This is a genomic window from Pseudoalteromonas shioyasakiensis, from assembly GCF_019134595.1.
Classification (GTDB): domain Bacteria; phylum Pseudomonadota; class Gammaproteobacteria; order Enterobacterales; family Alteromonadaceae; genus Pseudoalteromonas; species Pseudoalteromonas shioyasakiensis_A.
Genome location: NZ_CP077770.1, coordinates 1,714,114 through 1,829,456, shown reverse-complemented (window position 1 = coordinate 1,829,456; position 115,343 = coordinate 1,714,114). Strand labels below are relative to the sequence as shown.

Genomic DNA, 115,343 nt, shown 5'->3' with positions numbered 1-115,343 from the left:
GATATGAAAGCCACAGTGAATGGCAACCCTGTTGATCCTGGCTGGAGCTTTTACATAAAAAAAGGCGATGTATTAAAGTTTAATGCGGCGCGTCATGGTTTTAGAAGCTACCTTGCTATTGGTGGCGAGTGGCATTTACCAGATCCTATTTTAGATTCTTATTCTACTGATATATTGGCGGGTTTTGGTGGCTTAACCGGACAAGCACTACAGGCTGGCGATAGTTTTGAGGTAACACCGAGGTACAATACCAAAATTGGCCTAGGTGCCATGCTACCACCTAAAAGTACACAAATTCGTATACATGCCGCACCACATGCAGCACTGTTACCAAAAGACACCATCGTTAACTTTATAAATCATTCTTGGCATGTATCGCCTAATAGTAATCGCATGGGCACACGACTATTAAGTGACGAGTGTGATATCAGCCACGATGTTTCGCTACCCTCTATGGCTGTTGCTCCTGGCTGTATTCAGCTTCCGCCAAATGGTGAACCCATAGTGCTTTTAAACGATGCACAAACAACGGGGGGTTACCCATTACTTGGTACTGTGATCGAAGCCGATCTTCGTCACTTTGCACAATTAAAGCCCGGCGATTTCCTTCACTTTAAGTTTGTTACACTCAACGAAGCCCACGAAGCACAAGAAAAACTAACTGCGCACTTAAATCAACTTGCGATAGCGCTAAACTATATTAATAAATAGCGCTTAATTTATTGATGTTTAAAAACGAGCAAAGAAAACGTTTGCTCGTTTTAACATCACGGCTTGTATATACATTTAAAATTGGTAAAAGCCAACACATTCTTTTTGCACCAAATCTGTGCAGAGAATTTAGTAACAAAAGCCTCTATTCCAGACTCATTATCATCCAATTTGTACAAATCAAGCATTTAAACCGCTCACCCTTTAACCACTTACCCCATACTGGTGCAAAGAGATAAGCGTAGGTGCATATTTTATTCTCAATTAATTAAAAAACCTGTGTGACTTAGGTAATTATTTCTGTTAAAACAAACATTCGCAGTTATATAAATTCTGTTAGCTGCGCACATATTTGGAATGAGGAGTCACTATGTGTTCAATTTTTGGGGTATTAGATATTAAATCTGATCCCGCTCAATTGCGAAGCCAAGCAATTGAGATGTCAAAACTATTAAGGCATCGCGGACCAGATTGGTCTGGCGTGTATTCATCAGATAAAGCTATTTTAGTGCACGAGCGCCTTGCGATTGTTGGTGTATCAAGTGGTGCACAGCCTTTGTACAACCCTGAGCGTACAAATATTCTTGCTGTTAACGGTGAAATTTATAACCACAAAGAGCTCGCTGCCAGCTTAGAAACTGATTTTACTTTTCAAACTCAGTCTGACTGTGAAGTTATTTTGGCTTTATATAAGCAAAAAGGCCCTGAGTTTTTAGACGATTTAAATGGTATTTTTGCGTTTTGTTTATACGACGAAGAGCAAGATGCCTACTTAATTGGTCGTGACCATATCGGGATTATTCCGCTTTATACGGGTCATGATGAGCATGGTAACTTTTATGTTGCCTCAGAATTAAAAGCACTTTCGCCAATTTGTAAACATATTGAAGAGTTCCCTCCGGGTCATTTCTTATGGAGCAAAGATGGTCAACTTCGTAAGTACTACAGCCGTGATTGGCAAAGCTTTGATGCTGTTAAAGACAACGAAGCTAAAGCAGGCGATGTTAAAGAAGGCTTAGAGGCAGCTGTTAAACGTCAATTAATGTGCGACGTTCCTTATGGCGTGCTTTTATCTGGTGGTTTAGATTCATCTGTTATCTCAGCTATCACACAGCGTTTTGCTGCAAAACGTATCGAAGATAATGATGAGTCTGATGCATGGTGGCCAAAACTGCATTCATTCTCTGTGGGTCTTGAAGGTTCACCCGATTTAGCAGCTGCACAAAAAGTAGCTGATATGATTGGCACGGTTCACCACCCTATTCACTTTACTATTCAAGAAGGTATTGATGCACTACGTGAAGTGATTTATCACATTGAAACGTACGATGTAACAACTATTCGTGCCTCAACACCTATGTATTTAATGGCGCGCCAAATTAAAGCCATGGGTATTAAAATGGTGTTATCGGGCGAAGGTGCTGATGAGCTATTTGGTGGTTACCTTTATTTCCACAAAGCACCAAATGCGCAAGAGTTCCACGAAGAGCTTAACCGTAAAGTCTCTAAACTACATATGTTCGATTGCTTGCGTGCTAATAAATCAATGGCAGCATGGGGCGTTGAAGCGCGTGTGCCATTCTTAGATAAAGAATTTGTAGACGTAGCAATGCGTATCAACCCAGAAGCGAAAATGTGTAAAGACGGTAAAATCGAAAAACACATTATTCGTGAAGCGTTCGACGGTTACCTGCCAGACGAAGTGCTTTGGCGTCAAAAAGAACAGTTCTCTGATGGTGTAGGCTATAACTGGATTGATACTTTAAAAGAGTATGTAAACGATCAAGTTAGCGATCAAGACCTTGCTAATGCAAAATACAAATACCCGATCAATACACCTGATTCTAAGGAAGCGTATTTCTATCGTAGTATTTTTGAAGAGCACTTCCCTGGTGATGCCGCCGCGAAATGTGTTCCGCATGGCAAATCAGTTGCTTGCTCTACTCCTGAAGCGCTTGCTTGGGATGCATCATTCCAAAACAATGCTGACCCTTCAGGTCGTGCTGCTGGCGTTCATAACGACGCTTACAAAAAGTAGTAACTTTGTGCTGCAAGCCCTGTGTTTGCAGCACCTTCCTCTCAATTGAAATAATTTGCTTTGAAATAATACTGTCATCAAATTATTCCTTTCCCGACCCAATTTGTTCACAATTCCAACAAAAAACGTAAAAAACTGCATTTATTCGGCTGTTTAGGGACAAAAGCATTTACATTTTTTTTCGAACTCCTACACTAAAGACTAGACTTTGGTACAAATTTAGTTCGTCTACAAACTAATTTTAAGTTTCATACGTAAAAAGAGTGTTAGCCGAGCTTGTGCCATCCGGCCGTTTAGCTTTCTGCTAGATATAACTACAACAAGAGGTATTCATGAGCGAACATCATGATAAGTACAGTATCGACAATACCGACTACACCGTCGGTCAGGACAATGTACAAAAATGGGGTTTTGATGTGCATAACCCTGTATTTGGCATTAGTGCTGGTTTAATTGCCCTATTCTTAGTGGCAACACTAATTTCAGATGCTGAAACAGCAAAAACAACCCTAAATGGTATTAAGAACGACATTATTAATAACTTTGATGGCTTTTTTATGTGGTCAGCAAACTTATTCGTATTGTTTTGCTTAGCGTTAATTGTTTCACCATACGGTAATATCCGCCTTGGTGGTAAAGAAGCGCGTCCAACTCACTCTCGTATTTCTTGGTTAGCAATGTTATTTGCTGCAGGTATGGGTATAGGCTTAATGTTCTGGGGCGTAGCAGAACCTGTAGCTTACTTTACAGGCTGGTACGAAACACCTCTCGGTGTTGAAGCAAACACGCCGGAAGCTGCCAAAATGGCAATGGGTGCAACTATGTTCCATTGGGGTTTACACCCTTGGGCAATTTACGCCGTTGTTTCGCTTTCACTCGCATTCTTTTGCTATAACAAAGGCCTGCCGTTATCAATTCGTTCGATTTTTTACCCAATTTTAGGTGACAAAGCATGGGGCTGGCCAGGCCACCTTATTGATATTCTCGCTGTACTTGCCACCCTATTCGGCCTTGCCACTTCTCTTGGTTTAGGTGCACAACAAGCTGCTGCAGGTATTAACCATGTATTTGGTACTGATAGCGGAATTGGCTTACAAATTGGCGTTATTGTAGGTGTAACATTACTTGCTGTTATTTCTGTTGTTCGCGGTATCGACGGCGGTGTAAAACTACTTAGTAACGTAAACATGCTTATTGCTTTTGTATTACTTGTATTTGTTGCACTTGTTGGTTTTTCTGCAGCCTTTGGCAACCTACCTAATACAGTAATGGGTTATGTTGAAAACATTATTCCACTAAGTAACCCACATGGCCGTGAAGATGAAACATGGATGCATGGCTGGACTGTATTCTACTGGGCTTGGTGGATTTCATGGTCACCGTTTGTAGGGATGTTCATTGCGCGCGTATCTGAAGGCCGCACAATCCGTGAGTTCTTAATTGCTGTATTACTAGTTCCTACTGTTGTGACTATCTTCTGGATGTCAATTTATGGTGGTATCGCTATTGAGCAAGTTATTAATAAAGTAGGTGTACTAGGTGAAAAAGGCTTAACTGATGTACCACTTGCTATGTTCCAAATGTTTGAAGCCCTACCAATGTCTCAAGTGCTTTCATTCATTGCAATTGTGCTAGTACTCGTATTCTTTATTACTTCATCAGACTCAGGGTCATTAGTAATCGACTCTATCACTGCCGGTGGTAAAGTTGATGCACCAGTACCACAACGTATTTTCTGGGCTACAATCGAGGGCGCTATTGCAGCTGCACTTGTTTGGATTGGTGGCACACAAGCTATCGAAGCATTACAAGCCGGCGCCGTATCTACGGGCTTACCGTTTACCTTTGTATTGCTATTAATGTGTGTGAGTTTAATCCTTGGCTTACGAACAGAACCAAGAAACTAAACTTGCCGTTAAATAATAAAAACGCCGCATTTGCGGCGTTTTTTATTTATAAGCTTTGCTCATTTAATTTAAATTACTCGTCATAAAATCTGTGCTGTTAAGCACGCTATATGAGTAATTCGCTTAGCGGTGTATCTTGGCGGTAGTGGTAAGCTATTTGCGCTTGTAGCAGCTCAGCGGTGGCTGTGGCATCATTCAGTGCATTGTGGTTTTGGTACGCAGGTAACGAATAACGAATACGAGAGTCTGCTAAGCGCACAGAATCAAGCTTAGAGTTAAATAAACGCCCTAGTAACCCTTGCTTTGCTCTAAGAGCACGAGTTTCCAGATCTAACGTGTCTATAACGGCAAATTCAAGCCCTTCGCCTAAGCGTGCTTGCAACGCTTGATATAAAAAATGCCTTTCAATGGGTGCAAAATGCACCACAATAATTTTGCCTTTTAATGCTGCTAACAATGGCTCCATAATTGTTGAAAAGTCTGGTGCATCACTCACTTCTGAGTGAGTTATACCATGAATAACAATCGACTCTTCAGCAAGCTTACGCCTTGGTTGAACAATCCAATGTTGACTATCTTTACAAAAAATACGCTTAGTATTGAATGGGATTAAACCAACACTGACTATATCGTCACTTTGATAGTTTAGACCGGTTGTCTCAAAATCAAGCGCAACGAAGGGAACATCGCTAATTGGCATGTTTAAATCACAAAGAGCTGATTCATAAAACGCTTGAATTAGCGGCTGTTTGCTCTGTGCTAATAACTGCTGATATCGAGTTGGCCAATCAAGTTTTGCGCCTCGTTTTGCCATTACTTCATCCCTGTGTTGGCTGAATATCTGAATTTAAGGAAATTCTGCGCTTTATCTAAAATGGCAAACGCTTCTTTGAGATTACGCTGCTCAAAAGGAGAAAGTAAATGAGGCTCTAAGTCGTTATCTGGCGTTTCATCAAGCTTTTCTATTTGCCATGCTTGGTGTCTTATCCTGATCATAGCAATGTACTCTAGGGCATCTCGTAAATCTTGTGCTTTGCCTTCAGGGAGTAATTTAGCTTCGATAATATCCTCTAAACGCTCGAAAGAATTTTGTTTACGGCTACCTATCGCTAATGCGTGCACGCGTATTACGTCAGATAAAGGCGCTGTACCGCGGCGTTTTAAGTTCATAGAGCGCTTGTGTTGACCATTATGCTCTAACACAAAGTCTTTAAAGAAACCTAAAGGCGGTGTTCTGTTACGTGCGTTAGCGGCGAGGTTAGCTAAGAAGCGTTTATTCTTGCGCCCTTGTGTTGCGATAAAACGCTTGAGCTCCTCGGCCCATTTATTTCTACCGTATACACCGTCTAAATCAAAAAAGATCGAGCTGTGTAATAAAGCCTGTGGTTTAGGTTCGGCCATCCAACCTGCAAATTGCTCTTTCCACTGCTCACGTGTTAAACGCCACTTTTTAAATGACGCCATAATTTCACCTTCACAGTATTTATAGCCGCACTCAGCTAAACCATCACAGACAAAGTCAGCCAAATTTTGGAAATACTCGTCATGTAATTCCTCGTTAAAACTATTATCAAGGATAATGGCGTTATCTTGGTCGGTCACAATTAATTGCTCATCACGAGCCATAGAGCCTAAAGCGATAAAGCAATAAGGAACTGGCGGCGGGCCAAACTTTTCTTCAGCTAAATCAAGTAAACGTTGTTTGAAGGTTCGGCCTATAACAGCCATTGCAGTACCAATCATGTGAGAGTTAGCGTCTTCGTTAACCATACGAACAAATACATTAGGTAATTGCCTTGCATAGTGAGCTAAATCTTCAATCGATTGTTGAGCTAAAATACCGCGCACTAACAATAAGCTACTTTGCGATTCGTAACGTAAAATATCCGATAAAGAAATTACGCCAATGGGTTTTTTCTTAACAACAACAGGTAGGTGGTGAATATTATCTCTGAGCATTGCCAGCACGGCTTCAAACACATAGGCATTGCTATCAAGCAGTAATAGGTCTTTTTGCATAATTTGCGCTGCTGGCGCTTCGTAACTTAAACCTTCAGCTATAACACTGGTACGTAAGTCACGGTCGGTAATAATACCAACAACTTGGCCGTCGTCATCATCAGGATCATCACTAATAGGTTTATCCGCATCAGTGACCAGTACAGACGATACCGACTCTTGCGTCATTAGTTGCGCAACCATTTGAACAGAAGCATCTTTTGCCACAGTAACAACATCTCGATGAAGAAGCGACTTAACCTTAGCAGTTGTTAAATCGTTGCTGTCTGCTTGTTCAACAATTGCCTGGTGCAGGCGCACATTACCATCGGCTTCAAAGAAATCTGCGAACGCTTCGTACTCATCACAAAACTCGTTAAACAACTTAACATTGATGCAATAAACTAAGGTATCCTCAAGCGCCTTGGCCGGAAACCGCACTTTACGGTTCATAAGAAGGCCCATTGAACCAAAAATACCACCGATAGTTAAACGGTTGTATAAATCACCATCACGGCGATACATTTCAACAGCACCACTGCGTATGACATATAAATCAGCGATATCTTCGCCATAATTTAATATTTCAGTGCCTGCGCGAAAATAAGCGATTTCGATTTGTGCAGCGAGTTTATTTACCGCCTCTTCAGGAAGATCATCAAAAGGGGCATGATCAGCAAGAAATTGGGCAATATCGACATGTTCGGCTTGCATACGCGTACCTAGATTAAACCATTTGATTTAATTGTGAGGGTAATTGGCTATTTTTTCAAAGAAAAAATAGCCAATTAAGTAGGATTAAGCCTTTTCTAACTCTTCAGCCAGAAGTTTCGACTCATCTCCCCTTGGTTTAGTAAAGCGAGCTAAACCAAGGTAAATAACAGGCGTTAAATATAGAGTAAATAACACCGCAAGTGCTAAACCGCCAAATACCACCCAACCAATCGCGTTACGAGCCTCTGCCCCCGCGCCGGTAGATAAAATAAGTGGTAATGCACCCAATAAAGTTGAAACTAGCGTCATCGCAATAGGGCGAAGACGAACTAGTGCAGCCTCTTCTACCGCAACTCTAACCGAGCGTCCTTGGTCGCGTAATTGGTCAGCAAATTCCACCAGCAATATCGCATTTTTAGCAATCAAACCAATCAGCATTACTAAACCAATTTGCGAGTAAATGTTTAATGATGTACCTGTTAGATACAGTGCCAAAATCGCAGATGTAATACCAAACGGTACAGTGATCATCACCACAATTGCACTATTTACACTTTCAAATTGCGCTGCCAAAACCAGTAGTACAATTAAAAAAGCCAGAACATAGGTCACTAATACTTCATTGGCAGTTTCTTCAAAGGTTAATGCCTCACCTTTAAACGCTAAACTGATGCCAGCAGGCAGAGATTGCTCTGAAATATCACGGATTTTTGTAACCAGCTCAGCAATAGTTACGCCTTCTGGCATTTCCATACTCAGTTCAATAGCTCGGCGTTGTGCATGGCGCTCAAGCTCAGCTGCAACACCTTCTTCTGTAATCGTTGCCACACTGCTCAGTGGTACTAATTGACCATTACGGCCACCAACATACAAGTTAGCTAAGTCACTTGGGTTAGTGATAGTTTGATTTTGTGCTTGCAGCATAATCGGGATTGATTGATCACCAATGTTTAAATCGGCAATATCATCACCATTAATTGCAGCACGTAGTGTCACTGATATATCACTAAGCGATACGCCAAGCTCTTCAGCACGACGTCTATCAATATTTACCCGTAATTGTGGCTGTGACGGCTGATATGAAATACGCACAGGCGCCACTTCTGGTACTGCTTTTTCAATTTCAGCAGAGAAATCTTGCGCGGCTTTAAATATCTCGAGGTAGTCTTGCCCCAATAAAGCAAGCTCAATACCACCGCCTTGACCACGCAAGTTCAAACTATTTGAACCACCAGGGTAACCTGCCGCACCAGGAATATTACCTAAAGGTTCACGTATTTTATTGATAATTTCTTGCTGACTAAAATGACGTTCGTCCCAATGCTTTAGAGGCACGGTAATAAATACAATATTTGGATCCCATTGCCCAACCACTGTGTAAATAGACTCAATATCACCACTTTCAACATAAGGCAGTAAGATATCTTCCATTTGCACCGCTTGCCTGTCCATAAAGTTCAGACCAACACCATCAGGACCACGGGCAAAAATACGAATTTTACCGCGATCTTCAGTCGGTAATAGCTCGTTATCTAAATTGAAATACAGTGCACCAGAGCCTGCAGCGACCAACAAACACGCAAAGAAGGTGAGCCATGCATGCTCAAGTACACCATGTATTGTACGCTTATAAACAGCGGCTAAAACATGGCCAACTTTCGCAAATGGATGAAAACCACCCTGCTTTAATTTAAGTTTTGATGTCAGTGCAGGTACCAAAGACAAAGCTACAAAACTTGAGATGATCACAGCACCCGCAAGTACACCACCAAACTCTCTAAATAGTCGCCCTGCTGTTGATGGTAAAAAAGCAATAGGCACAAACACCGCAGCCAATACGGCGGTAGTTGCCACAACAGCAAAGAATACCTCGCGAGTACCAACCACTGCAGCTGCACGACGACCAAGACCTAAGCCCCGCTGACGTTGTATGTTTTCACTTACCACAATGGCATCATCTACAATTAGGCCGGTAGCTAACACTAACGCAAGTAAGGTAAGAATATTAATTGAAAAACCAAGCGCCCAAATAAGTGCTAAAGAGCCAATTAATGCAACAGGTATCGCAAATGCAGGAACAAGCGTTGCGCGCCATGAGCCAATAAACACCCACAGTGTGATCACCACTAACAGCACGGTTAGTAACAGTGAGTTAATAACTTCATCAACTGAGCTTCTGATAAACTGCGCATCATCAGAGGTTAAAGTAAATTCCATTTCAGGAAAACGCACTCGCATTCGTTCGATTAAAGTGAGCACTTCATCAGAAATTTCAATGGTATTAGATTGCGCCTGACGAATTATTTCCATGCCAATCACGGGTGTGCCATTAAGCCTTACGAATGAACGAGGATCAGCTGGGCCAAAGTAAACAGCAGCAACATCGCCAATACGGGTATCGTCTCGTACAATGATATCGGCTACTTGTTCAGCAGAAATTGATGTTGCATCAGCACGAACAATCACCTGTTGATCGCTTGATTTTAAACTACCTGCAGGCACATCAAAGGGAGCCTGACGAAGTACATCGGCAATATCTGGTACGGTAAGGTTAAAGCTGCTTAGCTTAAGTGGGTCGATACGCACTCTAAGCACCCGTTCACGGTCGCCATTTAAGCGTACATCGGCAACCCCTGGAATGGTCAAAAACTGCGGGGCTAAGTCAACATCAACACGCTCTGTCAGTGCCTCAAGGGATAAGCTATCACTTGATACTGTTAACGATACTACCGCTTCGGCATCGTTATCGGCCTTGATAATTGATACCCGCTCTACTTCTTCGGGTAGTTCCCGCTGTACACGGGCCACCGATTCACGTGTTTCGTTTGCAGCATCATCTAGATTAACACCGGGGCGAAACTCAACCACGATACGAGCATTGTTTTCTTCACTTTGCGCACGAATCGACTTTACACCACTGACCCTAGCAACCGCCCCTTCAAGCTTACTGGTTACTTCGGTATCTACAGTTTCTGGTGAGCCACCCGGAAAAGACGCTGATACAGTAATGCGTGGTCTATCGACATCAGGAAGCTCTCGTACTTCAACCCCTGCTATTGCAGCAATACCGGCGATAATAATGAGTAAGTTAAGTACCACAATTAAAACAGGGCGACGTATCGCCATTGATGGTAAGTCTTCCATCATAGGTTGCTGTTTCATCATTACTCCTTGGCTAGCTGCACTTCATTGATGAAATTAAGCTCTTGATTAGGTCTTAGGCGCTGAACTCCTTCTGTCACCAATAAATCGCCTTCATTTAAGCCACCAGAGACTAACAAACGCCCAGCTAAACGCTGCTCAATTTTAACATCAACGCGAGTTGCTTTTTTATCGACGCTCTTCCATACGTAAGGGCCTGCTGCGCCCCACATCATGGCAGCTTCGGGTACTACGGCAAGCTCTTCACCTAGAATATTTATGTGCACACGAAAGCTCATACCCGGCATAAATTGCTGGGCATTATTATCAAGTTTGGCTTTAGTTCTAAGAGTGCGGGTTTGCGCATTAATACGCGAATCAAGCTCTGCCACCTTAGCCGTGTAAGCTTTATCGCCTAACCAAGGCACCACTTCGACCGAAGATTTTTGCTTAAGCACTGAGATAGCGGCCTCTGGGGCATTAAAATTGATATAAAGCTCAGAAATATCATCGATAGTGGCAATGGCTGTTTGGGTTGTGATCCTGTCGCCTACTTCGACGTCAGTTAAACCCATAACACCACTAAAAGGAGCGCGAACTTCGCGGTCTTCACGCTCTGTTTTGGCTTGCATTAACTGGACTTTTGCTAGCTCATAAAGCGTTTTCGCATCATCTAAATCACTTTGCGGTACCGCACCACGGGCGTGGCTTTCTTCAAGCCTTTTCATGGTACGCTCAGCATCTTTTAAAGTAATTTCAGCTTCGATCAACGCTGCTTTTTGTCTACGGGAATCAAGCTCTAATAGTAAGTCACCTTTGGCAACGTTATCGCCTGGTTTAAAGTAAACAGCAGTGACTCTGTCTCCAACGGCTGGGTAAAGAATAACTGAGTGAATCGCTTCAGCATTACCCACGGCTTTTATCTGTTGTTTAGACTTTTCAACAGACACTGATTCTACAACTACATTAGCCGCCTCAGCGACGGAAACACAACTAATACAGGCAATTAAAGTCCATGTATGTAATTTGCCAATTGTCAAAATTTCACCTAAATAAGAATCGTTTTAATTGTTACGAAGTGTAACAGCTTTGTGATCAATAAAAAGCTGACTTCGTTTAACAAACAATTAGCCAAGGTGAAATAAACGAATACACCGCCTATGTTTACTATTTAGAAACGACAATATGTTGAATCGACCTCTTTTATGTGTGTTTCGCTTGCAATGGTTACCTCCACACAATCAGATTGATCAGTTATTTGTTCCTTTTGAATTAGTGTAAAACTGCCTTCTTGTGCTGACCTTAATGAATACTCAAAAGCATCATTACTTCCTTCAGATATAGCTGTTACTAGGCCGCCAACAAGTGCCCCTGCAACTGCCCCTGCAATCATCTCTTCGTGGTTGCCATCTAACTGATCAACAAAACCAATTGTAGAGCCTGCTGCTATACCCGTTTTAACGTTGGATGATAACTTAACCGGCTGAACCGATGTCACTTTTGCATAAAAGCGTTTAATCATCACATTTTGGTCGGCTCTATCTACCCCTTGTGTCGCGCAGCCACCTAAAAATAGTAAACCTAGCAGTAATTTATTCATTCTATTCTCATCCCATCAGTATAAAAGCTTAAGTTAGATAGTATTCCTAACATCAGTTAGAGACTGTTTAAGATGTGTAAAAAACTGTATGTAGCAAAAACGGACAGGCATAAAAAAACCCCAGACAATGCTGAGGTTTCTATCAATTCATAAAGCTAAGAATTACTGTTGGCGCTGTGCTTCTTTTTGCGCTTTTTTAGCTTCTTTACGCTTACGAAGAACTTCTTGCGCTTCGTTACCGATGTGGCCTTCGCCACGTGCTTGTGCTAATTCGATTTGCTTTTGACGCTCAGCAAAACGTGCACGTTGCTCTTCTGTTAGGCTGTCGTGACAGTGATGACACGATACACCTTCCATGTATTCAGGCTTTTGCTTTTCTTCTTCAGTAATAGGCATACGACACGCGTGACATTGGTCGTAAGAACCCTTTTGTAAGTCGTGATTTACCGCAACACGGTTATCGAATACAAAACACTCACCTTCCCACATGGTTTCTTCTTTTGGTACTTCTTCTAAATACTTAAGAATACCGCCTTCAAGGTGGAATACTTCGTCAAAGCCTTGCTCTTTCATGTACGCAGTTGATTTTTCACAGCGAATACCACCGGTACAGAACATAGCAACTTTCTTGTGCTTTTCTGGGTCTAGGTTTTCTTTCGCCCACGCAGGGAATTCACGGAATGTTTTAGTGTTTGGATCAACCGCATTTTGGAAAGTACCGATCTCGATTTCGTAATCGTTACGCGTATCGATAAGAATCACTTCAGGGTCTGAAATTAATGCATTCCATTCAGCTGGCTTTACGTATGTACCCACTACTTCACGTGGATCGATACCTTCAACACCCATAGTTACGATTTCTTTTTTCAGTTTTACCTTAGTACGGTAGAACGGGCATTCATCATCGTATGACTCTTTAGTCACGATGTTGTCTAGGTTTGGTTGTGAATCTAACCATGCAAGTAGGTTATCGATACCTTCACGTTTAGCAGAAACAGTACCGTTGATACCTTCAGCCGCAAGTAACAAAGTACCGCGTACTTCATTGTCTTCCATTACTTTTAGTAGTGGTTGGCGAATAGCTTCAAAATCAGGAAGGGCTACAAATTTGTAAAGTGCGCAAACAACGAAGTGCTCGCTAGTTACATTGTCTTTATGAACAGCAGTCATGGTTTTACCTTTTGCTTTAAATGCCCATATGGGGCGTTAACCGAATCGCAAATCCGGCGCATTGAGGGCGCGTATTTTACGCGAATTAGCGATAATTGCAAAAACTGATGCGAAATAGCTGTGTTTTTACTGTCTCCAAGTGAGTCAAGTGCGTTATAATGAACAGGATTTACAAATTTTGCTCATCGGAGATTACGCATTGCACTTTACTGAACTTGGGATTGATACACGCCTCGAAAAACAACTTGCGCATCAAGGCATCACCCAGCCCACTGACATTCAAGCTCACGCGGTACCAACAGCTATCGCAGGCCATGATATTTTTGCACAGTCAAAAACAGGATCGGGCAAGACGCTGGCGTTTTTATTACCTGCTGTACAGCGTGTGATGAAACAAAAAGCACTCAGTAAACGCGACCCTCGCGTTTTAATCGTTGCGCCTACCCGCGAATTAGCAACCCAAGTGTATAGCCAATTAAGGTTATTAATTGCTGGTACAAATATCAGTGCTGTAAAAGTACTGGGTGGCGAAAACTTTAATGACCAAATTAAAGCGCTTCGTAAAGACCCACATTTTGTGGTGGGTACTCCGGGTCGCTTAGCTGACCATATAAGTCAACGCTCATTACAGCTTTCAGGCTTAGAGCTTTTAATTTTTGATGAAGCTGACCGTATTTTAGATTTAGGCTTTACCGAACAAGTTAAAATGATTAACGAACTTGCTGATCACCGTTTACGCCAAACATTATTGTTTTCAGCAACCCTTGACCATGCACAAGTTGATGCTCTGTCACGTAACTTATTGCGTTCACCAAAACAAATTCTGTTAAGTGCTTCGAACGAGCAACATAGTGACATTACTCAGCAGCTTTATTTAGCTGATCATCTAGATCACAAAGAAGCCCTACTTGAGCACTTTGTAAAACAAGACAATGTTGGCCAATGCATTATTTTCACCGCAACACGTGCCGACACTCAGCGTTTAAGCCAGCTGTTAAACGATAAAGGCTACAAAGCGCAAGCGCTTGCGGGTGACTTAACTCAGGCCAAGCGCCTTGAAATCATGGACGCCTTTAGTCGTGAAAACTTTAAGATTTTGATCACCACCGATGTTGCATCACGTGGTCTTGATTTATTGAGCGTGACCCACGTAATTAACTTTGACCTACCAAAACATGCTGAAGAATATGTGCACCGTATTGGTCGTACTGGTCGCGCGGGCTTTAAAGGAACTGCTATTTCGTTAGTGGGCCCGAAAGATTGGCCAAGCTACAAAGCAATTAAAGCATTTTTAAATGATGAATTAAGCTTTTTCACCGTTGACGGCCTTGTTGGTAAATTTAAAGGTTTGCGTGAGAAAAAACCAAACACAGTTTGGAAAAAAGCAGAGACAAAAGTGGCTGCTAAACCTGCAAAACCAAAACGCAAAGCAGCCCCTAAAAAGCCAAAAGCCCCTATTCAAGCACCAATTGATATAGATGGTTTTGCTCCAATGCGCCGTAAGAAAAAGCCAGAACAGGAATAACAATGAGTATTTTAGGAACCACACAAACCCTTTTCGTTAACGAAATGTCTAACGAAGGTGCTTATTTAGATGGCCGTGATTTAGGCGAAGTATTCTTACCAAGCAAAGAAATTGATTACGAACTAGAAGCTGGCGACAGCGTGCAAGTATTCATTTACTTAGATCACGCAGGTCACCCAACCGGCACAACAAAAAAACCTTTAGCTGAAGTGGGCGAATTTGCCCTACTACGTGTTAAAGCAATCAACAGCACCGGTGCGTTTTTGGATTGGGGTCTCGAAAAAGACGTACTTGCGCCATACAACGAACAAAAGCCAAAAATGAAAGACGGCTTTTCGTATCTTGTACGTTTATATCTCGATAATGCCAGCCAACGTATTTGTGCATCGAGCAACTTTAATAAGTTTTTATCGAAAGATGAACCAACTTACTCTGTAATGGAAGAAGTTGATCTAATCGTTGCCGGTAAAACAGACCTAGGTTACAAAGTACTCGTAAACGAAGCCCATATTGGTGTGGTTTACTACAACACCGTATTTAAAAAGCTATTTGTTGGCCAACGCTTAAAAGGCTTTATTCAAAAAGTACGTGAAGACGGTAAAATTGATGTACTACTTGAAAAGCCAGGCATGGGCAAAGTGAACGACTTAGGCGAAAAAATCTTAGCTAAATTAAAAACCGAAGGCGGCGTACTTCACCTAGGTGATAAGTCAGACCCAGAGGCAATTAAAAAGACTTTCTCTACCAGTAAAGCAAACTACAAAAAAGCCATTGGCGGTTTGTTTAAGCAAGGTTTGATCGAGATTGAAGCAACGTCGATTAGATTGAAGTAAGTTGCGAGTTGCGAGTTGCGAGTTGCGAGTTGCGAGTTGCGAGTTGCGAGTTGCGAGTTAACAAGATATTGAAGTATTTGAAAGAGTAAAGTGAACGCTTTACTCTTTTTTTATTCTTATTGGCTTTATAGCTTTGACGTGTGTATGCAATAAGTTTTCTATCGCTTTTTTGAGTATTTTTCATTTAGAAGTGAAAGTCGGCATTGTTCCATAAGCATCCTTTCCAGATTAACTCATTTCTGTCCCAAGACAATTCAGAGCAGATGCTCTAGAGTCGAATTTGAACGAACTACGGAAGTTACCCAAAATAGAACGACTGAGTAGTTAGGTAGCAGCCTCTGTGTGCGTGAAAATATAATTGCGTATTTAGAAAAATTTAGATTTAATGAATACATAATAAGCGCTGAGCAATGCAGGGAAAGCTTAAATTACACTAGCTAAGCTGATTAAATTAGCTAGAAAAGTGATAGTCTCCAAAAAGCAAACTCCTATAGCATAAACAACACCAACTCTGACACACCGAACAGATAGTGACTCAGTCCAACAAGCGATTATGCAACACAAACTGCGTGTTGCATAAATACTAAAATGTTAGGCATCAGGCAGAATATGGAGATAATTTAGTTGATAGATATAAATTCAGAAAAGAAGATAGCGGTTCTCATTGATGCTGAAAACGCGCAATATGCCGTTTTAGATTATGTACTAAAAGAGCTTTCTAAGCATGGACATATATTAGTTAAAAAAGCTTATGCGGACTGGAGCTCCGGCTGTTTGAAAAACTGGAAGCAACCACTAAACGAACTTGCTATAAATCCAATTCAACAATTTTCCTATACACAAGGCAAAAACTCATCTGATGCTGCAATGATTATTGATGCGATGGATTTACTTTATTCTGATAAGTATGATGCCTTTGCCTTAATTAGTAGTGACAGTGATTTCACTAAACTTGCATCTAGGTTAAAGGAATCTGAGATTTATGTATTTGGTGTTGGTGAAAAGAAAACGCCAATTGCATTTAGAAATGCATGTGATGACTTTATTTATACCGAAGTATTGAAAGATCGTTATGCGATTAAAGAAGAAACCTCAATGCAAAGTACAGTGATACTCAAAAAGCCCGAGTCTAGGGAATTACGTAACAAGTTAAGAGGTGATACCAAACTTGTAAATACTCTCCGCGGAGCGGCAAGTGAATATCAAGATGAAAATGGTTGGTCACTGCTAGCTACTTGTGGAAGCTTAATCAAGCGACAGTATCCAGACTTTAGTCCAAAAAACTATGGTTTCAATACACTAACTCAGTTAATTGAAGCCACAGAGTTATTTGAGGTAGATCGTAGGGATCCTGGTTCTGGTATCGTTGATGTCTATATCCGAGACCAGAGAAAAGCTGCTTAACAAAGCGGTTAAGATGGGGTCACAACGCTTGGCATTTTTGGTTTGAATCAGCTTTAGTGTCTACGGTACATTGGTTTAGATTTGGTGGTCGCGTTGTTCACCACTTAACGCGGCGTTAGCTTACAAGGAGGTTGTTTTACATGGATAACAATTTGAAATTATTAGCTCTAGGTAGTTTGTACTATGATGATAATGAAATAAAAAAACAAATAGATGCTATTGATGAACAAAACTTGGATAAGTTGGTATTCGGAGAGAATCCAAAGTATGAATGGTTTGATTGTATTCCTGAGATAGAAAAGCAGTTACTTGCAATTAATATAACTGAGAAACAATTTGAAAAAATTACTCTTCTCTCTGGGGAGTGTTGTAAAACTCATCACCTAATTATGCCTAATTTGGATGGAGAAGGAAATGAGTTTGCAATCAAGTCATTTTCAGGTGTAGAAATAATGGTAAATTTAAAGAAGCTAGAATTTCTTGATTTCACTTATGCAAAAGATATCGAGAGACTATTTCAACTTGGTATTGAAGAAATAGATGAGTATTGCGGTTTGAGTGATGATCATAAAAGAGTATTTATTGATATGGGAGTAAAGGTAAGCTAACAAGCACTTTAAACGGAATAGAGTCAACTAAACTAAACCCCAAATAATGGCTCCAGCAACCGACCCTGTAACACATTTTGTGTAACTGCCAGTTTTAAATAACATCTTTTAATCGGTCTTCGAATTCAATCATAAATCGATTTAAGGCCGATTTCCAATTTCTTATCGGCATCGTCCATTTTTTTGATGCCTGCTCAATAGCCAAGTAAACGACCTTTTTAGCCGAGTCATCATGCGGGAACAGCTTACGCTTTTTGATGGCTTTACGGATAACTGAGTTCAGCGATTCAATGGCATTGGTAGTGTAAATAGCTTTTCTAATATCTTCGGGGTAATTAAATAAGGTGCTGACGTTTTGCCAATTATTGCGCCATGAGCGAGATATATTAGGGTACTTGCTATCCCAGCGTTGCTCGAACTGTTCTAAAGCCATTAAGGCTTCGTCTTAAGTTACCGATTGGTATATGCGCTTTAAATCAGCCGTGATGGCCTTGTAGTCTTTCCACGGCACGAACTTCAATGAATTACGCACCATATGTACGATACAGAGCTGAATTTGCGTATCAGGATAAACGGTATTAATTGCATCAGGGAAGCCTTTAAGGCCGTCAACACAGGCGATAAGGATATCTTTAACGCCACGGTTTTGAAGTTCTGTTAGCACGTTTAGCCAGAACTTAGCGCCTTCGTTCTCTGATATCCACATGCCAAGCAGTTCTTTGTGGCCTTCTATATTAACGCCTAAGGCTAAGTAAATGGCCTTATTGATGACTTGCTTATCTTGGCGAACCTTAACAACTAAACAGTCGAGATAGACGATTGGGTAAACAGCATCAAGTGGCCTAGCTTGCCATTCTACGACGTGAGCGATAACGGCATCTGTGACACGAGAAATCAGTGTTGGTGATACATCAGCGTCATACATTTCTTTGAACGTAGAAACGATTTCACGGGTCGTCATGCCTTTGGAATATAGATACAAAATCTTGTCGTCCATTGACGTAAAGCGAGTTTGGTTCTTTTTAACCAGTTGCGGCTCAAAGCTAGCATCTCGGTCACGAGGTGTATCTAATTCAACTTTACCATCTTCGGTTCGAATGGTTTTAGCTGAATAACCATTTCGGGAATTTTGTTGCTCAGACTGCTCATGACGAGCATAACCAAGGTGTTCGTCTAATTCAGCATTGAGTGCTGCTTCAACCGTCACCTTGGTTAACATTTTACGAAAGTCAGTTAAATCTGCTTCTGACTTAATTGATTTAGCAGCTTGCTTAGCAAACGCTTCCAGTTCTTTCTTATTCATCATTGCCTATCCTAAACCCTTTTTAAGGATTAATAATAGGCAGTTACACAGATTTAGTTACAGAGTCCAGCAACCGGCATTGAAATAGATCTGTTTGAAGATTGTTCAAATTCTTTTCTATATCCATCTAATGTCAAAATACTCTCTCCTTGCTTGAGTAATGCTCAGACTTATTGAAGCATATAACATTTAATAGTGCGCTCATTGCGCATATTTCTTCCGGTGCAACGCTCAATTATCTACCTTTTATAGTTTTTAACAAATTACCTAACGTATTACTATCAAAAAGTTTTTAAAACTTTAAAGTAAAGTTAAAAAGAATAATATGCGCTCCTCTTATATTCATGGATATGCCGTAAAGAGAAAATTAACAACGATATTTATCCAATCTCAATGACCACTTTTCACTCGCTACAGTTATAGAGAATTTACCTTATTAAGTTTATTCGGAGTTTGCCACAAATAAAAAGAGCCATACTCTTAATGAATAGTGCTCTTTTTATATTTTTGTCACCTTTGCTGGATTAAAGTAAAAGCTCCGTCACTTCAGGGTGGCTCAAGAAGTTGCATGGGCTTGCACTAGCACCATAGGCACCGGATTGTAGAACTGCAATTACATCGCCTATTTCAGCTTTCGGCAAAGTTACTTTTGCCGCTACTATATCCAAGGGCGTGCATAAAGGGCCGCAAATTTCCACTTGTTCAACATCACTGCACTCAACGCGATTGGCAAGGATCACAGGATAGTTTTTCCTCACTACTTGACCAAAGTTTCCAGAGTTCGCTAAATGGTGATGCATCCCACCATTTGTCATCAAAAACGTTTGCCCTCTAGATATTTTTTTATCTGTCACTTCACACAAGTAAGTCCCCGCTTCTGCGACCAAGTAACGCCCCAACTCCAAGTGAATCTCAACTTCCGCTAAACACTCTGGCAGTGTCGCTAAATGGCACTGCAAAGCTTGACAAATAAGAGGGAGGTCTAGCGCGGTTTCTCTGGAAAAATAAGGGATACCGAATCCTCCACCTATGTTAATTTGCTTAGGTATCAATTCGGCTTCAGTGCATATTTTTACCGCGAGAGCTAAGGTTTGCCGTTGCATTGAACTGAGGTGTTCTTCACTAAGCGTTTGCGAACCGCTAAAAATATGCAGCCCGATCACTTCAATAAGATCATTATTAAATTGACGTATTACTTGGGCACATAGTTCAGCATCTATACCAAAAGGCTTCGCACCGCCGGACATTTTCATGCCCGCACCTTTCAAGGTAAAGTCCGGATTAACTCGTATTGCCACTTTAGCACAAGTCGCCATGACTTCGGCACATAGAGCAATTCGCTGTAACTCAGTCACCGATTCAACGTGAAGCACAACACCTGCTGCAATGGCAGCGGCTAGCTCTTGTTGCGACTTTGCAGGCCCAGCAAAGCTTATCTTATCAGCGGACATACCGGTAGACAAAGCCAACATCATTTCCCGATGAGATGCCACATCGAGACCATCTACATATTGGGCTATATGACAAACCAGAGCTGGCATGGGGTTCGCTTTTATCGCGTAATGTAACTTAACCTGACGAGGTAAATGCTGTTTTACATAATTTATCTGGCGGGTAATTGCTTCCCTTTCGTATACATAACAAGGGAAGCAAGGTGCTATTTGTTTGATTTGTTCGACAGTCTTACCCGCCATTAACAATTGATTATTAGTTTGAGTTAGTCTAGACAAGCGGTCAAATTCACTCATAGCTTCCCTCCTTAATTGCAAAGTGTTGTTGATATTGACTCAATAAGGCTTTACGATCTATCTTGCCATTGCCGTTGCGCGGCAATGTATCTAAGGCGATCACAGACTTAGGCTGCATGTAATTAGGCAACTGTGATCGGCATAGGTTTTGAATTAGAGAGACACAAGTCGCTTTGCTCGGATCCAACACAACCAATAATACGATACCTTGCCCTAACTCAGGATGGGGAACTCCAAGTACCACAGCTTCTAGAGTCAAACCAGATTGGTATATAACTTCTTCCAACTCTGTTGGGCTAACTCGATAACCTGAGGTTTTGATCATTTCGTCGTTGCGGCCGACAAAATAAAAGTAACCTTCTTCATCCCTTGTAACAATATCACCAGACCAAACACCGACTTGCTGCCTCAGTATAGGCAAAGTGGCAGGTACAGGTTTAAATCGCTCTAACGTTTTTTCTTTGTCATTCCAATAACCTTGACTTACTAAAGGACCAAAATGAACGAGTTCACCAGCTTCATTAGCCCGACACTCTGCGCCAAACTCATTAATTACACGCAATTCTACGTTGGGAATAGCCTTGCCGAAAGAGCCTGGTTTGCTGGAAATATCTTTGGGTGGCAAGTAACAAGAACGAAATGCTTCAGTCAACCCGTACATCATGTAAGGTTCAGCTTCGGGCAATTGCTGTTGAAGTTGTTGTAGCACCGGTATAGGCATAGCGCCACCCGAGTTAGTGAAATATCGAATCTGCTTGGCTACCTTCTCAGGCCATTGTACTCTAGCAAGTTTTATCCACATAGGGGGGACTAAGGCCAAACAGTTTATTCGCTCTCGCTCAACCGCCAAAATAATATCTTGAGGAAACAGTAACTCCATCATGTAACAACTCGCACCAACTGTGAAGGCAATAGACAACTGGCTAAAACCATAATCAAAACTCAGTGGTAACGCAGCTAACATTCTATCTGTAGTTCGGCTATCCAAATACTGCGCAACACTCGCTGCTCCTAGTACCATATTGCGTTGAGATAGAACCACTCCTTTTGGCTTCCCTGTACTACCAGAGGTATACAAAATAGCGGCTAAGTCCGTTTCCAACCCGACCGGCAGCGCTTGATTTTTTCCTGAAGCCATAAAAGCCTGCCAAGTTATCACTCTGTCAGTTTGTTCATGTTCGGGTAAATCAAGTACTACAACTAGCTCAACCGACGTAGGTTTCTGCTCTGCTAAAGTACGCCATCTAGACAAGTTAGTAATCAGAATACTGGTTTCGCTGTCCTTTAGAATATGGGTCACTTGTGCTGCTTTTAACACTGGGTTTATAGGTACAAAGATCCCTCTGGCACAACTCGTAGCAAACATGGCGAGTACGGCTTCTATCTCTTTAGGCAAATAAATGGCTACCCTTTGTTGAGTTTGTAAACCACAACTCAACAAAGCTTGAGTCACTTGCTCTACTCGCTGCTGAAGTTGAGCATAAGACAGCCATACTTCTTTACAACCTAGAGCTGGCAACTCCGGCAAAATACTCGCTTGATGGCTAATGAGTTGATGTAACAAAGTACGCATTATGCTTCCTCTTTAGACAGGATTTGTTGTAGATATAATTGATAATAATTACCTTTGTTCGCAATAAGCTGGCTGTGCTGACCCCGCTCAACCACTTCGCCTCGGCTCATCACTAGGATCTGGTCAGCATCACGTATAGTGCTTAACCTATGGGCGATAACTATGCTAGTTTTGTTTTTTTGCAATTGTTCTAATGCACGCTGTATTTGTGCTTCTGATTTACTATCTAGAGCTGAGGTAGCCTCATCCAGTAATAAAATTGGCGCATCTTTGAGAATAGCTCTGGCAATGGCTATTCGCTGTTTTTGACCACCAGATAACAAGTTGCCATTTTCCCCTACAGGACTATTTAAACCCATAGCCATCTGTTGAGCAAAATCCCACACATGAGCGGCCTTGGCAGCGGCTTCAATTTGTTCAGGTGAAACGTTTGTCTCACAGCCATAGCGAATATTAGCTGCAATCGAGTCATCAAATAGCACTATCTGTTGTGATACCAAAGAAAATTGTTTACGCAAATTTTGCAGTGAAATTTGTTGCAGCTCAGTACCATCAAGGGTAATAAAGGAATCCGGTCTCTGCTCAGCTCGATAAAAGCGCAATAACAGGTTCAGCAAACTGCTTTTACCACTGCCTGATTCGCCGACAATCGCCAGTTTCTTGCCTTTTCTCAGAGTAAAACTCACTTCTTTGAGTACAGTTTGTGTACTTTGAGGGTAACAAAAATTGACATTTTTTAACTGTAATTCATGCTGAAACTCTATGTTTTGCTCGCCTCTATCGCATTCCTTAGGCAGATCTAAAAATTGAAACAAGCTTTGTGCCGCTGCCAATCCCCTTTGTAGGTTCTGATTAATATTCGTGAGCTGTTTAAGCGGTCTCAACAAAGACCCCATAGCCACCAATGTGGCGGTAAAGCTCCCTGCACTCAAACTCTCGACTATGCCTTCAACACTGGCTAGGTAAAAAACTATAGCCATAGCCAAAGAAGCTATCAACTGAACAATCGGGTTGCACATGGCAGAAGCTGACGCTAATTTCATCGTTTGCTGACGGTTGTGATTATTGACCGTATCGAACCTTTGCAGTTCTTGTGCTTGGGTGGACAAGGCTAAGACTTCTCTATGATTGGCTACACTTTGCTCGCATTGTCGAGTCACTTCACCCATAGCGTCTTGCAATATTTTACTAATATCTTTGAAACGGCGAGAGACGCGAGTAATCACAAAAGCAATAGCAGGAGCAATAACAAAGAAAATCAAAGACAGTTGCCAACTAGTGTAAAACATAATAGCGATCAGCACTAAGATTATCAGTGATTCTCGCAAGCACACCAACATAGTTTCCGCCATGGCTTTTGCCACTTGCTCTGCATCATAAGTAAACTTGGCTATGATCTGACCCGAACTGTGCTCTTGCAAATAACTCATTGGCAAAAATTGCAAATGTTCAAAAGCTTGCTCCCTGATCTTATAAGTGATCTTACTACTGATATAAGCCAAGCTATAATTCGAAACAAAGCTAGCAATACCTCTTATAAAGAAGATGACCACTACAAATAAAGCCCCTATTTTCAGCACCTGGCCATTGGCCTGAGCCAAACCATTATCGATAAGTGGCTTGATCAAATACACCATACCTGCATCGACAGCACTAAAGATAATGGTCGATAAGAAAGCCAAACATAACAAAAACTTGTGTTCGGAGAAATAAGTCAATAAACGCGCTAATGTGGGTTGCTGGCTCAAATTGTGACTAGACATATTTACTCCTGTTATCGCCAGCGTTTATAAGACCAGTACCAATGCTCCGGGTACTCTGTAATGATCTGTTCAAATCTTTGATATATCTCACATGTCACTTTGTGAATGCTGTCTGTATTAGTCTCAACTTGAGTATCTCTAATCACTTCTACATATACTTTGTAAGCACCATTTGGTTGCAAAATAGCAAAGCTAAGTAACAAAGGTACCTTGCCGTATGCTGACAATATTGCTGCACCGCATGGCGCACCAGTTTCACGTCCAAAAAATGTTAGCTGTGTATCCTTTGCGTAATGGTCTGAATGCAGGCTGACGACCTGCTTATTATTGATAGCTTTTAGCAGCTGAAACAAACTGTCTGAGTCGTTTTTATCAATACAATCTATTCCCATCTCGCGATATATCTTTTTACCATCGGGCATAAACACTGGGATCTTTGATAACGTGCTAGATCGCTTTGTTAAAACCTGCATAGCAAAGGGAACAACTTCATAACAGCCCATATGCATGGTAGCCACACTAGCCCCTTGACCTTGCTTTAAAATAGCATCGGCTTCTGCACTAATCTGGTATTCAAAATCGACTTGGTCTAAATAAAAACATTCCACTACACCAAAAACGATGTTTTGATATGAAATGAACGCCAGAGCCTCAACTTCTTGCTCAGTTAAATGAGGCATAGCAGCACTAATATTAGCTATACCACGATGCCGGGTTTTGTTTGCTAGTTTCAGCACGGTCCTAGCTAAGCTAAAGCAGAGTTTTCGTCTCGATGATCGGCTCAATTTTTTAAAGCCTGCCAAGAACATGCTGATAAGTAGTCCTTTGACTTTATTGCGCTTGGAATAATTATTCATCAGTCGTTAGCTTGTTGTGAAATAAATTGCTGTAGTGACGCTACAGACTCGAATTGCTCTGCTTCTAATTCAGCATTGCTAATAGAAAAGCTGAATTGATTTTCTAACTCCATTAACAAAGTCATGATAGCCATGGAATCAAATTCTGGGATTGCACCTAACAAAGGTGTATTTTCAGTGAAATCCGATGTATCGATATTGAGCACTTGAGCTAGAATTTGTTTTAGTTGTTGGGTGATTTGCATAAACATTACCTAAAAGATGATTCATTGATGTCTGCTATTTTCGCAACAATCTGCTATTTTCGCAACAAATAAAAGCGGCTTCTGTCTAGAAATGTCTAGGATTTGTATGAATGTGTAGAATCTATGAGCATAATGTTGTCTTTTGCTTACATAAAATTTATTGAATTTATTATGCTTTTCTATTATTCAACAAAAAATTGTGCAGTGGATAACTAAATGGCTGTGACTGAGAGGCAGGATAAAACTAGTAAATATATGATTTATGTTATTAAATTTACGATTAAATATCAAAAACCGACGAGTGCAGACTTTACACACTATTTAATGTGCAACAAGTAAGTAACGCCCGTCTTAGGGACTGTCAACACAAAAAAACAACTACCGTGCCCACTACAACTCATAGGAATTGGAAATGCTAAATGTTGATAGTCCGTCTTGAGGTGTTTGTGCAATTATTCAACAAATTTACACATACCTAAACCGAGCGGATTTCCAGTTCGGTCACTGTAACCAAATTTTGAATAAAACTTTTCTTTTCCGCATGCCGCCAATAAGGCAATTGTTGCGCCAGAACGAGCATTTTTCTCCAGAAATTGTTCTATTTCTTGCATTATCAAATTACCTATTCCTTGCTCTTGATAGATAGGGTCAACAACCACATCTTGGAGATAAAAGTACATTGAGCCATCACCCACTATACGGCCAAAGCCTACAAGTTGTGATCCTGCATAAACACAAACATGAAAGGTTGAATTATCTAAGCTTTCTTGAGCAATTATTGATTCTGGATTTATCCAGCCAACTTTACTTCTAAGAAGCATAAACTCATCAACATTAGGAGCTTGCTTGGTGATGTTCAATTTCACGATGCCTCTCAATTGCCCTTACGGCAGTGTAAGAAGTTAATAATGCTTGGCAAACTGCTTAATGAAGGAGCGTAAGCCAAGCGTTGTGTGTTCAATTGCCATGATGGCCTAGTTATGAATCTTCTTTTAACATCTTGTGAAGCAAGTCTATTCTCTGATTTATTCGCTTGCTCTCGTGGAAATTTTCCATACTTACTCCAAAAACCAAGATTAGTAGAATATAAATGACAGGTTGCTCTATAGTTTCTGGAAATAGATAACTGAAAAGAAATATTAGACAAACGTAACTAATGAGTTTTCCGATTGGCTGCCACCATTTGGGACGAAGATTTTCAAATTCCTTTTTGAGAGCATATGTGCGCTGCATTTCTGAATATATTGCCTGCGATTTTTCTTCATTTTGATCCATCTAAAGTTTTCCTATTGATGCAACGCCTAATTAAGGTGTAAGGCACACAATACCGATGCCGTCGCATACCACCATAATCACTAAAACCGATGCATAGTAAAAATGCCACGCGTGTCGAATCACTCTAAAATTGTTTGTTATGTGAATTCTCGATTGAACCGCCGAACTTTTGTACGCATATTTTTCATAGGTGATGATGTATTAAACTGAATCATGCGCCCCAAAGTCCATTTTTCATATCACGCACCACCATACAAATCATGTTCACTTAACTTTGAAATGAGTGAAAGTATCTCGTTGACCGTAGACTCAAGCTCAATGAGTAAATCATCATATTTCCACTGACGATACTCTGCGTGGAAACTTTCAGCGAGTGGACCTAATTGGTTCCATTTATAACCAGTTTCTGGGAAATCAACATGTTGGTTTTGAGATCTTAAGTGATGCCATTTAAGAACGAGTCTCCCCCAACCAATCAAGTAAGCCACTGTATCACTAACGCTAATAACTGTGCCTTTGACGTTTCCCTTTATTCCAAGCTTACGAGCTTTGCTTTCCGGAATTGCACGATAGTCAGCCATGAGTTTCGGAAATATTGAATTTATAGCTAACTCCAATTCATCCTTATTTCTGGGCACAGAAGACATTTTGACCTCCCTTAGCAGCTCAGTGATTATTATTCATTACACCTAAACTTGGCTAGATAAGCAACTTTATTTTCACCCGCAAAAAGGCTACTATCCTAGCAATGAAGTAAGTTAACCAATTGATTTTAAAAATCAGCTCCAGCAGTAACATCACAAACAAAAAGAGCACTGTATATAGCGCGATATAAATTACGCTTACAATGCTCTTTAAAGACTATTTTAAAGTAACGAGGTTATTGTAGTGAGTCGTTAATTTCTTTTAATGTTGCAACTGGATCTGCCGATTGGGTGATTGGGCGGCCTACAACTAAATAGTCGCTGCCATCTTCGACGGCTTGTTTTGGTGTCATGATACGTTTTTGGTCACCTACATCGCTGCCTGCTGGGCGAATACCCGGGGTAACCAGTTTAAAGTCTGCGCCAAGTTCTGCTTTTAGCTTTTTCGCTTCTTGTGCTGAGCACACTACCCCATCAAGGCCTGATTCTTTGGCAAGGTTTGCTAAGTAAATTACTTGCTCTTCTGGTGTTTTATCTACACCTAAACGAGTAAGCTCTGCGGCATCCATACTGGTTAGTACAGTTACTGCAATCAGTAATGGAGCGTCATCACCAAACTGTTCTAAAGCGTGTTTTGCTTTAGTCATCATTTCAACGCCACCAGAGGCATGCACGTTAACCATCCACACACCCATTTTTGCAGCTGCGGTTACAGCTTTTGCCACTGTGTTTGGAATATCGTGAAATTTTAGGTCTAAGAATACATCAAAACCTAAGTCGATTAGTTCCTTAACAAAGCTAGGACCAAAATACGTGAACATTTCTTTACCTACTTTAAGGCGACACGTATCAGGCGATAATTGCTTTACAAACGCAAGAGCTGTTTGTTGATCATCATAATCAAGGGCAATTAATACTTTTTTTGAATCTTCGACAGACATAACTTTCCTAAAAACTAATGGACTAATATGAATTAAAAACCGTCTATGCCACGGCTTGGAACAATTGTTTCCCAGTGCTTACAAGATGGACATACCCAATAAATGGTATGACTGGTAAAGCCACAGTGTTGGCACTGAAAATCAGGTTTGGTTGCGATATAAGATGTTACTAGCTTATCAATTTGATCGAGTACATCTTTAATATCGTTGTTTTGCTTGGCAAGTAGCTGTAATAAAAAACTAAAGCCACGAATAGTCGGATGACGCTTTAAACTATCCGTTAAAAATTTGATTGCTTGCTCTATATGACCTTGTTCAAGTAAAGCTTGGCAGTGTTTTATTTTTATTAATACGCCACCTTTATCGAGCAGTTCATTGAGCAATTCGTAAAACTGATGCGTTAAATTAAGCTTTTGATAGCTCAGTGCTAATTCTTCAATAAACACTGGCGCAAAAAACGTGAATTGGCTAATAAGCTCGCGCCAATAGTAAATTGCTTTTACATAATCTTCTTTGGTGAAAGCACTGTGACCAAGCTCATACAGTGGGCGAATGGCTTTATGGTTTAAGCTAATGGCTTTACGCATAATTTGCGTATCATTGTCTTGTAAGGCTGCTTCACAATAAAAATTGGCAATGGCTTTTACATGCTGAGGTTTAGTGAACAACTCACTGTGGGCCTCGTACATGTTAATGCCCTTATCCCATTCACGGGTTTGTGAATAAAGATTAATAATTGGCTCTAACGCTTCTTTATAACCTGCCTTAACAAGCCATACTAGATGCTCTTCTGCACCATCTAACAAGCCTGCCATTATGTAATCTTCAGCAAGCTCTAAGCGGCTAGTTGCAGCTTGTTGCTCATCAAGGCTTGGGTGTTTTAATAGCAGCTCATGAATTTTAATGGCGCGGTCAAGTTCGCCACGGCGGCGGAACATAGTGGCAAGCGTTGAATAATGTTCAACAGAATCAGCGGCAACTTCGAGTAGATTAATAAGGTGTTCTAAGCCTTGGTCTTCTTCTCTGTCTAAGAGAAATTTAAGGCCTTTAGAATATTCAGAGGTAATTTGGCGATTAAGCTGATGAGCTTGGTTTTTAGCGCTGTTTTTACCCATTATCCAACCGTAACCGGCTGCAACGGGTAAAAGTAAAAACAGAAGCTCAATCATGATTAGATGTCTTTATTAGCAACAAGCTTTTTATTGTTTTTTTCAGGCGCTAATTTTTTCTTTAAGCGATAATTTTGCCACTTTAACTGAGAAAACAGTGTAAAGCTTATAAAACAACCAATTGCGACACCTAAAATAAAGCAGATACTTATTACAACAGCTAAGGGCAAAGTATTACTAGCGATTAAATAATTGATTTGCACCAATTGTGGATTCTGTGAACCAAGTACAAACGCAATAAATAAACACAGCGCAATTAATACAATTTTTAATACCCTAAACAAGTAACTACTCCTGTATAAAACTAGGCAATACTCGCATTTACGCGGTCACGCAATTCTTTACCTGGTTTAAAATGTGGTACGTGCTTACCGTCTAACTCAACTGTTTCGCCAGTCTTTGGATTACGACCTGTGCGAGGAGAACGATAATGCAATGAGAAACTTCCAAAGCCACGGATCTCGATGCGATCTGAGCTAGATAATGAGCCGGCCATTTGTTCAAGAATTTCTTTAACGGCATTTTCAACATCTTTCACAGGGATGTGTGCGTGTTGCTCGGCAAGTTGTTCTATCAATTCTGACTTAGTCATAGCGTTTCCTTAAAGAGTGGTAAAGGAAGGGCAAAACTGCCCTTCCAATTTTAAAAGACTAGATATTAGTCTTTTTGAGCATTTTTGAATGCTGCAGCCATAGCGTTTTCGAACGCTGGCTCTTCTTTCTTAAGCTTCTCTAGTACTTCTTTCTCTTCTGCTTCGAAAAGAGCTTTAACAGATAAGCTTAAAGTGCGGTTCTTACGATCAACACCAACGTATTTCGCTTCGATTTCGTCGCCTGCAGAAACTACAGTAGTAGCATCTTCAACACGCTCTTGAGCGATATCAGCTACACGGATGTAACCTTCAACGCCTTCGATTAGCTCAACAGTTGCGCCTTTCGCATCAACTTCAGTCACTTTACCTTTAACAATAGCACCTTTTTTGTTTGCGTCCAGGTAGTTATTGAATGGGTCAGCTTCGATTTGTTTAACGCCTAGAGAGATACGCTCACGCTCTGGGTCAACTTGTAATACGATAGCAGTGATTTCGTCGCCTTTCTTGAATTCACGTACAGCTTCTTCGCCTGGCGTGTTCCAAGAAATGTCTGAAAGGTGAACAAGACCGTCAATACCGCCTTCAAGACCGATGAAGATACCGAAGTCAGTGATTGATTTGATCTTACCAGTAACTTGATCGCCTTTGTTTTGTAGACGAGCAAATTCTTGCCATGGGTTAGCAATACATTGCTTAAGACCAAGAGAAATACGACGACGCTCTTCGTCGATTTCAAGAACCATAACTTCAACAGTGTCACCTAGTGAAACAACTTTTGAAGGGTGGATGTTCTTGTTAGTCCAATCCATTTCAGAAACGTGTACTAGACCTTCTACGCCTTCTTCGATTTCAACGAAACAACCGTAGTCAGTAAGGTTAGTTACACGACCAGAAAGCTTAGAACCTTCTGGGTAACGACCAGCGATAGCTGCCCATGGATCTTCGCCAAGCTGTTTAAGGCCTAGAGATACACGAGTCTTTTCTTTGTCGAATTTAAGAACTTTAACTGCGATTTCGTCGCCAACATTAACGATTTCTGAAGGGTGCTTAACACGCTTCCACGCCATGTCTGTGATGTGTAGTAGACCGTCAACACCACCAAGGTCAACGAACGCACCGTAGTCAGTAAGGTTCTTAACGATACCTTTAACTTCTTGACCTTCAACAAGGTTAGCAAGAAGTTCTTCACGCTCTTGTGAGTTCTCTGATTCGATAACTGCACGGCGAGAAACAACAACGTTGTTACGTTTTTGGTCAAGCTTGATTACTTTGAACTCAAGCTCTTTACCTTCAAGGTGAGTTGTGTCACGTACTGGACGAACATCAACAAGTGAACCAGGTAGGAAGGCACGGATTGAATCAACTTCAACAGTGAAACCGCCTTTAACTTTACCGTTGATAACACCAGTAACAGTCTCTTGCTCTTCACATGCTTTTTCTAAGCGGATCCACGCTTCGTGACGCTTCGCTTTCTCACGAGAAAGGATAGTTTCACCGAAACCGTCTTCGATTGCGTCTAAAGCAACATCTACTTCGTCGCCAACAGCAACTTCTAGTTCACCAGCAGCATTTTTGAATTGCTCAGCAGGGATTGCACTTTCAGATTTAAGACCAGCATCAACAAGTACGATGTTGTTCTCGATTGAGATAACAGTACCTTTAACGATAGAGCCTTGCTCTGCTTCAAAACCCTTAAGGCTTTCTTCAAATAACTGCGCAAAATTTTCTGACATTATACGTCTCTAAATAATTAAATAACCAATTAGCAACCATGCTGCATGGGGTTGTTAAAATAGCACTGGCTTCCTGCCGGCACCTTAATAAATTACTTTTTAGCTTTTGGAAGCTTTCCTGCAAGTACGGCTTCGTCGAGTAAAGTTACAACTTTATCAAACACTTGCATTGCATTAAGCTCGCTAGTATCGAGCTCAATAGCGTCTTCTGCAGGAACAAGCGGCGCAACTTCACGCGTCATATCACGGTGATCGCGAGCTTTTATGTCCTCAAGTAGACCACTTAGTGTAACATCAAGACCGCGTTCGTTCAACTCAGCAAAGCGACGACGAGCGCGCTCTTCAGCTGATGCGGTTAAATAAATCTTCAATGGTGCATCTGGGAACACAACGGTGCCCATGTCACGACCATCGGCAATTAAGCCGCTCTCAGTACGAAACGCACGTTGACGACGTAATAATGCTTCTCTCACCCGTGGTAATGCAGCAATCTTTGATGCCGCAGCACCCACTTCTTCGTTACGAATTGTGGTTGTGACGTCTTCGCCTTCCAAGACAATTTTAGAAGTATGCGTTTGGCTATCGACCAAAAACTGTACATCTAAGTTTGCAGCTAGCGGAACTAGCGCATCTTCATTATCTAATTCAATTTGATGATGAAGCGCTGCAAGTGACAGCACACGGTAAATCGCTCCACTGTCTAATACATCCCAACCTAATTTCTCGGCTAACAAGCGACAAACAGTTCCTTTACCTGAACCACTTGGGCCATCGATGGTGATTACGGGCATTGATAACGCCTGCATTTATAACCTCCTGCAATGCACACCAAAATAAAACCGCGATATTATACGCCAGTTCTAGAAATAGATCCGCATTTAGAATGTAACTTTTTATATTTTCTTCTGTTTTATTGACTTGAGACAGACTCTAGTACTTTGAAAAACGTTGGAAAAGTTTTGTATGTACACTTAGGATCGTTAATGGTTATCGGCTTTCCGCCAACGGCAACCATTGCAAAACACATGGCAATACGGTGATCGTTATAGGTATCTATCGCTACATCGTTAAAAGTGTCTGGCGGTGTAATTTCGATGAAATCTTCACCTTCAACCACTTCTGCACCAACTTTACGAAGCTCAGTCGCCATGGCATATAAGCGATCTGTTTCTTTTACACGCCAGTTATAGATATTGCGAATTGCTGTTTTACCCTTTGCGAAAAGCGCAACAGTGGCGAGTGTCATTGCCGCATCAGGGATTGCATTGGCATCAATATCGACCGCATTTAGCTCACCTTTACGAACCACCAGCTTTTCATCGTACCAATCGATTTTGGCGCCTACTTGCTCCATCACTTTGGCAAAACCAATATCACCTTGAACAGATGCCGCACCTACCCCGTTAATTTCAATTTCGCCACCTGCTATTGCAGCTGCTGCAACAAAATAAGAGGCGCTTGATGCATCACCTTCGACCATAATACGCTCAAGTGCTTGATACTGCTGACAGCCTTTAACGTAAAACGTTTCGTAATTGTCATGGCTTACAGTAACGCCAAAGCGCTTCATTACATCTAGGGTAATATCAATGTAAGGCTTTGATACCAGCGTGCCTTTGATGGTGATTTCTGTATCGCCATTAAATAATGGTGCAGCCATTAGTAACGCTGTTAAGAACTGGCTAGAGATGCTGCCATCAATTGCAACTTGTCCACCGTTGATTTTGCCGCCTTTTATGGCAAGTGGTGGATAATCTTTATGCTTAAGGTATTCAACATCACCACCCAGTGCTTGCAGTGCATCAACCAAATGGCCGATTGGGCGCTCTTCCATACGAGGCTCGCCCACCAGCTGATACTCGCCTTCTACAGCAGCTAAAACCGCTGTCAGTGGACGATAAGCTGTCCCTGCATTACCTAAAAATAAAGGCTCGCTCGGAGTTTTAAATTTACCTGCAACACCCTCTACGGTGGCCACTGTTTTATCTTCGTTAAGCGATACATTTACGCCTAAAAGATTTAATGCACCTAGCATGTGACGAATATCATCACTATCTAGTAGGTTTTCAACAACCGTTGTGCCCTCTGCAAGAGCAGCAAGCAGTAAGATACGGTTTGATAAGCTTTTTGAGCCTGGTAGTGTCACACTACCATTTACCTTTGTAATCGGTTCAAGACGAAGCTGTTCCATAATTAGCTGTTCTCCTTGGCGAATTTTTCCATAAAATTAACCAAGGCTTGAACACCTTCAAGTGGCATCGCATTATAAATGCTTGCGCGCATACCACCGACGATACGGTGACCTTCAAGGGCTAATAAGCCTGCTTCTTTTGATTGAGTAATGAATTTATCATTCAGTGATCCGTCATTTAGCCAAAACGGTACGTTCATACGCGAACGGCAATGCTTAGCAACTTTGTTGCTGTAAAAATCTGAGCTATCAATGTAATTGTAAAGAAGTTCTGCTTTTGCGATGTTTTGTTCTTCCATCGCTTTAACGCCGCCGTTTGCTTCAAGCCATTCAAATACTTCAGCAGCTAAGTACCACGCAAATGTCGGTGGTGTGTTATACATGCTGCCTTGTTTTGCTTCTAAGGCGTAATCAAGAATACCTGGCTTGGCAAGACCTTCACGCTCAAGAAGCGTTTTGCGAATAATAACAATCGATAAACCAGACGGGCCGATATTCTTTTGTGCGCCAGCGTAAATAAGATCAAACTGATTTACGTCAAACTCGCGCGATAAAATAGTCGATGACATATCAGCCACAATCGGTGCTGATGGGTGTGATGGCACGTCAAAAATTTCGATGCCATCTACGGTTTCATTCGGACAATAGTGAATGTAAGACGCATCAGCAGGTAATTCCCAGCTGCTTGCTGGTTTTATAGAGAACTGGCCATTTTGCTGCTCATCATCACGGACATTGATGCTTTCAACTGCAGTGAATTTTGCCGCTTCTGACGTAGCCCCTTTAGACCACACACCGTTTTCACAGTACACGGCTGGCTTATCATCAAGGTGAAGGTTCAGTGGCACAGCACTGAATTGACCACGGCCACCGCCGTGCATAAATAACACTTCGAACTCATCGCTTATATTCATTAAACGACGCAGGCTTGCTTCACATTTAGTGGTAAGCGCTAAAAAGTCGCTGCTGCGATGGCTAATTTCCATCACAGAGACACCTAAACCTTGCCAATCTATAAATTCTTTTTGTGCTTTTTGCATAACTGCCGGCGGTAGCATTGCCGGTCCTGCACAAAAATTATACTTAGTCATTACTTTGCCTCATTCCAGTAATTATAGTGCGGATAAAAAAAGCGGCCGGAGCCGCTTTTTAAATCAATGTTATTCTGAAGGTGGGTTATCACCCGTTTCTTCAGTATTGGTATCGACTACTTCAACGGCCTCGCCTTCGATGGCTTCTAGCTCATCAACTTCGATTTCTTCGATACGTTGTAAACCAACTACTTGCTCTTCGTCAATAGTTCGTATCAAAATAACGCCTTGAGTATTACGACCAACCGTAGAAACCTCGTTTACACGGGTACGTACTAAGGTACCGCGATTCGAGATAATCATGATTTCGTCGTTATCGTCAACTTGTACTGCACCAACCACAGCGCCATTACGTTCGCTTACTTTGATTGATACAACACCTTGTGTTGCACGGCTCTTCGATGGGTAATCTTCAAGTGCTGTACGCTTACCGTAACCGTTTTCTGTCACAGTTAGGATTGCACCATCTGACTTAGGTACGATTAACGACACAACGCGTTGGTCGTCAGCCATCTTAATACCACGAACACCTGTTGCTGTACGACCCATTGGACGTACACCTTTGAAGCGGATTTCTGGGTTACCATTTTCGTCTAGAACTGGGTTACCGTTTTCATCAACAACTGCTGACTCTTCAGCTTCTTTAAAGCGAACAACTTTACCAGCATCAGTGAATAGCATAATTTCATTCGTGCCATCAGTAATATCAACACCAATTAGGCTATCGCCTTCATTTAGGTTAACAGCGATGATACCGCTCGCACGTTGACGGCTATATGCTGTAAGTGGTGTTTTCTTAACTGTACCAAATGCAGTTGCCATGAAGATGTATTTATCTTCTTCGTACTCACGTACTGGTAAGATAGCAGTAATACGCTCATCAGCTTCAAGTGGTAATAAGTTAACTATTGGCTTACCACGCGCTGCACGGCTTGCTAATGGTAACTGATATACTTTCAACCAGTATAAGCGACCCGCTGTTGAGAAACATAGGATTGTATCGTGGGTATTAGCAACTAATAGACGTTCGATGAAGTCTTCATCTTTCATCTTGGTTGCTGATTTACCTTTACCACCACGACGCTGTGCTTCGTAATCTGATAGTGGTTGATACTTAACGTAACCTTCGTGAGAAAGCGTTACAACAACGTCTTCTTCATTGATTAGGTCTTCAAGGCTAATATCGTGAGCAGCTGCACTGATTTCAGTACGACGTTCGTCACCATATTGCTCTTTAATTTCTACTAGCTCGTCGCGGATAACTTCCATTAAACGCTCTGGGCTTGAAAGAATATGTAAAAGCTCAGCAATTAGATCAAGGAGTGTTTGATACTCGTCTAAGATCTTCTCATGCTCAAGGCCTGTTAGTTTGTGTAAACGTAGGTCTAGAATTGCTTGTGCTTGTTGCTCAGATAAATAGTACTGACCGTCACGGATACCTAAATCAGCCGCTAACCAATCAGGACGTGCTACGTTATCTTCACCTGCTTTTTCAAGCATTGCTTTAACAGTGCCTAGTTCCCAAGAACGTGCTGTTAGTGCCGCTTTTGCTTCTGCTGGTGTTGGTGATTTACGAATAAGTTCGATAATTGGGTCGATATTCGCAAGTGCAATCGCTAAGCCTTCAAGCGTGTGAGCACGGTCACGGGCTTTACGTAAATCGAATACAGTACGACGTGTAACAACTTCACGACGGTGTACGATAAACGCTTCAAGCATTTCTTTTAAGTTGAAACACTTAGGTTGGTTGTTATCAAGTGCAACCATGTTCATACCAAACACAGTTTGTAACTGAGTTTGTGCATAAAGGTTGTTTAAGATTACTTCACCAACATCACCACGTTTGATTTCGATAACGATACGCATACCGTCTTTATCTGATTCGTCACGTAGTGCGCTAATACCTTCAATCTTCTTATCTTTAACAAGCTCTGCAATCTTTTCGATAAGGCGTGCTTTGTTAACTTGATAAGGGATTTCGTGAACGATGATTGTTTCACGACCGGTTTTTTCGTCAACTTCGATTTCAGCACGAGCACGGATATATACTTTACCACGACCGGTTAAGTACGCTTGCTCAATGCCTTTTTTACCATTGATAATCGCCGCAGTCGGGAAATCTGGACCTGGGATATATTCAATAAGGTCAGCAATTGACATATCAGGGTTTTGAATAAGCGCTAAACAACCATTGATAACTTCTGTTAAGTTATGAGGTGGAATGTTCGTCGCCATACCAACCGCGATACCCGAAGAACCATTTACTAATAAGTTAGGTACTTTTGTAGGTAATACGTCAGGAATTTGCTCAGTACCATCATAGTTCGGTACGTAATCAACCGTTTCTTTTTCTAAATCAGCTAATAATTCATGTGACATTTTCGCCATACGGACTTCCGTATAACGCATTGCTGCCGCAGAGTCACCGTCAACAGAACCAAAGTTACCTTGGCCGTCAACAAGCATGTAGCGTAATGAGAAAGGCTGCGCCATACGAACGATGGTGTCATATACCGCGCTGTCGCCATGTGGGTGGTACTTACCGATTACATCACCAACAACACGTGCTGATTTCTTGTAAGGTTTATTCCAATCATTATTGAGTTCGTTCATTGCAAATAAAACGCGGCGGTGAACTGGCTTTAAGCCATCACGTACGTCTGGCAATGCACGTCCTACGATTACACTCATCGCGTAATCAAGGTAGGAGTTTTTCAATTCATCTTCAATATTGACTGGCAGAATTTCATTGGCGAGATCAGTCATTTGATTTCACATTCCTTCAGTATTGACTCATTAAGAGGCAAACCGCCGTCTTAAGAGCTTTAGTTATTATTTCCAGACCATGCTATCACAATTTATTTAGATTTACAGGCGCTAAATCTTTGCGATTTATTAATTTCCCCCTATATAATGGCCTCAGATTAACGAGGAAGTTTTTTATGACCGAGCATCAAAATGTAGATAATGCAGAAATTGCAAAGTTTGAAGCCATCGCAGAACGTTGGTGGGACCGCGACGGAGAGTTCAAACCCCTTCATGAAATAAATCCTCTGCGTTTGGATTTTGTCGCTGATAAAGTAGGCGGCTTATTTGATAAGGAAACCTTAGATGTTGGCTGTGGTGGCGGCATCTTAAGTGAAAGTATGGCGCGTATGGGCGCTAAAGTAACCGGCATCGATATGGGCCAAGAGCCACTCACCGTTGCTAAGTTACATAGTTTAGAAACAGGCGTGCCTGTTGATTATATAAAAGTACCTGCAGAGCAATTCGCTGCTGAGCACCCTGCTCGCTTTGATGTTGTAACTTGTATGGAAATGCTTGAGCATGTTCCAGACCCTGCTTCTATTATTCGTGCTGTAGCAGAACTTGCTAAACCAGGCGCAGATGTGTTCTTTTCAACATTAAATAAAACACCAAAAGCCTACTTGTTTGCTATTGTCGGTGCTGAAAAGCTTTTGAAGATGGTGCCTGAAGGTACGCATGACCATAAAAAGTTTATCAAACCTGCGCAGCTTATTGCATGGGCAGAAGAAGCAGGATTAAAAGTACGCGCCAGTACCGGCCTTCACTATAACCCGTTTTCTAAGCAGTACAACTTAAATGATGATGTAAGTGTTAATTACATCCTGCACTTTGAGAAACTAGCCTAATGAGTGGTGTGCAAACACCCTCTATCGATTTTGATGCGTTTATCTTTGATTTAGATGGCACACTACTCGATACCGCGGATGACTTAGGTGGTGCATTAAACCGCGTATTAGCAGATGCCAATGTGGCGCCTGTTGCTGAGCATATTTATCGCCCTGCTGCGTCTAACGGTGCAAATGCATTATTAGAAGTAGGGTTTGGGGATAAATGGCCCGAACTTGAACAACTCGCCTTGCGCCAACAGCTTCTTGACTACTACGCCGAAGATATTGCTGTGCACAGTAAATGCTTCAACGGCATCGAACAGCTTTTAATTGCACTTGAGCAAAACAATATTAAGTGGGGCATTATGACTAATAAGCCAGGCTTTTTAACTGAGCCCTTAGTGCAAGCTATTCCCTCTTTGCGTGATGCAAAGGCAGTTGTCAGTGGCGATACATTAGCTGTGTCAAAACCATCACCGGATCCACTGTTACACACCGCTGAGATCTTAGAGGTTGATCCGAGCCGTTGTTTGTATATCGGTGATGCTGAGCGTGATATTCAAGCTGCAAAAGCAGCCAACATGTATAGCGCAACAGCGTTATGGGGTTACATACCGAGTGTGGACGCTGCACTTGGCTGGCAAGCGGATTTCAATTGGCAAACACCAATTGACGGCTTTAACCATATATAGTGCTATTTAAAAATTAAAACACCATATATTGTGATTTGGTTTACTTTTGAGCATTCATTGATGATAAAAAAATCAGTCAAAATTTATTTTTCAAAACGGTAAATTTTCTGGATCTTTTGTTGATTTCTACAAATTTCGTCGTCTATGAATGTTCAAAGGTTAATGGTTACTAACACAATGCGCTTATCCAATAGTTATCCACAAATTGGGGCAATTCTATCCCTTGCAAAACAACCCAGACCACACTATCTTGTGATCTACAATTTAAACAACACCAGATATTGTGGCTAAATGTTATTCAATTAGTTTCTTTTGGTGTTGCATAATAATAATTACATTAAGAATACCTTTGTCTTACAACTAAAACTTCCCAAGGAATACAGGCAAAACTATGAACCAACAGCTATCTGTAAGCAAACGTGACGGCCGTAAAGAGTCACTTGATCTAGATAAGATCCATCGCGTGATCGCTTGGGCCGCAGAAGGTCTTGATAATGTGTCTGTCTCACAAGTTGAATTAAAGTCACATATTCAATTTTATGACGGCATTCGTACCGATGACATTCATGAAACAATCATCAAAGCTGCAGCTGATCAGATCTCTAAAGATACGCCTGATTACCAATACCTAGCTGCTCGCTTAGCTGTATTCCATTTACGTAAAAAAGCCTACGGTCAATTTGAGCCACCACGCTTATACGATCACATCACGAAGTTAGTTGAAGACAAGCGTTATGATCAACACCTACTTGTTGATTATACCGAGCAAGAAATTGATGAGTTAGATGCTTATATCGATCACAACCGTGACTTAAACTTCAGCTACGCTGCTGTAAAGCAACTTGAAGGTAAGTATTTAGTTCAAAACCGTGTTACTGGTGAAATCTACGAAAGTGCACAGTTTTTATATATCTTAGTTGCTGCAAGCTTATTCTCTGATTATCCAAAAGAGACACGCCTTGATTACATCAAGCGTTTTTATGATGCAGTTTCTACATTCAAAATTTCATTACCTACACCTATCATGGCAGGTGTACGTACCCCTACACGTCAGTTCAGCTCATGTGTACTTATTGAATGTGGTGATAGCCTAGATTCTATTAATGCGACATCGTCTGCGATTGTTAAATATGTTTCGCAACGTGCGGGTATTGGTATTAATGCCGGTCGCATCCGTGCCCTTGGTAGCCCAATTCGTAACGGCGAAGCGTACCACACAGGTTGTATTCCTTTTTATAAACACTTCCAAACTGCTGTTAAGAGCTGTTCACAAGGTGGTGTTCGTGGCGGCGCAGCAACGTTGTTCTACCCACTTTGGCACTTAGAAGTTGAAAACCTACTTGTTCTTAAAAACAACCGTGGTGTTGAAGACAACCGTGTACGTCACCTTGACTACGGTGTGCAGTTCAACAAATTAATGTATAGCCGTTTAATCAAAGACGATTACATCACATTATTTAGCCCATCAGATGTACCGGGTCTATACGATGCCTTCTTTGAAGATCAAGCGAAGTTTGATGAGCTATACATCAAATACGAGCAAGACGAGTCAATTCGCAAAAAACGTATTAAGGCGATTGAGTTATTCTCAATGTTTGCACAAGAGCGTGCCAGCACAGGCCGTATCTACTTACAAAACGTTGACCACTGTAATACGCACAGCCCGTTCATCTCGACTGTGGCACCAATTCGCCAATCTAACTTATGTTTAGAAATTGCATTACCAACTAAGCCACTTAGCAATGTAATGGATGAAGAAGGTGAAATTGCACTTTGTACGCTGTCGGCGTTTAACTTAGGTGCAATTGAGTCACTTGACGAATTAGAAGAGCTTGCTGAACTTGCAGTACGTGCCCTTGATAACTTACTTGATTTCCAAGACTACCCTGTTCCTGCGGCTAAAAACGCGACTATGGGTCGTCGTACGCTAGGTATTGGTGTTATTAACTACGCGTATTACTTAGCGAAAAATGGTAAGCGCTATTCAGATGGCAGCGCAAATGCCCTAACTCACAAGACATTTGAAGCAATTCAATATTATCTAATGAAAGCATCAAATGAGTTAGCTAAAGAACGTGGTGCGTGTCCTAAATTTAACGAGACAACGTATTCTCAAGGCATTATGCCAACAGATACTTACAAACGTGACCTAGATCAGTTCTGTGATGAGCCTCTTCATTTAGATTGGGATTCATTACGCGAAAGCATTAAAGAGCACGGTATGCGTAACTCTACGCTATCTGCCCTTATGCCTTCAGAGACATCATCGCAAATCTCTAACGCAACAAATGGTATTGAACCACCACGTGGTCATATCAGCGTTAAAGCAAGTAAAGATGGTATCTTAAAGCAAGTAGTGCCAGATTATGAAAATCTGAAAGATAACTATGAGCTACTGTGGGATATTCCTTCAAACGATGGTTATCTACAACTGGTTGGTATTATGCAAAAATTCGTTGACCAAACGATCTCTGCAAACACTAACTATGATCCATCTAAGTACGAAGGCGGTAAAGTACCTATGAAGGTGCTCTTAAAAGACCTACTGACTGCGTACAAACTTGGTGTTAAAACCCTGTACTATCACAACACACGTGATGGTGCATCAGACTCTCAAGATGAGTTAACACCAGAGGTAGAAGATGACGGTTGTGCAGGCGGCGCTTGTAAAATCTAATTAAATTAATAACATAACAAAAGCGGGCTCATTTGCCCGCTTTGCCCTGACTGTTTTTTGAGAAATCACTATGTCATATACAACTTTTAGCCGAAATCATAATAACCAATTACAAGAACCGATGTTTTTCGGCCAAACGGTAAACGTGTCACGTTACGACCAACAAAAGTACCCTATCTTCGAGAAGCTAATCGAAAAGCAACTTTCGTTCTTTTGGCGTCCTGAAGAAGTTGATGTAAGTAAAGACCGTCTTGACTTCCAAGCGTTACCAGAGCACGAAAAGCACATCTTTTTAAGTAACTTAAAATATCAAACGCTACTTGATAGTGTGCAAGGTCGTTCACCTAACGTTGCGTTACTACCTATTGTGTCTATTCCTGAGTTAGAAACTTGGATTGAAACATGGGCGTTCAGTGAAACCATTCACAGCCGTTCATACACGCACATTATTCGTAACGTTACGCAATCTCCTGAGCTTATCTTTGACGATATCGTAAGCAACGAAAAAATCAGTGAGCGTGCTGATGCGGTAACTAAGTACTACGATGATTTAATCAATATGATTTCTGTTTACAACCTGTATGGTGAAGGTAAACATGTGATCAACGGTGAAGAAGTTAAAGTCAGCTTATTTGACCTTAAAAAGCAACTTTACTTAGCAATGATGTCGGTTAACATCCTAGAAGCAATTCGTTTCTATGTAAGCTTTGCTTGTTCATTTGCTTTCGCTGAGCGTGAATTAATGGAAGGTAATGCAAAAATCATCAAGCTAATCGCCCGTGATGAAGCGCTACACTTATCTGGCACACAGCACATTTTGAACATTATGCAAGAAGGTAAAGACGACCCAGAAATGGCAATCGTTGCAGCACAATGTCGCGAAGAAGCAATTCAGATGTTTGTTGAAGCAGCTGAACAAGAAAAAGATTGGGCAGAATACCTGTTCAAAGATGGCTCTATGATTGGTCTTAACAAAGATATCTTATGCCAATACGTTGAATACATTACTAATGCACGTATGACTGCGGTAGGCCTACCTGCACAGTTCGAGAGTAAAAGTAACCCTATTCCGTGGATCAACTCTTGGTTAGTATCAGACAACGTTCAAGTTGCCCCACAAGAAGCTGAAATCAGCTCTTACCTTGTTGGTCAAATTGACTCTCAAGTTGATGCATCTGACTTTGGTGACTTCGACCTGTAATGAGCGAAAACACCACTGCAGAGGTTATCCTTGCAGGAACAGACAGCCAGAATTTAGAATTTGATTCTGGCTGTTCATCTCTCCTTGAATGCCTAGAACAAAACAAAATAGATGTCCCCTACCAATGCCGTGAAGGTTATTGTGGCGCATGCCGCGCAAAGTTAGTTGAAGGTGATGTGAGCTACAATCAAGAACCACTTGCGTTCGTTAGAACTGGCGAAGTATTACTGTGTTGTAGTAAACCAAATGGTAAGGTAAAAATTGAGCTTTAATGCCAAACAAGCTCGCTCGTTTGGTAGAAGTTTTCTTTATCTGACACACTCACCATTTGCTGATCAATCGTAACATCCCACTGTAGATTTTTAGTGAGATGACTCGCTAACTGGTCAATGAAGTTGTCATCAAACGCAATTAAATGACCATTATTGATAAGCTCTAATTGGTGTTCATTTTCTTTAAGCCAATCGTTATTTAAGGTTGTCACGACCCATAGTTCATCAACCCGCTTTGCGATTTTGTTGAGTTGTAAGATATCCGGTTGGTCAACAGCAAGCCAAGTTTGATAATGGTCATCAAGCGCTTTTATTGACACATCCGGTTCAGCATGATTAAACCTTGTATTCAATATCGCTGTTTCATTGTGTGAAAATAAGCAATAACTTAAAAGCTTGAGGACAAAATGTTGATAGCTTTCACGACGGTCACAAGCAGTGGTGAACACTTCTTTGTGATTGCGGTGCTCTCTTAAATCAGCAATGGTAAAATTTGCTTTAAATACCCTATTTTTATCAGACATAAGATTTGGCCATCTCACTGTAACAGTCTAAGTATAGTGTATGGTGATAAAATCGCGACTTCAGGTAAAGTTATAGTATAACGTTATTGCGATTAATATTTTCAGCGTTATAATATAACGCAACACTCAACAACAAACTTAGAAGTAGTAATGATGAAACAAGTTTCAATTCTTTCTAGTGCTGTTGCCGCTGCGCTGTTTTCTCAATCAACAATGGCTGCTGTGATCACAGGTCAAGTATTAGATAAAAACCAACAACCTATCAGCAATGCTGAAATTCATGTACACGGTAAATCACAAAGCGTTGTCACAAACAAGCAAGGTCAGTTTAAAATTGATGTAGATAATAAAGGTCAGCTTCATATCAGTAAAAACAATTTCATCGATAAGCGTATTGCTATTAATGGTGAAGACCAAAATTTTGTTGTTACACTTACACCAACATCAGTTGAAACAGTTGTTGTTTATGCATCAGCGCTTCATAAAAATAGTCTTGAAATGATTTCGCCAGTGAATGTTTTAGCCGGTGATGAGCTAAAAGATAAAGCAAAACCGACATTAGGCGAAACACTAAAAGGTTTACCAGGCGTTAATGCAAGCTACTTTGGCCCTGTTTCATCTAGCCCTATTATTCGCGGTTTAGATGGTCCGCGTGTGAAGATCACCCAAAATGGTCTTGATAGCAGTGATGCATCTCGTATTGGCCCTGACCACGCAACATCAAATGACAGCCTAGCTGCAGAGCAAATTGAAGTACTTCGTGGCCCTGCTACCCTACTTTATGGCTCTGGCGCTATCGGTGGTGTGGTGAACGTTGTTGATAACCGTATTCCTACTGACAACATTGACACTTTAACTGGTGCTGCACACTACACACACGATACAGTATCAAATACCAACACCTATGCTGCAAAACTTGAAACCGGTAATGATGGTTTCAACTTCCATTTTGACGGTACAAAGCGTAAAGGTCACGATTACGACACACCAAACTTTGAGCTTCCTGAGGAACATGAAGAGCACGAGGAGCATGAAGGTGAAGAGCATGAAGAACACGAAACAGCTAACAGCGTAGAAAATACCTTTATTGATAGCCAAACCGTCAACTTCGGTACTAGTTATGTTGGTGAACACCTAACTCTTGGTGTGTCTTACGGTCGCATCGAAACTGATTACGGTATTCCTGCCCATGAACACCATCACCATGCAGAGCATGGAGAAGGTGAGCATCATGATGAACACGAAGGTGAAGAAGAGCATGAAGAATCAGTATTTGCACAGCTAGAGCAAGACCGCTGGCAAGGTTACATGAGCTATGCACTTCATGATAACTGGATTGAAAATATCTCACTACGCGTTGGCTACACAGACTACAAGCACGCTGAAATTGAAGATGGTGCAGTGGGCACCGTGTTTACAAACAAAACAACCGAAGCACGTGCAACCGTTGAGCACAAGTTAGGCCTTTGGCACGGTATGGCTGGTTATCACTACACTGAGTCTGACTATGATGCAGATGGTGAAGAAGCCTTTACGCCAGCAAGTGTTACTAAAACAAACGCGTTATTCGTTCTTGAAGAGCGCCAGTTTGGTGATGTGACCGTTGAGCTAGGTGCACGCCTTGAAGATTATCAAATCGATTCTGCTGTAAGCATGGCTGAGCATCATCATGATCATGAAGAGGAAGAAGAGCACCATGAAGAAGAAGCAGAAATCATCAACTACAGTGAAGATTTCACAAATCTAAGCTTATCTGCAGGTGCAATTTGGCAATATCAAGAAGGTCAAAGTGTTGCTCTGAGTGTATCACGTTCAGAACGTGCGCCGCTAAGTGCTGAATTATTATCAAACGGTATTCATATCGCAACAGGTACTTATGAGCTAGGCCTTGGTTATCATATTGAAGATGGCGAAATTCATTTTGAGCCAGAAGATATCAAGCAAGAAACTGCAACGAACTTTGATTTAAGTTTCCGTCGTTTTATTGGTGACTTTGGTTACACAGTTAACTTCTTCTATAACGACATTGAAAACTACTATTACCAGCAAAATACCGGGTTAGTTTTTGATGAAGAGCATGGCCTAGAATCAGCAGCTGATGCAGATGCAATGGCGGTTTACCAATTCACAAGTAAAGATGCGAAATTATACGGTATTGAATTTGACGTACATTATCAAGTGACGCCAAGTGCGCTAGTTAAAGTATTTGGTGATTCAACAACGGCTAAGCTAAAAGATGATGAAGGTTACTTACCGCGTATCCCTGCTAATAAACTGGGTTCTGAATTACAGTACACAGTGTCTGATTGGAAGTTTAGCCTAACCGGTACTCATTATTTTGAGCAGTCTGACGTTACTGCTTACGAGACAAAAACTGACGGTTATACCCTGTTTGATGCATCAGCTAACTACCAACTTGACCTAGGTCCTGTTGATACACAGCTTTATATCAATGTTGATAACTTAACCGATGAACTTGGTTTCGTACACAGTTCATTCATTAAAGAAAAAGCACCACTACCTGGTCGTAACTTTAGCTTGGGTATTCGCGGTTATTTCTAATCACTTTTAATAGTTATAAAAAAACCCTTTCACTTTTAAAGTGAAAGGGTTTTTATTAAGCTTAGAAACTTAATAAATTAGGTATTAGCCCTTTTGTTCAATCTTCGCCCATGAATCACGAAGACCCACAGTCTGATTGAATACTAATGTTTCTGCTTTGCTATCACGACAGAAGTAACCTGTACGTTCAAACTGGAAGCCCTGCTCTGCTTGTGCATTTGCAAGTGACGGCTCAACTTTCGCATTTTCAAGGACCACGAGTGATTCAGGGTTTAGTGTTGCGTTAAAGTCTTCTGCTGCAGCTGGGTTTGGTACGTTAAATAAACGGTCGTATAAACGAACTTCAGCTGTGATAGATTCACTTGCTGATACCCAGTGAATTACACCTTTAACCTTACGACCATCACTTGGGTTTTTACCTAGAGTTTCAGGATCGTAAGAGCAGAAAATAGTAGTAATTTCGCCGTTTTCGTCTTTTTCAACGCGCTCAGCTTTAATGACATACGCACCACGTAAACGCACTTCTTTATCAAGAACTAAACGCTTAAACTTGTTATTTGCTTCTTCACGGAAGTCTTCACGCTCAATATAAATCTCACGAGTGAAAGGTACGTCACGGCGACCCATCTCTTCTTTATTCGGGTGATTAGCCACAGATAACGTCTCTACTTTATCTGCGTCATAGTTTTCGATAACAATCTTCACAGGATCAAGAACAGCCATTGCACGCGGTGCATGCTCATTTAGATCTTCACGGATACATGCTTCTAGCATACCCATTTCAACCATGTTCTCTTGTTTAGTGATACCGATACGAGAACAAAACTCACGCACTGATGCCGGTGTATAACCACGACGACGTAGACCAGCAATCGTTGGCATACGCGGGTCGTCCCAGCCTTCAACATGACCATTAACCACTAAGTCGTTTAATTTACGCTTAGACATAATGGTGTACTCAAGATTTAATCGTGAGAACTCGATTTGTTGCGGATGACACTCAAGGCTGATGTTATCTAATACCCAATCGTATAAACGACGGTTATCTTGGAACTCAAGCGTACATAATGAATGTGTAATGTCTTCTAGCGCATCTGAAATACAGTGCGTGAAGTCGTACATTGGGTAAATGCACCACTTGTCACCTGTTTGGTGGTGATGAGCAAAACGTACACGGTAAATAATTGGATCACGCAGTACCATGAATGAGCTTGCCATATCGATTTTAGCACGCAGTACACACTCACCTTCTTTGAATTCGCCATTACGCATTTTTTCAAATAACGCTAGGTTTTCTTCAACTGGCGTATCACGGTATGGGCTGTTTTTACCTGGCTCTTTTAAAGTGCCACGGTATTCACGGGCTTGATCTGGCGATAAGAAACACACATATGCTAGGCCTTTTTCGATAAGCTCAACAGCATAGCCATATAACGCATCGAAATAGTTAGATGAATATTTAATTTCACCATCCCACTGGAAACCTAGCCACTGCACATCTTCTTTAATCGAATTTACGTAGTTAATGTCTTCTTTTTCTGGATTCGTATCATCAAAACGTAAGTTACAAAGACCTTGATAATCTTGGGCGATACCAAAATTCAAACAAATAGACTTTGCATGACCAATGTGTAAAAAACCGTTTGGTTCTGGTGGAAAACGCGTGTGTGTAGCCGCATGCTTACCGCTTGCTAGATCTTCGTCGATACGCGTTCTAATAAAGTTACTTGGGCGATTCTCAATTTCCGCCATAGGAGCATAATCCTCTGAATATTGCATGGTGACAAAACTAATGCATTATTACAAAAACAAACCCTAACATACAGTGGTTGCATCATGTTTATTGAAGATATTACGTCGATTGTTGAATACATAGTTCACAGACTCGACAAAATCGGTAAAAAAATTGTTCTAACGCAATAAAATGATCATTGACTAGCGATATAGTGCCGTCAGTTTCACTACCAATAAGGAAAAAAGATGGCTTCGCTCAATCAACATCGAGTCTATATTCCAAGCTCAGCACGTGCAAACCAGTATGTGTTAGTTGAATTTAAACCTACTGATGAGTTTTTTGCCCAGTTCACCAATGTGAGCTGTGCTTATAAGCGTCTTGCAAGGGAGTTATTTGCACTATGTGATGAATATGAATTACATAATGTACACCTAATCGCGAACGATAAATTACCCGTGGTTCGTTACCATGATGAGGCATACAGTTTAGAAACCGCTAAGCAGATTTTGTTTTTCTATAACCCACAATATCATGAAGCACATAATGTATTTGCCGATGGTGAGCAAAAATGCAAAAAAATTCGTTTATTATTCTTAGCGACCGGTGAAGATATTCGCGCTCATGCGGCGAGTTTTCATCATAATGTGCAAAGAGTGATCAACTCACTACAAGAAAAGCTACTAAGCGGCCAACCACCTCTTAAAATTCGTGACCACCAACACCTAACTTATGATTTATTTGCTAAAGCAAAAGGTCACAAAGAAAGTTATGGCTATAAATTACGTAGCTTATATCCTCGTTACCAGTCTCGCCAATGTCATTTACCAAATGAACACAGTGAAATGACGTATGCAGGGTTTTCGATTCCTGTTACCCGCGCCATTAAAACGCAATTTCAGCATATGTTGAACGAAGAGAATTATACGCAGTTTTATCAATACATCTTTGATGCGTTCAAACGTGCATGTGATAAACGCGGCTTAACACTCGGTGCTTTTATCGCTAACGGTACCCGCCCTATTGTTCGTAATAGTAATATTGATAACGCACAAAGTAACACTGAACTGCAAAAGTTAACCTTTGATTGCAGCTCTGAACAAGTGCAATTACAACAGTACTGGGATGCAAATCAACTTGTAGATTCTTTACATTTTGTGATTGCGGCAGCCGATAAAGACAAGCATGACATTGGTTATGGTAAGTTCATGAATCAAGTGCAAAGTGCGATAAATGAAGTTACTGACGAGCTGGCCTTTAATCCAACTCGCCAAGATTTACGCGTGCGTTTTTATCAGCACATTAACTATCAATATTAAGAGTATAACCAAGCCCCCTCAAGATGCAGAAACTCGCACCTTGGGGTGGTTTGGGTATATTAGAGGTGACGAATGCGTCACCTCTTATTACTGAGCTTAGTTAAATCTAGACGCAATACTTTTGAGCGGCGCTCATGGTTATAAAGCGCTTTTTTCTTCGCAGGTAGCTCATCAACTGTCACTATTTCAAAACTTTGCTCTAAAAACCAGTGAATGCTGCGTGTGGTGAGAGCAAATAAATGTGAATAACCTGCACGTTTAGCCTTATTAATAATAAACCTTAGTAGATAACTGCCGCGATCAGCATCTCGGTACTGAGGATGAACAGCCAAACTTGCAAATTCACCTACCTGTTCATCTGCAAACGGATACAAAGCCGCACAGGCTATAATAAGACCATCACGCTCAATAACCGTAAATTGTTCAATTTCGATTTCTAGCTGTTCACGTGAACGGCGCACCAAATAGCCTTGCTGTTCAAGCGGTCTAATAAGGTTAATGATTCCGGTAATATCAGCAATACTTGCACTTCGTAATTGCTCAGAGCTTTGCGGAGCGATTTGTGTACCAATACCATCTAACGAGAACAACTCTTGTAATAAGGCGCCGTCTTCTTTGTAACTAACAAGATGACAACGATGTACGCCACCTCGACACGCATCAATTGCAGCTTGTAAGAATACGGTTGCGCTTACACATGAATCTGGTTGCTTGCGATAGTTTACTAGTAGCTGCTCAGCTTCATTTGGCATTAACTCTGCAATCGCCTCACCATTTTCATCCAAAATACCGGCTTCTTTACAGAACCCAAGCATTTTATCAGCGCGTAGTTTAAGAGCTACTTGCGTAGCAATTTCTTCAGCAGTTAAGTTAAAGCTTTCACCTGTAACAGAAGCCGCTATTGGCCCAAGCAGAACAATTCCGTTGTTATCTAACTGGTGGCGAATACCGGCAACATCGATACGTCTCACTCTACCTGAATGATGATAGTCAACACCTTCATCGACACCTAAAGGCTGAGCAATAACAAAGTTGCCACTCACCACATTTAAAAATGAGCCAGACATAGGTGTGCTACTTAAAGACGTAGATAAACGCGCGGTTATATCAAACTGCATTGCACCCGCAACTTTCTTAATTACATCAAATGTTGCATTATCAGTTACCCGTATTTCATTATGAAACTGACTAGTTATGCCAACTTGTTCAAGTGCTGCGTTAAACTGTGGGCGAGCACCAAACACTAAAACAATCTTAATACCAAGACTAGTTAATAGCGCGACATCGTTGATGATGCTGCGACAACCAGACTGATCGATCGCCTCTCCGCCAAGCATAACAACGAATGTTTTACCGCGGTGAGCATTAACGTATGGGGTTGACTGGCGAAATCCATCTACCAATTCTGTGGTACGCACGTAATATTTACCTTATTAAAGTCGAGTGTTTTAATAAAAACAGATATACAAGCCACAAGTGTAGAGAATTTATATTCACAAATAAAGCATTATTATTCTTAATTTATGATTGGAATTTTTTGTAGGGAACAAAAAATGTTAGATACAAAAAAGGCCCGCATAAGCGAGCCTTTTTTAAGAGATTAGAGCTGATTACCAGCCTGTTTTCTCTTTAAGTGCATTACCGATGTCAGCTAGTGAACGTACAGTTTTTACGCCAGCAGCTTCTAATGCAGCAAATTTCTCATCAGCAGTACCTTTACCACCTGCGATGATTGCACCAGCGTGACCCATACGCTTACCTGGAGGTGCAGTAACACCCGCAATGTAAGAAACAACAGGTTTAGTCACGTTGTGCTTGATGTATTCTGCAGCTTCTTCTTCTGCAGTACCACCGATTTCACCGATCATAACGATAGCTTCAGTTTGCTCGTCTTTTTCGAACATTTCTAAAACGTCGATGAAGTTAGTGCCAGGGATTGGGTCACCACCGATACCAACACATGTTGATTGGCCGAAACCAGCGTCAGTAGTTTGCTTAACCGCTTCGTAAGTTAAAGTACCAGAACGCGATACGATACCTACTTTACCAGGCTTGTGGATGTGACCAGGCATGATACCGATCTTAGTTTCACCCGGAGTGATAACACCTGGGCAGTTAGGACCGATCATACGAACACCAGTTTCATCAAGCTTAACTTTAACGTCAACCATGTCTAGTGTTGGGATACCTTCAGTGATACAAACGATTAGCTCAATGCCAGCATTGATAGCTTCTAAGATTGCATCTTTACAGAAAGGTGCTGGTACGTAGATAACTGATGCAGTTGCGCCAGTTGCTTCAACAGCGTCACGAACAGTGTTGAATACTGGAAGACCAAGGTGCGTTTGACCGCCTTTACCTGGGCTTACACCACCAACCATTTGTGTACCGTACTCAAGCGCTTGCTCAGAGTGGAAAGTACCTTGGCCACCTGTGAAACCTTGACAGATAACTTTTGTATCTTTATTGATTAATACAGACATTATTTGCCCTCCGCAGCAGCAACAACTTTTTCAGCTGCGTCTGTTAGTGATTCAGCAGCGATGATGTTAAGGTCAGAACTAGCTAGTACTTCACGACCAAGTTCAGCGTTAGTACCTTCTAGACGTACTACTACAGGAACGTTTACACCCACTTCTTTAACTGCGCCGATGATACCTTCTGCGATCATGTCACAACGAACGATACCACCAAAGATGTTAACTAAAACAGCTTTAACGTTGTCGTCAGATAAGATGATCTTGAATGCTTCAGATACACGCTCTTTAGTTGCACCGCCACCAACATCTAGGAAGTTAGCTGGCTTGCCACCGTGTAGGTTTACGATGTCCATAGTACCCATCGCTAGGCCTGCACCGTTAACCATACAACCAACGTTACCGTCTAGTGCAACGTAGTTAAGCTCGAAGCTTGCTGCGTGAGCTTCACGCGCATCTTCTTGTGAAGGATCGTGCATTTCACGGATTTTAGGTTGACGGTAAAGCGCGTTACCATCTACACCGATTTTACCGTCTAGACAGTGAAGGTTACCTTCGTCTGTGATTACTAGCGGGTTGATTTCTAATAGTGCGAAATCGAAATCGTTGAACATGTTAGCAAGACCCATGAAGATCTTAACGAACTGTTTCATTTGAGTAGGGTTTAAACCTAGTTTGAAACCTAACTCGCGAGCTTGGTAAGCTTGAGGACCAACTAGTGGGTCGATCTCAGCTTTGTGAATTAGTTCTGGAGTTTCTTCTGCAACTTGCTCGATTTCAACACCACCTTCAGTAGATGCCATGAAAACAACTTTACGAGAAGCACGATCTACTACAGCGCCAAGGTATAATTCGTTAGCGATGTCAGTGCAGCTTTCAACAAGAATTTTTGATACTGGCTGACCATTTTCGTCTGTTTGGTAAGTAACTAAGTTTTTACCTAACCAGTTCGCAGCGAACTCTTTAACTTCGTCAGTTGTTTTAACTAGCTTAACACCGCCAGCTTTACCACGGCCACCTGCGTGAACCTGTGTTTTAACAACCCACATATCACCGCCGATTTTCTCAGCAGCTGCTGCAGCTTCTTCAGGTGTATCGCAAGCGAAACCTTGAGAAACTGGTAAACCATATTCGGCAAAAAGTTGTTTTGCCTGATACTCATGCAAATTCATGATGCTTTATCCAATTTTTTATACTAAAAGAGCTGAATATTTATGCAAAATAAACAGCTATCCCAAATTGCGCACTTAGTATAAATCCCAAGGCTCCACATGAAAACCCCAGTTAGACCAAAGGCGCAAAAAAAAAGCTGTGAACGAGGTTCACAGCTTAGTTTTCATACAACCAGATTAAACATCTAGTAGTAAACGAGTCGGATCTTCAAGTAACTCTTTAATTGTTACTAAGAAACCTACTGATTCTTTACCATCGATTTGGCGGTGATCATAAGATAACGCTAAGTACATCATAGGTAAGATTTCAACTTTACCATTTACAGCCATAGGACGCTCTTGGATTTTGTGCATACCTAAGATTGAAGACTGTGGTAAGTTGATGATTGGTGTAGATAGTAATGAACCGAATACACCACCGTTAGTGATAGTGAAGTTACCACCTGTCATATCATCAAGTGATAATTTACCGTCACGACCTTTAAGCGCTAGCTCACGGATACCTTTTTCGATTTCAGCAACTGATAGCTTGTCACAGTCTTTAAGAACTGGAGTAACAAGACCACGAGGTGTAGAAACCGCGATGCTGATGTCGAAGTAGTTGTGATAAACAATATCATCACCGTCGATAGACGCATTTACTTCAGGGAAACGCTTAAGTGCTTCAGTAACTGCTTTCACGTAGAAAGACATGAAGCCTAAACGGATACCGTGACGCTTTTCGAATACTTCTTGGTACTGCTTACGAAGGTCCATGATTGGCTTCATGTTAACTTCGTTGAAAGTCGTTAACATTGCAGTTGAGTTTTTCGCTTCAAGAAGACGATTAGCGATTGTTTTACGTAAACGAGTCATAGGAACACGTTTTTGTGTACGGTCACCCATAGGTGCTGCTGGCGCTGCTGCTTCTGCTTTAGGAGCTGCTGCCGGTGCTTTTAAGAATGTATCAACATCTTCTTTGGTTACACGGCCATTTTTGCCAGTACCTTTGATTTTTGATGCATCAAGGCCTTTCTCAGCGATTAAACGACGAACTGACGGCGTTAATACGTCAGAGCTGTCATTTGATTCGCTTGCTGGTGCTGCTTCAGCTTTAGGAGCTGCGGCTGCCGGTGCTGCACCCGCTTTAACTGTACCAATTACTTGCTCACCAAGTACTGTTTCGCCTTCAGCGTGAATGTGCTCACCCATGATACCGTCTTCTTGAGCAACAACTTCAAGAACAACTTTATCAGTTTCGATGTCAACAAGGTTTTGGTCGCGAGTTACCGCTTCACCTGGTTGAACGTGCCAAGTAGCAATTGTCGCGTCTGCGACTGATTCTGGAAGTACAGGTACTTTAATGTCCACTTCTTTACCTTCTGATGCTGGTGCTGATTGCGCCGCTGGCGCGTCTTCTGATTTAGCTGGTGCAGATTCTTGAGCAGAGTCGTCACTTGCTGGTGCAGCATCTGCATCACCAAGTAATGCAATTACTTGTTCGCCAAGTACCGTTGCACCTTCTTCTTGTGAAATTTCAGTGATTACACCGTCATTTGGTGCAACAACTTCTAAAACAACTTTATCTGTTTCGATATCAACTAAGTTTTGGTCGCGGCTTACTTTGTCGCCAACACTTACGTGCCATGTTGCAACTGTAGCATCAGCAACCGACTCAGGAAGTACAGGAACTTTAATTTCTGTGCTCATTGCTTATCCTTTCTTTTCAATAGTAAGCGCATCTGCAATTAGCGCTTGTTGTTCTTTATTATGCACTGACATGTAACCACACGCTGGTGATGCTGATGCTTTACGACCTGCGTAAGTTAATTTAGCACCAGCTGGGATTGCGTCAACAAAGTGGTGTTGAGAACAATACCATGCACCTTGGTTTTGTGGCTCTTCTTGACACCAAACAAAATCTTTAACGTGTTGGTAACGCTGCATGATTGTATCCATCTCAGCGTGTGGGAATGGATATAATTGTTCTACACGAACAATAGCAATGTTATTTAATTCTTGCTTACGACGTTCTTGTAGTAGCTCGTAGTAAACTTTACCGCTACAGAATACAACGCGTTCTACTTTATCTGCTGCAATATCATCGATTTCATCGATCATATTGTGGAACACACCTTCAGATAACTCTTCAAGTGACGATGTTGCCAACGGGTGACGAAGTAGCGACTTAGGCGTCATAACAATCAATGGACGACGAAGTGGACGTACCGATTGACGACGAAGCATTGCATAAACTTGCGCAGGTGTTGAAGGAACACATACTTGCATGTTGTGATCAGCACACAACTGTAAGAAACGCTCTAAACGTGCCGAGCTATGCTCAGGACCTTGACCTTCATAACCATGTGGAAGTAAACATGTAAGACCACATAAACGGCCCCACTTCTGCTCACCTGAACTTAAGAATTGGTCAAATACAACTTGTGCACCGTTAGCGAAATCACCAAATTGTGCTTCCCACATTACAAGTGACGTAGGTTCAGCTGTAGCGTAACCATATTCAAATGCAAGGACTGCTTCTTCAGAAAGAACTGAGTCATAAACTTCAAACGCACCTTGCTTTTCGCTGATATTTTGCAGCGGCAAGTATGTTGATGCATCTTTTTGGTTATGAACAACAGCATGGCGGTGGAAGAATGTACCACGGCCTGAATCTTGACCTGTTAAACGGATATCTGTACCCGCATCAACAAGCGTTGCATAAGCAAGTGTTTCAGCCATGCCCCAATCAAGTGCTTTTTCACCTGTCGCCATTAGCTTACGGTCGTCGTAAATTTTCTTAACGCGCGACTGTGCTTTGTGGCTTTCTGGGTAGCTTGCTACTTTCTCACCAAGCTCTTTTAACTTTTCAACTGATACTGTTGCATCGTACTCAACATCCCAATCGTGACCAACAAACTTAGCCCAATCAGAAGAGTGCGATGTCTCTAGTTGAATTTCTTCAACAACACAGTTGCCTTTATCTAAGCCATTACGGTAATCATCAGCAAGTGCTTTTACTTCATTTTCTGTGAATGAACCTTCAGCAAGTAATTGATCTGCGTAAATCAGACGAGGAACTGGATGCTTTTTGATTTTTTGGTACATAAGTGGTTGAGTCGCATTCGGCTCATCCGCTTCGTTATGACCATGACGGCGATAACATACTAAATCAATCACTACATCACGTTTAAACTGGTTTCTGAAATCAAGTGCGATTTGAGTTACAAATGCAACCGCTTCAGGATCGTCAGAGTTAACGTGGAAAATTGGTGCCTGAACCATTTTCGCAATATCAGTACAGTATGGTGTAGAACGTACATCCGCTTGTTTTGACGTTGTGAAACCAACTTGGTTATTAACAACGATACGGATACTACCACCACAACTAAATGCATTAGTTTGCGATAAGTTAAATGTTTCTTGTACAACACCTTGACCTGCAATTGCAGAATCACCGTGAATAGTAATTGGTAATGCTTTAATACCTGACTTATCACCTAGACGGTCTAAACGAGCACGTACCGACCCCATAACCACTGGGTTAACGATTTCTAAGTGTGACGGGTTAAATGCAAGTGCCATGTGCACGTTGCCACCGTTAGTTGCAAAGTCAGATGAATAACCCATGTGATATTTAACGTCACCTGAGCTTAATGTTTCTTTGTGTTTACCAGCGAACTCATCGAATAATTCTGATGGGTTTTTACCTAAAACGTTCACTAGTACGTTCAAGCGTCCGCGGTGAGCCATACCAATAACAGCTTCTTTTTGTCCGCTTTCACCTGCACGATGAATTAGTTCTTTAAGCATTGGTACTAACGCGTCACCACCTTCAAGTGAGAAACGTTTTGCACCAGGGAACTTAGCCCCTAAGTATTTTTCAAGGCCATCTGCAGCTGTTAATCCTTTAAGGATACGTAGCTTTTCTTCTTTAGAGAACGTTGGACGTGATTGCACTGATTCTAAACGTTGTTGTAACCAACGCTTTTCTTCAGTTGAAGTGATGTGCATATACTCAGCACCAACCGACCCACAATACGTGGTTTTGAGTGCTTGATATAGCTCACCTAATGGCATGGTTTCGCGACCGACAGCAAACGAACCCACATTGAATTCACGGTCAAAATCAGCTTCAGATAAATCGTGGTACTCTAGTTCTAGATCACGAACACGTTCGCGTTGCCAAATACCTAATGGATCTAGGTTGGCATTTTGGTGACCACGGAAACGGAAAGCATTAATAAGTTGTAGCACCTTGACCTGTTTAGGATCGCCAGAGCCACCCTCTGCTACCACTACTTCTCTATGCTTGTTTTTAGCAAGCTGTGCAAATTGTGAACGAACTTCTGAATGTTTAACGTCAACATCCACACCATCAACTTTTGGTAACTGTTCGAACACTTCTCGCCATTCTTCTGGCACAGAAGTCGCATCATCTAAGTACGCTTCATAAAGCTCTTCTACGTAAGCAACGTTACCGCCGTTTAAGTGAGAAGATTCTAGCCATGCCTTCATCACACCTTCGTGCATTTATAAGCCCTTTTCTTTAGCGCAGAAATTAATTGTTGTAAAAACAAGGTGGTTAATCACTTAACCACCTTACATATTCAAGCTTTAAACAGCGCGGTTTAAAAGCATTGATTTGATTTGTCCAATTGCTTTGGTCGGGTTAAGACCTTTTGGACACACGCTAACACAGTTCATGATACTGTGACAACGGAACACGCTGAACGCATCGTCAAGGTCAGCAAGACGCTCTTCAGTAGCTGTATCGCGGCTATCAGCCAAGAAACGATACGCATGAAGAAGACCCGCAGGACCGATGAACTTGTCTGGATTCCACCAGAACGAAGGACACGATGTTGAACAACATGCACATAAGATACACTCATATAAGCCATCTAACTTATCACGTTCTTCGATTGTCTGAAGACGCTCACCCGCCGCAGGCGTGTCGTTGATTAGGTAAGGCTTAACTTTTTCGTATTGAGTGTAGAACTGACTCATGTCAATAACAAGGTCACGTACCACAGGTAAACCTGGTAAAGGACGAATTACAATTTTACCTTTGCCACCTTTAAGTAGCGTTGATAAAGGAGTAATACACGCTAAACCGTTTTTACCATTCATGTTGATACCGTCTGAACCACACACACCTTCACGGCATGAACGACGGAATGATAATGTTGGATCTTGCTCTTTTAATTGCATAAGCGCATCCAATACCATCATATCTTGGCCTTCTTGCGTTTCTAGCGAGAAGTCCTGCATACGTGGTGCATTATCAACATCTGGATTGTAACGATAAACCGAAAATTGTACTTGTGCCATCGTCTCGCTCCTAGTATGTACGTGCTTTAGGTGGGAAAGCTTCACGCAGTTTTGGCGCGTAGTTTACTTCACGTTTTGTCATTTCATCTGTAACTGGGTTATAGATAGAGTGACATAGCCAGTTATCGTCATCACGATCTGGGAAGTCAAAACGAGAGTGAGCACCACGGCTTTCTGTACGGAAGTTTGCAGCTACTGCTGTTGAGTATGCTGTTTCCATCAAGTTATCAAGCTCTAGACATTCGATACGTGCAGTGTTGAACTCAGTCGACTTGTCGTCAAGACGAGCGTACTGAAGACGTTCACGAATTTCTTTAAGCTCTTTAAGACCCGTTGCCATTGCATCACCTTCACGGAATACCGAGAAGTTAAGTTGCATACACATTTGTAAGTCTTTCTTGATTTGTACTGGGTCTTCACCTTGGCCAACTTTAGAGCTTTCCCAACGATTAAAGCGTGCAAGTGATGCTTCAAGGTCTGATTCAGACGCATCTTTACCTGCTTCAACACCGTTAAGGTACTTACCTAAGAAGTTACCAGCTGCGCGGCCGAATACAACTAAGTCAAGTAGCGAGTTACCACCTAGGCGGTTAGCACCGTGTACAGATACACATGCAATCTCACCAACAGCGAATAAACCTTCAACTACTTTCTCTTGGCCGTTTGCATCAATTTGTAATGCTTGACCATTTACGTTAGTTGGAACACCACCCATCATGTAGTGACATGTTGGGATAACTGGAATTGGTTCTTTAGCTGGATCAACGTGTGCGAACGTTTTCGCAAGGTCACATACGCCTGGAAGACGTAGGTTAAGAGTTTCTTCACCTAAGTGGTCAAGCTTAAGCTTGATGTGTGGACCGTAAGGACCATCGCAACCACGACCTTCACGGATCTCAGTCATCATTGAACGAGCAACAACGTCACGAGACGCTAAGTCTTTTGCATTTGGTGCGTAACGTTCCATGAAGCGTTCGCCGTCTTTATTTAGAAGGTAACCACCTTCACCACGACAACCTTCAGTTACAAGTACACCGGCACCGGCGATACCTGTTGGGTGGAACTGCCACATTTCCATATCTTGCATTGCAACACCAGCACGTGTAGCCATACCAACACCGTCACCAGTATTGATGTGTGCATTCGTTGTCGATGCGTAGATACGGCCTGCACCACCTGTTGCTAAAACAACAGCTTTTGATTTGAAGTAAACAACTTCGCCAGACTCGATGTCGATTGCTGTACAACCAACAACGTGACCATCGCTGTTTTTAACTAAATCAAGTGCGTACCACTCAGAGAATACGTTAGTTTTGTTTTTAACGTTCTGTTGGTATAAACAGTGTAATAGCGCGTGACCAGTACGGTCAGCTGCTGCTGCAGTACGTGCAGCCTGTTCACCACCAAAGTTTTTCGACTGACCGCCGAAAGGACGTTGGTAAACACGGCCATTTTCAAAACGAGAAAATGGTAAACCCATGTTTTCTAATTCAGTAATAGCTTCTGGGCCTGTTTTACACATATATTCGATAGCGTCTTGGTCACCGATGAAATCGGAACCTTTAACAGTATCGTACATGTGCCATTCCCAGTTATCTTCATGTGAGTTACCCAGAGCAACCGTAATACCACCCTGTGCAGACACAGTGTGAGAACGTGTAGGGAAAACTTTTGAGATAAGTGCACAGGTTTTGCCTGATTCAGTGATAGCTAGTGCTGCGCGCATACCCGCACCACCGGCACCAATCACTACAGCGTCAAATTCACGAACAGAATAATTCACTTAAACACCCCATAAAACGATTAGACCAATTGCTACGTAAGCAACAGCCATAAGGTTTAATACAAAGCCTAAAACAGCACGTAATTTAGCGCATTTAACATAGTCAGTAAGAACTTGCCAAAGGCCGATACGGGTGTGAACCATGATGCAAACTAGGGTAATTAAGGTAAACCCTTTCATTGCTAGGTTAGAGAATAGGCCTTGCCAGGCTTCGAAAGTGACTTCTGGCGTACATAAAAAATAGCCGATAATAAAAATCGCGTAAGCGCTGATTATTAATGCTGTTGCACGTAGTGATACGAAATCTTGTACACCATCACGTTTAAGAGTTGCTTGATTTAAAACCATATCCACACTCCTGCTAGAATTGCAGCTACAACACCTAAAGCTAATGCAACTTTAGCGCTGAAGTTACCTGATTCAAGTTCTTCCCAGTGACCCATGTCCATAATAATATGACGGATACCACCGATTAAGTGATACGCCAATACAGAAATGGTGCCCCATGCTATGAATTTGGCAATGAATCCGCTGAACAGACCCTTGACGAATTCAAAACCTTCTGCAGAAGAAAGAGACTCAGACCAAGCCCAAATGACAAACGTTAAAGCAAAAAATAATGCAACACCGGTGACGCGGTGAAAAATTGATGCTTTAGCCGTTGCCGGCATAGATATAGTTGTTAGATCTAGATTTACAGGTCTTTGCTTTTTCACAGTTACTTGCCCATCTTGCCCACTAAGGAGCTCATCTACTTGTTTTTCTAAAACCCATCAAAATGAATTTCGATGGAACTATCTAAGTAAACCGTGTTGATACACAAAAAGTTCACACTTATGCAAAACTCAAATGTAAAAATAAAGTTTACCTACAGACAATACGGTATAAAACCTTGGATAGTATATATAGCCAAAGGCCTTTTTACAATTCTTGTTTAGTTAGAGACGTTTGCGAATTAGCCAATAGTATAATATTTAATCCTGGCAGAATATTTATTATCCATTTGTGCATAATGTTTATAAAAATTGACTTTATACCCCTCTTTCACGTTAAAATGAAAAGAATGTGCTTAAACAGATTCAGAACATAACAATCAGAGTTGTTATCTTAATAGGAGATAAATAGATGGCGGATAAGAAAGCCACGGTCCATATTGATGGTCTTGATCCAATCGAACTTCCAATTTACCAAGGCACTGCTGGCCAAGACGTAATCGACGTACGTACGTTAGGTTCACACGGTCACTTCACTTACGACCCAGGTTTCATGTCGACCGGTTCTTGTGAATCTTCAATCACTTACATCGATGGCGGCAAAGGTGTTTTATTACACCGTGGTTACCCAATCGAGCAATTAGCTGATGAATCAAACTACATCGAGCTTTGCTACTTACTATTAAACGGCGAATTACCGACTAAAGAACAATACGAAGCGTTTGCTCAAGAAATCACGCACAACACAATGCTTGATACTAAAATCGCAAACTTCTTCCAAGGTTTCCGCTTTGACGCTCACCCAATGGCAATGCTGTGTGGTGTTGTAGGTGCTCTTTCTTCTTTCTACCACGAAGATTTAGACATCACTGACGCAACACAACGTAAAACAAGCGCAATCAAGCTAGTTGCTAAATTACCAACTATCGCTGCGATGGCTTACAAATACAATGTAGGTCAACCGTTTGTTTACCCACGTAACGACTTAAGCTTCGCTGAAAACTTCTTACACATGATGTTCTCAGTACCAGCTGAAGAATACAAAGTAAGCCCTGTTCTTGCTAAGGCAATGGACAAAATCTTCATGCTTCACGCTGACCACGAGCAAAACGCATCAACGTCAACTGTTCGTCTAGCGGGTTCTTCAGGTGCTAACCCTTACGCGTGTATCGCTGCTGGTATCGCATCGCTATGGGGTCCTGCGCACGGTGGTGCTAACGAAGCATGTCTTAACATGTTAGAAGAAATCGGCTCTGTTGACCGTATCGACGAGTACGTTGCTAAAGCGAAAGATAAGTCTGATCCTTTCCGTCTTATGGGCTTTGGTCACCGTGTATACAAAAACTTCGACCCACGTGCGACAGTAATGCGTCAAACATGTCACGAAGTACTTGCTGAGCTAAACATTCAAGATCCACTTCTTGATATCGCTATGAAGCTTGAGCAAATTGCACTTGAAGACCCATACTTCGTTGAGAAGAAACTTTACCCTAACGTAGATTTCTACTCAGGTATCATCTTAAAAGCAATCGGTATTCCAACAAGCATGTTCACTGTAATCTTTGCAATGTCACGTACTGTTGGTTGGATCTCTCACTGGGATGAGATGCTTTCTCAACCTGGTCACAAGATCAGCCGTCCTCGTCAGTTATACACTGGTGAAACTTCACGCGATTACGTACCAACAGACAAGCGTTAATACGAATTTGCGTTTAAAAAAGGCCGCTATGCGGCCTTTTTTGTTGCCCTGCACTTGTCTATTTGTGCAAAGTAATTAAAATCGTCGCATTCTTGTAGCTTAAGGCCTTTCATGTTCGATATCACAAAAATCCGTGCTGACTTTCCAATACTGAATGAAACAGTCAATGAGCAGCCTTTGGTGTATTTAGACTCAGCAGCTACCTCGCAAAAACCACAGGCAGTTATTGATGCCCTTAGCCGTTTTTATAGCAAAGAGAACGCCAATGTGCACCGCGGCCGCCATACACTCAGTGAAAACGCGACACGCCAATATGAACATACCCGAACGCTACTCGCAGATTATTTCTCTGTAAAAAGTAATGAGATAGTGTGGACCAAAGGGGCAACCGAATCGATTAATTTAATCGCAAATGGCTTAGCATCTCGAATAAACTCTTGCGATAAGATTGCCATATCAGCCATTGAGCATCACGCCAACATAGTCCCATGGCAACAACTGGCACAGCGTACTGGTGCAGAACTTGTTATATTGCCTATTGAAGACGGTTTGGTCATTGATAGTGAAAAGTACAAAGACTTTATAAAGCTGTACCAACCTAAAATCGTGGCTGTTACCCATGCATCAAATACCCTTGGTAATATCACTGATTTAGCGCCGATCATTAGCGCATGTAAAGCCATTAATGCTATTTCTGTTGTAGATGGTGCACAGGCAGCAATGCATTTACGCCCTAATTTACAAGAAATTTCCTGTGATTTTTACGTGTTTTCTGCCCATAAAATGCTCGGCCCGACAGGTTTAGGTGGTTTATATGGCCGGTTTGAGCTGTTAAATTCGCTTGATGTTTATCAAACTGGTGGCGAAATGATCGAAACAGTGAGTCTAACACAAAGCACTTTTCGTGATGCACCGGGTAAATTTGAAGCAGGAACACCCAATATTGCAGGTGTAATTGCCTTTAGTGAGGCAATAAATTATTTAACATCATTAGATTTTCAGCAAATGCGTCAACATGAGCATACAGTTTTTGACTATGCGATAAAACAATTATCAGCTATCGATGGTATTAATATCTATTCAAACCAAACAGATAACATCGGTAACATTAGTTTTAATTATCGCGATGAACATCCGTTTGATTTAGCCACCCTACTTGATGGATTTGGCGTTGCCGTGCGTAGTGGCCATCATTGTACGCAACCTATAATGAACCATTTAGGTATACCAGGGACTGTAAGAGCAAGTTTCGCATTATATAACACTAAAGCTGATGTAGACGCCTTTATCAGTGCTGTTAAAAGCAGTATTGAGTTATTAGATTAATTTTGGATAAGTTATGAATTCAGCGTTTGAAGCCGTTAGTAAAAACATTGAAACAGCTGCTGGCTGGCAGCAAAAATATCGCCAAATAATGCTCTTAGGTAAGCAATTACCTGTTATGCCTGAAGTACTCAAAGTAGATGATGCCCTAGTTAAAGGCTGTGAAAGTAAAGTTTGGCTATATATCGACTTTGATCATACAGAAAACAGCCTGGTTTTAGCGGGCGATTCAGATACTCGCATCGTTAAAGGACTATTGGCTTTAATTTTAGCCTTATACAATGGTCTTACACCGGAGCAAGCAGCGCAAATAAATGCCTATGATGAATTTGAACGACTCGGTCTAATTAGTCATTTGAGCCCTTCTCGTGGTAATGGTATTAAAGCCATGGTTGATAAAATTCAAACCATGGCTGAACAAAAACAATAAGTTTTATAAACTACGCTGTTTTTTATCTAGGTATTTTCTAATCGCTTTGGCTGCAACAAAAAAGCCAAAGCTGCCTGTCACCATGGTTGCAGAGCCAAAACCATTATTACAGTCCATATTCATTGAACCATCTGCACCTTGTTTTGCTTGGCAAACCTCACCTTCAGAGGTTGGATATACAAGCTGCTCTGTAGAATAAACACAATCGACGTTAAATTTTCGCTTCGGATTGCTACTAAAGTTGTACTGTTTTCGCAAAATATAACGTACTTTTGCAAGCAATGGATCATGGGTTGTCTTTGCAACGTCACCAAAACTGATTTGACTAGGGTCTGTCTGCCCGCCTGCGCCCCCGGTTGTTATAACCGGTAACTTTATACGTTTACAATGCGCAATTAACGCTGCTTTTTCTTTTACAGCATCAATGCAATCAATCACATAGTCAAAACCTTGAATATGCTCTCGAATGTTATCTAACGTAATGAAATCATCAATAACATTAATTTTTATATCTGGGTTTATCAGCTCACAACGTGTTTTCATCGCTTCTACTTTTGCTTCGCCTACAGTACCAGTTAAAGCATGAATTTGACGATTAACATTGGTTGCACAAATATCATCTAAATCAATGAGAGTTAGTTGCCCAACACCCGTTCGAGCCAATGCTTCAGCAGCCCAGCTACCTACGCCACCAATACCTATGACACAAAAATGTGCTTGTTGTAACCAATCAAATTGTTGATGACCATATAAACGTTTAATGCCACCAAAACGGATGTCTTGTGTTGTTTCTTTCATTTACCAATCCAACGTCCAAGGAGCTGTCCACTCTTTGAATTCGTCTGAGTTAAAAACTTCATTAAGATGAGCACCTAAAGTGTAATCGCATCGATATTCTTTAAGCTGCCCTTTATAGCTAAATTGTAGTGCATAGGCATGCAAGTTTGTGCGCTCGTCTTGACTACCAGCATATGTAATATCACCAAGAATTGGAGCGCCTAAGCTTTTCATCGCGACTCTAAGCTGATGTGTCTTACCAGAGAATGGCTTTAACAAGTATGCACGTAACCCTGGTCGAATACTTTTTGAGTAAAAGCGTGTGATAGCAGGATTCGTTTGGCTTTTTAACAGCTTAAATGCACCACGACGACTTTTTTGCATATCCCCTTTTATCCAACCTTGCTTTTTCTTAGGCTTAGCATCACTCACGGCGAGATAAAACTTATTTATTTTATGATCAGAAAATAGCGAAGTGAATTCGGCTGCGGCTTCTTTGTTACGGACTAATATAATTAAACCTGATGTCACTTTATCTAGCCGATGAACCGGATAGAGCTTCTCATTAACAAGCTCTTCAGCAAGTACGACAAAACCAGCACATTGTTCACTATGAAAGCTCACACCTGCTGGTTTATAAAAAACAAAGAAGTCATCTTCACTGGCATGAAGATGAACAGTGTTTACATCATGCATTTTTAATTGCCAAGCACTGCAATAACGCGCGCTAAATCTTCAGGGGTGTCTACGCCTGCTTGCGGTGCACACAGAGCTTTTGCGATTTTAATTTTGTGACCATGATAAAGTACGCGAAGCTGCTCTAAAGACTCTAACAGCTCTAATCGAGATTCTGGTAATTCGATGTAGTCCTTAATGAAGCCAGCACGATAAGCATAAATACCAATATGGCGCGCAAAATCAGCAAGATCTAGCTTATCTCGGTCATCATTCATCATCGCATCACGGTGATAAGGGATTGGCGAACGCGAAAAATACAGTGCATTGTTGTCTGCATCGTTAATAACTTTTACACAGTTGGGATTAAATATATCGTCAATCTCATCAATGCTGGTGCTTAATGTTGCCATTGGCGCATCAGAATCAGCAAGCAGCATGGCAACTTGAGATACATTTTCACTCGCCAATAAAGGCTCATCACCTTGTACGTTCACAACAATAGTGTCACGTTCAAGTTTTAACTGTTCAACAACTTCAGCTAAACGTTCTGTGCCTGATTGGTGATCTTCACGTGTCATCAATACATTATCAGTAAACTTCTTTACTGCATCAAACACTGTTTGATGATCAGTCGCTACATAAACTTGTGATGCACCTGATGCAACCGCTTTTTCATAAACATGTTGGATCATTGGTTTACCACAAATATCAGCAAGTGGTTTGCCTGGTAAACGTGTCGATGCGTAGCGAGCTGGGATAACGACTACGAATTCCACTTATCAACCTCTTCTTGGCTTAATTCACGGGCTTCATTTTCTAAAAGCACCGGAATATCGTCTTTGATTGGGTACGCTAGTTTCGCAGCAGTACTGATAAGCTCTTGATTTTCTTTATCAAGACGTAGTTTACCTTTACATACTGGGCAAGCGATAATTTCAAGTAATTTTGTATCAAAGGCCATTGAGGATCCCTTTTTGTTTTAATAATAAATTAAGTTTTTCGATAACTGCTGCTGTTGGTTTTGCATCAACAGGCAAATAATACCAATTTGGTTTAGCAAAACTAAAGCATTTAACTGCATCTTTTTCTGTCATAAATACGGCGTCATCTGCAAAATCGCTAAAGTCACTTGCTTGGTAGGCATAATGATCACGAAAATGATGAGTAGATAGCAAGTTTATGCCTTGCTGCTCAAGACTTATCTCAAAGCGTTTGGGATTACCAATAGCACTGACTGCATGGCCTTTATCTTGAACTGAATTGGCAAGTTCTGAATTACTCACAGTTCGAAATGGGCTTGATGTTAAATCATAGCGGCTTAGTGCGTTGCCACCATTTTCGATGACTAAATCAACCGATTTTAAGCGCGCTTTGGTTTCACGAAGTGGACCTGCAGGCATTAATAAACCGTTACCAAATTGGCGTTCACTATCAACAATGCAACATTCGATATCACGCGCCATTTTATAATGCTGCATGCCATCATCAGATATAATGACATCGATATCATATTGCTCTAATTTTTTTATACTGGCTTGTCGGTCAGGGCCAACCATTACAACACAACCTAGGCGGCGTTTAATAAGTACTGGTTCGTCACCAGCTTGCGCTGTACTCGTATGTTCAGTCACTAACAAAGGATACGAATCAGACTGACCACCATAACCACGACTGATCACAGCCACTTTTAAACCTTGCTGCTGTAAGTACTCAGCAAGCCAAATAACAAATGGCGTTTTGCCGTTTCCACCGACACTAATGTTACCAACAACAATGACAGGAAGATGCGTTTTAAATGCTTTTAGTATATTAAACTTATATAACAAAGCACGAAGCGTTGAGATAAGCCAAAAAAGCAAACTGAAAGGTAACAGCAGAACGCTGAGTAACCCTGGCTTTTTATACCAGCTTTTTTCAATAACACTCACTACTGCTCACCAAATTGCATCTTACATAACGCACTATAGGTACCGTCTTTTTCAAGAAGCTCGCTATGTGTGCCCTTTTCGATAACTTGACCATGGTCGATGACATAAATGCAATCACTGTTTTCTATTGTTGATAAACGGTGTGCTATCACAATCGATGTTTTTTCTTTCATTAAGCTATCAAGTGCTTGCTGGATCAATTTTTCAGATTCAGTATCGAGAGCAGATGTCGCTTCATCAAGTATCAAAATAGGGGCATCTTTTAATATTGCTCGGGCAATGGCTATACGCTGACGCTGACCGCCTGATAACATTACGCCGTTTTCACCCACCATGGTATCTAAACCTTCTGGTAAGTCTTTAACAAACTCCCAAACATGTGCTTGCTTGGCAACCGCCATTAACTCCTCGTTTGTTAATTCGCGGTCGAGGCCATAGCAAATGTTATTAGTTATGGTGTCGTTAAATAAAACCACTTGCTGCGAAACCAGTGCAAATTGCTTACGTAAGTCTGTCAGTTTGTAATCAGCGATATTGACGCCATCAAGCAAAATTTCACTGCCAGCTTCAAGCTCATAATAACGTGGTAATAAATTTGAGATGGTCGATTTACCTGAACCAGAACGGCCCACTAACGCAATACTTTCACCGGCATTAATCGAAAGTGATAAATTCTTTAATACTGGCTCATCTTTCGTTGGGTATTTAAAGGTCACATTGTTTACTTCAATTTTTCCCGTAACTTTATCAACGCTGTAAGTACCTGTGTCTTTTTCTACTTCTTCATCAAGTACTAAAAAGATACTTTGCGCTGCAGAAATACCACGTTGTAAGTCGCTATTTACGTTTGAAAGTTGCTTAAGTGGACGCAGTAACATCATCATTGATGAAATAAGTAATACGAAGTCGCCAGAACTTATGGTATCAATCATTGACGGCATAGACACAACCCATAAAATCACGGCCATCGCGCTTGCCGCTAATATTTGAATTACAGAAACACTTAACGCTTTGGTCGCATCCATTTTAATGCGCTGCTGGCGATTATGATTATTAATAGCCGAAAACTGCGTTATCTCTTGCTTTTGACCACCAAAGCCATGTATCACTTTGTGACCAGATAGCATTTGCTCTGAGCTGCGAGTTACTTGACCCATAGCAGATTGGATTTTTTTCGAAATCATACGAAAACGTTTCGAAACAAAGGCAACGATCACGGCCACCAGCGGAATAATCACTAAAAATATCAGTGACAGCTTCCAACTGGTATAAAACATATTAAAAAGTAAGAAAACAACAAACGCCCCTTCTCTTACAACAATTAACAGGGCTTTAGTTATTGCCTGTTGAACCTGCTCGGTATCGAAGGTGATTTTAGAGATTAAATCGCCATTTGAATTCTTATCATGAAAAGACACCGGCAGATGTAAAATATGTTCGAATAATTGTTGGCGCAACGTTCTTACAACTTGAGAGCCAACATAACTTAAACAGTACGACGACATATAGTTAAACATGCCACGACCTAATACCAATGCAATCACAACAAATGGTGCATAAGTTAAAACATCAGTGTTACGATCATTTAAACCTTCATCAATGAACGGCTTCATTAAATTGATAAACAATGCATCCATGGCTGAATAGCCAATCATGCCTACAATGGCGAAAAACGCGATTAACTTATAATCACCCACATAACTGATTAATCGCTTATAGATTTGGGATGTAGTTTGATCCATAACACTCTCTTATTCATAGACTTCGACTATTGTAGCCTTTAGGGGGTAAAAACAAAACGTCAATCTTGTTCGAACCAATAACTTTCCTGCTCTCGCGCAAATTCTAAGCGATATTTATCTTCGTAAAATTTTAGGCGTATATGGCCATACTCTGCCGTCGATAATTGCTGTATGTGGTGTTGGTTATAACGATTTACAACCTCAGGATGAGGAAAGTGCCATTGCCCGTGGTAAGCAGATGAATGGATAACCACTTCAGGGTTTACTGCATCTATAAATTCATAACTTGAAGAAGTATTACTACCATGATGGGGGCTTATTAAAATAGTCGCTCGTAAATCCAGCCCCTCTTCAACAAGTTTAGTTTCTGCCTCTGTGGATATATCTCCAGTCAGTAATAGTGAATAATTAACCCCCGTAATTTTTAACAAGCACGACTGATCATTACGACTCGCATTTTCTACCTTTGCTGTAAAACTCCTGATATTAAGCTCATCAAGTTTTAGCGTTGTTGTTTTGCACTTATGTTCCAGCCCCTGTGGATGAAAAGTAGCTAAAGTATCTTTATAGCCCACCATTTTCCAACTTGCTAAACCGCCGGAATGGTCGTTATCTAAGTGGCTTATTATTGTGGCGATAACAGATAGCTGCTGTTTAGTGATGTTGTTAACTAATACACGGCGTACATAATCATAACGACCAAAATACTGTGGACCTAAATCATAAATTACCGCTTTATTTTTACTGCTTACCATCACCATTAAGCCATGTCCGACATCAAACACATCCAACTGAAACTTTGCTTCTGGTTGTAATTCACTATCAACGGCATAAATGCACACTGGAATTAAACACACATATTTATTTGGGCTAAAGTACAACAGCAGAAGTGTTATGTAACTGATGATCAATAATGAAAAATTAAACTCATTGAACGATAACCAACGCCAGTCATTAGGGATAGAAAGCAGTAATTGATAACTAAAATACAGTGCACTGTCAACGAGTGATAACAAACCTGAAATATCCAGTAGGCTAGAAATCAGACCATAAAAAATCAACAAAGGTAATAACAGCAAACCAACCAAGGGCACTGCAATAAGGTTAATCAATAAACCTATGACGCTAGTGCCTGAGAAATAATATAAGGATAGAGGCAGTAAACCGACAAATAAAGCGCACTGAACTTGCAGTAGCTGTGCAAATCGCTTTAAAAAACCAAGTGATAAATTAACTGTCATTTTAGTCAGTAGAAAGATGATCGTCACGGCCAAAAAACTAAAATAAAGTCCGGGATTCAAAAGCGCAAATGGGTCTATAAACAACACCACACTCAAGGCGTACAAGATTGAACGCCAACGCACTGGGTTTTTCCCTAGGTTATAAATAACAAGGTAACAGCCTAACATCAGCAGCCCTCGGCTTGCTGACACAATGAAATCACTTAAGTAGACATAGACGAATGAGCAACTGAACCCTACTAAAACAAATAACTTATTTAATTGAATTGATTGGCTTACACGTAAATGACTCACTCTTAACAGCCACTTACTACTATAAAAGCCGACAGCAAAGATAAGTCCGATATGAAGACCTGAAATAGCAAGTAGATGAGACAAACCTAATTCACGCAGGTGCTTTCTATCTTCATAGCTTATTTTACTTTTGTCACCGGTTAAAAGCGCATAATAAAGCCATTGTAATCGGGTGTTTGCCGTCACTTTTTCAATATATGTACGGTAACTCATACGCAGGGAGTCATATCTATGATGACCTAAATAGCTTATCTCTCCTACGCTTCGACCTTTATAAAATACTCGCTCAAGTAATGCTTGTCGTTCCCTATTGAAACTGTAGAAATTTTTTACAGACCGATAAGGTTTAAGTTTGAGTGCTGCACTTAATTCAACTCCACGAGTAACGGGTTTATCTGAAGTAATGCTTAACATTGCATAAGGAGCAGGACGCATGCTTGCAGGGCAAAATTCAATATTTTTTAGACTTGCTTTAATGTAATAAGGGCTTTGTTCACTGTATGTTTCAACTACCTGAAATCGAACTATTCGGCTTTGTTGATAATCTATTTGACAGTCAGAGATGGAGTAAAAGATGAAGTAATGAAAAATCACTACTAAAATAGCGCAAATAAACCCTGACAATAGAGTTAAAAAAGGCTTAAAATAGGCACCTGCTAGCAATACAGCAAAACTCATTATATAAAACGCCGCAGTGCCAAATGTATATAGGGTGAAAAAACAGCCTATGACAAAGCCGCTGCATAACCAAATAGATGTAAATGGTTGCTTTAAATGGCTAAGAAAACGATCCAACGCTTTTTACCTGATCATAACAAGGTAAAAGAACACAAGTATTTAAGAATTTTTGGTCGTTTATTGCATGATGCCAATTTATGGCACTTAAATAGACGCTCAGCACGCGGTGCATTTGCGGTTGGTTTATTTTTTGCGTTCATCCCTGTTCCTTTTCAAATGGTTCTTGCAGCCGCCCTGGCTATTCCATTTCGAGTGAATTTACCGATTTCTGTTGCAACAGTGTGGATCACTAACCCACTAACCATGCCTCCTATTTTCTATTGTTCATATATTGTAGGCACGATTGCCCTTGCTCAGCCACGGCAGCACTTCCAATTTGAACCAAGCTGGCAATGGTTTATAGATAGCCTTACAACAATTGGCCCAGCATTTTTAGTTGGCTCATTTATTTGTGCAACAGCTGCGGCAATCATTGGTTATTTTGGTACCGACATGCTTTGGAAACGCTCAGTCCGTAAAGCATGGATACATCGACATAAAAAATAACTGATTTCAGTATAGACAAAAAACCCAGCTTAAAGCTGGGTTTTTTATTTCTTGCAAGAAAGCTATTTGCTTTGCAAACAACTCTCTAATTATTACTTCTTACGAAATACACGACGTGCTGCTGCAAATGGTAATAGCAATAATGCATACCAAGGGAAGCTTGCTGATTGACGCTCGTATTGTTCAACTTCTTCTGCAGGGCACTCTTCAATTGATCCACTAATTGGTGTTAACTTAACAGGTACTGCAATACTTTCATATTCAACATTACCGTTAAGATCGACTACCGTGTTACCGAATGAATCTGTTTTTTCTACCGTTTTGGTAGCAACACCGAAGATTTCATTATTGTTGTTAATCGACTTGGCTTCAGCAACAACGTATTTAAATCGTGTTTCACCATCTTCTTCATAGCAAGGTAATAGATTGTTTAAATTTACGACTTTATCTTCGCCGATGGTGTACATAAAGCCTTCACGACGACGTGTAGACGTATTGTAGATATCGGTTTCACCTTCTCCGACTATGATACCATTATCATTTATGTCATTAGCGATTGAGCTAGAACTCGAGAAATAATCAGTCGGGAAAACAACACTATCGCTAGCCTTGTCGTAATAGAAAAATTTAGTACGATTTGTACCATCTATTCTTTTGGCAGCGTAACCAGCCACAATATCGTTATTATTTAAAGCTAGAGCTTGACCCGTTCTCCAGTCATCTTCAAAATCAATAAACTCTTTTACTTCACCATTTTCGAAAATTACCGGCATAGAGTAAATGCCATTTTTATAACGAACGTCTGATGAACCTACGACTAAACCATTTTCATTTATTGCAATAGCATTGCTACGAAAAGCAAAGTCTTCATCATCCTCTGGAGTTACACCTAAACCTAATATTTCGGTATTTGTAATATTTAAATTACTATCAAGTGTCCATTTAACAGCGCGTTTATGAAAAATGCCTTTTCTATAAGTACGGTTTAAGGTTTCAACACAATCAGAAACTGGCTCGTCTTCATTATCACATCGATCATCGATATCATCTTGAGGATCAATTGGAATACCAGTAGATACGGTACCTACCACTTCGTAGCCAGCGTTTGTTTTGGTAATACCGTAAGCTGCGCTAATACCACCGTGCTCATCAAACTCAGGAACTAAAGGTACTTCGACACCATTAGCACCAATAACAATGCCTCGGCTGATAAATTCACGCAAGAAATGAGTTTCTTCTTCGTCTTCATCTGTTTGGGTAAAGGCGGTTTTCTCGTAAGGTGCACTACCCCAGCCAACCATTACACCATCATCAGCAACTGCTGTTAGGAGGTTTGATGTTGAACGGGTCAAGCCATCATAATCAAGCGATGCTTCATCAAATAACACCTGCTCCTGCGAGCCTTCGGCATTGTATATCGTTGCAATTGCGCTCGATATTTTCTGAAATTCTGAATCATTTGAACGGCTATCTGTCGCTAAGAATCTTATCATAAACGAATGCGCATCAGCGTTGGTATTTACTGCATCGTTATTTTGTATATCATCTAACGTAAACGTAATTTCTTTATCAATTGATTCTAAGCGCGCTTTTTCTTGGTCATAAGCATTTTTAATGTTGCTTTCTTCAAAATCTATGTAAGAAACGTCTACAGGTAATTTGTACATACCATTTGCAAGACCAATGATATGACCGTTTTCACTAACATCCGTTATATAATTATGCTTAGAGCCTTCCAGACCACCTAACTCTTCTAATTTATAGGTCGCGCTCATCGCTGAGGTACTTAGAGTAGCTAAAATACTGGCAGCGAGTAATTTATATTTCATTTTAATCCTTACTACTGATTCTTTAAATCTTCGAGTTCTTCCCAGCGCTCAAAAGCGGCTTCAAGCTCAGACTCTAACTGGGCTAAATGGTTCAATGCTTCTGATGTAATTGCAGCATCTTGCTTAAAAAAGTCAGGGTCATTAACCACAACTTGCTGAGCGTCTAACGCTTTTTCAAGTTGTTCCACTTTACTGGGTAATTCTTCTAATTCAAGTTTTAATTTGTAAGAGAGTTTATTACTTTTCTTTGGTGTTTTATCTTGGCTAACAACGGCCGGCTTTTCTTGCTTAATTTGTTGCTGTTGTTGTTTTTCTTGCTCAGCTAAATGAGCTGCATACGCTTCATAGTCGCTATAGCCTCCGACAATGTCGGTGATCTTGCCGTCACCTTCAAATGCCCATACAGAATTACAGGTATTATCTATAAATTCACGGTCATGGCTAACAATCAGCACAGTGCCCTGATATTGGTTAATGATCTCTTCTAAGAGTTCTAAAGTTTCAATATCGAGGTCATTGGTTGGCTCATCGAGAACAATAATGTTAGATGGCTTTAAAAATAACTTTGCTAATAATAAGCGGTTCTTTTCCCCACCAGAAAGTGCTTTTACTGGCGTACGTGCCCTTGCCGGTGGAAATAAAAAGTCTTGTAAGTAACCGAGTACATGACGTGAGCGCCCGCCCATCATCACTTCTTGCTTACCTTCAGCGACGTTATCTTGTACCGTGGCTTCTTCATCAAGCTTTTGACGATACTGGTCAAAATAAGCAAACTCTAAGTTAACACCTTGCTTAACACTACCGCTATCTGGCGTTAAGTCACCAAATAAAATTTTAAGCAGTGTTGTTTTACCAATACCATTTGGCCCAACAAGGCCAACACGATCGCCACGCATAACAAGGGTCGAGAAATCTTTTGCGATCACTTTATCTTTAAATGCATGACTAATGTTTTTTGCTTCGAAAACTAACTTTCCTGAACGATCAGCAGTTTCAATATTGAAATCGGTTTTACCGACCTGTTCAACACGCTGCTTACGCTCTTTACGCAAGTCTTTTAATGCGCGTACTCGGCCTTCGTTACGCGTTCTACGTGCTTTAATACCTTGGCGGATCCACGCTTCTTCTTCTGCTAAGCGTTTATCAAATAATGCGTTTTGCGTTTCTTCTACTTTTAAATCATGCGCTTTTTGTTCAAGGTATGTCGCATAATCGCCAGGGTAAGAAACCAACTTACCACGGTCTAAATCAAGAATACGGGTTGCAACTGCTCGAATGAATGCACGGTCGTGAGAAATAAAAACGATACCGCCTTTAAATTCTTTTAAAAATTGCTCGAGCCAAATAACACTGCTCATATCCAAGTGGTTGGTAGGCTCATCAAGTAGCAGTAAATCGGGTTCACTAACCAAGGCTCGTGCAAGAGCAACTTTACGTAGCCAACCACCCGATAATGATTCAAGCTTGGCTTCTGGGTCTAGTTCTAAACGAGATAAAACGAGCTGAATACGGGTATCAAAACGCCAGCCATCAACGGTTTCTAATTGATTAGATAAACGCTCTAATTTATTCAGCAATTTATCGTTATAGTCTGTTTGCATTTGATTACTAACTTGGTGATATTCTATTAGTAAGTTAGCTATGTCAGGCATGCCCTGCGCTACATAATCAAATACTGAGCCTGCAGCCCCTTTTGGTGGATCTTGCTCTAAACGAGAAATGCGAATACCGCCTAATTGGTTGATTTCGCCATCATCCAATGTTACTTGGCCATCAAGCACTTTTAGCAGTGTTGATTTACCTGCACCGTTTCGACCAACGATACAAACGCGCTCTCCTGACTCAATAACAGCATCGGCATCATCTAGTAGCGGATGCGTACCATAAGCGAGTTGAGCTTTGGCTATTCTGATTAAATCCATCGTGATTACTACTCTTATTCTTTATTATTAGCAATAAATTGCGCTAATTGCTCAGCATTAAAAGGCCAAAATAATTTTTCGCCTTGATGAGACTCCACAACCGGAATACTGGTTTGGTAAAGTTCAATCAGCTGTTCACTGTCCATAATGTCTTTTGCTACAAACGAAGCGTTTGCAGCAATTAATAATTCATCGGCCATTTCACACAGATGACAGCCATCAGTGTGGTACAGGGTAAAATTAGCCATGGGTAATAAGCCAGCTATTATGAATTTGCTTATTACGTTTAAAGTCTGGTGATAAAGTCATGTCAGAAATGTTTTCTGCTTTTAAACCCAGACCCATTAGCCCTACTTCATCCATGCTAAAGCCACGCTTATTGTTTGAGAATATAAGCGTACCGTTCGGGCTTAAAATCTTCTTAACCCAAGTAAGTAGTTTGATGTGGTCGCGTTGTACATCAAACGCATCTTTCATACGTTTTGAGTTTGAGAACGTTGGTGGATCTAAGAAAATTAAATCATATTGGCCTTGTGCATACTCAAGCCACTTCAAGCAGTCTGCTTGCTCAAAACGATAACGGGTATTACTGATATCATTCAGGGCAAAGTTTTCTTGCGCCCACTTTAAGTAGGTTTTTGACATATCAACCGTTGTAATGGCTTTGGCACCACCCACAGCAGCATGCACAGATGCGCTGCCTGTATAAGCGAACAAGTTTAAGAAGCGTTTGCCTTGTGCGTTTTGTTGAATATAACGACGAGCTAAACGGTGATCTAAGAATAAGCCAGTGTCTAGATAATCAAATAGATTAACTTTGAATTTAGCGCCAAACTCTTCAACTACTTGAGTACGATTTTGTTTTGCTACCTTGGTATATTGCTCTTCACCTTTTTGCTTTTTACGCACTTTAACCGCAATGTTTTCTGGTGCAATCTTTAACTGCTCAGCAGTCAGGCTGATCACATCTTGCAAACGTTTTTGAGCTGTATTGTCGTCGATTTCTTTCGGTGCAGCATATTCAAAAATGACTGCTGAATCATCGTACACGTCAACAGCTACATTATATTCTGGAATATCCGCATCATAAACACGGTAGCAGCTTACTTCATTTTGTTTTAACCAGTTCTTTAAATTTTGCTTATTTTTCTTTAAACGGTTTGCAAAGGCTGTTGAACCCTCAAAATTAAGGGCTGGCTTATCTTCTTTACTAAGTTCTACTTGTTTATCGTCAAGTTGGTAAAGATTTAATACAACATCTAACGGGCCATTTTTAAACTTATAGCGTTTTAACTTAACTAACTTTAATAATTTAAATAAGCTTTCGTCGGTGCCTAGTAGAGCGAGTTTCCAATGATTAAAGTGCTTTTTAAAACCTACACCTAAGCTACGGTGTAAGTTAACCAGCTCAGCCATTGAGCCTAAACGTTCACCATAAGGTAAGTTTGAAATCACCACACCAGGTAGTTTTGCAACTGACGTTAACTTAGTCGCATCGCTTTGTTTAAACTTAATCACATTACCAAGGTCTGCACGCTCTGCGTTTTCTTGAGCTTTTTTAATTACACCAGCGTCAATATCATGGCCAATAAGCCAAAGTTTAGGATCTGTAATTTGAGCCGTTAGTTCTGCTTTTAATTCTTTGTATTTTTGAATACGGAAACTAGGCAAGCGCTCAAAGGCAAAACCTTCACGGAATAACCCCGGCGCTTCATTACGAGCCATGCTTGCTGCTTCAATTAAAATGGTACCAGCACCGCAACATGGATCAAATAAAGGTTGTTGTACGTTTTCAAGCCAACCACTTCGCTTTACAAGGGCTGCAGCTAAATGCTCTTTTATCGGCGCTTTACCTTGATCTTGACGATAACCACGCTCAGATAAACGCGGGCCAGAATAATCGATATAAAGCGCAACACCTTGACGGTTCAATCTTGCTACAACTCGAACGTTGGCATTGTATTTATCAACATCAGGACGTTGCTCGAATAAATCTGCAAAGTAATCAACAATCGCATCTTTTACAACTAGACCAGAAAATTGGGTATTTTTTAAATCGTTATTAGTGCCGCTAAAATCAACAGCAAAGGTTTGTTTTGGGCCAAACCACTCCTGCCACGGTTGAAGTCGGGCAAATTGATAAAGGCTGTCTTTGTCTTTTACGCCTTCTTTTTCTTCTATCAGCATCATGATACGAGTCGCAAAACGGCTCGATAAACAAATCTTTTGTGCTAATAAGCTATCTGCTTCAAAACGTACAGAGCCCACGGTTTGTTTTGAGACTTCTGCACCAAGTGCTGTAAGCTCATCAACAAGTAAATTTTCTATTCCGATAGAAGTAAGTGCGATAAATTGCAAAGTAAAAACCCTTAAATGCTAATTGCGCAGGATTATAGCATAGCTTGGCGAACAAAAACGCCAACATTTGCAGGGATATTAGGCAGATTTAAACTGTTTTTGTTGAATATAAACAGGATGGATACGGTTATTTAAAACCTTAATAGCCTCAAACTGTTCAAGAGAAAGGTTTTCGTCTAATTGAAAGTGTTGGCTTAGGTTAATACACACTGAGGCTTCGCTTGAGTGGTCAACAATTAAAAACTCCCCTTCTTGTGCCTGTGAGCACAATTTCACTACAGCTTCGACACTTGGCTGGCTGCCATGATACTCATGAAAGAACCAACTTTTTGCAAGTACTGGCTTTAAATGAAATTTGACCGCAGTGGCATTTAGCGCAATTTGGCAAAGCTCTGCAGGGCTCCATAATGAGAAAGTTTCGAGGTATTGATAAACTTGCTGATAAAATGCAGCGTCTTCAAGGCTAAAGTTTGGCTCTTGTAAAACAGCATCAGTGAGTTGGCGAAGTTTGTAGGGCGTGCACAGCTGCATATTTTGGTCTAGGTCAACCAAAAGACGATTATTTTTCGCACAAGCAAGCCATTTCCATTGCTTAGATGCTTGTAACATGTCTCCTCCCTAAAGAATAAATACTGTGCGCTTAATCATAAATTATAACTAAAGCAGACCATTAATAAAATGATTTCTTAGAACATTTTATTAATGATCAATTGCTTAAATAACTGATCCTTATAAGCTATTTAGGATCGTTTTTACCAATTCTGGGCCTTTATAAATGAAACCAGTGTAAACTTGTACAAGGTCTGCACCCGCTGCAAATTTCTCTTTTGCAGAATCAGCATCATCAATACCACCCACACCAATGATAGGTAACTTACCATCAGTTAAACGCTTAAGCTCACTAACTACGTGGGTTGAACGCTGACGCACAGGCTGGCCAGATAAACCACCCGCTTCATTTGCGTATTGTTGACCTTGTACCATTGCGCGCTCAAGTGTCGTGTTTGTAGCAATAACACCATCGATCTTATTGTTGATCAATGACTCACTAACTTGGCCGATTTGTACTTCATCAAGATCAGGCGCAATCTTAACCAACATAGGCACTTGTTTGTTATGTTTAGCAACTAAATCAAGTTGTTCATTCTTTAAGCTTTGTAATAAGTCATCAAGCGCTTCGCCATATTGTAAGTCACGAAGACCAGGGGTATTCGGTGAAGAAATATTTACTGTGATATACGATGCATGTTCAAATACTTTACGCATACAGTGAATGTAATCATCTTTACCCTGCTCGTTTGGTGTATCTTTATTTTTACCAATATTAATACCTAGAATACCGTCATATTTCGCCGCTTTAACATTGTTAACTAGGTTATCAACGCCCTTATTGTTAAAGCCCATACGGTTAATAATCGCATTTGATTCAGGTAAGCGGAAAATACGCGGCTTGTCATTACCCGCTTGAGGACGTGGCGTAACAGTACCTACTTCAACAAAACCAAAACCCATTTGCGAAAATGCATCAATACACTCGGCATTTTTATCTAAGCCTGCCGCTAAACCTACTGGGTTTTTAAACTCTAAACCTAAAAAGTTGACGGGTTTATTAGGGACAGATTGAGACCACGTAGCACTCAATGGCGTATGAGCAAATCGGCGTAAATTATTAAGTGCAAATTCATGAGCCCACTCCGCATCACGGGTAAACATAAAACGGCGAGCTAGATCATAAAACATGGTTTGTTCCTTAGGTAAAAATAAACAAGGTAGCCGTTTATAAACGGACCATTGCAAATTAAGGGCAAAAAAATACCCCAGCGAGCTGGGGTATGTATTTTAACGACTTTTCACTTATTTGGAAGTGTCACAGTTGTGGCTTAACAACATTAGTTCACGAAGTGCCACTGAGAACTTCGCAAAATCATGGCTTTGCGATGTTTTGAACTCAGATAGCATCTGTTTCCAACGTTGTAATAGTAGATCTTGGTTATCCATCCACTCATCAATTTGTGCATCAATGTCTTTGCTGTCTGCTGCAAAGCTATTAAGTACCACAGCTGATAATGTACGTTGTTGCCAATCCAGCTCTTCACGGTAAGAAGCACGAGCAAGTGCTTGCCAGTGGTTCGCAACTGGTTGGTTGGTGATTTGGTCAAGGAACCAATGTAAGCCCATACGCGCACCCAGCTTGAAGTAGGTATTAGAAACCATATCAATGCTACGCTCTGAATTATTTGCAATTTCAGCTAAGTCCATTACAGAGAATAAGCTTGATAGTGACACAATACGTGTTGCAAGTGCTTTTGGTACATTGCTGTCAATTAGCTTCTCTGCTGCTTTAACTAGGCGCTCGCTTTCTTTTTCAACCATGTAGCTGTTTAAGTTTTCACTTAAATCAGCAAATGTTGGTGCAAAGAATTCAATTGCTTGCTCAATCGTTTGTGCTTTATTGCGATGACGTAAGAACCAACGTGTTGCACGACGAACCGTACGACGTAATTGATATAGCATTTCTGTTTGTACAGCTGCTGGGATCTTATTATCAAGTGCAACAATTGATGACCATGTTTCTGGCATCTGGAACACTTCTTTTGCAATTGAGTAGCAAAGTGCGATTTCAGCTTCGTTAGCACCTGTTTCTTCGTGCATACGAACCATAAAGTTAAGACCCATATCGTTAACGATGTTGTTTGCAAGTTTCGTTGCGATAATCTCTTTACGAAGTGGGTGGTTATCCATTGCATCGTTAAACTTCTCACGAAGTGGCACTGGGAACGACTTAACTAATAACTGACGGTAGTAAGGGTTTTCAGTGATTTCATCAACCACTAGAGACTCTTTAAGAACCATCTTCGCGTAAGAAACAAGTACAGAAAGCTCTGGACGAGTTAAATCTTTACCCGCTGCTGCGCGCTCTGCAAGTTCTTCATCCGTTGGGATGAACTCAATTGCACGGTTAAGCTTGCCATCTTTTTCAAGGGCATGGATGAAACGTACTTTCTCTTTAAGCGTTGACGTACCTTTTGATTGAGTAATCGATAAGGTATGCGTTTGACGGTAACAGTCTTTTAATACTAACTCAGACACTTCATCAGTCATTGAATAAAGTAACTCATCACGCTGTTTACGTGTTAAGTCACCTTCAGCAACTAGGCCATTAAGTAAGATCTTGATGTTTACTTCGTTATCTGAACACGCAACACCACCTACGTTATCGATGAAGTCAGTGTTAACACGACCGCCTTTAGCCGCAAATTCGATACGACCTAATTGAGTCGCACCTAAGTTACCGCCCTCACCTAAGATCTTCGCACCAAGCTCAGAACCGTTAATACGAAGTGCATCATTCGCGCGGTCACCAACATCAGCATCAGTCTCTTTAGAGTTCTTGATGTAAGTACCGATACCACCATTCCAAAGTAAATCAAACTCCATCATTAGAGCTGCTTTGATTAACTCGTTAGGTGTCATGCTCGCTTTCTTAGTGCCAAGCATTTTCTTCATTTCTGAGCTTAAGCTAATTGATTTAGCCGCACGTGAGAAAATGCCACCACCTTGTGAAATAAGGTCTTTGTTGTAATCTTCCCAAGAAGAACGCGGTAGATTAAATAAACGTTCACGCTCTGGGTAAGATGTCGCTGCATCAGGGTTTGGATCAACAAAGATGTGCATGTGGTTAAACGCTACTTGTAAGCGAATGTGCTTAGAAAGCAACATACCATTACCAAATACGTCACCCGCCATGTCGCCGATTGCCACAACAGTGAAATCAGTTGTTTGACAGTCAATGTCCATTTCACGGAAATGACGTTTAACAGATTCCCACGCACCTTTCGCTGTGATACCCATTTTCTTGTGGTCGTAACCTACTGAGCCACCTGATGCGAATGCATCACCTAGCCAGAAGTTATATTCATTTGCGATGCCGTTAGCGATATCAGAGAAAGTCGCAGTACCCTTATCGGCAGCTACAACTAAATACGGGTCATCTTCATCATGACGAACAACATCAACTGGTGGAACAATCTCACCACGTTCAATGTTATCTGTGATATCTAATAAACCACGGATGAAAATCTTGTAACACTCTTGGCCTTCTTTGAAGAATGCTTCACGGTCTGTCGGTAGCTGTTTACACACAAAACCACCTTTCGAACCGACTGGCACGATAACCGTGTTTTTAACTTGTTGCGCTTTAACAAGACCCAGCACTTCAGTACGGAAGTCTTCACGACGGTCAGACCAACGTAAACCACCACGAGCAACTTTACCACCACGTAAATGCACACCTTCAACGCGCGGCGAGTATACAAAGATCTCAAACGCAGGCAGTGGTAATGGCATTTCAGGGATCATAGAAGGCTGAACTTTGAACGATACGTATGACTTAAATTGGCCGTCCGCTTCTTTTTGGAAGAAGTTCGTTCTAAGAGTTGCATTGATCATATCAACGTATAAACGGATGATTCGGTCGTCATCTAGGTTTGCTACGTTTTCTAGTTCAAGATTAACTTGTGCAACTAGCTTCTCAAGTGTCTTCTCACTGCCAGGGTTCTTAACTGAGAACTTTTTAGTGAATAAGTTAACGATTTGCGATGCAATGTGCGGGTAATTTGCAAAGGTACTTTCGATGTAAGTTTGCGAGAAAGTGACACCAATTTGACGCATATATTTAGCGTAGGCACGTAGAATAGACGCTTCACGACCTGTTAAGCCACCCATTAATACTAAACGGTTGAAACCATCGTTTTCTAAACGGTTATTCCACACATTCGTTAACGCTGCACGAAAACGCGCTGACACTTTATCAAAGTCAGCAATGCCCTTGTTGTCAATTAGCATGGTGAAATCCATGATCCAATTAACTTTACCGTCAGTCGTTTTTACTGAGTAAGGTGTTTCACCAACTACGCGTAAACCAAAGTTTTCTAACATCGGCATTACGTCAGATAAGTGAATTGGTACATCTTTATGGAATAAGCTTAAACGAACAACATTGGTGTTTGCTTCTTCTTGTGGACGGTAGAACAACATCTCTAGTTTGTTCTCGTCGTTTAGAAGTTCTAGCTTTTCAATATCAACAACCGCTGCACTTGGTAAAACCTGATCTTTATACGCACTTGCAAACGCTTGTGCATATTTACGGTTTAATTCTTTACCGCGTGCTTCACCTGCGCTTTCAAGTAGTGCAGATTGGAGTCTATCTTCCCAAGTACGGGCAGCTTCAATTAGGTTGTTTTCGATGTCTTTCACGTTATATTCAATATTATTGTCAGTCACACGCACCGTGTAATGTGTACGGGCTAATGTTGACTCAGAGAAGAAAGTAGTAAATTCGACTTTGTCGTCAGAATTAAATGCATTGGCTAAGATACGTTGCGTTTCACGACGTAGTGCCGTGTTATAGCGCTCACGCGGAACATATACCATGCAAGAGAAGAAACGGCCATATGCGTCTTTACGCACAAAAATACGGCACATATCACGCTCTTGTACTTGTAATACGCCCATGGCAACTTCAAGTAGTTCAGCTTCACGTGCTTGCACAAGCTCATCACGTGGATACGTTTCTAAAATATTTAATACCGCTTTATATGCATGAGTGCCTTTAGCAAAGTCACACATTTCCATAATGCGGTTAATCTTACTTTTCAGTACAGGTACATCAGCGGCGCTGTTGTTGTAAAAGCTTGATGAGAATAAACCAAGGAAGCGGTCTTCACCAATTACATTGCCTTCATCATCAAAACGCTTAATACCCACGTAGTCGATGTATGCAGGTCGATGTACACGAGACACTGAATTTGTTTTCGTTAAAATTAATAAGTTACTGCTACGCGCTTCTTGACGCGCTACTTCAGGTAACTCAGAAAGTAAACGGCTATGCTCTTCGTCTGTGTTTTTCATTAGACCAAGGCTGGTGCCCTTTTTACCTTTTAACTGGTAATCACCTTGCACTGGCGAAAGTTCATACTCACGGTAACCCATTAGCGTAAAGTTATCTTTAGCTAACCAGTCTAAAAACTCTACCGTTTCTGCAACTTCGCTTTCGTTATTATTATGGTGGCGTTTAGGTAAGTCTTTCGTTACCGCAATAAGCTTCTCACGAATTGGCTGCCAATCTTCTACAGCGATAGATACGTCAACTAACACAGACTCAAGTTCTTTTTTGAAAGACTCAATTACTTTTGCATCTGTTTGACGATCAATCTCGATAAAGAACACAGTTTTTGTCGACGTTGATTCTTGCTCTGCTTTTAAGCTTGAAATACCGGTGATTTTAGCATTTTTATCACGTTGGATTTTCAGCGGAGAGTGAAGTAATAAGTGAGAAGCGATGTTTGCGCGGGTCATGGCCATACGCACAGAATCAACTAGGAAAGGCATGTCTTTCGCGATGATTTCAACAATAGTGTGCGATGACTGCCAGCCATCTTTTGCTACTTCAGGATTGAAAACACGGACAACCGCGTCATCAGAATTATTTTTTTCTAGCGAGTTCCATAGGCTTAGTGCAGCGCCATATAAGTCACTATCGTTGCGATGTGCCAAATCCTCTTTAGACATATTGCTGTACAAGGCTTTGGCGAATTTCTCAACGAGTAACACATTATCAGCGTGAACTTTTTTCTGGATCAGCTTACAGACATTATCTAAGATAACCGAGGCTTGCCCTTCATTTCGTGTCATTGTATGTTCCTTAATCTATACTACTTATCGATTAGTAGAATATTTGTACAGCCATTTATTAGCGTGGAGTCAGGTAAATTCTAACTCTTTTACAGCTAATAAACAGCCTTTTCGATGAAATCATTTTAAGCTTTTCAGCTATTTGGTCATCTATTCACAAAATATAGATATAAATGGCCATTACTGGCCATATCGGAGCACAATTATTCACATTATTTTTTCTGGTCAGTCCAGAGGAAGTTACCAATTGCAGGTAAAAGTAGTACTGCACCCAACATGTTAACCAAAAACATGAAGGTTAGCAGAATACCCATATCCACTTGGAACTTCAGATCAGAGAAAATCCATGTGCTAACACCAATGGCTAAGGTAATACCTGTGAACAACACTGCACTACCACGCTCTGCTAATGCATTACGATAAGCCACTTCCAGTGCCACACCTTGTTTTAGCTGCCCCATCATTGATGACAGTATATAAATCCCGTAATCGACACCAATACCAACACCTAAAGCGATAACTGGTAATGTCGACACTGTTAAACCTATTTCTAGTTGTACCATCAACGCTTGCGCTAAGGTTGATACGATGTACAGAGGTAATACAACCGCGACCGTTGCCTTAACACTTCTAAAGCTAATTAAGCATAGCAGGATTACGGCGCCGTAAACGTAAAGCATCATAGGTAGCTGTGCAGCTGATACAGATTCGTTCGTTGCAGCCATTACACCGACAGGGCCTGACGCTAGCTTAAACTTTAACTCATCGGTTTCTTCGGCCTTAGCAAACTCTTTAACTTTAGCTACCACATGGTCAATCGTTTCTGCTTTGTGGTCATTTAAGAAAATAATCACTGGCATTACAGAGCAGTTACCATCGAGTAAACCTGAGCTTGTTTCAACGCGTGAAGTAGCTTGCACTAAACTTGCCGTATTGCGTGGCAGGCTTTGCCATTTTAAGTTACCTTCGTTAAAGCCGGCATTCACAGATTGCGCTACTGAGCTCAGGCTGACAGCCGATTGTACCCCGGCAACGTTTTCCATCTGCCATTGGAATCGACTAATACGCTCCATAACATCATGCTCAGTACACGCAGCAGGATACGCTTCAACAATCACTTTTAGAATATCTGAAGATATGGTGTATTTATCTGATATTAAGAAAGTATCTTGGTTATAACGGGCATCTTGATGCAGTGATGGTGCACCAGCATGTAAATCACCGATACGCATCTTATCAGCTTGCCAATAGCCGACAGCGAATAACACGGCTGTCAGTGCAATGATGAACACAGCTGTTTTACGGTCTGTTGCTTTAACTAAAAGTTCACGTAGTTTATCTAAGAAGTTCGGTTTGTCTGTATGTGTACCCGCTTGAATATGCACAGAGCCTTCAAAGCGCATGTACGATGCCCATACAGGTAATAAAATTAAGTTGGTGAAAATAATTACCGCCACACCTAAACTCGCTGTGATAGCAAGTTCACGAATAATACCAATATCAATGGTGAGTAAGGTTAAGAAACCAATTGTGTCAGATAGCAGCGCGATACCACCTGGGATCAGAAGTGCTCTAAAGCTTGCCTGACAGCAAACCCGAGTTGAACTACCCGTAGACACTTTTTTACCGATGTCATTAATCATTTGCACGCCATGGCTTACACCAATCGCAAACACTAAAAACGGTACTAAAATTGACATAGGGTCTAAACCAAAGCCTAAGCTTGATAGCAAGCCTAACTGCCAAACAACAGCAATGATTGAACAGGCAATCGGTAAAATTGTCAGTTTTAAAGAGTGGCAGAACAGCCAAACCATCACAAATGTGAAAGCAATGGCAATAGCAAAGAATAGCAGTACGCCCTTAGCGCCCTCTGCGACATCCCCTGCCATTTTTGCAAAACCGATAATATGAATACTGACCTTGTCAGTACTTAGCGGTTCACGAACTTGTGTTTCTAGCTTTTCTGCAAACGCTAAAGTGTCGAGTTTTTCTTGCGTTTGAGGATCAGTCTCGAGTAGCTGAGCGGTTACCATTGCACACGAATAGTCGCTTGCAATCATACGACCAACGACTTTTGCTTTTTCGATGTTTTCTTTTACAACCGCAAGACCACGTTTATCAGCGGTAAAGTTTGCTGGAATAATTGGACCGCCAGCAAAACCATCTTCAACCACTTCAACAAAACGCGCACTCGGTGCGAAGATTGAATTTACCAATGGGCGATTTACACCAGGAATAAAGTAAAGCTGATCATGAACTGCTTTAAGTTGGGTGAAAAATTCCTCATTAAAAATATCACCATCTGCATCACAGACAGAAATCAAAATGCTGTTAGCGCCACCGAACTGTTTTTCATGTTTGGTGTAAACTTTCATGTAGTCATGATTAAGCGGAATATTTTTATTAAACGACGCGTCTAATTGAATTTGTGTTGCTTTGAATAATAAGAAACAGGTGATCAAAGCAAAGGAAATAATTGCGAATAAGCGATGACGAAACACCGCTCTTTCTAAAATATCTAAAAAACCACGCATTACGGATTCAACTCCTTCACTTTAATGCCATTTTCTGAAGCCATAATTAGTTTGTCTTGAAACACGACACCATCAAGTAACGATTTACCATCAGCCATTTGTTGTTCTGATAATTGGCCATCCTCAATTTGGAAAATCACCCCGCTGTTGGCAAATAATAACCACTGGTTGTTGTATTTAATCGCGCTATTCACGGTTGCATAACTGTCGTGTGGTATTTGTTGCCATTGATCACTGCCGGCTTGTCGAGTGAAAATGTTGCCTCGAAGGCCTGCAACTAGATCTTCACCACCTTGATCTGCAGTTGACGCAAACGTAAAGAAAGAGCCCATATAGATCTCTTCAAGACGCCGCCATGTTTGACCATTATCGAAACTTTGTGCCATTAAACCCATTTCACCGGCTAGAAATAGACTCTCCTCAGTTTTAACGATGCGATTAAAATGCGGCAGTATTGAAGCAGTTTCAATTTCATAGCCTTCTGGGTCACTGTCTTTTAAATCATTGAGGTATTCACGGTCTTCTTCAAATAACAGGCTATCTAAAAAACGTTTCTGCCAAGTTTGGCCACCATCGTTAGTTTCAAAAAACATTCCGTATGCACCAACTGCATAGCCATGTTGTTCAGTAGTAAATAAAATATCTAAACATGGCTTATCCATGTTTGGTAAAGATTGCTGTAACTGCCAGGTTTTTCCTGCATCTACAGTATTAATGATGGTTGCATCATGACCACATGCCCAGCCTAAATCGTTATTATAAAAATCAACGGCTGTTAGCAGCACTTGAGTAGGCACACTGGCTTGTTGCCAAGTTTGAGCGTCTGTACTTGTGATAACCACACCGTGTTTGCCAACTGCAATGAGATTTGGGCCAGCTAGTTCAATGTCGGTGAGAAGAGTTTTGTTTGCGTTAACAGCGCTAATCGCTTGTTGCGGCATAGGCATGTCTTGAGCAAAACATGAAGCACTATAAGCAAGACAGGCATAAAGCAAATACTTCATAAAGATAAATCGCCTTCGAAAAAATAAAAAGAGAAGTCAAAAAAGCCACTGAGAAATCTATTGCGTGTACTGATGACTTACGCGAATTGCAAAAGGCACCTGGGGTCAGGTGCCTTAATTTGATTAACGACCTTCGCGACGTAATGCGCTTGAAGTAAACTCGTTATCGTTGAATGATTGTGAGAAATCATACATTTTTTCTTGGTTGTCTAAACCAATTGCTAAATAACGACGAGAGTTAAGGTCATGGTAGACTTCTAGCGTACTCCAATGAGTTGGTACTTCATAGTAGTTAAGACCATGCGCCATCGCTACACGATACATTTGATCACGGTTATCATAGATATCCGCTACATGTACTTGCCAGCTATCTTCATCAATATAGAAAACACGTTTTTTATAGATATGACGCGTGCCATCTTTAAGGTTCGCTTCAACTACCCAAACACGATGTTTTTCATAACGAACATGTTCAGGGTTGATATGACCTGCTTGCAGAATATCATCGTAGCTTAGTTTGTCGCTGTGAAGCTTATAGCTGTTATAAGGAATATAAAGCTCTTGCTTACCTTTTAATGTCCAGTTGTAACGATTTGGAGAACCGTTGAACATATCAAAGTCATCAGTCGTACGTAAGCTATCAGCAGCTGTTCCCGGTGCATCATAGGCAACATTAGGTGCACGACGAACACGACGCTGACCTGAGTTGTATGTCCATGCTTGGCGTGGCGTTAAGATTTGGTCCATTGTTTCATGAACTAATAACGCAGTACCGGCAAGACGCGCTGGCTCAGTTACTTTTTGCTTAAACTTAAACAAGATATTAGATTCTTGTAGCTTTTCAGGCGTTGCTTCAGGTGATGAATACTCAACTAACAGTTGCTCATCAAAACCTACATAGTTATATGAACCAGATGCTGTTGGTGCTGCTTGACCACCAGAACGCTCAATTGATAAACCACGGAAACGTAATAAGTGGTTCCAAATAGCTTCTAAGCCATCTTTAGGGATTGGGAACGGAACACCCACAGCAGTGTTTTTAATACCGTTACCGCCTTCTACTAACTCAGCTGTCGTTGCATACTTTTTAGTTGCATCATATACAAACTGAGGATAAGACGCGCTACGACGTGTTGGATAGATGTTCATCTTAAACGTATCAGGATAAGTATTGAATAATTCAATTTGACCTGGGCTTAAGAAATCTTTGTACTCAGCTACATTCGATTTATCAATCGTGAATAAGATTTTATCATCAGCATACGGATCAGGATGATGCATTCCCGGTTTATAACCAGCAGGTGGTGTTGTGATACCACCATCCCAAGCTGGGATAGAACCGTCTTTATTCGCAGCTTTTTCTGCGCCAATAGGTGTTAAATCTTTACCTAAACGTGCCGCTTCATCAGCGGTAATTTTTGCAAGTACACTTGAGCTTGCGAAAACGCCACAAAATGCTGCAGCAATGAGGGTAGGTTTTCTAATAATCATAATTTACCCTTAGATTGAATATTTAATATTGAAAGATACATAATCGCGGTCAGAGAAAGTATTCGTTGCACCACCACCCCAGAATGAGTTGTAGCTAAAGTCGAACGACCACGCATTTTGATAGTTGAAGTTCATAGTAACACCGAGCGATTTACGGTCTTCAACAAATAAGAACATTGGATCAGGTGTAATACCATTCACATCGTGCGAGAACACAAAACGTGGAGAGAAGTTAACACCACTGAAGAAGTTATAATAATCACCTTTCGCAATTAAACGATAACCCCATGCAGAAGCCGTTGGGAACGGATTCGTTTCAGGACCATTAGAAAGACCTAAGTGAAGTGTTGAATAATCATCACTTAATGGACCTTGCATGATACCACTACGGCCAGTACCAGCAACGTTTAAACGAAGCTCATCGTAATCTGGCATATCGTTGATGCGTACACCACCAATTTCACCAACTACCGCCCAGCTATCAGCACCAAGTGAAGGACCAAATAAGTGTGTTGCTGTAAATTGTAATTGTGCAGTGTTACGTAGAATAAATCCTTGTGCTACTTCACCAGGACCTACAACACTTGTAGCATCGCCAAGACTCATTTGTGAAATACCAGCAAAATCTGGGCGAATACCTGCAACTGCTAATTGCTCTGGCATACCCGCATATAACAGCTCTACGTCATCAATTTGTAGAGGCTCATCTTGGCGGAATGCAAATTCACCAGCAAGTGCCGTTTCGCCTACAGATGTATTGAAGCTAAGACCGTACAGTTTAATATCTTCAGGGTATTCTAACTGGCCTTTAGTGAATGCTTGCAAGCTAGTTACATTATCCTCTGTGATATCTGTAGTTAATAACATACCGATATCAGCAGCGATTGCCGCATCAGTGAAGTTTGATACCTGACCAGAAATTACCGGACGACGGCTATGATAGTTAATGTGGTATAACGCCACTTCAGTGTCGTTTAATTCAGGTAAGTACATACCTAAACGTAAACCATACTGGCCACCATCGTCTGGCTCGTTTTTACCTGCACCACCTTTGCCTTTTAACGCCACTTTGGTTGGGTAAGCTAAGTACATTTGCGCCATCATTGCTTGGCCTTGTGCTGATGTAGGATCAACACCTTGCGAGCGAACAATGTCATCTAAATTATTTAAGCTTTCAGTTAAGAATGCTAAATCGATATCCGGGTTAGACGTGAAGCCCAGTTGGATATTTTGCTGATAACCATTTTCTGACGCGAAATCGTTCGTCGAGAAATACGTACCAGCCGCTGGAAGACGTGTTTCATGCCATTCATATTGGTAGAAACCTTCTAGCGTTAAGTTATCTGTGATGCCTAGTGATGCCCAAAGCATACCAACAGGTATGAAAGCTTCTTTTAACTCTGCACCTGGCGCTTTTAAACGATCGATATCAACTGGGTTAACGTTAATACCATGAGAAATCAAGGTACTCTCACCCCAGTTCACAACTTGTTGGCCTAAACGAATAGACAGCGGGTTACGACCTTCATTTAAATCAAAGTTTGCCCATACATAAGCGTCTAGTAAACGTAAATCAGCACACACTTGTTCTTTTGTGTCGTCATCATCACATGGGTCTACTTTGTTACCTGATGTTGGGTTGTTATAGGCAAAATCACCATCCATCAATGCAAAGTCGTAGAAGTACATAAAGCGAGTGAAGAAACCAAAATTATCTTTGCTGATTGATAACTCATGGTTACCTTTTAATAGTTTTGAAAAAGAATCGCCACTATCAAAATTGAGGTTACCTGCATCACCATTATTTGAGTATGCACCTGGTTGGTTCCATACATCAGCAGAAGAATAAATTGGATTTAAAGCAGAATGATAACCCGTCCAGTCAAATGAAGGATTATTACTCTTACCTATATGTTGAAAATCTCGGTCTTCAACACGAATGCTTTGGCCATAAGAAAAGTTAGAGTCAAAACGTATATCGAAGTCACCTAACTCAAAGTTTGCCGCATGCAAAGATGTGCTTGAGAGTCCGAGTGTAGCCGCCGCGAGTCCCAAAGCTATTTTGTTTTTAACAAAAAGCGATCGTTTTATCATTGTGTTCATCCCCCTGTAACGGGTTGTTTTGTGATCAAATTGTTGTTTTTAGTATCTTTCTAACGATAGAAGCGAAACAGTAAAATTACAATATAGAACGCGTTCAATCGGTTAATATTTATTTAAAAATGTGACGTTTACGTATTGGTAAGACGTCATACCAGATATTTTATACACGTAAATTAACAATAGAACAAATCGAATTAACAAAAATATAATAAATTTAGCGAATTGGGGACAGTGAAATTTAGCTTTTTGGACGACAAATATCACAAAAAAAGCAGCTAATGCTGCTTTTTTAACTAATTTTCTCGAGTTTTAGAAACTGATTTTCAGCCGTTAATGTCAACCTAAAGCGCCCTCTTATTCCTATCGAAGAAATAAAAGGACGCAAATGGTGAGCATCAAAGCGAACTGTCTTGCCACCATCCTCGGTCACTTGTACAGATTTATATTTACCATGATAGTAATCAAGACACTCTGAGTAACTCAGATACAAGGCAAAGTAATATTCATTCATTAACTTTCGAGTGCTTTCTCTACTTTTTCAAACAGATCATCACTGAGGCCATCTAAATCAGCTAAGCGTTGTAGTTGGGCTTTCATTGCCTCTGAGCGATTTTCATCATACCGTTTCCATGACATAAACGGTGTCAGCATACGTGATGCATTTTGCGGGTTTATATCATTAAGCTTCACTAATAAGTCACCTAATAGCTGATACCCTTCACCATCAGCTCGATGGAACTGAGTAATATTAAAGTGACTAAAGCTACCAACCAAAGCACGCACACGGTTAGGGTTACCAAAGTCAAAACTTGGGTGATCATAGAGCGCTTTAATATCGCTGATACTCGTTGCTGAATCTTTCATCGCTTGCAGTGCAAACCATTTATCCATAACGAGCACATCATGACGCCATTTAGCATCAAACTCTGTTAAAAGCGTATCACATAGTGAGTGATTTGCTTTTACAACAGCACTTAATGCAGCAAGTGCATTGGTCATATTATTACTATGGGCAGACTCTTCGATAAGGCTATTAACGTCGCTGTGATTTGTTTTCGCTAAATAGTGTAAACAAAGTTGCTTAAGAGCACGCACTGCAACGGCTGTAGCAGATGTTGAACCATCATCTTCAAGCTCGTTATAACAATTAACCAATGATTCTGTTAGGAAGTTGGCAATTTGCGATTCAAATGCATTTTGAACAGCAATAATGTCATCAACAGGGATGACGGCATATTCTGCTGCAAGAGTATCGTAGCTAGGCAGTTTTAACAGCTCAGCAATCAGTGCAAGGTCACCTTCACGATTATCAACTAATAGCTTTAATGCCGACAAGATATCATCAGATAAGCAAGCTTCACCACTGGCAATCGCCGCTTTCATTTCATTAGTAAATAAACGCTGTTGAGCATCCCAACGTGAAAAGTCACTACGAGCAAAACGCATGATATGTAACAGATCCGCTGCAGATGTATTTTGAGTAACAATGCATGGCGCAGAGAAATCTTCTAGTAGCACTGCGACTGGGCGCTGTTTAATGCCCTCGAAAACAAACTGCTGTGTTTTTTCTGTGACATTCAATACCGAATCTTGTTGCTGATTATCAATCACAAGTGGTAGCGACTGCCCTTCACTATCTAAAAGTTCAATAGCAAAAGGAATATGCAGTAAGGCATTGTTAGGCTGATTATCAGGTGCAAACTGCTCAATGCTTAATGTGAAAGTTTGGTTTTGTTCATCATACGCTTGCTCTACATTGAGCTTAGGTGTACCCGCTTGACTATACCAGCGCTTAAATTGCGTTAAATCAATGCCAGACGCATCACTCATGGCAGCGACAAAATCATCACAAGTAACTGCTTGTCCGTCATGGCGCTCGAAATACAATGCCATACCTTGTTGGAACTTTTCTTCTCCAAGTAAGGTGTGCATCATACGAATAACTTCAGCCCCTTTGTCATACACAGTCACTGTATAAAAGTTATTCATTTCAATGACTTTATCAGGGCGAATTGGGTGAGCCATAGGGCCTGCATCTTCACTAAATTGGTGAGTACGCATTACTTTAACCGCATCAATACGATTAAGCGCACGTGAGCCTAAGTCGCTACTAAACTCTTGGTCACGGAAAACCGTTAATCCTTCTTTTAAAGACAGCTGGAACCAATCACGACAAGTAACACGGTTGCCGGTCCAGTTATGGAAGTACTCGTGCCCTACAATAGATTCAATCGTATGATAATCTTTGTCTGTGGCTGTTTCTTGATTCGCCAGAACACATTTAGAGTTAAAGATATTCAGGCCTTTATTTTCCATTGCGCCCATGTTGAAGAAATCAACAGCAACAATCATGTAAATATCTAAATCGTACTCAAGGTTAAAGCGCTCTTCATCCCATTGCATTGATTTCTTAAGAGATGTCATGGCATGAGGCGTTTTTGATAAATTACCTTTATCAACAAACAAAGCTAATTCGACTTTTCGTCCAGACTGCGTCGTGTAGTGGTCACGTAATACATCAAAATCACCAGCGACTAATGCAAATAAATAGCTAGGCTTTTTAAATGGGTCCTGCCATTTTACAAAATGACGACCGTCATCTAAGTTACCTGATTCAATTTGGTTACCATTAGAAAGTAAGTGTGTGTACTTCTTGTCGGCAATAATTGTGACATCAAAGCTGGCAAGGATGTCTGGGCGGTCAAGGTAATAGGTAATCTTTCTAAAACCTTCAGCCTCACATTGCGTACAGTAAGCACCACCCGACAAGTACAAGCCTTCTAACGAAGTATTCGTTTGCGGATCAATATGGTTTTCAATTTTAAGAATAAAGCTTTCAGGTAAGTTATGAATGATCAGCTTTTCATCTTCAAGCGTGTAATCATCATACGCTTTGTCATCAACCTTTACTGAAATAAACTTTAAATCAACACCATCTAGCGCAAGATCAGCATTGCTTTCATCGGTACGGTTTATTGTCATTGTTGACTGAACTGATGTTTTTAAAGGGGCTAATTCGAAGCGTAAATCGATGTGTTGAATTGAGAATTGTGGGGCTTGGTAATCTTTTAAATATTGAGCTTGAGGTTTACTCGTAGCAGACATTACTGACTCCAAATGGCCCTGCTTAGCAGGGCCTAAATAGTTTATTCGGCGTTAGCTTCTTGTTTAAGATGTTTTGGGGTAATACGTAAAATTTTAATACCAAAATAGGCATAAACAACCGCTAAGAATGGATTAATTAAATTAAAGAACGCGTACATTGCATAGTCAAATGGATTGATTAGTAAAACACTTTGCATATAGGCACCACAGGTATTCCACGGAATAAGTGGGCTAGTAATTGTGCCACCATCTTCTAATGTGCGAGATAAGTTAACAGGCTTTAAACCGCGTTTTTCATATTCGTCTTTAAACATACGTCCAGGAACAACAATCGCGATATATTGGTCAGCTGCAACCGCATTGGTACCAATACACGTTGCAATCGTTGCAGTGATAAGAGAACCGGTGCTTTTAGCAATTTTTAAGATGCTCTTAACGAACATATCAAGTAAGCCGGTTTTTTCCATGATAGCGCCAAACATCAAGGCCGTCATAATCAGCCAAGTGGTTGTTAGCATGCCAGCCATACCACCACCGCTTAATAGTGAATCCATTTTTTCATCGCCAGTGTCAATGCTGAAACCATCGAAGAATGTTGTCCAAACTAATTTGAAGTAACCAATTGCTTGGCCTTGTGATGCATCAATTTGACTATTAATTAAATCTGATTGAAATAACATAGCCCAAATTGCACCTAACACCGCACCAATCGAAATAGCAGGGAAAGCTGGCATCTTACGAATTGCTAAAAACAGCAACACCACCAGTGGTACTAGCATTTCAAAACCAATATTAAAGTTTTGCTCTAATAAATTAACGATTTCATCAATACGCCCAGCTTCAGCTGAAGCACCGGCATTAAAGCCCATAAAAATAAAAATAATTAACGCAATAATGAAGCTTGGCACTGTAGTCCAAAGCATGTGATGAATATGCTCAAATAAATCAGCCCCTGCTACTGCTGGTGCTAAGTTCGTTGTTTCTGAAAGCGGGCTTAATTTATCACCAAAGTAGGCGCCTGAGATAACCGCACCCGCTGTGACTACTTGTTCAAGACCAAGACCAGTTGCAACACCTAGTAACGCCACACCGATAGTCGCTGCTGTAGTCCAAGAGCTACCAATACTCATAGCGACAATGCCACAAATTAAACAACTAGCGGCATAGAACCAGCTAGGATTGATAATTTGTAAGCCATAGTAAATTAGAGTGGGTACAGTTCCTGATAACAACCAAGTACCAATTAAGGCACCCACCATTAACAGTATAATGATTGCTCCAAGGGATAAGGTGATCCCCTCAATCATGGCTTGTTCTAGTTTCTTCCAGGTGTAACCATTTTTTAAGCCAATTAATGCCGCGGTAAACGTAGCGAATAATAAAGCGATTTGGTTAGGACCCGATGATGAATTATCACCGAATAAATAAACAGCAGCGCCTAATAGGCACACGAGCACAGTAATTGGGATTATGGCATCTAAAAAACTGGCCTGTTTAATTGGCTTCTCTTCAATTGAATTCAAAAGATAGTCTCCTACACGTCTTATGTGGCGTGTTTAATTATTATTGTAAGCTTTGACGCAAAACTTCAGTGGCCTTATGTAGCCAGATTTTGTGATTATACCAATTCGCTTAATTAAGTGATCTATTTTGAGGCAATAAATCCTCGTTGATAGCAAGGCAAAAATTTCGCTATTTAGTTTTTCTAAATCAGAAATTTTTAACGCAGATAGCGACAGGTTTAATCCCTCAAAATGATTAAGTATTATTGCGGATTGGTATTATACCAATCTGACCTGTTTTAGGTAGCAAAAAAGGCGCTTAAGCGCCTTTTTGTTAATCGATATTGCTAATTATTTCTTAGCGATACGACCATATTTTATATAATCTTGGGTGATTAATGCCGCTTCTTCTAAGAAAGGGTCTAGCTCGTCAAGGCTATCAGGTAAATCATCAAGCTTCTCTACTGGCTTTTCACCAAGGCGAACAAGTCGTTCATTAGCACGTTCTAACGCACGCTCTTCACCTTCATCTTTCTCTTTTATACGCGTGGCTTCAACCAATGAGATAGTCTTACGGTCTTTCTCTTCTTGGTATCGCTTAATGTCAGCAAACACATAACTAAACTCAGGCTCATCTACAATACGCGCATCATGAAGCTTATTAACGTAAGCAATCGCTGGTTTTAGATTATCAACCGAGTTGTACTTAGCACGAATGATGCTATCCCAAGGTAGTGCGTTGTCTTGTTGACTCTCGCCCCACTCTGATGGCTCAATTGCCGACGGGAATGAAACATCTGGGATCACGCCTTTATGCTGTGTGCTTCCACCGTTAATTCGGTAGAACTTAGCGATTGTATATTGCACGCTACCTAATGGGTGGTCGTATAAATCATAAGCACGGCCAAGTGGTTTGTGCTGCTGTACAGTACCCTTACCAAAGGTTTGCTCACCAATGACAATAGCACGGCCGTAATCTTGCATTGCAGCTGCAAAAATCTCTGAGGCTGACGCACTGTAGCGATCAACTAACACAGTGAGTGGGCCATCATAAAAAGTGACACCGTCACGATCTTTTTGCTCTTCAATACGATTATTTAGCGTATGAATTTGTACAACTGGGCCTTGATCGATAAATAAACCAGAAAGCTGCGTTGCTTCGTAAAGTGAACCGCCGCCGTTTTGACGTAGATCGATGATAATGCCGTCTACTTTAGCTTCTTTGAGTTTAGCAATTTCAACTTTAACGTCTTGCGATAAATTGTTATAGAAACCAGGGATTTCAATCACACCAATTTTGCTGGTTAAGTCTGAGTATTTCGCTTCAAATACTTCAGATTTTGCAGCGCGGTCTTCTAAGCGAATTTTATCACGCGTGATTTCAACCACTTTTGGAGTACCGTGAGCATCTGCCCCTTTTAGATATTGCAGACGAACTTTTGTCCCTTTCGGGCCTTTGATCAGATCAACTACGTCATCTAAACGCCAGCCAATCACATCAACAAAGTCTTCACCTTCTTGAGCAACACCAATAATACGGTCATCTGCTTTGATTTGTTCAGACTTATCAGCCGGGCCGCCAGGTACTAAGCTACGGATTACCGTGTAATCTTCGTCATAACTAAGCACCGCACCAATACCTTCTAATTCAAGATCCATGTCCATCTTGAATTGCTCAGCGCGACGAGGTGATAAATAAGAGGTATGCGCTTCAATGCTTCGTGCGAATGAGTTCATCACGATTTGAAAAGCATCTTCACTGTTCGTTTGTACTAAACGCTTTTGCGCGTTGTGGTAACGTTTGGTCAAGACTTCTTTAATGCCTTGCCAATCTTTACCAGTCATTTTTAATCGTAAAGCATCGTATTTAACGCGCTGACGCCAAAGTTCATCAAGCTCAGCTTGGCTTGTTGCCCAATTAGCGTCTTCGCGATCAAACAGATACTCATCTTCTTTATCAAACTTCATTTCGCTTTCAAGTAACGATAAAGAATAGTCATAGCGTTCAAAACGACGTTTTAAACTTAAGTTAAAAATATCAAAGGCAAATCCCAATTTACCTGTCGACAATGCATTATCAAATTGGTCTTTATATTGCTCAAACGAGGCAATGTCAGACGCTAAAAACACATTTTTATTGTAGTCGAGAGATTCAATGTAACGATCAAAAACCTTCTCAGATAATTCATCGTTAAATTTAATTGGCTTGTAGTGTGCACGAGTAAATAAGTTTGTCACCCGTTTGCTTGCCGTACTATGTTGGCTTTCTTGCTTGAGTACTGGCAGGTCTTTTTCAGTCAGATTGTCTGAAGATGCCAATAATGAACCTGAAAACAGGGCAGCGACTAACGGAATGAGCGTAAACTTTTTACTCATACACAACTCCTTTATTTTTTACAGCTATTAAATGATATACAGGCTGTCTGCTTTGGTCTTAACTTGCATCCCTGTTACTAACTCAACGTGAACTTCGTCTTTATTCACTTCAGTAATAACCGCGTTTACAAGTGCTTGGCCAAGTTTAACTTTAACTTTGCTATTAACCTTGACCTCTGAGGCAGGTAAAGGTTCAACTTTTCCTGAACGTTTTGCAGGAGCAGCTTTAGCAGGCTTATTATTTACTTTAGCGCCTTTTTCGCCAGATTTAGCGTGGTGGCCACTATTCTTTTTGTAAGATTTTGTGTCACCGTCTTTGCGTGGACGTTGTGGTTTCTTACGCTTCGCCATTTTAGCACGGCTTTCTTCTAACGCTTTTTGTGCGTGCTCAATGTGCTCTTGTTCTACTTTTTCGTCTTGATTACCATCAAGATCGATACGGAACTCAGACTTAGTTACAGCTTCTAAATAGCGCCAGTTTGAGGTGTACTTTCTTAGTGCTTGACGAACCTGAGTTTTACTTACTTTCTCAGAACCTTCAATACGCTCAGCGATATCTTTAAAAATACCTACTTTAAGCGGCTGAATACCGTCTTTTTGTTTAAAACATTTTGGAAATTCTTGGTATAAGAAATCCAGTACTTCATTAATATCTTTTAGCTTGTTTGTGGTTTCCATGTTAGAACCTTTTATTACATCTTTTCATCAAGTGATGAATCGACATAGTGTGTTACCCAGTCGGTCAACTCTTCGAAGTCCGCTTCAATAAGCGCTAAATCACCTCGAAGGTGTTCCCAAATACCATTTATAATTTCATCAATTGATTCACAGTCAAGGTCATCCGGTAGACGTTCCCATGCCATGTGAATCAAGTCGTTGAGCCTTTCGGCAACAACTTCTTCTTCCCCTTCCCAATCACCAACATCTTGGATTGCAAAGAGGTAATCTTGCACATTTAGCAGATCTTTCATTTTAGATTTGCCTCAAAGCATTTTACCAATGCTTCTAAACCAGCTTGATCATCAGCATCGAATCGCGCAATGCTTGGGCTGTCGATATCAAGTACAGCAAATACTTTACCGTCTTTGAAAATCGGCACAACAACTTCAGAGTTAGATGCAGCATCACAGGCAATGTGACCGGCAAATGCATGCACGTCTTCAATGAGTTGTGTTTGTTGTGTTTGCGCGGCAGTTCCACATACCCCTTTACCTACTGGAATACGGATACATGCAGGATTACCTTGAAACGGCCCTAGCACTAATTCTTCAGGTGAATCCATTAAATAAAAGCCCGCCCAATTGACATCCTCTAAAGAGGTAAATAACAGCGCACTAATATTTGCCATGTTGGCAATAATATTTGATTCACCAGTGATTAGCGATTCAGTTTGTTTAACTAATGACTGGTAAAAATCTTGCTTTTGCATACCAAACTACTTCTTATTAAACATACAGTAGCTAAAGGTACTCTTTGTAGACGACAAATGAAACCTTTTAAGGGCAAAAAAAAACATTTTGCCCTCAATTTCAGTCAGCTTGATTAAATATTCTGCTATTGATGAGAAGATTGTGTTGTAAGGCCCTGTCTTAAACCAAATAAAAACAGTCCTGCTGCCAATGCAGACATCACTGCATTGACTACAAAAGCCATACCTGTTGTAGCGCTAAGTAAGTAGCTAAAAATAGCACCACCGAGTAAGCCTAGTGTCAAAACACCTGAATAATTGACCTTTGCATACTTATACATAAGTAAATAACCAGGCACCACAAACGCAGCCATAGTAAGGCCTACAATGTGGGCATTGGCGATGGCGCTAACAAATAAGTTAAAGAAAATGCTTAAACTATTTCCTTCAAGTGTAAACGCATAATAAAGGCCTAAGATACAACCAATGATCACAGGCGATAATAAAGAAAGTCCTACACTCTTTGCTAAACGATGTTTCATAAATTCCCTAATGTCACAAAGATAATACGAGAAGTGTTAAGCATGGACTAACTAGTTAAAATGCGAAATATCGACAATAGTCGTAATTTGCAGAACAAATGAAAAGCTCAAGAAACAAAAAAGCCGCTGAATAAATTCAGCGGCTTCAATGATGGTGGAGAGATAGGGATTTGAACCCTAGAGGGGCTACAAACCCCTGCCGGTTTTCAAGACCGGTGCATTCGACCACTCTGCCATCTCTCCGAATGCGAAAACCTACCCGCTTACGCCAGTAGTAAAAATAATGGTGGAGAGATAGGGATTTGAACCCTAGAGGGGCTACAAACCCCTGCCGGTTTTCAAGACCGGTGCATTCGACCACTCTGCCATCTCTCCGACGGCGTGCATAATAGATAAAGCGGCCGTGCTTGTGAAGCTTTTTTTTCAAAAAACTGTTTAAGTGATTAAAAAACAACTAAATCGTTCAGCATTAACACAATTAAAGTCAAAATATAATCGATTTGAACTTTTCTATTATTTATCTTGTCTATTGATCCACAATAGATTGCCCAAATATATAACTCTTGATAGGCTTAGTTCAGTTTAATAATTGGAACTAAAGAACATACTAGTTCATTTAAAGGAGCTCTAACAATGGCGTTTAATCAATCGTACAATACTGCAAGACCAGTAATGTCGACTATTGAAACCAATAAAGTTTTAAAGAATACCTATTTCCTACTGGCGATGACACTGGCATTTAGCGCAGTAACAGCAGGTATATCAATGGCAATGAATCTACCTTATTTTATGGGGTTAGTATTCAGTTTGATTGCATTCGGTGTGCTTTTTGTTGTTAACAAAAAAGCAGACAGTGCATCAGGTGTTGCTTGGGTATTTGTTTTCACAGGTTTGATGGGCGCAGGACTTGGTCCAATGCTTAACTACTACGCTGCAATGCCAAATGGCCCTATGCTTATCATGCAAGCGTTAGGCTCTACTGCGTTAATCTTCTTTGGTTTGTCGGCTTATGCACTTACCACTAAAAAAGACTTCTCATTTATGGGCGGCTTTTTAACTGTGGGTTTAATCGTGGTTATTATTGCAAGCCTAGTTAATTTATTTATCGGCAGCTCAATTACCTTTATGGTCATTAATGCTGCAGTTGTGCTAATTATGTCTGGTTTAATCTTATTTGATACTAGCCGTATTGTTAATGGCGGCGAGACTAATTACATCCGTGCAACAGTTGCTTTATACCTGAACGTATATAACTTATTTACGTCTCTTCTTCACCTACTTGGTGCAAGTGATGACTAATTAAATAGTTCTGTTAAAATAGCCCCTTTCTAGGGGCTTTTTTATTGGATGCGTTTTGGCACAATTTGTACTTTCTCTTCATACCGCGCCGACTGACCACGATACTACACAACGTCTGATTAAATTTTCACAGGCATGCATTGAGTCAGGTCACACTATTTCAGCTGTTTTTTTATACCAAGCAGGTGTTTTTCATGCCAGCCAACATTTAGAACTTGCCAGTGACGAGCTTCCAATTAATCGTTTGTGGCAGTCGTTAAGTGAGCAAGCGATCCCTCTACTGCTATGTGTCACTGCTGCTGAAAAGCGTGGCTTAGATATCGATAACACAGGCGTGTTTAGCGTTGCTGGACTCGCTGAATTTGCGATGCTTGTCAGTGAAGCGGATAAATGGGTGCAATTTAAATGAAAAACATTTTAGTAATAAGCCAACATAGCCCATTTGATGATCAACATATTCGTGAATCACTCGACACGACACTGATTTTTGCCGCAATTGAACAAAACATTAGTTGGCTTCTAAGTGGTGAGGCTGTTTTAGCTTTGAAAAAAAATCAACAGCCAGAGCAACTTGGCATTAAAAACTATTTTAAAACCATTAAAACCCTTGAGTTATACGATGTTGAAAACATATATGTATGTGAAAAGTCGTTGATGGATTTTAACCTTTCAGAAGATAGTCTGATTATCGATGTTAAAGTAGCTAGCTTTGAGCAACAGCGAGACTTAATTAGCCAACAGCATCAGGTGGTGACGTTATGAGTACCTTGCATATTTTTTCAAAACCCTTAGCTCACTATTGCAATAATATGTTGGCAAATTTAATTTCTTCACAAGATACAGTGCTACTTGTTAGTGACGCTTGCTATAACAATAGGCAGTTTAAGCAGTTCTCTTCAGCAATTCATTTACTTGAAGAAGATGCTGTGGCACGTGATATTTCATTTAATCAAGGCGATATCGCAATAAACTATGCGCAGTTTGTAGAAATGACTTTAAACGCAAAAAACACGATTACTTGGTAAACCATGCTTGAATTTAATAACAAACAGATAGAAACAGACAAACAAGGCTATTTACTTGATTCAAATGATTGGTGTGAAGAGCTTGCACCTATTATTGCAGAGCAAGAGAACATTACCTTAAGTGAGCAGCACTGGGAAGTTGTGCATTTTGTGCGTGATTTTTATCTAGAGTACAACACCAGCCCTGCAATTCGTATGCTGGTCAAAGCAATGGCCCAAAAGCTAGGTGAAGAAAAAGGTAATAGCATGTACTTGTATAAGCTATTCCCTAAAGGCCCAGCAAAGCAAGCAACTAAAATTGCAGGTTTACCTAAACCGGCTAGGTGTATTTAATGGTTAATAAAGCCAATAGTAAACCACGTCGCAGTAGCGGTCGTACTTATTCAAGGCCGACTCAAAAACGCCAAATTAAAAAAGCAATTAGCCCTGAGCAGCGCAAAGTGGTGCTATTTAACAAACCATTTGATGTGCTTTGCCAATTTACCGATGACCAAAACCGCAAAACGCTTGCCGACTTTATTACTATTAAAGACGTGTATGCAGCAGGACGCCTAGACAGAGATAGCGAAGGACTTTTGCTCCTTACCAACTGCGGTAAATTACAACATACGCTCACTGAACCCAATAAAAAAACAGCTAAAACTTATTGGGTGCAAGTAGAAGGTGATGTTACTGATCAGGCTATCTTTGCACTTAACAAAGGTGTAGAGCTTAAAGATGGCATGACCAAGCCTGCCAAAGTTAGGCGTATTGACGAGCCGTCAATTTGGCCTCGTACCCCGCCCGTTCGCGAGCGTAAAAACATACCAACTAGCTGGTTAGAAATCTCTATCACCGAAGGGCGTAATCGCCAAGTTCGCCGTATGACAGCGCATGTTGGCTTCCCTACTTTGCGCTTAATTCGTTACAGCATTGGTAACTATAATCTTGATGGCTTAAACAGTGGTCAATTTAAAGTAGTGAACAACCCAGATGCATAAACCAAATGTCACAGTGGCCGCCATCGTCACATGCCTAGACAAATTTTTACTTGTCAAAGAGCGCGATAAACACACAGGTGATATTTGCTATAACCAGCCTGCGGGTCATTTGGAAGCCAATGAAACTTTAGCTGAAGCAGCTCATCGCGAACTTATTGAAGAAACAGGTATTAGTCTTAGTGCTAGTCATCTTGTTGGTATCTATAATTTACATGCCGCGAATGGTGTCCACTATATGCGTTTTAGTTTTGCTTTTAATTGCCCTGAACCCGTTAAAACATCACCCCAAGATAATGACATTTTAAGTGCAGATTGGTTTAGCCTTGAACAAATTAAAAGCATGCCGCTGAGAAGCCCTTTGGTTTTAAAATGCATTGAAGATCATTTAGCTGGTAAAGCCTACCCACTTAGTTTGATTTACCAATAACCGCTGTGATTTTGGCTGGTTTGGGCGTCTAAAAGCATGCTATAATGCCAGCCTTTCCATAGCAGTTAAAAAATGACAGCGAATATTATGAGCGAAAATAGTCACATTAAAGTCATCGTAGGCATGTCCGGCGGTGTGGATTCTTCTGTATCAGCGTATTTATTAAAGCAACAAGGCTATCAAGTTGAAGGCCTGTTCATGAAAAACTGGGAAGAAGACGATAATGATGAATATTGCGCTGCAGCTGAAGACCTAAAAGACGCACAAGCAGTGTGCGACAAACTAGGTATTGAGCTTCATACTGTAAATTTTGCAGCCGAATACTGGGACAACGTGTTTGAATACTTTTTAGCAGAGTATAAAGCAGGTCGTACACCAAACCCAGACATCATGTGTAATAAGGAAATCAAATTCAAAGCATTTTTAGAATTTGCAGCACAAGCACTTGGTGCTGATTACATCGCTACTGGCCACTATGTTCGCCGTGAAAAGCGCGGTGATAAATTTGTAATGTGTCGTGGCCTTGATGACAACAAAGATCAAAGCTATTTCTTATACACTCTAAGCCATGAGCATATTGCGCAAACACTTTTCCCTGTTGGCGATATTGCTAAGCCTGAAGTACGCCGCATCGCTGAAGAGCAAGACTTAATCACTCACGATAAAAAAGACAGTACCGGTATCTGTTTTATTGGTGAGCGTAAATTTAAAGACTTCTTACAAAAATTCTTACCAGCACAGCCAGGTAAAATTGAAGATACCGATGGCAACGAAGTGGGTGAGCACGAAGGCTTAATGTACCACACACTTGGTCAACGTAAAGGTCTATTAATTGGTGGCATGAAAGAAGGTTCGGGTGAACCTTGGTATGTAGTTGATAAAGACGTTGATCGTAACGTATTAGTGGTTGGTCAAGGTAAAGATCACCCTCGCCTTTACAGCAATGGTTTAAATGCAAACCAGCTTCACTGGGTTGACCGCGAAGGCCCTAAAGGGACCACACGCTGTACTGTTAAAACTCGTTATCGCCAAGAAGATATCAGCTGTACTTTACTTGTTGGTGAAGATGGTATGGCACGCGTACTATTTGATGAGCCACAAAAAGCAGTGACACCGGGCCAATCAGCCGTATTCTACGCTGACGAAGTGTGTTTAGGTGGTGGTATTATTGATTCGGTGATCAAATAATGACAGAGCACCAAGTCATGGCTTTAGCTGCCATGTGTCAAGTTGCTAAACAAGTACAAAAAGTTGCGCAATATGGCCAAGGTAGCGACCACGAATTAGAAAAATTACTAAACTGTATTGTCGAAACATCACCAAATAGCCCTGAAGACGTGTATCAGGGTAAACATAACTTACGTGAAGGCTATCGCATTTTAATTGCACAGCTTTCTGCCGGCGCAGACAAAGACGTTGAAATCGTGAAGTATGTAGGTGGTTTAATGCAATTAGAACGCGCATTAAGCTCAAAACAAAACAGTTTAAATGAATTAGGTCGTCGCATTGATGATGTTAAACGTCGCCTCGACCATTTTGCTATCACAGATGATACTGTAGTAGCAGCGCTTGCTGATATTTACTCGTCGGTGCTAAGCCCCCTTGGGCATCGTATTCAAGTGTATGGCAAGCCAGAGTTATTAAAACAGCAGCTCACGCAAAACAAAATTCGTGCCCTATTATTGGCCGGAATTCGTAGTGCCGTGTTATGGCGACAAATGGGCGGTAAACGCCGTCACTTTTTCTTTGCAAAAAGAAAAATCCTCGCCATTGCTAAACAATCAATTTAATTATCGTTCAAACTAGACAATTTAGGAGTCATTATGGAGCTTTCAGCGTTAACCGCTATCTCTCCGGTAGATGGTCGCTATGGCAGCAAGACCACGGAACTACGCAGCATTTTCAGCGAATTTGGTTTAATCAAATACCGTGTAACTGTTGAAGTTCGTTGGTTACAAGCTTTGTCTGCAGCAAGCGCAATCGCAGAAGTACCGGCATTTAGCGACGAGGCTAATGCTTTACTTAATGCCATTGTTGATAACTTTAGCGAAGCGGATGCCGCACGCGTTAAAGAGATCGAGCGCACAACTAACCATGACGTAAAAGCCGTTGAATACCTACTTAAAGAAAAAGTAGCTGATAACGCAGAGCTTAACGCAGTTAACGAATTCATTCACTTTGCATGTACTTCAGAAGACATCAACAACCTGTCTCACGGTTTAATGCTTACCGAAGCGCGTGACAAAGTATTACTTCCATACTGCGACCAACTTCTAAATGCATTAAAAGAAAAAGCAGTTGAGTACAAGTCAGTTGCGATGATGACACGTACCCACGGTCAACCAGCTACTCCTTCTACAATGGGTAAAGAGTTTGCAAACGTCTACATGCGCTTAAAGCGTCAACGTGACCAAATTGCTAACGTAGAAATGTTAGGTAAAATCAACGGCGCTGTAGGTAACTACAATGCTCACCTGAGTGCATACCCAGATTACGATTGGCACAGCCACGCTGAGCAGTTCGTAACGAGCCTAGGTTTAACATTCAACCCGTTCACAACACAAATCGAGCCACACGATTACATTGCAGAGTTATTCGATGCAGTTGCACGTTTCAACACTGTATTACTTGATTTTGACCGTGACGTTTGGGGTTACATTGCACTTAACCACTTCAAACAGAAAACAATCGCAGGTGAGATTGGCTCATCAACTATGCCTCACAAAGTAAACCCGATTGACTTTGAAAACTCTGAAGGTAACTTAGGTATTGCTAACGCTATCTTTACTCATCTGGCGCAAAAACTACCTGTTTCTCGCTGGCAACGTGACTTAACTGACTCAACAGTGTTACGTAACCTAGGTGTTGGTATGGGTTACACACTTATCGCTTACCAAGCGACATTAAAAGGTGTTAGCAAGCTTGAAGTAAACGAAGCGCGTCTACTAGAAGAGCTAGACCAAAACTGGGAATTACTAGCAGAGCCAATCCAAACAGTAATGCGTAAATATGGTATCGAAAAGCCATATGAAAAACTTAAAGACCTTACTCGTGGTAAGCGCGTAAACCAAGAAATCATGGCTGATTTCATCGATGGTCTTGAGTTACCTGAAGAAGCAAAAGTAGAAATGAAAAAATTAACACCGGCTAATTACATTGGTCGTGCTGTTGAGTTCATCGACAACTTAGCTTAAATTCAAATTAAGACTTAAAAAAGCGAAAGGCCTTCCTTTCGCTTTTTTTATATCAATTCGCTTAGGTCATGTTATGTATCAATTAACCATCAATTCATTAACCCAAGAGCAATTTTTAGCTGAGTATTGGCAGAAAAAACCATTACTTATTAAGCAAGGCTTCAAGGATTTTGCTGATCCTATTGAGCCAGAAGAATTGGCCGGTCTAGCCATGGAAGAAAGCATTGAATCACGTATTGTGACCAACCACTCAAATGATTGGCAAGCATACCATGGTCCATTTGAAGACTTTAGCTTGCTAACTGAAAAGCACTCAACATTACTCGTGCAGGCAGTTGACCATTGGCATAGCGATGCAGCGCAACTACTGGAGCCTTTTCGATTTATTCCCAACTGGCGTATTGATGACTTGATGATCAGCTACTCTACCCCAGGTGGTGGCGTGGGCCCGCATTTAGATCAATACGACGTGTTTATTATTCAAGGTGAAGGAAAACGCCACTGGCGAGTTGGTTTACCTGATGCGAACTTAAAGCAATTTGCACAAAATAAGAGCTTGTTACAAGTTGAGCAATTTCCTGCCGTGATCGACTGTGTGTTAGAGCCGGGAGATATTCTCTATATTCCACCGGGTTGCCCACATGAAGGTTACGCAGTTGAAAATGCACTTAATTATTCTGTAGGTTTTAGAGCGCCAAATCAACGTGATTTACTCTCTCAATTTGCCGATCACCTCATCGATACTGAGCTTGGTAATCAGCGATACGGTGATGCAGAGCTTAAGTTACGTTCATCTAAAGGTGAACTTAACCAAACTGAAGCAGAAAAAGTAAAGCAACTTATGATTGCAGCGATTAATGATGACGCAGTATTCAAGACTTGGCTTGGTAACAGTATGAGTCAGCCAAAACATGACATGGATTTAGCGCCTTTAGAGGAGCCATATACTTTAGATGACGTAAATGACTTACTTAATGATGAAGACGTTGTTTTTGAGCGTTTAGGTGGTACCCGTGCTATTTATCAAGTAATTGACAATAAAATACTTTTAAGTATAAATGGTGTTAATTATATGCATGATTTAACTGACCTTGAATTAATAACAAAGCTCACCGATCAAACCTGCTTGACCTCTGCTGATATAAATAGTTCAAAAAATAATCACATTTTCTTGAAAACCTTTACTACACTTTTAAATGAGGGTATTTGGTTTTGTTAGGAGCGTGTGTTTATGAGCTATCAAATAGATGAAGTTGAATGGAGTATCGACAAGGAACTCTTACAACAGATCCGAGAGCGAGTATTTGTATGCGAACTACATATTCCTAAACACATAGAGTTTGATCATTTAGATAAAACAGCACATCACGTACTCGTGACCGACGAGTGTAAATGCCCAGTTGCTACTGGGCGTTTATGTAATGATGGCCTCATTGGCCGAATTGCTGTTTTACCTGAACACCGTAACCGTTCGGTTTACAAATCATTATTGAATTACTTAGTAGGCATGGCTGAAAAGCAAGGCTGTGATTGCGTCAGCATTAATTGCATATTGAACGAAGTAGATAGATTTAAACGAAATGGCTTTTCGGCTGATGGTTTAGTATTTATGGAGGCAGGTATTCCAAGGCAACGAATGCTCTGCCCTATTAAGCAATTTGATACGCGGCCATTCACTTTGGTGCACTAAGGTATATGTTAAATAAAAAAGCTGAATAACATTATTCAGCTTTTTTATTAGAAAGTATTCAGAGTTAGTTATGCTGGCTCGTTTTGCCACATTTCTTCTTTTTCAAATAGCTCATATAAGCCATGAGCACGGTTGATTAACAGGTTAGCAAAATCAACTTTAGTTTTATCTACCGCACCTGACTGCATCAGCTGATCAGCTTTCATTTGCCACTGCATAGAGAAGTAACGTAATACTTCACGTGCATTGTTTGCTGCACTTGCTTCAGCGTGATCGGTAGGTAAACGACCGGTGATCACCCAATAGCTCTTACCGTTTTGTGCTTTAAATTTCCAAATAGCTACTAAAGGCGCAATAAAACGGCTTTCTTTTTCTACAACAGTTTGCGGAATAACGCCTTTTTCAGCTAAATGCTTTTGTGCATTTTGGAAACATTCTCTTTGCCAAATAACACTTTGTTTTTGCGCTTCGGCTTGTTCTTCTGGTGTTAATGGTCTTGCTTGTTTTTGTTCCATGGTGGTTACTCTTTTACAACATTTCTGACACTTTAAGGTTTAAAATGGCGCTGTGCAAGTGTTTACGGGCAATCAAAGAGCATTTTAATTTACTTGCGTACTATTCAGTCAACTCAGAAAGAAGAGTTAGCCTCTGTTAAAAATTGCAGCTCTTCAGCTGTTGATTCGCGACCTAAAACTTTATTGCGATGTGGGTACCGACCAAACCTATCAATAATCGCTTTGTGTTTTAGTTCAAATTCATAATTACTCATGCCTTTAAACAATTGCTCAGCTTGTTGATGAATCACTTTCGATTCACTGTGCATAAACGGCATATAAATAAACACAGCTTGAGAGCTAGGTAATTTTTTATCAAAACCTAATTCAATTGCTCTTTGCGCTAAGCTTAGCGCTTGTGGGTCTTGGCTAAACGCTTTCACCGTATTACGGTAAATATTGCGTGAAAACTGATCTAACACGATTATTTCAGCTACAGATCCTAGGGCGTCAACACGCCAGTCAGCATGCTCGCCAGCTATAACCTGCAAAAGGCATTCTGAAAACTCACCTGTAATTAAGGCATCAACTTCATCTGATTGCTGATACCAAGCATCTGGTCCTAATTCCTCAAACCAAAAATCGATAATCCTTTGCTTATCCATAAACACTCCTTAATTACCCAGTACTTTTGCAGGATCGACTCGGGTTGCTTGCCATGCAGGGTATAATGTTGCCAAAATAGCGAGAACAAAAGTAACAATCACCGTGATAACGATATCTTGCCAAACTAATTTACTGGGTAAAAACTCTATAAAATAAACCCCTTTTAACGGGTTATCGCCAAATAAGTTACTTGCCCAAGTGAACAGTTCACTGATGTTTAACGCAAGCATTACGCCGATAACAGTGCCTAAGATCACGCCAATTAAAGCTTGTGTAAAACCTTGCATCACAAAGGTTGCTAAAATAGTGCTATCTTGTGCGCCCATGGTTTTTAAAATTGCGATATTTGCCTGTTTTTCACGTACTTCCATCACTAATGACGAAACAATATTAAAACTCGCTACAGCAATTATTAAAAACACCACGATATACACAATAGTACGAACCATTTGAATATCTTGATATAAGCTACCCTGGGTTCTAAACCAACTCGAGACATAGACATAATCAGGTATAACTTGCCCCACACGCATCGCCGTTTGATGGGCCGCAAATACATCTGCTACTTGTAATCGTAATCCGGTTACTTGGTTTTGCTCAAAACTCAGCACACTTTGTGCTTTATCAAGGCGAATGAAAGCCGCCGTTTCATCAATTGGGCCACCCATTTTTATAATACCCGCAAGATTCAAGCTCACCCGTTTTGGGGCAAGTAACGTGTTACTTTGCTGGTTTATCTGTGGGATTAATAAGGTAACTGGGTCACCAATTTTAAGACCTAATCGGTTGACTATTTGCTGCCCTAACAGTACATCTTCTTGTTGTAACTGACTAACTAAGCGCCCTTCTGTGAATTGGTTTAATGCCGACACTTGGTTTTCAAATTCGGGGCTAACACCACGCACTTCAACCGCTTTTAGCTCGCTTTTATATTGTGCCATGCCGTTAACACTAATAAATGGCGCAGCACCTGTAACACCTGCTTGAGAGCGCAATAGAGCAACTTTTGACTGCCAATTATTGATGGGTTTGTTAGGGGCAACATATTCAACCTGAGGTACAACCGATAAAAGCCGATGCACTAGCTGCTGCTCAAAGCCATTAATCACTGATAAAGCAACAATTAGCACAGCAACACCTAAAAGTATGCCGATTGTTGATGCTTTAGCGATAAAACTAACAAAACCGTTTTGTCCGTCTTTTTGGCCACTATGGGCACGAAATCGTTTTGAAATAAAGGCACTAAGCAACATGCTGAGACTCTTTAATTGCAAGCTTACCATCATCTAAATAGGCAATTTTGCCTAGTTTATCTGCAAGTTCTAAATCATGGGTTACCACAACAAAACTGGTTTTTAAGCTAGTATTTAACTCTTTAATTAAATCGTAAATCTTAATAGCGTTTTGTTTATCTAGGTTACCGGTTGGTTCATCGGCAAGCACTAAAGCAGGCTCAGTTACTAATGCGCGTGCTATTGCAACCCGCTGCCTCTCACCACCTGATAACGCTGAAGGTTTATGTTCACTACGATGAGATAACCCAACTTTATCTAGCATGTTACGGGCTTTCTCAGTTGCCGCTTTTGCGCTTAAACCTTTTATTAAAAGTGGCATAGCAACATTTTCAATGGCAGTAAATTCCATTAATAGATGGTGGAATTGATAAATAAAACCCAAATTTTCATTTCGGAAACTGGCTTGTTGTTTTCGATTTAATTTAGAAACCTGCTGACCTTTAATTTCAACCTTGCCTGAGCTTTCGTTATCTAAGGTGCCTAATATGTGTAATAAGGTACTTTTACCAGAGCCAGAGCTCCCTACAACAGCTAACATTTCGCCTTGTTTAAGTGCTAAATCAACCCCTTTTAATACCGCAACCTCGTTATCGCCATCTTGATAGACTTTATTTAGCTGCTGACAATTGATAACTAAATCACTCATAACGTAATACCTCTGCTGGATTCACTTTTGCAGCTTTTCTGGCAGGATACAAGGTAGCTAAAAAGCTCATCGCAATACTCCCTGCAGCAATTAGACTCAAACTCATAACATCAAATTTAACAGGTAGACTCACACCCGCTAATAAATTGATGCCTAACATATTCAATAATTCATTAATGTTGCTACTTAATAGCACACCAAGTAACGCACCAATGCTGGTACCGATAAGACCGTTATATAAGCCTTGGATCATAAACACATGCTGCACTTGTAACGGAGTCAAACCCAGTGTTTGTAAAATAGCGACTTCACTTTGCTTCTCACTGACCATCATGGTTAATGCTGAAACAATATTAAACACTGCAACGAGCACGATTAAGCCAAGTAACATCGACATAATGCGCTTTTCCATTGCCACAGCGGCAAATAATGTGCCTTGGCTAGCTCGCCAATCAGTCACTGTATAATCTTGTAAAATAGCTATCTGAGATTGCAATACTTGCTCAACAGCAAATGGTTCATACAGCGACACACTCAAATTGGGTGCTGCTGATTTTGCTAGTTTTAAAACTCTGCCTAACGAATAGCCACTGGTAAATGCCAATGACATATCAATTTCTGACTGTGTTTCATACAGTGCAGCAACGGTAAACAAGCGCTGACTCGGTACTCGACCAAGGGGAGTATACGAACTGGCATTAGGCATGATCACCCGTACTTTATCCCCAAGCGAAATACCCAATTTTCTGCTCAAATAGCGGCTAATCGCAATGTGATAGTTGCTATCCATCACTTGTGACCAATTGCCAGCAACAATTTTATCTTTTACGTTATAGATGGAGCTTCCTTCATCATAAAGGCCTTGTAACAATACGCCGTGCAAATCTTGGTTAGTTTGTAAAATGGCTTCGCCATGGCGGTATAGGTTAACTTGTTTAACATCTTGAGAATTTGCTAGTTGCTGCTTTAACTGCAGCATGGTTTCTTTCGAATTATCTTCGGCTGATACTTCAATATGGGGAATTAAACCTAGCATGTTGGTTTTAAGGTTATTTTCAAAGCCATTCATTACTGAACTGACTGTAAACAAGGCCATTAAGCCAATAGCAATGCCCGCGATAGAGAAAAATGAAATAAATGAGATAAAAGCATTGCCCTTTGAGGAGCGACTATATCTCAGCCCTATAAAAAGGCTAACAGGTTGAAACATAATGAATTATAGGTATTCCAAGGGCTAAATATGCGCTCATGTTAGCATAGATTTAGCTTGCATGGGATGCGCGAAATTGTAAAAAATAATTATAAATCTGATACTTGAACAGTAGCAACCAAATGGTCAAGTAATGCTTTTACATTGGTTGCGATAAACTGCCTTGGTGGATACACCCCCCATACACCTTCAGGTGCCGGTGCAACATTCGAAAGTACAGCACTCAACCTGCCATTGGCTAGGTGTTCATTGACATAGTAATCTGGTAGTTGCACGATGCCTAACCCTTTTATTGCAGCGTCAACCAATGCCCAGCCACTGTTACATGCCAAACGCCCTGCCACTTTAATGTGCTTGTCTTGGCCCTGCTCTTTTACCCGCCAGTAACTGTTATTACCAATCAGGCAATTGTGCTGATGTAATTCACTCACACTGTGTGGTTGGCCGAATTTATTGATATATTCAGGGCTACAACAAATAACAAGCCTGCGCTGACTAATGCGCCGTGCTTTTAAAGATGAATCTTTTAAATGACCAAGGCGAATAGCGAGATCATACCCATCTTCTAATAGATTGACTTGCTCATTGCTTAAATGGCTAATCACTTCAATATCTGGGTGCTTTTGCATAAACGAATGTACCGCAGGCATGATGAAACTTTCACCGTACATCACAGGGGCTGTTAGTTTTATACTACCTTTGGGTGTCAGTTGCTGCTCTGCAAGCAGTGCCGTGGCATCATCCATGGCATGCTGTAATTGCTTTGTTTGATGCGCAAACACCTGCCCTTCTTGCGTTAGCACCACTTTACGGGTTGTTCGGGTTAGCAATTGGGTGTTTAAACGCTCTTCTAATTGACTCACATACCGGCTTACATGGGCCACTGACATACCCAGTAGTTTACTTGCTTTTGTGAAACTGCCTGTTTCTGCTACCGCTAAAAACTCATCAATTCCGTGCCAACGATTCATTATTACCATACTGTAAAAGTGTTTTAATAAAACGAAGATTATCATTCATTGAGAAACAAATAAAATAGACTAAGTTTAATACTTACTTCCAACAACTATAAGGGAACGTTATGACTGATTTTATCAAATCAAAAGCGGCTATCGCTTGGGGTCCAAATCAACCACTATCAATTGAAGAAGTGGATGTAATGATGCCTAAAAAAGGCGAAGTGCTTGTAAAGATTGTTGCTACAGGTGTTTGTCATACCGATGCATTTACTTTATCTGGTGAAGACCCTGAAGGTATTTTCCCAGCAATCCTTGGCCATGAAGGTGGCGGTATTGTTGAAGCCGT

96 protein-coding genes, 2 tRNA genes and 2 pseudogenes (2 of these 100 only partly in view) are annotated in these 115,343 nt (G+C 40.9%); 31 read left to right on the top strand and 69 right to left on the bottom strand.

What is annotated here, in order from left to right; translation table 11 throughout:
- The 3 genes from KQP93_RS08430 to KQP93_RS08420 all read left to right on the top strand — a co-directional run.
- A protein-coding gene (locus KQP93_RS08430) for a biotin-dependent carboxyltransferase family protein (protein WP_217876653.1) crosses the window boundary here: on the top strand, positions 1–711 show its 3' portion. The gene continues 225 nt to the left of window position 1, outside the view; only the last 711 of its 936 coding nucleotides appear in the window; the start codon falls outside the window, past its left edge; its stop codon occupies positions 709–711.
- A gap of 370 nt (positions 712–1,081) precedes the next feature.
- Entirely contained in the window at positions 1,082–2,749 is a 1,668-nt protein-coding gene (asnB, locus tag KQP93_RS08425) for an asparagine synthase B (RefSeq protein WP_217876652.1), read from the top strand.
- A gap of 332 nt (positions 2,750–3,081) precedes the next feature.
- A complete protein-coding gene (locus KQP93_RS08420) occupies positions 3,082–4,656 on the top strand; it encodes a BCCT family transporter (RefSeq protein WP_217876651.1) in 1,575 nt (524 codons plus the stop codon).
- 106 nt (positions 4,657–4,762) lie between these two features.
- Here KQP93_RS08420 and KQP93_RS08415 read toward each other — a convergent pair whose 3' ends face one another.
- From KQP93_RS08415 to trhO, 6 genes are all read right to left on the bottom strand, one after another.
- Positions 4,763–5,470: a 3'-5' exonuclease gene (locus KQP93_RS08415; RefSeq protein WP_217876650.1), complete on the bottom strand. Its 708-nt coding sequence runs from the start codon at positions 5,468–5,470 to the stop codon at positions 4,763–4,765.
- Positions 5,470–7,368 (bottom strand): DUF294 nucleotidyltransferase-like domain-containing protein, encoded by a 1,899-nt coding sequence (locus KQP93_RS08410; protein ID WP_217876649.1) that lies wholly within the window; start codon positions 7,366–7,368, stop codon positions 5,470–5,472. Before KQP93_RS08410 ends, KQP93_RS08415 begins: the two co-directional genes overlap by 1 nt.
- Positions 7,369–7,452: 84 nt before the next feature.
- Entirely contained in the window at positions 7,453–10,530 is a 3,078-nt protein-coding gene (locus tag KQP93_RS08405) for an efflux RND transporter permease subunit (RefSeq protein ID WP_217876648.1), read from the bottom strand.
- Positions 10,531–10,532: 2 nt separating this feature from the next.
- The gene (locus KQP93_RS08400; protein WP_217876647.1) at positions 10,533–11,549 is read right to left on the bottom strand and encodes an efflux RND transporter periplasmic adaptor subunit; all 1,017 of its coding nucleotides are present in this window, start codon (positions 11,547–11,549) and stop codon (positions 10,533–10,535) included.
- Positions 11,550–11,680: 131 nt separating this feature from the next.
- Positions 11,681–12,109, bottom strand: coding sequence for a hypothetical protein (locus tag KQP93_RS08395; RefSeq protein WP_217876646.1), 429 nt, complete (start codon positions 12,107–12,109; stop codon positions 11,681–11,683).
- Positions 12,110–12,271: 162 nt separating this feature from the next.
- Positions 12,272–13,279, bottom strand: a complete 1,008-nt coding sequence (trhO, locus tag KQP93_RS08390) for an oxygen-dependent tRNA uridine(34) hydroxylase TrhO (RefSeq protein ID WP_054561544.1) — start codon at positions 13,277–13,279, stop codon at positions 12,272–12,274.
- 199 nt (positions 13,280–13,478) lie between these two features.
- Here trhO and KQP93_RS08385 point away from each other — a divergent pair, with 199 nt between their 5' ends.
- The 4 genes from KQP93_RS08385 to KQP93_RS08370 all read left to right on the top strand — a co-directional run bounded on the left by KQP93_RS08385 (position 13,479) and on the right by KQP93_RS08370 (position 17,649).
- Positions 13,479–14,804, top strand: a complete 1,326-nt coding sequence (locus tag KQP93_RS08385; RefSeq protein WP_217876765.1) for a DEAD/DEAH box helicase — start codon at positions 13,479–13,481, stop codon at positions 14,802–14,804.
- Between the two features lie 2 nt (positions 14,805–14,806).
- Positions 14,807–15,637 carry a CvfB family protein gene (locus tag KQP93_RS08380; protein ID WP_217876645.1) on the top strand — a complete coding sequence of 277 codons (831 nt, stop codon included), beginning with the start codon at positions 14,807–14,809 and terminating at the stop codon, positions 15,635–15,637.
- 624 nt (positions 15,638–16,261) lie between these two features.
- Positions 16,262–17,041 (top strand): NYN domain-containing protein, encoded by a 780-nt coding sequence (locus tag KQP93_RS08375; protein ID WP_217876644.1) that lies wholly within the window; start codon positions 16,262–16,264, stop codon positions 17,039–17,041.
- A gap of 140 nt (positions 17,042–17,181) precedes the next feature.
- Positions 17,182–17,649, top strand: coding sequence for a DUF6892 domain-containing protein (locus KQP93_RS08370; protein ID WP_217876643.1), 468 nt, complete (start codon positions 17,182–17,184; stop codon positions 17,647–17,649).
- Between the two features lie 94 nt (positions 17,650–17,743).
- Here the strand turns inward: KQP93_RS08370 and KQP93_RS08365 are convergent.
- The 18 genes and pseudogenes from KQP93_RS08365 to gyrA form a co-directional block, all read right to left on the bottom strand.
- A pseudogene (locus tag KQP93_RS08365) lies at positions 17,744–18,952 on the bottom strand (IS256 family transposase).
- A 524-nt stretch (positions 18,953–19,476) separates the two neighbouring features.
- Entirely contained in the window at positions 19,477–20,700 is a 1,224-nt protein-coding gene (locus KQP93_RS08360; RefSeq protein ID WP_217876642.1) for a pyridoxal-dependent decarboxylase, exosortase A system-associated, read from the bottom strand.
- Positions 20,693–22,273 carry an acyl-CoA ligase (AMP-forming), exosortase A system-associated gene (locus tag KQP93_RS08355; protein WP_217876641.1) on the bottom strand — a complete coding sequence of 527 codons (1,581 nt, stop codon included), beginning with the start codon at positions 22,271–22,273 and terminating at the stop codon, positions 20,693–20,695. The genes KQP93_RS08360 and KQP93_RS08355 overlap by 8 nt, the downstream gene beginning before the upstream one ends.
- On the bottom strand, positions 22,273–24,036 hold the full coding sequence (gene msbA / locus KQP93_RS08350) for a lipid A export permease/ATP-binding protein MsbA (protein WP_217876640.1): 1,764 nt from the start codon (positions 24,034–24,036) through the stop codon (positions 22,273–22,275). The genes KQP93_RS08355 and msbA (KQP93_RS08350) overlap by 1 nt, the downstream gene beginning before the upstream one ends.
- Positions 24,037–24,047: 11 nt before the next feature.
- Complete coding sequence (locus KQP93_RS08345) at positions 24,048–24,893, bottom strand: lysophospholipid acyltransferase family protein (protein ID WP_217876639.1); 846 nt, start codon at positions 24,891–24,893, stop codon at positions 24,048–24,050.
- A complete protein-coding gene (locus KQP93_RS08340) occupies positions 24,893–25,138 on the bottom strand; it encodes an acyl carrier protein (protein WP_217876638.1) in 246 nt (81 codons plus the stop codon). Before KQP93_RS08340 ends, KQP93_RS08345 begins: the two co-directional genes overlap by 1 nt.
- 452 nt (positions 25,139–25,590) lie before the next feature.
- Positions 25,591–26,004, bottom strand: coding sequence for a GNAT family N-acetyltransferase (locus tag KQP93_RS08335; RefSeq protein WP_254907729.1), 414 nt, complete (start codon positions 26,002–26,004; stop codon positions 25,591–25,593).
- 112 nt (positions 26,005–26,116) lie between these two features.
- Positions 26,117–26,413, bottom strand: coding sequence for a hypothetical protein (locus KQP93_RS08330; protein ID WP_217876637.1), 297 nt, complete (start codon positions 26,411–26,413; stop codon positions 26,117–26,119).
- A 137-nt stretch (positions 26,414–26,550) separates the two neighbouring features.
- Positions 26,551–27,060, bottom strand: a pseudogene (locus KQP93_RS08320) (ClbS/DfsB family four-helix bundle protein).
- A gap of 233 nt (positions 27,061–27,293) precedes the next feature.
- Positions 27,294–27,998, bottom strand: coding sequence for an orotidine-5'-phosphate decarboxylase (pyrF, locus tag KQP93_RS08315; RefSeq protein WP_217876636.1), 705 nt, complete (start codon positions 27,996–27,998; stop codon positions 27,294–27,296).
- A gap of 32 nt (positions 27,999–28,030) precedes the next feature.
- Positions 28,031–29,167 (bottom strand): lipopolysaccharide assembly protein LapB, encoded by a 1,137-nt coding sequence (lapB, locus tag KQP93_RS08310; RefSeq protein WP_217876635.1) that lies wholly within the window; start codon positions 29,165–29,167, stop codon positions 28,031–28,033.
- A gap of 2 nt (positions 29,168–29,169) precedes the next feature.
- Positions 29,170–29,451, bottom strand: coding sequence for a lipopolysaccharide assembly protein LapA domain-containing protein (locus KQP93_RS08305; protein ID WP_217876634.1), 282 nt, complete (start codon positions 29,449–29,451; stop codon positions 29,170–29,172).
- Between the two features lie 20 nt (positions 29,452–29,471).
- Entirely contained in the window at positions 29,472–29,759 is a 288-nt protein-coding gene (gene ihfB / locus KQP93_RS08300; RefSeq protein WP_036968575.1) for an integration host factor subunit beta, read from the bottom strand.
- Between the two features lie 65 nt (positions 29,760–29,824).
- Positions 29,825–31,492 (bottom strand): 30S ribosomal protein S1, encoded by a 1,668-nt coding sequence (gene rpsA / locus KQP93_RS08295; RefSeq protein WP_054551350.1) that lies wholly within the window; start codon positions 31,490–31,492, stop codon positions 29,825–29,827.
- 92 nt (positions 31,493–31,584) lie between these two features.
- Positions 31,585–32,298 (bottom strand): (d)CMP kinase, encoded by a 714-nt coding sequence (cmk, locus tag KQP93_RS08290; RefSeq protein WP_130051431.1) that lies wholly within the window; start codon positions 32,296–32,298, stop codon positions 31,585–31,587.
- Positions 32,299–32,402: 104 nt separating this feature from the next.
- Positions 32,403–33,683 carry a 3-phosphoshikimate 1-carboxyvinyltransferase gene (gene aroA / locus KQP93_RS08285; RefSeq protein WP_217876633.1) on the bottom strand — a complete coding sequence of 427 codons (1,281 nt, stop codon included), beginning with the start codon at positions 33,681–33,683 and terminating at the stop codon, positions 32,403–32,405.
- Positions 33,684–33,685: 2 nt separating this feature from the next.
- Entirely contained in the window at positions 33,686–34,774 is a 1,089-nt protein-coding gene (gene serC / locus KQP93_RS08280; RefSeq protein WP_217876632.1) for a 3-phosphoserine/phosphohydroxythreonine transaminase, read from the bottom strand.
- A 69-nt stretch (positions 34,775–34,843) separates the two neighbouring features.
- Entirely contained in the window at positions 34,844–37,540 is a 2,697-nt protein-coding gene (gene gyrA / locus KQP93_RS08275) for a DNA topoisomerase (ATP-hydrolyzing) subunit A (RefSeq protein WP_138600685.1), read from the bottom strand.
- Between the two features lie 176 nt (positions 37,541–37,716).
- On the opposite strand from gyrA, the gene ubiG reads away from it, so the two are divergent.
- The 5 genes from ubiG (at position 37,717) to yfaE (ending at position 43,251) form a co-directional block, all read left to right on the top strand.
- Positions 37,717–38,427, top strand: a complete 711-nt coding sequence (ubiG, locus tag KQP93_RS08270) for a bifunctional 2-polyprenyl-6-hydroxyphenol methylase/3-demethylubiquinol 3-O-methyltransferase UbiG (protein ID WP_217876631.1) — start codon at positions 37,717–37,719, stop codon at positions 38,425–38,427.
- Entirely contained in the window at positions 38,427–39,101 is a 675-nt protein-coding gene (locus tag KQP93_RS08265; RefSeq protein WP_217876630.1) for an HAD family hydrolase, read from the top strand. The genes ubiG and KQP93_RS08265 overlap by 1 nt, the downstream gene beginning before the upstream one ends.
- Before the next feature lie 391 nt (positions 39,102–39,492).
- Entirely contained in the window at positions 39,493–41,778 is a 2,286-nt protein-coding gene (nrdA, locus tag KQP93_RS08260; RefSeq protein WP_217876629.1) for a class 1a ribonucleoside-diphosphate reductase subunit alpha, read from the top strand.
- A gap of 70 nt (positions 41,779–41,848) precedes the next feature.
- Complete coding sequence (nrdB, locus tag KQP93_RS08255; RefSeq protein WP_054551358.1) at positions 41,849–42,979, top strand: class Ia ribonucleoside-diphosphate reductase subunit beta; 1,131 nt, start codon at positions 41,849–41,851, stop codon at positions 42,977–42,979.
- The gene (gene yfaE, locus KQP93_RS08250; RefSeq protein WP_217876628.1) at positions 42,979–43,251 is read left to right on the top strand and encodes a class I ribonucleotide reductase maintenance protein YfaE; all 273 of its coding nucleotides are present in this window, start codon (positions 42,979–42,981) and stop codon (positions 43,249–43,251) included. The genes nrdB and yfaE overlap by 1 nt, the downstream gene beginning before the upstream one ends.
- Here yfaE and KQP93_RS08245 read toward each other — a convergent pair.
- Positions 43,248–43,775: a YaeQ family protein gene (locus KQP93_RS08245; RefSeq protein ID WP_217876627.1), complete on the bottom strand. Its 528-nt coding sequence runs from the start codon at positions 43,773–43,775 to the stop codon at positions 43,248–43,250. The two genes, yfaE and KQP93_RS08245, sit on opposite strands and share 4 nt — an antisense overlap.
- A 153-nt stretch (positions 43,776–43,928) precedes the next feature.
- On the opposite strand from KQP93_RS08245, the gene KQP93_RS08240 reads away from it, so the two are divergent.
- The gene (locus KQP93_RS08240; protein ID WP_217876762.1) at positions 43,929–46,337 is read left to right on the top strand and encodes a TonB-dependent receptor; all 2,409 of its coding nucleotides are present in this window, start codon (positions 43,929–43,931) and stop codon (positions 46,335–46,337) included.
- A gap of 84 nt (positions 46,338–46,421) precedes the next feature.
- Here KQP93_RS08240 and glnS read toward each other — a convergent pair whose 3' ends face one another.
- Positions 46,422–48,089 carry a glutamine--tRNA ligase gene (gene glnS, locus KQP93_RS08235; RefSeq protein ID WP_217876626.1) on the bottom strand — a complete coding sequence of 556 codons (1,668 nt, stop codon included), beginning with the start codon at positions 48,087–48,089 and terminating at the stop codon, positions 46,422–46,424.
- Positions 48,090–48,317: 228 nt separating this feature from the next.
- Here glnS and KQP93_RS08230 point away from each other — a divergent pair, with 228 nt between their 5' ends.
- Positions 48,318–49,388 (top strand): DUF3083 family protein, encoded by a 1,071-nt coding sequence (locus tag KQP93_RS08230; RefSeq protein WP_217876625.1) that lies wholly within the window; start codon positions 48,318–48,320, stop codon positions 49,386–49,388.
- Positions 49,389–49,465: 77 nt separating this feature from the next.
- Here KQP93_RS08230 and argA read toward each other — a convergent pair whose 3' ends face one another.
- The 9 genes from argA to sdhC all read right to left on the bottom strand — a co-directional run bounded on the left by argA (position 49,466) and on the right by sdhC (position 60,849).
- Positions 49,466–50,806, bottom strand: coding sequence for an amino-acid N-acetyltransferase (argA, locus tag KQP93_RS08225; RefSeq protein ID WP_217876624.1), 1,341 nt, complete (start codon positions 50,804–50,806; stop codon positions 49,466–49,468).
- A gap of 192 nt (positions 50,807–50,998) precedes the next feature.
- A complete protein-coding gene (gene sucD, locus KQP93_RS08220) occupies positions 50,999–51,871 on the bottom strand; it encodes a succinate--CoA ligase subunit alpha (RefSeq protein WP_217876623.1) in 873 nt (290 codons plus the stop codon).
- Complete coding sequence (gene sucC, locus KQP93_RS08215) at positions 51,871–53,037, bottom strand: ADP-forming succinate--CoA ligase subunit beta (protein WP_054561566.1); 1,167 nt, start codon at positions 53,035–53,037, stop codon at positions 51,871–51,873. Before sucC ends, sucD begins: the two co-directional genes overlap by 1 nt.
- A 177-nt stretch (positions 53,038–53,214) precedes the next feature.
- Positions 53,215–54,726, bottom strand: a complete 1,512-nt coding sequence (gene odhB, locus KQP93_RS08210; RefSeq protein ID WP_217876622.1) for a 2-oxoglutarate dehydrogenase complex dihydrolipoyllysine-residue succinyltransferase — start codon at positions 54,724–54,726, stop codon at positions 53,215–53,217.
- Between the two features lie 3 nt (positions 54,727–54,729).
- The gene (locus KQP93_RS08205) at positions 54,730–57,549 is read right to left on the bottom strand and encodes a 2-oxoglutarate dehydrogenase E1 component (RefSeq protein WP_217876621.1); all 2,820 of its coding nucleotides are present in this window, start codon (positions 57,547–57,549) and stop codon (positions 54,730–54,732) included.
- Between the two features lie 84 nt (positions 57,550–57,633).
- Complete coding sequence (locus KQP93_RS08200; protein ID WP_217876620.1) at positions 57,634–58,350, bottom strand: succinate dehydrogenase iron-sulfur subunit; 717 nt, start codon at positions 58,348–58,350, stop codon at positions 57,634–57,636.
- Between the two features lie 10 nt (positions 58,351–58,360).
- On the bottom strand, positions 58,361–60,133 hold the full coding sequence (gene sdhA, locus KQP93_RS08195; RefSeq protein WP_217876619.1) for a succinate dehydrogenase flavoprotein subunit: 1,773 nt from the start codon (positions 60,131–60,133) through the stop codon (positions 58,361–58,363).
- Positions 60,134–60,481: a succinate dehydrogenase, hydrophobic membrane anchor protein gene (sdhD, locus tag KQP93_RS08190; protein ID WP_054551371.1), complete on the bottom strand. Its 348-nt coding sequence runs from the start codon at positions 60,479–60,481 to the stop codon at positions 60,134–60,136. It abuts the gene before it with no gap.
- Positions 60,472–60,849, bottom strand: coding sequence for a succinate dehydrogenase, cytochrome b556 subunit (gene sdhC / locus KQP93_RS08185; RefSeq protein ID WP_082401567.1), 378 nt, complete (start codon positions 60,847–60,849; stop codon positions 60,472–60,474). The genes sdhD and sdhC overlap by 10 nt, the downstream gene beginning before the upstream one ends.
- 409 nt (positions 60,850–61,258) lie before the next feature.
- On the opposite strand from sdhC, the gene KQP93_RS08180 reads away from it, so the two are divergent.
- From KQP93_RS08180 to KQP93_RS08170, 3 genes are all read left to right on the top strand, one after another.
- On the top strand, positions 61,259–62,545 hold the full coding sequence (locus KQP93_RS08180; protein ID WP_054551373.1) for a citrate synthase: 1,287 nt from the start codon (positions 61,259–61,261) through the stop codon (positions 62,543–62,545).
- Between the two features lie 111 nt (positions 62,546–62,656).
- Positions 62,657–63,871 (top strand): aminotransferase class V-fold PLP-dependent enzyme, encoded by a 1,215-nt coding sequence (locus KQP93_RS08175; protein WP_217876618.1) that lies wholly within the window; start codon positions 62,657–62,659, stop codon positions 63,869–63,871.
- Positions 63,872–63,884: 13 nt separating this feature from the next.
- On the top strand, positions 63,885–64,298 hold the full coding sequence (locus KQP93_RS08170; protein ID WP_054551375.1) for a SufE family protein: 414 nt from the start codon (positions 63,885–63,887) through the stop codon (positions 64,296–64,298).
- A 3-nt stretch (positions 64,299–64,301) separates the two neighbouring features.
- Here the strand turns inward: KQP93_RS08170 and tcdA are convergent, their stop codons facing one another.
- The 7 genes from tcdA to KQP93_RS08135 are packed head-to-tail and all read right to left on the bottom strand — an operon-like array spanning position 64,302 to position 71,636.
- A complete protein-coding gene (gene tcdA, locus KQP93_RS08165; RefSeq protein WP_054561573.1) occupies positions 64,302–65,096 on the bottom strand; it encodes a tRNA cyclic N6-threonylcarbamoyladenosine(37) synthase TcdA in 795 nt (264 codons plus the stop codon).
- Positions 65,097–65,771 carry a TIGR01621 family pseudouridine synthase gene (locus KQP93_RS08160; RefSeq protein WP_217876617.1) on the bottom strand — a complete coding sequence of 225 codons (675 nt, stop codon included), beginning with the start codon at positions 65,769–65,771 and terminating at the stop codon, positions 65,097–65,099.
- Between the two features lie 2 nt (positions 65,772–65,773).
- Positions 65,774–66,529 (bottom strand): 3-deoxy-manno-octulosonate cytidylyltransferase, encoded by a 756-nt coding sequence (gene kdsB / locus KQP93_RS08155; RefSeq protein WP_217876616.1) that lies wholly within the window; start codon positions 66,527–66,529, stop codon positions 65,774–65,776.
- Positions 66,517–66,714 carry a Trm112 family protein gene (locus tag KQP93_RS08150; RefSeq protein ID WP_036968654.1) on the bottom strand — a complete coding sequence of 66 codons (198 nt, stop codon included), beginning with the start codon at positions 66,712–66,714 and terminating at the stop codon, positions 66,517–66,519. Before KQP93_RS08150 ends, kdsB begins: the two co-directional genes overlap by 13 nt.
- Positions 66,704–67,681, bottom strand: a complete 978-nt coding sequence (lpxK, locus tag KQP93_RS08145; protein ID WP_217876615.1) for a tetraacyldisaccharide 4'-kinase — start codon at positions 67,679–67,681, stop codon at positions 66,704–66,706. Before lpxK ends, KQP93_RS08150 begins: the two co-directional genes overlap by 11 nt.
- Positions 67,681–69,423 carry a lipid A export permease/ATP-binding protein MsbA gene (msbA, locus tag KQP93_RS08140; RefSeq protein ID WP_217876614.1) on the bottom strand — a complete coding sequence of 581 codons (1,743 nt, stop codon included), beginning with the start codon at positions 69,421–69,423 and terminating at the stop codon, positions 67,681–67,683. The genes lpxK and msbA (KQP93_RS08140) overlap by 1 nt, the downstream gene beginning before the upstream one ends.
- A 59-nt stretch (positions 69,424–69,482) precedes the next feature.
- Positions 69,483–71,636 (bottom strand): DNA internalization-related competence protein ComEC/Rec2, encoded by a 2,154-nt coding sequence (locus KQP93_RS08135; RefSeq protein WP_217876613.1) that lies wholly within the window; start codon positions 71,634–71,636, stop codon positions 69,483–69,485.
- A 96-nt stretch (positions 71,637–71,732) separates the two neighbouring features.
- Here KQP93_RS08135 and KQP93_RS08130 point away from each other — a divergent pair, with 96 nt between their 5' ends.
- Entirely contained in the window at positions 71,733–72,242 is a 510-nt protein-coding gene (locus tag KQP93_RS08130) for a DUF2062 domain-containing protein (protein WP_217876612.1), read from the top strand.
- A gap of 92 nt (positions 72,243–72,334) precedes the next feature.
- Here KQP93_RS08130 and KQP93_RS08125 read toward each other — a convergent pair whose 3' ends face one another.
- The 21 genes from KQP93_RS08125 to KQP93_RS08025 form a co-directional block, all read right to left on the bottom strand.
- Complete coding sequence (locus KQP93_RS08125) at positions 72,335–74,071, bottom strand: DUF3466 family protein (protein WP_217876611.1); 1,737 nt, start codon at positions 74,069–74,071, stop codon at positions 72,335–72,337.
- An 11-nt stretch (positions 74,072–74,082) separates the two neighbouring features.
- Positions 74,083–75,993: an ATP-binding cassette ATPase Uup gene (uup, locus tag KQP93_RS08120; protein WP_217876610.1), complete on the bottom strand. Its 1,911-nt coding sequence runs from the start codon at positions 75,991–75,993 to the stop codon at positions 74,083–74,085.
- A 14-nt stretch (positions 75,994–76,007) separates the two neighbouring features.
- Entirely contained in the window at positions 76,008–76,241 is a 234-nt protein-coding gene (locus KQP93_RS08115; RefSeq protein ID WP_217876609.1) for a glutaredoxin family protein, read from the bottom strand.
- A complete protein-coding gene (gene rlmKL / locus KQP93_RS08110) occupies positions 76,234–78,351 on the bottom strand; it encodes a bifunctional 23S rRNA (guanine(2069)-N(7))-methyltransferase RlmK/23S rRNA (guanine(2445)-N(2))-methyltransferase RlmL (RefSeq protein WP_217876608.1) in 2,118 nt (705 codons plus the stop codon). The genes KQP93_RS08115 and rlmKL overlap by 8 nt, the downstream gene beginning before the upstream one ends.
- 78 nt (positions 78,352–78,429) lie before the next feature.
- A complete protein-coding gene (locus KQP93_RS08105; RefSeq protein WP_217876607.1) occupies positions 78,430–78,960 on the bottom strand; it encodes a cell division protein ZapC domain-containing protein in 531 nt (176 codons plus the stop codon).
- 120 nt (positions 78,961–79,080) lie between these two features.
- A complete protein-coding gene (gene pyrD / locus KQP93_RS08100) occupies positions 79,081–80,091 on the bottom strand; it encodes a quinone-dependent dihydroorotate dehydrogenase (RefSeq protein WP_217876606.1) in 1,011 nt (336 codons plus the stop codon).
- A 114-nt stretch (positions 80,092–80,205) separates the two neighbouring features.
- Entirely contained in the window at positions 80,206–85,044 is a 4,839-nt protein-coding gene (locus KQP93_RS08095; protein WP_217876605.1) for an NAD-glutamate dehydrogenase, read from the bottom strand.
- Positions 85,045–85,256: 212 nt separating this feature from the next.
- A complete protein-coding gene (locus KQP93_RS08090) occupies positions 85,257–87,581 on the bottom strand; it encodes an efflux RND transporter permease subunit (RefSeq protein WP_217876604.1) in 2,325 nt (774 codons plus the stop codon).
- Complete coding sequence (locus KQP93_RS08085) at positions 87,581–88,585, bottom strand: WD40/YVTN/BNR-like repeat-containing protein (RefSeq protein ID WP_217876603.1); 1,005 nt, start codon at positions 88,583–88,585, stop codon at positions 87,581–87,583. The genes KQP93_RS08090 and KQP93_RS08085 overlap by 1 nt, the downstream gene beginning before the upstream one ends.
- Before the next feature lie 123 nt (positions 88,586–88,708).
- Positions 88,709–90,073: a DUF1329 domain-containing protein gene (locus KQP93_RS08080; RefSeq protein WP_217876761.1), complete on the bottom strand. Its 1,365-nt coding sequence runs from the start codon at positions 90,071–90,073 to the stop codon at positions 88,709–88,711.
- A 12-nt stretch (positions 90,074–90,085) separates the two neighbouring features.
- Positions 90,086–92,170 carry a DUF1302 domain-containing protein gene (locus tag KQP93_RS08075; protein WP_217876602.1) on the bottom strand — a complete coding sequence of 695 codons (2,085 nt, stop codon included), beginning with the start codon at positions 92,168–92,170 and terminating at the stop codon, positions 90,086–90,088.
- Between the two features lie 298 nt (positions 92,171–92,468).
- Positions 92,469–92,690 (bottom strand): DUF2835 domain-containing protein, encoded by a 222-nt coding sequence (locus KQP93_RS08070; protein ID WP_217876601.1) that lies wholly within the window; start codon positions 92,688–92,690, stop codon positions 92,469–92,471.
- Complete coding sequence (pepN, locus tag KQP93_RS08065; RefSeq protein ID WP_217876600.1) at positions 92,690–95,284, bottom strand: aminopeptidase N; 2,595 nt, start codon at positions 95,282–95,284, stop codon at positions 92,690–92,692. The genes KQP93_RS08070 and pepN overlap by 1 nt, the downstream gene beginning before the upstream one ends.
- Positions 95,285–95,325: 41 nt before the next feature.
- Positions 95,326–96,807, bottom strand: a complete 1,482-nt coding sequence (gene nhaC / locus KQP93_RS08060) for a Na+/H+ antiporter NhaC (protein WP_217876599.1) — start codon at positions 96,805–96,807, stop codon at positions 95,326–95,328.
- 330 nt (positions 96,808–97,137) lie between these two features.
- On the bottom strand, positions 97,138–99,162 hold the full coding sequence (prc, locus tag KQP93_RS08055) for a carboxy terminal-processing peptidase (protein ID WP_217876598.1): 2,025 nt from the start codon (positions 99,160–99,162) through the stop codon (positions 97,138–97,140).
- Positions 99,163–99,189: 27 nt separating this feature from the next.
- Positions 99,190–99,840 (bottom strand): RNA chaperone ProQ, encoded by a 651-nt coding sequence (proQ, locus tag KQP93_RS08050; RefSeq protein WP_055022158.1) that lies wholly within the window; start codon positions 99,838–99,840, stop codon positions 99,190–99,192.
- A gap of 14 nt (positions 99,841–99,854) precedes the next feature.
- Complete coding sequence (locus tag KQP93_RS08045; protein WP_054561593.1) at positions 99,855–100,133, bottom strand: hypothetical protein; 279 nt, start codon at positions 100,131–100,133, stop codon at positions 99,855–99,857.
- Entirely contained in the window at positions 100,130–100,591 is a 462-nt protein-coding gene (locus KQP93_RS08040; RefSeq protein ID WP_167657592.1) for a GAF domain-containing protein, read from the bottom strand. Before KQP93_RS08040 ends, KQP93_RS08045 begins: the two co-directional genes overlap by 4 nt.
- Before the next feature lie 125 nt (positions 100,592–100,716).
- Positions 100,717–101,112: a hypothetical protein gene (locus tag KQP93_RS08035; RefSeq protein ID WP_217876597.1), complete on the bottom strand. Its 396-nt coding sequence runs from the start codon at positions 101,110–101,112 to the stop codon at positions 100,717–100,719.
- Positions 101,113–101,264: 152 nt separating this feature from the next.
- Positions 101,265–101,355, bottom strand: a tRNA-Ser gene (locus tag KQP93_RS08030).
- Between the two features lie 41 nt (positions 101,356–101,396).
- A tRNA-Ser gene (locus KQP93_RS08025) sits at positions 101,397–101,487 on the bottom strand.
- A gap of 258 nt (positions 101,488–101,745) precedes the next feature.
- Here KQP93_RS08025 and KQP93_RS08020 point away from each other — a divergent pair.
- From KQP93_RS08020 to KQP93_RS07965, 12 genes are all read left to right on the top strand, one after another.
- Entirely contained in the window at positions 101,746–102,411 is a 666-nt protein-coding gene (locus tag KQP93_RS08020) for a Bax inhibitor-1/YccA family protein (RefSeq protein WP_217876596.1), read from the top strand.
- A gap of 55 nt (positions 102,412–102,466) precedes the next feature.
- Entirely contained in the window at positions 102,467–102,820 is a 354-nt protein-coding gene (gene tusD, locus KQP93_RS08015; protein WP_217876595.1) for a sulfurtransferase complex subunit TusD, read from the top strand.
- Positions 102,817–103,173, top strand: a complete 357-nt coding sequence (gene tusC / locus KQP93_RS08010; protein WP_217876594.1) for a sulfurtransferase complex subunit TusC — start codon at positions 102,817–102,819, stop codon at positions 103,171–103,173. The genes tusD and tusC overlap by 4 nt, the downstream gene beginning before the upstream one ends.
- Complete coding sequence (locus KQP93_RS08005; protein WP_217876593.1) at positions 103,170–103,436, top strand: DsrH/TusB family sulfur relay protein; 267 nt, start codon at positions 103,170–103,172, stop codon at positions 103,434–103,436. Before tusC ends, KQP93_RS08005 begins: the two co-directional genes overlap by 4 nt.
- A 3-nt stretch (positions 103,437–103,439) precedes the next feature.
- Positions 103,440–103,769 (top strand): TusE/DsrC/DsvC family sulfur relay protein, encoded by a 330-nt coding sequence (locus KQP93_RS08000; RefSeq protein WP_135924837.1) that lies wholly within the window; start codon positions 103,440–103,442, stop codon positions 103,767–103,769.
- On the top strand, positions 103,769–104,416 hold the full coding sequence (locus KQP93_RS07995) for an rRNA large subunit pseudouridine synthase E (RefSeq protein WP_217876592.1): 648 nt from the start codon (positions 103,769–103,771) through the stop codon (positions 104,414–104,416). The genes KQP93_RS08000 and KQP93_RS07995 overlap by 1 nt, the downstream gene beginning before the upstream one ends.
- Positions 104,409–104,843 (top strand): NUDIX hydrolase, encoded by a 435-nt coding sequence (locus KQP93_RS07990; RefSeq protein WP_217876591.1) that lies wholly within the window; start codon positions 104,409–104,411, stop codon positions 104,841–104,843. The genes KQP93_RS07995 and KQP93_RS07990 overlap by 8 nt, the downstream gene beginning before the upstream one ends.
- Before the next feature lie 87 nt (positions 104,844–104,930).
- On the top strand, positions 104,931–106,031 hold the full coding sequence (gene mnmA / locus KQP93_RS07985) for a tRNA 2-thiouridine(34) synthase MnmA (RefSeq protein WP_054551934.1): 1,101 nt from the start codon (positions 104,931–104,933) through the stop codon (positions 106,029–106,031).
- Positions 106,031–106,633 (top strand): high frequency lysogenization protein HflD, encoded by a 603-nt coding sequence (gene hflD, locus KQP93_RS07980; RefSeq protein ID WP_054561602.1) that lies wholly within the window; start codon positions 106,031–106,033, stop codon positions 106,631–106,633. The genes mnmA and hflD overlap by 1 nt, the downstream gene beginning before the upstream one ends.
- 33 nt (positions 106,634–106,666) lie before the next feature.
- A complete protein-coding gene (gene purB / locus KQP93_RS07975; protein WP_217876590.1) occupies positions 106,667–108,037 on the top strand; it encodes an adenylosuccinate lyase in 1,371 nt (456 codons plus the stop codon).
- Between the two features lie 73 nt (positions 108,038–108,110).
- Positions 108,111–109,256: a cupin domain-containing protein gene (locus KQP93_RS07970; protein ID WP_217876589.1), complete on the top strand. Its 1,146-nt coding sequence runs from the start codon at positions 108,111–108,113 to the stop codon at positions 109,254–109,256.
- A 12-nt stretch (positions 109,257–109,268) separates the two neighbouring features.
- Positions 109,269–109,727 (top strand): GNAT family N-acetyltransferase, encoded by a 459-nt coding sequence (locus tag KQP93_RS07965; protein WP_217876588.1) that lies wholly within the window; start codon positions 109,269–109,271, stop codon positions 109,725–109,727.
- A gap of 68 nt (positions 109,728–109,795) precedes the next feature.
- Here the strand turns inward: KQP93_RS07965 and KQP93_RS07960 are convergent, their stop codons facing one another.
- The 6 genes from KQP93_RS07960 to KQP93_RS07935 all read right to left on the bottom strand — a co-directional run bounded on the left by KQP93_RS07960 (position 109,796) and on the right by KQP93_RS07935 (position 115,009).
- Positions 109,796–110,242 (bottom strand): DUF4826 family protein, encoded by a 447-nt coding sequence (locus tag KQP93_RS07960; protein ID WP_054561606.1) that lies wholly within the window; start codon positions 110,240–110,242, stop codon positions 109,796–109,798.
- A gap of 113 nt (positions 110,243–110,355) precedes the next feature.
- Complete coding sequence (locus KQP93_RS07955; RefSeq protein WP_217876587.1) at positions 110,356–110,886, bottom strand: DUF924 family protein; 531 nt, start codon at positions 110,884–110,886, stop codon at positions 110,356–110,358.
- Positions 110,887–110,895: 9 nt separating this feature from the next.
- The gene (locus tag KQP93_RS07950; RefSeq protein WP_217876586.1) at positions 110,896–112,140 is read right to left on the bottom strand and encodes a lipoprotein-releasing ABC transporter permease subunit; all 1,245 of its coding nucleotides are present in this window, start codon (positions 112,138–112,140) and stop codon (positions 110,896–110,898) included.
- Complete coding sequence (lolD, locus tag KQP93_RS07945) at positions 112,130–112,828, bottom strand: lipoprotein-releasing ABC transporter ATP-binding protein LolD (protein WP_054551414.1); 699 nt, start codon at positions 112,826–112,828, stop codon at positions 112,130–112,132. The genes KQP93_RS07950 and lolD overlap by 11 nt, the downstream gene beginning before the upstream one ends.
- The gene (locus KQP93_RS07940) at positions 112,821–114,038 is read right to left on the bottom strand and encodes a lipoprotein-releasing ABC transporter permease subunit (protein ID WP_217876585.1); all 1,218 of its coding nucleotides are present in this window, start codon (positions 114,036–114,038) and stop codon (positions 112,821–112,823) included. Before KQP93_RS07940 ends, lolD begins: the two co-directional genes overlap by 8 nt.
- 89 nt (positions 114,039–114,127) lie before the next feature.
- The gene (locus tag KQP93_RS07935; protein ID WP_217876584.1) at positions 114,128–115,009 is read right to left on the bottom strand and encodes a LysR family transcriptional regulator; all 882 of its coding nucleotides are present in this window, start codon (positions 115,007–115,009) and stop codon (positions 114,128–114,130) included.
- Positions 115,010–115,119: 110 nt separating this feature from the next.
- Between KQP93_RS07935 and KQP93_RS07930 the strand changes: the two genes are divergently transcribed.
- Positions 115,120–115,343, top strand: the 5' portion of a protein-coding gene (locus KQP93_RS07930) for an S-(hydroxymethyl)glutathione dehydrogenase/class III alcohol dehydrogenase (protein WP_054561612.1). 898 nt of this gene lie beyond the right edge of the window; only the first 224 of its 1,122 coding nucleotides appear in the window; the start codon lies at positions 115,120–115,122; the stop codon falls past the right edge of the window.

Coding starts and splice junctions, on each gene's coding strand:
- asnB (WP_217876652.1), top strand. CDS start 1,082: ATGTGTTCAATTTTTGGGGTATTAGATATTAAATCTGATCCCGCTCAA.
- KQP93_RS08420 (WP_217876651.1), top strand. CDS start 3,082: ATGAGCGAACATCATGATAAGTACAGTATCGACAATACCGACTACACC.
- KQP93_RS08415 (WP_217876650.1), bottom strand. CDS start 5,470: ATGGCAAAACGAGGCGCAAAACTTGATTGGCCAACTCGATATCAGCAG.
- KQP93_RS08410 (WP_217876649.1), bottom strand. CDS start 7,368: ATGCAAGCCGAACATGTCGATATTGCCCAATTTCTTGCTGATCATGCC.
- KQP93_RS08405 (WP_217876648.1), bottom strand. CDS start 10,530: ATGAAACAGCAACCTATGATGGAAGACTTACCATCAATGGCGATACGT.
- KQP93_RS08395 (WP_217876646.1), bottom strand. CDS start 12,109: ATGAATAAATTACTGCTAGGTTTACTATTTTTAGGTGGCTGCGCGACA.
- trhO (WP_054561544.1), bottom strand. CDS start 13,279: ATGACTGCTGTTCATAAAGACAATGTAACTAGCGAGCACTTCGTTGTT.
- KQP93_RS08380 (WP_217876645.1), top strand. CDS start 14,807: ATGAGTATTTTAGGAACCACACAAACCCTTTTCGTTAACGAAATGTCT.
- KQP93_RS08370 (WP_217876643.1), top strand. CDS start 17,182: ATGGATAACAATTTGAAATTATTAGCTCTAGGTAGTTTGTACTATGAT.
- KQP93_RS08360 (WP_217876642.1), bottom strand. CDS start 20,700: ATGAGTGAATTTGACCGCTTGTCTAGACTAACTCAAACTAATAATCAA.
- KQP93_RS08355 (WP_217876641.1), bottom strand. CDS start 22,273: ATGCGTACTTTGTTACATCAACTCATTAGCCATCAAGCGAGTATTTTG.
- msbA (WP_217876640.1), bottom strand. CDS start 24,036: ATGTCTAGTCACAATTTGAGCCAGCAACCCACATTAGCGCGTTTATTG.
- KQP93_RS08345 (WP_217876639.1), bottom strand. CDS start 24,893: ATGAATAATTATTCCAAGCGCAATAAAGTCAAAGGACTACTTATCAGC.
- KQP93_RS08340 (WP_217876638.1), bottom strand. CDS start 25,138: ATGCAAATCACCCAACAACTAAAACAAATTCTAGCTCAAGTGCTCAAT.
- KQP93_RS08330 (WP_217876637.1), bottom strand. CDS start 26,413: ATGGATCAAAATGAAGAAAAATCGCAGGCAATATATTCAGAAATGCAG.
- pyrF (WP_217876636.1), bottom strand. CDS start 27,998: ATGTCTGTCGAAGATTCAAAAAAAGTATTAATTGCCCTTGATTATGAT.
- lapB (WP_217876635.1), bottom strand. CDS start 29,167: ATGATTGAGCTTCTGTTTTTACTTTTACCCGTTGCAGCCGGTTACGGT.
- ihfB (WP_036968575.1), bottom strand. CDS start 29,759: ATGACTAAGTCAGAATTGATAGAACAACTTGCCGAGCAACACGCACAC.
- rpsA (WP_054551350.1), bottom strand. CDS start 31,492: ATGTCAGAAAATTTTGCGCAGTTATTTGAAGAAAGCCTTAAGGGTTTT.
- cmk (WP_130051431.1), bottom strand. CDS start 32,298: ATGCAGGCGTTATCAATGCCCGTAATCACCATCGATGGCCCAAGTGGT.
- aroA (WP_217876633.1), bottom strand. CDS start 33,683: ATGGAACAGCTTCGTCTTGAACCGATTACAAAGGTAAATGGTAGTGTG.
- serC (WP_217876632.1), bottom strand. CDS start 34,774: ATGACTAAGTATAATTTTTGTGCAGGACCGGCAATGCTACCGCCGGCA.
- gyrA (WP_138600685.1), bottom strand. CDS start 37,540: ATGACTGATCTCGCCAATGAAATTCTGCCAGTCAATATTGAAGATGAA.
- ubiG (WP_217876631.1), top strand. CDS start 37,717: ATGACCGAGCATCAAAATGTAGATAATGCAGAAATTGCAAAGTTTGAA.
- KQP93_RS08265 (WP_217876630.1), top strand. CDS start 38,427: ATGAGTGGTGTGCAAACACCCTCTATCGATTTTGATGCGTTTATCTTT.
- nrdA (WP_217876629.1), top strand. CDS start 39,493: ATGAACCAACAGCTATCTGTAAGCAAACGTGACGGCCGTAAAGAGTCA.
- nrdB (WP_054551358.1), top strand. CDS start 41,849: ATGTCATATACAACTTTTAGCCGAAATCATAATAACCAATTACAAGAA.
- yfaE (WP_217876628.1), top strand. CDS start 42,979: ATGAGCGAAAACACCACTGCAGAGGTTATCCTTGCAGGAACAGACAGC.
- KQP93_RS08245 (WP_217876627.1), bottom strand. CDS start 43,775: ATGTCTGATAAAAATAGGGTATTTAAAGCAAATTTTACCATTGCTGAT.
- KQP93_RS08240 (WP_217876762.1), top strand. CDS start 43,929: ATGAAACAAGTTTCAATTCTTTCTAGTGCTGTTGCCGCTGCGCTGTTT.
- glnS (WP_217876626.1), bottom strand. CDS start 48,089: ATGGCGGAAATTGAGAATCGCCCAAGTAACTTTATTAGAACGCGTATC.
- KQP93_RS08230 (WP_217876625.1), top strand. CDS start 48,318: ATGGCTTCGCTCAATCAACATCGAGTCTATATTCCAAGCTCAGCACGT.
- sucD (WP_217876623.1), bottom strand. CDS start 51,871: ATGTCTGTATTAATCAATAAAGATACAAAAGTTATCTGTCAAGGTTTC.
- sucC (WP_054561566.1), bottom strand. CDS start 53,037: ATGAATTTGCATGAGTATCAGGCAAAACAACTTTTTGCCGAATATGGT.
- odhB (WP_217876622.1), bottom strand. CDS start 54,726: ATGAGCACAGAAATTAAAGTTCCTGTACTTCCTGAGTCGGTTGCTGAT.
- KQP93_RS08205 (WP_217876621.1), bottom strand. CDS start 57,549: ATGCACGAAGGTGTGATGAAGGCATGGCTAGAATCTTCTCACTTAAAC.
- KQP93_RS08200 (WP_217876620.1), bottom strand. CDS start 58,350: ATGGCACAAGTACAATTTTCGGTTTATCGTTACAATCCAGATGTTGAT.
- sdhD (WP_054551371.1), bottom strand. CDS start 60,481: ATGGTTTTAAATCAAGCAACTCTTAAACGTGATGGTGTACAAGATTTC.
- KQP93_RS08180 (WP_054551373.1), top strand. CDS start 61,259: ATGGCGGATAAGAAAGCCACGGTCCATATTGATGGTCTTGATCCAATC.
- KQP93_RS08175 (WP_217876618.1), top strand. CDS start 62,657: ATGTTCGATATCACAAAAATCCGTGCTGACTTTCCAATACTGAATGAA.
- KQP93_RS08170 (WP_054551375.1), top strand. CDS start 63,885: ATGAATTCAGCGTTTGAAGCCGTTAGTAAAAACATTGAAACAGCTGCT.
- tcdA (WP_054561573.1), bottom strand. CDS start 65,096: ATGAAAGAAACAACACAAGACATCCGTTTTGGTGGCATTAAACGTTTA.
- KQP93_RS08160 (WP_217876617.1), bottom strand. CDS start 65,771: ATGCATGATGTAAACACTGTTCATCTTCATGCCAGTGAAGATGACTTC.
- KQP93_RS08150 (WP_036968654.1), bottom strand. CDS start 66,714: ATGGCCTTTGATACAAAATTACTTGAAATTATCGCTTGCCCAGTATGT.
- msbA (WP_217876614.1), bottom strand. CDS start 69,423: ATGGATCAAACTACATCCCAAATCTATAAGCGATTAATCAGTTATGTG.
- KQP93_RS08135 (WP_217876613.1), bottom strand. CDS start 71,636: ATGAGTTTTGCTGTATTGCTAGCAGGTGCCTATTTTAAGCCTTTTTTA.
- KQP93_RS08130 (WP_217876612.1), top strand. CDS start 71,733: ATGGCTAAGAAAACGATCCAACGCTTTTTACCTGATCATAACAAGGTA.
- KQP93_RS08125 (WP_217876611.1), bottom strand. CDS start 74,071: ATGAAATATAAATTACTCGCTGCCAGTATTTTAGCTACTCTAAGTACC.
- uup (WP_217876610.1), bottom strand. CDS start 75,993: ATGGATTTAATCAGAATAGCCAAAGCTCAACTCGCTTATGGTACGCAT.
- KQP93_RS08115 (WP_217876609.1), bottom strand. CDS start 76,241: ATGGCTAATTTTACCCTGTACCACACTGATGGCTGTCATCTGTGTGAA.
- KQP93_RS08105 (WP_217876607.1), bottom strand. CDS start 78,960: ATGTTACAAGCATCTAAGCAATGGAAATGGCTTGCTTGTGCGAAAAAT.
- pyrD (WP_217876606.1), bottom strand. CDS start 80,091: ATGTTTTATGATCTAGCTCGCCGTTTTATGTTTACCCGTGATGCGGAG.
- KQP93_RS08095 (WP_217876605.1), bottom strand. CDS start 85,044: ATGACACGAAATGAAGGGCAAGCCTCGGTTATCTTAGATAATGTCTGT.
- KQP93_RS08090 (WP_217876604.1), bottom strand. CDS start 87,581: ATGCGTGGTTTTTTAGATATTTTAGAAAGAGCGGTGTTTCGTCATCGC.
- KQP93_RS08085 (WP_217876603.1), bottom strand. CDS start 88,585: ATGAAGTATTTGCTTTATGCCTGTCTTGCTTATAGTGCTTCATGTTTT.
- KQP93_RS08075 (WP_217876602.1), bottom strand. CDS start 92,170: ATGATAAAACGATCGCTTTTTGTTAAAAACAAAATAGCTTTGGGACTC.
- KQP93_RS08070 (WP_217876601.1), bottom strand. CDS start 92,690: ATGAATGAATATTACTTTGCCTTGTATCTGAGTTACTCAGAGTGTCTT.
- pepN (WP_217876600.1), bottom strand. CDS start 95,284: ATGTCTGCTACGAGTAAACCTCAAGCTCAATATTTAAAAGATTACCAA.
- prc (WP_217876598.1), bottom strand. CDS start 99,162: ATGAGTAAAAAGTTTACGCTCATTCCGTTAGTCGCTGCCCTGTTTTCA.
- proQ (WP_055022158.1), bottom strand. CDS start 99,840: ATGGAAACCACAAACAAGCTAAAAGATATTAATGAAGTACTGGATTTC.
- KQP93_RS08045 (WP_054561593.1), bottom strand. CDS start 100,133: ATGAAAGATCTGCTAAATGTGCAAGATTACCTCTTTGCAATCCAAGAT.
- KQP93_RS08040 (WP_167657592.1), bottom strand. CDS start 100,591: ATGCAAAAGCAAGATTTTTACCAGTCATTAGTTAAACAAACTGAATCG.
- KQP93_RS08035 (WP_217876597.1), bottom strand. CDS start 101,112: ATGAAACATCGTTTAGCAAAGAGTGTAGGACTTTCTTTATTATCGCCT.
- KQP93_RS08020 (WP_217876596.1), top strand. CDS start 101,746: ATGGCGTTTAATCAATCGTACAATACTGCAAGACCAGTAATGTCGACT.
- tusC (WP_217876594.1), top strand. CDS start 102,817: ATGAAAAACATTTTAGTAATAAGCCAACATAGCCCATTTGATGATCAA.
- KQP93_RS08005 (WP_217876593.1), top strand. CDS start 103,170: ATGAGTACCTTGCATATTTTTTCAAAACCCTTAGCTCACTATTGCAAT.
- KQP93_RS08000 (WP_135924837.1), top strand. CDS start 103,440: ATGCTTGAATTTAATAACAAACAGATAGAAACAGACAAACAAGGCTAT.
- KQP93_RS07995 (WP_217876592.1), top strand. CDS start 103,769: ATGGTTAATAAAGCCAATAGTAAACCACGTCGCAGTAGCGGTCGTACT.
- KQP93_RS07990 (WP_217876591.1), top strand. CDS start 104,409: ATGCATAAACCAAATGTCACAGTGGCCGCCATCGTCACATGCCTAGAC.
- mnmA (WP_054551934.1), top strand. CDS start 104,931: ATGAGCGAAAATAGTCACATTAAAGTCATCGTAGGCATGTCCGGCGGT.
- hflD (WP_054561602.1), top strand. CDS start 106,031: ATGACAGAGCACCAAGTCATGGCTTTAGCTGCCATGTGTCAAGTTGCT.
- purB (WP_217876590.1), top strand. CDS start 106,667: ATGGAGCTTTCAGCGTTAACCGCTATCTCTCCGGTAGATGGTCGCTAT.
- KQP93_RS07970 (WP_217876589.1), top strand. CDS start 108,111: ATGTATCAATTAACCATCAATTCATTAACCCAAGAGCAATTTTTAGCT.
- KQP93_RS07965 (WP_217876588.1), top strand. CDS start 109,269: ATGAGCTATCAAATAGATGAAGTTGAATGGAGTATCGACAAGGAACTC.
- KQP93_RS07960 (WP_054561606.1), bottom strand. CDS start 110,242: ATGGAACAAAAACAAGCAAGACCATTAACACCAGAAGAACAAGCCGAA.
- KQP93_RS07955 (WP_217876587.1), bottom strand. CDS start 110,886: ATGGATAAGCAAAGGATTATCGATTTTTGGTTTGAGGAATTAGGACCA.
- KQP93_RS07950 (WP_217876586.1), bottom strand. CDS start 112,140: ATGTTGCTTAGTGCCTTTATTTCAAAACGATTTCGTGCCCATAGTGGC.
- lolD (WP_054551414.1), bottom strand. CDS start 112,828: ATGAGTGATTTAGTTATCAATTGTCAGCAGCTAAATAAAGTCTATCAA.
- KQP93_RS07940 (WP_217876585.1), bottom strand. CDS start 114,038: ATGTTTCAACCTGTTAGCCTTTTTATAGGGCTGAGATATAGTCGCTCC.
- KQP93_RS07935 (WP_217876584.1), bottom strand. CDS start 115,009: ATGAATCGTTGGCACGGAATTGATGAGTTTTTAGCGGTAGCAGAAACA.